The following is a 113,933-nucleotide window of genomic DNA, read 5'->3' as shown; positions in this document are numbered from 1 at the left end:
CGGGAAAGGTCGAATCCTGAGTAGTCAGTCGGGCAATCTTGCCGGGAGGCCGGCGCGGGCCGCAAACTTTTACGTATAAAAGAGGAGTCTATGACTATCAGAATAACGCACCAGCCTGGGGCGGACGAACTGGCGGAAATTGAAGCCGGCCTGCTGGCTTATAACTCGCAGTTTATGGCTATCGGCGAGTTAAAAAGTATCGGGGCATTTATTGAAGACGCCAGCGGCAAAAAACTTGCTGGCCTGACGGGTTCAACGGTGGGCAACTGGTTGCGCATTAATATGCTTTGGGTAAGCGAAGCATTGCGTGGGCAGGGGACGGGCACGGCGCTGATGCAGGCGGTGGAAGAAGAGGCCCGTCGACGCGGCTGCCTCTACGCTCAGGTCGATACCGCCAGCTTCCAGGCCCGGCCCTTCTATGAAAAACAGGGCTACGTCGTCCGGCTGGTGCTGGATAACTATCCGCGCGTGCACCAGCGGTTTTACCTGACGAAAACGCTGTAGCAGGAAGACGACGATTATTCTCCTGGCCGCTGACGCAGATCCAGCGGCGAGTTCTCCGCCTCGTCCAGCAGCGCCAGCCACTCCCGCATCGTCACTTCCTGCCAGGACAGATGGCCTTTTGTGGTTCCCATCAGCACCACGTCCGGGCGCAGCGCCCGATAAAACTCCAGCGTTTTTTTCAGATCGGCCTCGTTGCTTTCCGGCACCAGCACGGTTACCCAGCGCTGGTGGCTGAGGCTGATAGTATCGCCGACAAACAGATAGGTTTTGCCATAGGGCGAAGCATAAAGGTAGGTGGTGCTGCCCGGCGTATGGCCCGGCGTGGGCACCACGTGCAGGCTGCCGCAGTGCACTTCCGCCTGATTAAAGGTGTCGTCCGCTTCGGCGAACGAGCTGACGGGGCCGAGCGCGCGGTTGTGGCAATAGAGCGCCGAATTAAAGCGCTGCTGCAGCAGTCGCGCGCCCGGGCCAGCCTCGTGCCAGTGGGTCAGATAGTGGCGAAAAATCCCGCCGAGATCGCTGATAATATTATGGTCTTCATGATCCTCAACGCGTGAAATCAGCACGTTGCCGCGTGAAAGCTTCAGCAGAAAACCGTGCATCATCACTTCCGGATCGCGTTCGCCCGGCGGAAACTCCGGCGTTGAGATCCACAGATCTTCATACAGCTGCTTCATGAATGCTCCCGCAGTACCGCATGCCCTGACAGAGTCAGCCTGGCGACATCGCCTGCGACCCGCAGCTGGCCATGCGCACCAAGCGGCAGCGTGACGGTGTTCCAGTGATGGCCAAATTCCAGCCCGGTCACCACCGGCAGGCCGGTCAGCTCGCGTATTAGCGTCCACACGCTGTCAAAGTCATAGCCGTTGTCGTACTCGCTGAGTTTTACGCCGGTAAAACTGCCGGTGACAATGGCTTTCTGCCGTGCCAGCACGCCGTGCTGCGCCAGCTGCAGCAGCATTCTCTCCACGCGGAAAGGGTGCTCGTTAATATCCTCAATCACCAGGATGCCGCCGTCGATCTCCGGCAGCCAGGGCGTACCGATCAGCGAAGTCAGCATCGCCAGATTTCCGCCCCAAACCGTGCCCGAAACGTCTACATCCTGCGGCGCGGTGGGCCATTCCAGCGTGAATTCGGGCGAGGTCAGCGCCCGCCAGAAATGATCGAGGGTGAAATCAGAAACGACCTCCGCGCCAAAATTGCCTGCCAGCATCGGGCCGCTGAAGGTTTGTCCGCCCGCCTTCAGCAGCGCCATCTGGATCACGGTAAAGTCGCTGTGGCCGCAAATTGCCAGCGGGCGCTCGCGCAGACGCGCCGCCAGCGCGGCGGCATCGAAACCGGGAAGCAGCCTGGTGGCGCCGTAGCCGCCGCGAACCGTCAGCACAATATCCGCTTCGACCTGTCGTAAATCCAAATCCTGTAGCCGCTGCTCGTCGCTACCGGCAAAACGTTGGCTGCGACGGGCGATCGTTTGCAGGTTAGTCACCTGATGACCCTGCTCCTGCAAACGCCGCACGGCGAGCTGCGCGGCCGCCTGATTCTGGCAATAGCCGGAAGGCGCGATCAAATGAAAAGTGCGTGGAGTAACGGACATAATCTTCACTTTTATCCTTAATTGGCTAAATTTTGGCCCTTATTCAACGGTTTTTCGTCGCGGTAAAGCTGTTAGCCTTGTACTTTCAGGCGGGACATCTGTTTTCTGCGCAGGGTTAATGAATCATTTTACGCAATCCAGGGTCCAATACGGCTGATAATGACGAAAAGCGCAGCTGAAGTCATCCACCGCTGCGCTAAATTAAGAGTTTCGGTAATATTATCCCGGCAAATCGCCGCTATGATAAAACGCGAAGCTAAAGCTGAGAGGAATAAAATAGCGTGAAGAGCATAAAAACAGTGGCGATCGTGAGTATGCTCCTGCTGGCAGGGTGCGCCAGCCAGCCGCATAAACCGAATGAACATCAGCGGCAAACCCCGCTCACCAAGGCGCCGCCGGGGAAGGTTGCTCAGGCCTGGGCGCTGTTTACGGAAAACGCCGCGCATAACTACGGCGTCGATCAGAAGCTGGTTGAAGCGATCATTTCCGTGGAATCGGGCGGCAATCCAACGGTAGTCAGCAAGTCGAATGCCATTGGATTGATGCAGATAAAAGCCTCTACGGCGGGCCGGGAAGTCTATCGGGTACAGGGCCGTCGCGGGCAGCCAAGCACCTCGGAACTGCGCGATCCGGTGAAAAATATCGATATTGGTACGGCTTATCTGAAAATTTTGCAGGATAGTTCGCTGTCGGGGATCCGCGATCCGAAAACGCTGCGCTACGCCACTATTGTTTCCTACGCCAATGGCGCAGGCGCGCTGCTGAGAACGTTCTCACGCGACAGGGATCGGGCTATTGCCATGATCAACGCCATGACGCCGGAAGAGTTTTATCAGCATGTACAGAACAAGCATCCGGCAGCGCAGGCGCCGCGCTATTTGTGGAAAGTGACCACGGCCTACCGGACAATTTAGTGGACGCGCGACCTGATAAAGCTTGCTGCGTCAGCGGGATGGCTTACGGCTACTGAAAGCGGGTGGCTTTTTCACGCGCCAGACGTTCCAGCGAGAAAATCACGTTCTGTAACAGGCGCTCCTGGCTGAAATCCAGCGAGGCGAAGCGAAAGCTCAGGCGCGGCGTGACCACGGTTTCATTTTTATTGCCTACCACGCTGCGCTCGCCGACGTTAATCAGCGTGGCGTCCGCCTCAAGGCGACCATATTCGCCCAGTTCAACACACACTTTCTTAAAGATTTCGCCACCCTCCAGGCTTTCCGGAATGGGTGAATCGCTTAACACGCCGATACCGCCCAGCGAGAGATCCTGGACTCGCATCCGGCCCTGGCCGCTGCCGTCCGGCCATTTGACATAGCAGTAAAAAATGGGGTCAAGCGGGACGGCCACGCGAAAGAACTCACGTCGTTGGATCATCAACAGCTCGTCGGGCAGCCCGGCGCCAAAGGCAGGCAGGCCTTCATGACTGTCGTTTTCAAGGGCGTTAAGCGTAAACTCGACTTTTGCGCCGTAGGTTTCTGCGGCCAGATGCAGTTCATTCATTTCCAGCGCCAGCTGGTTTTCATACTCATTGCTGCCGTAGTCGACGATCAGACGCTCTTTATCCGCATACAGCAGCCGCGTAATAAACTGGCCCCTCGCATGGGAAACCAGAACAGGCGTCTGATTTTTCAGCAGATTTTTTAATACGGCAAGCACGGCGAGCGGGCCATGCTTGAGATATTGTTCTTTTTCTTCTTCTTTCACGTCCTACTCCGATTGGGTGTCAGCAAACCCGCACCTGGCGGTGTTACGTCAAATTATCGGCATCGGCGCGTGACGCTTTAGCCGGTCCGAAAAAAAAATTGCAAAAAGTTTGGCTTTAAATCACAGAGTTAGAAATCTTGCCTATACTTATGCCGTCTAATCAGTACAAGCAAAGGAGCAGTAAATGGGAATTTTGTCATGGATCATTTTCGGTCTGATTGCCGGTATCATCGCTAAGTGGGTTATGCCGGGTAAAGATGGCGGCGGTATTATTATCACCGTGATCCTGGGCGTAGTCGGCGCCGTGGTCGGCGGCTGGATCAGTACGCTGTTCGGTTTCGGCAAGGTAGACGGCTTCAACTTCGGCAGCTTTATCGTGGCGGTCATTGGCGCCATCGTTGTGCTGTGGATCTACCGTAAAGTCAGAAGCTAATCGCGCAGCGGTAAAGCTTACTGAGAAACCCCACGCTCCGGCGTGGGGTTTTTCTTATCTGCCTCAGAAATCGTAGCCGACGGTGGCCATCACCGAACGTTCCGCTCCCCAGTAGCAGTAGCCCGTGCCGTAGCAGGCCGCGACGTAGTGACGGTCGGTGAGGTTAGTCGCGTTAAGCTGCACAAACGCGCCTTTCAGGCTGGGGTTCCAGACGCCAAGATCGGCCCGTACCGAAGCGTCAAACAGCGTGACGGAGGGCAGGCGCGTGGTGTTTTCATTGTCTGCCCACTGCTTGCCGATATAGCGTACGCCCGCGCCCGCGCTGACGCCCCACGCAAACTGATATTTACCCCAGAAAGAAGCCATCGAATTTGGCGTCACATAAGGCGTGTGGCCGTCGTTGCCGTCCACGGCATCCTTATAACGGACGTGATTAAGCGTGTAGCTGGCCAGCGTGCTCAGGCGCGGCGTCCACTGGTGATGGGCTTCCAGCTCCAGCCCCTGCGAATGCACTTTGCCTGCCGGGTCGTAATAGGATTCCTTAACCACGCGGTTGCCCACATCTTTCTGCGTTAAATCGTACACTGCCGCGCTATAGAGATCCGAGGTGCCCGGCGGCTGATATTTCACGCCGGTTTCATACTGCTCCGAGGTCGTCGGCTGCAGCAGATTGCCGTTAATGTCGGAAAGGGACTGCGGCGTAATCGCCTGGCTGTAGCTGACGTAAGGCGAAACGCCGTTGGCAAAGGCGTAAAGCAGCGCGGCGCGCCCGCTGAGATGATCGTCCTGGCGGCGATGCTTGTCTGCCGTCGCATCGTTCTCCGTTTGCGATACGATACGGTCATAGCGCCCGGACAGATCCAGATGCCACTGCTGCCAGCTCATCTCGTCCTGCAAATAAACGCCGGTCTGATAGTAGCGGCGCTGCGAGCGGGAAAAATCGTAATCCGGCTGCGGCCCCAGCGCTTCACCCGTGCGCGCGTTCAGCTGGCTGGCGTTGCCGCTGGCTTCATAAAGATCGTTTTTATACTGATGGTACTCCGCGCCCAGCACGACTTTGTGTGCCAGCTCGCCCGTGGCGAAATCCGCCTCCAGCTGATTATCCAGCGCAAAGGCATCGAGTGACGAGCGGGAGCCGGAGTAATAGCGGTTCAGCCGATCCGCGTCAGCCGTATCCCAGCCAATTTGGTAAACCTGATCGAGATCGACATTGGAATGGGCGTAGCTGGCGTTGGAGCGGAAAGCCCAGGTATCGTTAAAGCGATGGGCAAATTCATAGCTGTAAATCTGCTCGCGCCGTTTAAATTGATCCAGAGAGCTGTCGCCATCGTAAAAGCCGGTACTCAGCTTGCGTCCGTTATGTTCAGTAATACTGCCGTCGCCGGGCACCGCGCCGTGATAGCCACCGGAAGGATCCTTCTGTAGATAAGCGCGCAGCAGCAGAGAAGTATCTTCATCCGGCTGCCAGAGCAGGGAAGGGGAAAGGGCGTATTTCTCTTCGCGCGTATGATCGTATTGCGTATCGCTGTGGCGGCTAAGGCCGGTCAGCCGGAATGCCCACTGTTCGTTAATGGCGTCGGTATAATCAAAGGCGGTGCTGGTGCTGTTATGGTTGCCCGCCGAGGCGCGGAAATGGCCCTGCTGGCTGAACTGCGGACGCTTCGAACTTTCCATCACCAGCCCGCCGGGTACCGTTTGACCATAAAGCGCCGATGAGGGGCCTTTAATTACGTCGATACGTTCCAGAAACCAGGGATCGACCTGCAGTATATTGTAGCTGCCGGGATCGCTCATCAGCCGCAAGCCGTCCAGGAAGATATTATCCACGTCGCCGCCGTGGAAGCCGCGCAGCGAAACGGTATCGTAGCGGCTGGCTGCGCCGGCAAAATTCGTAAAAGCACCGGCGGTATAGCTCAGCGCCTGGTTGACGTCGGTTGCGCCCTGATCCTCCATCTGCTGTCGGGTGACAACGGAAACGGCCTGCGCGGTAAGCGCCAGCGGCCGGTCGGTCTTCATTGCGCCCTGGCTGGTGGTGGCGTTATAGCCGGAGGTCGGCGTAGTGGCCGTTTCGGCAGGAGCGGCGGTAACGACCAGCGTATCGGCGGCGCAAAGGGCAACGGGCGAGACAAACAGCGTAGTACAGAACAGCAGGCGTTTTTGAGCGAAAACCATGCTTCTTCCCTTTCAGAGTTCAAACAGAAAGCGCTGCCGGACTTGTTAACGGCTGGCAGCAAAAGTGTAAAGAGTATGACAATCTTAATGATAATTATTATCTTTACAACTACGGCGTACAATCCGTGATTTTTCTGATAAACGGCGTGAAGGGGAAAAATAAGCAGGAGGAATCAGGCAAGCGTGCGTGATTTTCTGGTAAGCAACGAAGGGAGAGAAACAAGCAGGGGGAAATCAGGCGATCCTGGACCGCCTGAAGAAAGGCTTACTGGCCTTTAGTGATATCGCCGACGTTATTACATACCACCCCTTTCGGGCAGTAGAGATCCATTAACTTCAGCGTGACGCCGTTGGTCCAGCCGAAGCCGTCCTGTAGCGGGTATTCACCGCCGCCGCCGCCGCCCAGGTTATTGCCTTCCACCACATATTTTTCGACCAGCTTGTGCTCTTTGTCATAGGTGGTCTGCACGTTTTTCAAAAAGCGCATGCCGATATCTTTCGCCAGCGTCTGCTTGCCGTAGTTGTTCAGCCCTTCCACGGCTGCCCACTGCAACGGCGCCCAGCCGTTTGGCGCATCCCACTGCTGGCCGTTGTTGACGTTGGTTGTTACCAGGCCGCCTTCCTTCACCAGCTGCGCCTGGACCGCCGTCGCCGTGCGGTTGGCCTGATCCGCCGTTGCCGCCTTGAGATAAAGCGGGAACAGCGTCGCGGCCGTCAGCTGCGGACGGACTTGCGCCATCTTCCAGTCATAGTCGGCGTACCAGCCCTGTTTTTCATCCCAGAAATAGCGGTTAATCGCCTGCTGGCGCTGTTCGGCCCGCTGCGCAAAGCGCTCGCTGGCGTCCGCCTGACCGGCCTCTTTATTGGCGCGCGCCAGCGTTTTTTCCAGATGAAACATCAGCGAGTTCAGATCGACCGGCAAAATAGCGGTGGTTTGAATCGAGGAGATATCGTCCGGCTTAGCGAACCAGCGTGAGCTGAAATCCCAGCCGGAGGCCGCGCCCGAGCGAAGATCGCGATAAAGCTCGCCCTTATCGCGTCCTTTAGCTTTTTCCACCGTCGCGATGTCGTCCATATAAGATTCGGTACGCGGCACGTCACGGGCGTCCCAATAGCGGTTCAGCAGCGCGCCGTCTTTCAGCTTCACCAGCCGCTTGCTGGCTTCGCCCGCTTTGAGGTGGTCAGCGCCGTTCATCCAGTAGTCATACTCTTTCTGCAGCTCCGGCAGGTACTGACGATAGACGCTGTCGCCTTTATGCGTCGCCAGCAGGTCGACCATCAGGCTGAAGAAAGGCGGCTGCGAGCGGCTGAGATAATAGCTGCGGTTGCCGTTAGGGATATGGCCATATTTATCCAGCAGCGAGGCGAAGTTATCCACCATATCCTGCACGCGATCCCAGTGGCCGCTTTCCGCCAGGCCAAGCATCGTGAAATAGCTGTCCCAATAGTAAATCTCCCGGAAGCGGCCGCCCGGCACGACGTAAGGCTTGGGCAACGCCAGCAGAGAATCCCACTGGTTAACCGGCGTGGCGTTACGGGTCAGTACCGGCCACAGCCCGTCGATATGTTCACGCAGGCTCTGTCCGGCAGGCGGCACGTAGGCCGGGCCGTTGGTGGGCAGCGTGAAGTTAGTATTCACAAATCGGCGCAGGTCGAAATTGCGCTGTTTTCTCTGCATCTGCCAGTCTGCCAGGATCAGGCTGGGACTGGTTTTCGGCAGGGCGTCGGCGAAGGTCTTTTGATCGGGAAACAGTTTAGCGGCCTGCACCGCCTTAAACAGCGGCCCCAGCGTCATATCAGGCGGCTGCGGCTGCCCATCGGCGGCAGCGGCGAAGCCGGCCTGCGTCAGCGCGGCAATCAGCAACGGCAGCGACAGCACGGTTTTCCATTGACGTTTTTCAACTTTCTGCATTAGTCGTTCTCCCTATCCCAATCGAATAGCTGTAAGTTATTGACCCTGAAACAAACTTTAGACGAAATTCCGGAGTTCGCCCGGACCGGTGCCGCGAAATGTGATGCGCCAGGCTTTTTATCAACGGCGCATGAAAGAAAAGGGGTACAAACTGGAAATATTTAATCAAATCTATTAAGCAAATAAAGTAAAAATGGCTTATTCAGGATGCGGCGGCTAATAGCTTCCTGAAAGCCATCTGATATCAGCGGCCGTCCGTAAAAAACAACCCGCTAACTGGAACGGTGGTTTTATGAAGGATCTTTTTTCGATAATTGTTTAGCGGGCTGTTTGCTACGCTTGCCAACAAGCCGCCGCTTTATGTTACTGAAAAAGATCGGATGGTGAAATAATGAAAATAAAAGCCGCCTGTTTTGTGAAGAAGCATCCTCATTGCAACGAGGAACGATAAATTACTTTTGCAAATCACTATTATGGTTAATATATTACAGGTGACTTTAGGGTGACATCACGGTTTTATCCTCTGTCCTGAGGAAAATTTTTTATCGTGACGTGGGAAAGTATATTGACGCAAACGCTTGAGGTCCATTCAGGGATTGACAGAATTATTGGAAAAAAGGAACAACCGGCATGACAACACACGGCGACAATATTTTGCAGACAGGCGGCGATCCTCGCGCGCTGGCGGAATTTTCCGCCCTGCGGCAGGAAATCGCCTTGCTCAATCAGCCTGGCGAGTCAGGCCCGGACTGGCAGCGCGTGGAGGCGCTCGCGATCGCGCTTTTTCGGGCGAACGGCATGGATTTGCAAAGCGTGGCCTGGTATACGCTGGCCAGGGCGCACAGCGCCGGGCTGCCGGGATTGTGCGAAGGGTTTGAAATCATTACGGCAATGATGAAACATCAGTGGCCGACGCTCTGGCCGCAGCCGCTTTCCGCCCGGCTGGCGATTGTGACCTGGCTGAGCGCCGGGATGCAACAACGGCTTAAGGAGCTTCAGCCGGAAGCGAGCGATCTCGATCTGCTTTACCGACTGCAGGCGCAGCTGGAACAAAATGTCAACACGCTTGAGGTGCTGGCCTACAAGCATCTGAGCCAGCTTGATCGCCTGAATATCCAAATCAGCGAGCTTATAGCGCAGCTTACCGTGCCGGAACGCCAGCTCAAAACTGACCGGACCATGCTGACGAGGGCGACCCTGGCGCGGGCCGGCCGTAGCGATGAGTTCACGCCGCTGGTTTACGTGCCGGGTGATATGACCAGCTCTGGCGCGCTCACGGTCAGTTTTAGTTTTTGGGAGCGTAGCCGGGGCTTTTTTGCCGGCATGGTTGTCGCCTGCCTGCTGTGCGCTTTAGGCTCGTGGGCTTTGCAACTGATGCAGCCCGAGCCGGATAAAGCGCAGCGGATTGCTCTGCTGGCCCGCCAGGTTACGCCAGAGCTGGGCGGCCAGGATAAAAACTGGCAGGAGGCCGTTATGCTGGCCGCGCTGCCCAGGGAGCAGCTGGTGCTGTGGCATACGGCGCGGTTGAGATTAAAAAAAATGCTGGCGCTGGTGAAGGTGCCGGAGGAGCAGCGCGCTGGCTGTCTTACCTATACGGAATTCGAGGCTCAGCTGGTCACTCTTCGGCAGCCTCTGGAAGCGATGCAGCCCGCAGAGGAGCTGTTGCGTCAGCTTGAGTCGAATCCGCTATCGCCGGTATTAAGAGGGAAAATAGAGAATCGCTTAAAACAGCTGCTGGCGCGCTACGCGCTTATTCTTCAGTCTGCCAGTAAAGACGCTTCGGAGAATAATAAATAATAGTCTGCGCGCTTCTTTTTAAACGAATGACGTTTTCCTGAAATAGTATAAAGAAGATGGGCGGAATATGTGTTCTGTTTCTTAACGGAGCTTTTCATCGTTATAGCCAGGCTCGTAACAAGACCCGCTTGTTTTACCAGTCGTTTTTCAAAAATAACCCTGTGGTATTTTATCAGGTTCATTTTTACTGCGCGCTTCTGTTTCCCCCAGAGATGGGGTGTAGGTTATTTTTTACAGGGGATAAGTAGCGCCAGCAAATAAACAGGGTGGATAAGAAGCGAATTTACAGGGCATGTAACGGGCAGGGCACTGTCGTTGTATTAGCGCGCCAGCAGCCTTTATCTGGCGCGCTCATGGCTGGCTCCTTTATTCGATAAAGGGGCCGCTGATTATTTAGCGCATTTACCGCACTGATTTTGCGCAATCAGCGTGAAAAAGTCGTTGCCTTTATCATCGACCAGGATAAACGCCGGGAAGTTTTCCACCTCAATCTTCCATACCGCTTCCATACCCAGCTCCGGGTATTCCACGCACTCCAGGCTCTTGATACTCTGCTGCGCCAGCACCGCCGCCGGGCCGCCGATACTGCCCAGGTAAAAGCCACCGTGTTCGCGACAGGCGTCGGTCACCTGCTGGCTGCGGTTGCCTTTCGCCAGCATAATCAGGCTGCCGCCGTTGGCCTGTAAACGATCGACATAAGAATCCATTCGTCCGGCGGTCGTCGGGCCAAGCGAGCCGGAAGCATAGCCTTCGGGGGTTTTGGCCGGGCCGGCGTAGTAAACGGGGTGATCTTTCAGGTACTGCGGTAAACCTTCGCCTCTTTCCAGCCGTTCGGCGAACTTCGCATGGGCAATATCGCGCGCCACGATAATGGTACCGCTTAGCGAAAGCCGGGTAGAAACCGGGAAGCGCGACAGCTGCGCCAGAACCTCTTCTATCGGCCGGTTGAGGTTAATCTGATGCACCTCGCCTTCACCCTGCTGGCGCAGTTCGGCCGGAATATAGCGTCCCGGATTATCCTCCAGCTTTTCAATCCAGATGCCATCGCGGTTGATTTTCGCTTTGATATTGCGGTCGGCGGAGCAGGAAACGCCCATGCCGACCGGGCAGGAAGCGCCGTGGCGCGGCAGGCGGATCACCCGAATATCGTGGGCGAAGTATTTGCCGCCGAACTGGGCGCCCAGCCCCAGCTTCTGCGCGGCCGCCAGCAGCGCCTGCTCCAGCTCGCGATCGCGGAACGCCTGGCCATGCTCATTGCCTTCAAACGGCAGGCCGTCATAGTAGTGCGTTGAGGCCAGCTTGACCGTTTTCAGGGTGCTTTCGGCCGAGGTGCCGCCGATCACAAAGGCGATATGGTAAGGCGGGCAGGCCGCCGTGCCCAGCGTGCGCATTTTCTCGGTCAGCCAGGCCTCCAGCCTGCCGGGGTTGAGCAGAGCGCGCGTCTCCTGCCACAGGTAGGTTTTGTTGGCGGAGCCGCCGCCTTTAGCCATGCAGAGAAATTTATACTCATCGCCGTCCACGCTGTAGAGATCGATCTGCGCAGGCAGGTTAGTACCGGTATTGATCTCGCGATACATATCCAGCGCGACGTTCTGCGAGTAGCGCAGATTATCCTGGCTGTAGGTGTTGTAAACCCCCTGCGACAGCGCCGCTTCATCGCCGCCGCCGGTCCAGACGCGCTGGCCTTTTTTGCCCATAATAATGGCCGTGCCGGTATCCTGGCAGGTTGGCAGCACGCCTTTCGCCGCGATCTCGGAGTTTCTTAAAAATTGCAGCGCCACATACTTGTCGTTCTCGCTGGCCTCCGGATCGCTCAGAATGGCGGCGACCTGGCGCTGGTGTGCGGGACGCAGCATAAAAGCGGCATCGTGAAACGCCTGCTGCGCCAGCAAAGTCAGCGCTTCCGGCTCGACTTTCAGCACTTCCTGACCGGCGAATTCGCTGACGGAAACGTGATCGCTGCTCAGCAGATAGTATTCGGTTTCGTCAGGGGCGAGAGGAAAAGGGTTCTGATAGACGAAAGGTTTGTTTGACATTTTGCTCACCTGGTAAGCCGTAGCGTGCGCCACGGCAAGGAAAGAGGCCGGGGCCGGAAAAGGCCCGTCAGCCTGGGTTTTTTACGGTCAGAACATCATGACCATCCACGGATAGGCAATCAGCATCATGCCGCCGAGGAAAATCGCGCCGAAAATAGTGCCAAGCCGCCAGTAGTCTTTGGTCGGCAGATAGCCGCTGCCGTAGTAGATTGGGCTGGGGCCGGTGCCGTATGGGGTGATAATCCCCATCACGCCGAGCGAGGTCACCATCATCAGGCAGTAGACCGGCATATTGATGCCCGGAATGGCGGCAGCGATGGTCAGCATGGCCGGCAGCAGCGCGGTGGTATGAGCGGTGGTGCTGGCAAAAAGGTAGTGCAGCAGGAAGAAGGCCACCAGCAGCATCACGGCCGCCACTTGCGGATCGATGCCGGTCAGCAGCTGGCCGCCTTCTTTGCCCAGCCAGGCGATAAAGCCGACGCGCGCCAGGCCATCCGCCAGCGCCACCAGCGTGGCGAACCAGGCGAAGGTGTTCCAGGCCGGTTTATTGCTGGTGATATCGTTCCAGTTCAGTACGCCCGTCCACAGCATCAGCACCACGACCAGCAGCGCCGCCATGGCCGGTTCAATCCAGCTGGTGGCGAAAATCCACATCAGCAGCGCGCAGCAGACAAACAGCAGCAGCAGCATTTCGTTGCGCGACAGCTTGCCCAGTTTTTCCAGCTCGCTTTTTGCCCAGCGCGGCACCTCGTCGTTGATCTTCACTTCCGGCGGATAGAACCAGTAGGCCAGTAAAGGCATGGTTAAGATCAGCAGCAGGCCCAGTGGCAGGAAGGCGAGGAACCAGTTCCCCCAGGAGATATCGAAGCCCACGATGCTTTTCACCAGCGCCAGCGCCAGCAGGTTAGGCGCGAGCGCCGACAGGAACATTGAGCTGGTAATACAGGCTGCGGTGATCGCCACCCACATTAAATAAGAACCAATTTTACGCGCGCTGGGATCGTTGGGTTTGGAACCGTACAGCGGCGGCAGGTTAGCGATAATCGGGTAGATAGTCCCGCCGCTGCGCGCCGTGTTGGACGGGGTGAAAGGCGCCAGCAGCAGATCGGCGAAGGTAATGGCGTAGCCCAGCGTCAGGCTGCGTCGCCCCAGATACTTCACCAGGATCAGCGCCAGACGGCGGCCAAACTGCGTCTTGTCATAACCCGCGGCGAACATAAACGCGCCGAAAATCAGCCAGACTGTAGAGTTGCCGAACCCGCTGACCGCCCATTTAAAGGACTGCGTGGCGGCCTGGAATTTGGGGTCGGCCAGCTCGGCCGGACTGAACAGCAGCCAGTGGCTGAACAGGGCAATGACCACCACCCCGGTCAGGCCGATCACCGCACCGGGCAACGGTTCGAAGATCAGGCCAACGATGACGCCGACGAACACCGCGAAGAAGCGCCAGGCGTAAGGCTCCAGCCCGCCGGGGACCGGCGTCAGCAGCAGCAGCACCGTGACCAGCACGGGCAGAAAAAGCATAACAAGACGTTTTTTGGTTCCCGGTGAGGCGGGCGATCCACTCGACGTTGATTTTGTTTTCATAGTGTTGATCTGCAAGTTAACAGTAATAAAAGAGATATGTCCCGGTTAATGGCTACGCCCTTTTTAAACGGGCTTATTTACCGCGACCCTGGTGACAGGATGACCTTTTTAAACATGTTTTTAACATACTATTAAGGAACTGTGAAGATAATGCAGGTCGCCCTGAATAATAATATTGATCTGGATCAATAAATATTTCCAGCCATTTTGTTCTTTTTTTTGGAAAATGCATTTTCCCTGGTTGCCTTCCCAAAATTGTTACGTGTAGAGCAGTTTACTGTTACGTTTTTATTTCCTGAAATAGCTGGTAATATTTTTAGTGTATTGATTTTATTGGTTTTATTTTTAGGTGGCAATTGGAGTTTGCTTTTAGTTAACTAATGAGTAACAATCAGAGCGGTGACGGCGTGACATAATGCGGTAATTGTTTCTGGTAATTTAAAAAGTTTAATAACTAAATTAACCGATTTAATAAATCCAGAATTGATATATTTATTGCATAAAGCAGAACCCGTTAATTAAGCGAAAACGTTTCTTATGTAACACGGTTCAAAAATTTAAATTTTGGAGTCGATAATAATGAACACGCTCACCCCGATCCTTAATCCGCTGACGCTGCCGAATGGCGCCGTATTAAAAAACCGTCTGGTAATGGCGCCAATGACCACCTGTACGGGATTCTACGACGGCACCGTCACCAGTGAACTGGTAGAGTATTATCGCGAACGTGCCGGCAGCCTGGGCGCGGTGATCGTGGAGTGCTGTTTTATTGATCCCAAAGGGCCGGCATTTCCCGGCGCGATAGGCATTGACAGCGATAACAAAATCGCGGGCCTGGCGCGGATAGCAAGCGCGATCAAATCCAAAGGCTCGCAGGCTATTCTGCAAATTTATCACGGCGGCAGGATGGTGGAGCCGGAGCTGATCGGCGGCAGAACGCCGGTTGCACCCAGCGCCATCGCCGCGCCGCGTGAAGGCGCCACCACGCCGCAGGCGCTGACCGGCGAAGAAGTTGAGGTGATGATCACCAAATTCGGTGACGCGGTGAACCGCGCCATCAAGGCCGGCTTCGACGGCGTGGAGCTGCACGGCGCGAACACCTACCTGATCCAGCAGTTCTATTCGCCCAATTCCAACCAGCGCGACGACCAGTGGGGCGGCAGCCGCGATAACCGCACGCGCTTCCCGCTGGCGGTGCTGGATATCACGCATAAAATGGCCGAACGCTTCGCGGACGATACCTTTATCATCGGCTATCGTTTCTCGCCGGAAGAGCTGGAAGTCCCCGGTATTCGCTTTGACGACACGATGTATCTGCTGGAAAAACTCGCCGAGCGCGGGCTGGACTACGTGCATTTTTCCGTAGGGCAGCTGCTGCGGCCTTCTATCGTCGACACCCAGGATCCCACGCCGCTGATTACCAAATTCCGCGCTATGCGCTCCGAAACGCTGGCAAAAATTCCGGTGATCGGCGTCGGCGGCGTGGTGAATAAAGCCGATGCCGAAAGCGGGCTGGAGCACGGTTTCGATCTGGTGGCAATCGGCAAAGCCTGCATCGCCTATCCTGACTGGGCCGATCGCATTATTCACAACGACCATCTGGAACTCTATATCGACAGCAACCGGCGCGAGGCGCTGAAAATCCCCGAGCCGCTGTGGCGCTTCTCGCTGGTGGATGCGATGATCCGCGATATGAGCGCGACCGGCCGCAAATATAAAGCGGGCGTTTATCAGGAAAAAGTCGAGGCGGAGGCGCTGAAGCTAAAAATCAACGTCGCGCTGGATACCGATCGCATTACCGATATCACGCTGGTGCCGGACGATACGCTCGACGTCGATTTCACCACCACTTTCGAAAGCCTGCGCAACCGCATTCTGGTTGCTAACAGCCCGCATGTGGATGCGATTACCGGCGCCACCACCCAAAGTGAAGCCCTGAAAAAAGCGGTTTCGCGGGCGCTCGCTACCTCCAGCAAAGAGCATGTAATAGAAGAGGGCGGCAATCCGCAGGCGCCGCAAAACTACGACGTGGTGGTTATCGGCAGCGGCGGCGCGGGCCTGGCGGCGGCTATCCAGGCGCATGACGAAGGCGCGCGCGTGGCCATTATCGAAAAAATGCCGACCATCGGCGGCAATACCATCAAGGCCTCGGTAGGCATGAACGCGGCGGAAACGCGCTTCCAGAAGCTGAAAGGCATCAAGGACAGCAAAACGCTGTTTTATGAAGAAACCCTGAAAGGCGGCCATTTCAAAAACAATCCCGTGCTGTTGAAAGAGTTTGTGGAGCTGGCGCCTGAGGCTATCGAATGGCTGGCGGCGAAAGGCATTGAGCTGAACGATATCACCATCACCGGCGGCATGAGCATCGACCGCACCCATCGTCCGGCAGACCGCTCGGCGGTAGGGGGCTTTCTGATCAGCGGCCTGGTGAAAAATATTAACCAGCGCAATATCGAGGTGCTGCTGGAAACCTCGGTGGAAGAGATCATTTATACCGACGGCAGGGTCAGCGGCGTGAAGGTGGTCGATGAATATTACGACAGCCGCATTCTTAACGCCCGCAGCGTAATCGTTGCCACCGGCGGCTTCAGCGCCAACCGCGAGATGGTCACCCATTACCGGCCGGAGCTGGACGGCTTTGTCACCACTAACCACAAGGGCGCGACCGGCAGCGGTATCGCGCTGCTGCAAAAACTTGGCGCGGGCACGGTGGATATGGGCGAAATCCAAATCCATCCAACGGTAGAGCAAACCACCTCCTATCTGATCTCCGAATCGATTCGCGGCGGCGGCGCCATTCTGGTCAGCCAGGCCGGACACCGTTTCTGCAACGAGATGGCGACCCGCGATAAAGTGTCGGCGGATATTATCGCGCTGCCGGAGAAAAGCGCCTGGGTGATTTTTGACGAACAGGTCAGGCTGAACAACAAGGCGGCCGACGAATACCTTGCCAAAGGCTTTGTGGTCAGCGCGTCTTCGCCGCAGGAGCTGGCGATCAAGCTCAATATGGATCTGCACGCGCTGCTGGCGACGCTGGAGCGCTACAACCTGTTTGTCGAGCGCCAGCAGGATGAGGATTTCGGTCGTCAGACCGCGATGCGCCATCCGCTGAACCAGGGGCCGTTTTACGCCATCCGCATCGCGCCCGGCGTGCACCATACGATGGGCGGCGTCACCATCAACAGCGATACCGCCGTGCTGGATGAGCAGCAGCAGGTTATTGCCGGGGCATGGGCGGCGGGTGAAGTCGTCGGCGGCATTCACGGCGGTAACCGTATCGGCGGCAACGCTATTGCCGATATCATTATCTTCGGCACGCTGGCCGGACGTCACGCGGCTGATTTCGCCCTGCATCATTAACACACCGGAGAGCCACGATGCCAGCTGACGCGCGACTTTACGCTTACTCTGCGGTGCTGATGGGCTCGCCCATCCTGCTGAAGCTGGCGGAGCACGACGAAAAGCTGGCGGGCGACGTGTTCCGCCTGATCCGCCAGCAGGAAAATCTGTTTACCGTGAATCGTGCCGGTTCGCAGCTGATGGCGGTGAACGCGGCGGCGGGCAGCCATCCCGTTGCGGTCAGCGCGCCGGTGTTTGCGCTGATCAAACGCGCCAGGGAAGTGAGCCTGCTGGCCGGAAGCTGTTTCAACTTCGCTATCGGGCCGCTGGTCAAGCGCTGGAAAATCGGTTTTCAGGGCGACAGCGTGCCGCCCGCGCACGAGCTACAGGCGCTGCTGGCATTAACCGATCCCGCCCGCGTGCAGCTGGACGAGCAGCAGCAGACGGTGTTTCTGCCGCAGCCCGGCATGGAGATCGATCTGGGCGCGATAGCCAAAGGCTATATCGCCGACGTGGTCAGGGATTTTCTGCATCAGCGCGGCTGCTTCTGCGGGCTGATCAACCTTGGCGGCAACCTGCAAACGCTTGATGCACCCGCAGGCGAAACGGCATGGGCGATAGGCGTGCAGCTGCCTTTTGGCGAGCCGGGCGCGCTGATCGGCAGCGTCGCCGTCAGCAATAAATCGGTGGTGACATCGGGCGTGTATGAGCGCTACTTCGAGCTGAACGGCCGCCGCTATCACCATATCCTCAATCCGCAAACCGGTTATCCGCTGGACAACGAGCTGCTCGGCGTAACGGTCATTTCTGACCGTTCGCTCGACGGCGATATTTTTACCACGCTGCTGTATGGCCTGGGCGTAGAACAGAGCCTTGTTTTCCTGAAGGATTATCCGCAGATCGAGGCCATTTTCGTAACGCGAGAGCAGCAGGTGGTGCTGGCAACCCAACAGCCTTTCCGGCTGCTGGACGAGCGCTGGCGGGTTATTGACAGTACTGTTTAAGCAGCTCGCTGTATTCGGCCTGTAGCCGATAGCGGTAGACCGGCCTGCCGGTTGCGCCATAGTGGATGCTGGTAAAGAGTATATGGCACTGCGCCAGCCAGATCAGGTATTTGCGGCAGGAGACGCGGGAGATGTTGACCGCTGCGGCCAGCTCGTCGGTAGAGAACTCTTCCGCCGGATGCGCGTCAATCCACTGGCAGAGCGTGCGCAGCGTCTGCGGCGTCAGGCCTTTCGGCAGGCGTTTGCCTTCGGCTGGCCCATCCCTGTCGCCGTGGAGCAGCCGATCCACATCGGCCTGCTGATACCAGGGCTGGCTGTCCATCAGCGTCTTGCGGCGACGCCAGCCGGTCAGCGCCTCTTCAAAACGCGAGAACTGGAAAGGCTTGATCAGATAGTCCACCACGCCGTAGTGCAGCGATTGCCTGACGGTATCGGCATCGGCGGCGGAAGAGATCACAATTACATCCACCGCCTGCTTCGCCTGGCGCAGCGCGGGCAGCAGATCCAGCCCGCTCTCCTGCTGCAAATAGATATCCAGCAGGATCAAATCAATGCCGCCATGCAGCGCCATCTCCTTTGCCTGTTGCAGGGTCGAGGCTATGCCCACGCAGTGAAATCCTTCCAGCTGGCCGATATAGCAGCGGTTCAACTCGGCGACCATGGCGTCATCATCGACGACTAACACGTTAATCATGCGCTTTTGTTTCCTCTATCCCAGGGCAGTTGGACTAAAAATTGCGTATAAACGCCGGGTTCGGACTCTACAATAATTTTTCCGCCAAGGCTTTCGGTTTGTTGTTTGACGAGGAACAAGCCCATGCCCCGATCGTCTCCTTTGCTGGAAACGCCTTTCTCAAAGATAGCATCTGGTTCCGGGATGCCCGGCCCGTCATCGCTGACCTCGCAGGCCAGCCAGCCGTTCTGATAGTGCAGCAGCACGCTGATTTCGCCGCCGGGCTGGCCGTCTGCGGCCTCCAGCGCGTTCTCAATCAGGTTGCCCAGAATGGTGATCAGCGCGGCGGACTGCGTTTCGCTGCCGCAGTCCGGCAGCAGGCTGTCCTCGCTGACGATCAGCCGGTGGCCGCAATCGGTCGCGCGTTCGATCTTGCTTAACAGAAAGCCCGCAATCACCGGCGATTTAATTTTCATCAGCAGCGAGCCAATCTCTGTCTGATAGCCGTTGGCGGTTTTCAGGATATAGCTTTCCAGCTGCTGGTAGTTTTTCATATGCAGCAGGCCGAGGATCACATGCAGCTTGTTCATAAATTCATGCGAGCGCTCGCGCAGCGCGTCAACATAGTTGACCAGGCCGTCCAGCCGCTGCACCAGCTGGCTGACCTCGGTTTTATCCCTGAAGGTACAGACCGCGCCGATAATCACGCCCTTGCTGCGTACCGGCATGGTATTGCTGAGCAGCACGCGCCCCTTGAAATGCAGCTCTCTGTCGCGCTGCGGCACGCCGCTTTGCACCACTTCGCGCAGGTTGGCGATGAGCGGGCCGGGCGCTTCGTCCTGCGGATGGCGCGCTTCGGTAAAAAGCTGCTGCGCGGCGCGGTTGATCAGCGTGACCTGTACACGATCGTCCACCGCAATAACGCCTTCCTTAATCGATTGCAGCATCGCCTGGCGCTGCTCATACAGCATCGAAATCTCGTAAGGCTCCAGACCGGAGAGCACGCGGCGGGAGGCCCGCACCAGGCACCAGGTGCCGATAGCGCCCGCCAGCACGCCGAACAGTGCCGTCCACAGTACCGACCAGCGGGTACGCGCGATCTGCTGCGCGACCTCGCTCAACGAGATACCTACCGCCACCACGCCAATCTGCCGCTGCCGGGCGTCGTAAATCGGCGTAAATACGCGTAGCGCCTGCGCCAGCTGGCCGCGATTGATCGACACGTTTTCCTTACCCGCCAGCGCCGGCTGCAAATCCTCGCCGATGAAAGGGCGGTTGATGGCGTTTTTATCAGGGTGAGAATAGCGGATACCGCGCATATCGGTGACCACGACAAACAGCAAATGGTTGCTTTCCTGTACCGCCTGAGTAAGCGGCTGAATAATGTTGCGATCGGCGGGCAGCAGCAGGCCGCGCTGTACTTCGGCAGAATCGGCCAGGGTACGCGCCACCGCCAGCGCTTTATCCTTAACGCCGGCGCGGGTGATATGGCTTATCTGGAAAAAATAGAACAGATGAACGATCAGCAAAACCACGGCGAGCACCGCGCCGACCATCAGGCTGACGGAGGTGCTGAGCTTCAGTGGACGTTTACGGGACGGGTTACTCATGATCGCTCCATGACTGGCGGGACGAAACGGGCTGGCGAAGGATTACTATAGCGGACGACGCCGACAGGAAAAAGCGGACGGCCCGTCGCCGGAGCGCCATCAGGCGACAGCGCCTGAGGTCATCTGGCGCGGCGCCCGCCGTGCTTCTGCCGCTATCTCTTCGCGCAGCAGGGCAATCAGTTCGCGCAGGCCCTGCGGCACGCGCCGATGGCCCGGATAGTAGAGGCATAGCGCAGGTTCGACGGGCGACCAGTCGGGCAATACCACGTGCAGAGCGCCGTTCAGCAACGGCTCTTTTACGCGGTCTTCCAGACAGTAAGCGATACCCGTTCCGGCAAGCGCCAGCTCCAGCGCCAGCGTGGTTTCGCTGACGCAAATTTGTCCCGGCACGTCGATCACGCGGTAGTCGTTGCCCTGACGAAATTCCCACTTATAGATCACGCCCTGGCCGGTGCGCATACGGATACAGGAATGCGCGCGAAGATCTTCAGGCTCCAGCAGCGGCGGGCGGTGATAAAGATAGCGCGGCGCAGCGACGGCAACCCATTTCAGATCCGCGCCCAGCTTTACGGCGACTAAGTCTTCCGGCACGGTGCCGCCAAAACGGATACCGGCGTCGAAGCCTTCCGCCACGATATCCACCATGCGATCGTCCACGCAGACTTCCACCTCAACCTCCGGATACTTGCTGAGGAACTTTGGCAGATAGCGGCCCACAATCAGTCGCGCGCCGTCGCTCAGCACATTCAGGCGCAGACGGCCTGCCGGACGATCGCGCAGGCGATTTACCTCATCCAGCGCGTCGCCGATCTCCTGAAACCCGACGTTCAGCCGCCGCGCCAGGCTGGCGCCCGCTTCGGTAGGGGCAACGGTGCGGCTGGTGCGGTTCAGCAGCCGCACGCCCAGCCGCGTTTCCAGATTGCGAATAGCGTGGCTGAGCGCGGAGGTAGTAATGCCCAGCTCCACGGCGGCTTTGGTAAAGCTGCGCAGGCGTTCTACCATGCGAAAAGCGTTCAGGTCGGCGAGATCGCTGCGTGACAGCGCGGCTGTGGGTTTAACGGGCATGGGATCGTCCAGGGGATGAGCCAGATTCAATGCTGCAACGCTGGCGGTGCTAAAGGAAACCAAGTTTAATGATATTCGCTAATCAGACGCAACCGGCAACGCCGCTTCTTTAACTGAAAGCGGCGTTACCCATCGCCAGGCTGGTGTCAGGATGCCGCGCGGCCAGCGAGCACGGTTTTTGCCGCGCCTGCTGGCAAAAATAGCCGGCAGTACTGGCTATTTCCTCAGGCAGGCTGTTCCTCCTGCGGCAGCGAATTTTCAAAGGTCACAAAACGGTGCGGCCCGGCCAGGCCAATACCTGTCTCTTCCAGATATTCTTTGATCCGCAGGTTAATCTCCTGCTGAATATCCATGTACTGGTTATAGTCGGAAAACTTCAGGATATGTACCACCTCAAACATAATGCGATCGGACTCGAAAGAGGCCAGGTGCGCGCGGTCAAAGCGGGTTTTATCAATGCGGCCGATCACCTCTTCAATCATGGGGCCAATCTTGCGCAGCTGCTCGGCCGATGTCGCCAGCGGCACGCCAAAGCTGAAGACGATACGGCGCGTCTGCATCCTTTTATAGTTGTGGATGGTTTGCTGCAACAGGATGGCGTTGGCGCAGACAATCTGCTCGCCGCTCAGGCTGCGGATGCGCGTGGTTTTCAGCCCGATATGTTCGATAGTGCCCGCCACGTCGTTAAAAACCACAAAGTCGCCGATCTCAAAAGGCTTATCAATACCGATTGAAAGAGAGGCGAAAAGGTCGCTCAGCACCGTCTGTACCGCGAGCGCGATGGCGATACCGCCGACGCCCAGGCTTGCCACCAGCGCGGTAATATTGACGCCCGCATTGGCGAGTATCGACAGGATCATCACCGACCAGACCAGCGCCCGGAACAGCAGCCCAAGAATGATGGTAGTGACAGGATTGCGGTGCGAGTCCGGGCCGAAGTTCGTCAGCGAATAGCGCAGCCAGGACTGCACGGCCTGATCCAGCCACAGCGCGATTTGCAGCGCCAGCACCAGGAACCAGGCGTGCGGGATGGTGCCGCTGACCTGGCCGGGCAACACGATAAACTGCAGGCTGAACAGAAAAGAAGCGATAAAGATCAGCGTGACCCGGGTTCTTTTCAGCACGTCCAGAAAGACGCGGTGCGCCACGCGATTTTCATGATCTTCCGCCCACGAGCCTATCCGTTTTTCCAGCAGCGAGATAACTTTGCGGATCAGGAAGAAAGTCACAGCGGTGATCACCACTACCAGCAGAATGTTACCCCAGAAGGTCACTGACGTAATCAACTTCAAATAGTTTGTATGAAAGATTTCTTTCACACGGCCTCCTTTATTCTGAATGGGTAAGAGAGTAAGTGTAGTAGAAAATTCAAAGGGATAGCTGTTTTTTGATTTCTAATTTAGATTTACAGTTAAAATGAAGCTGTACTTAAATATTTGTGGGGATTTTTTAATCTAACTTGCTGTTATAAAAGGCTGTATCATGTTTTTGTGGTTATTATTTCAGCTTCAGGTGGCTGGGTAATAATAAGCTTTTCCATTGAGTTGCTATAAAAATTAATAATTAATCTGGTGGGCCAGGCTGAGTATTTATTTTCTGGCTGATAGTTATATTCTTATCAGGAAGTTTTAGCCGTTTCTGCTGATGGAGTTGGTCGGGTTTTAACGCAAAGAGCAGGTAATAAACGAGGCAAAATGACTTCTGACATTTGCATATAGATAGCAGGAATAGTTCGTAGAGATAGTACAGGCGGAGTGGCAATGTGGAACTAAGCCTCTTTCAGCCAGGATAAAAGTCATGAGCCAACAAAGTCCGTTAACGCTTCCGGTTATCGATTTCGCTCAATTAACCGCATCGGCGCAGCAGCGTTCAGCCTTGCTCGACTCGCTTGCCCGGGCGGCACGTGAAGTCGGGTTTTTCTATCTGATCAATCATGGGATCAACCAGCCATTGATCGACAGAGTGCAGCAGGTTGCTCGCGCGTTCTTTGCTTTACCGTCGGAAGAAAAGCTCAGGGTCAAAATGGCGAATTCGCCGCATTTTCGCGGCTATAACCTTGCTGGCGTAGAGATAACCCGTAATCAGCCTGATTATCGCGAACAGTTCGATATCGGCGCGGAACGAGAGGCGCTACCCGTCTCGCCAAATATTCCGGCATGGCAAAGAATGCAGGGGCCTAACCAGTGGCCGCAGGCGCTGCCGGAACTGCAACTTGTGCTAACGCGCTGGCAGCAGGAAATGACTGAGGTTGCATTGAAACTGCTGCGCGCTTTCGCCGAGGCGCTGCAACTGCCGCAGGACGCTTTCGACGGCCTTTACGGCGCTTTCCCCAATGAACATATCAAACTGATCCGTTATCCGGGGCGCACCGACAGCGAATCGCGTCAGGGCGTGGGCGCGCATAAGGATTCCGGTTTTTTGACGCTGCTGCTGCAGGATGATAAGCCAGGTCTGGAGGTTGAGATTCGTCCTGGCGAATGGACAGCGGCGACGCCTTTACCCGGTTCGTTTGTAGTCAATATTGGGGAGCTGCTTGAGCTGGCGACCAACGGCTATCTGCGTGCCACCGTGCACCGAGTAGTATCGCCGCAGACGGAACAGGAGCGTTTATCTGTCGCCTTTTTTCTTGGCGCCCAGCTTGACGCCGTGGTGCCGGTATATCAGCTGCCGGAAGCGCTGGCGAACCTGGCGCAGGGGCCGGACAGCGATCCGCAAAATCCGCTGCTGCGGGAGGTCGGCTGGAACTATTTAAAAGGGCGGCTGCGCTCGCATCCCGACGTGGCGCAGCGCTTCTATGCAGACTTCACTGAGCACTGTTGAGAAAGATGCGCTCCACAGGCGCATTGGCCAGTTGCCTTTGATAAGCGCTGCTGCTGCGGTTCGGCATGATGGAACAACATAACAGGGGGTAAGAAAGCTATAGGGAACCTCAGCGGAAGATGTCCGCATGCCGGAAACGGCATGCGTAAAGACGGCCGCCTGTTAATAGCCTGATGATGCAGCAGTATGAAAGGCCACGAGAAATCGGCTGCCGGATTCAGGCCCGGCAGCCGCGTTTTTATAGCTTTTCCCACGCTGGCAGATGATTAGCTCGTTTTCGCCATTCCTGGAACGCCGCCATAATCACCCCGAAAACCAGACCGGCTATCAGCGTCGAGGTAGCGGCATAAAGCAGCGTGGCTCCCTGAGATTTCCAGAAAATAAACCACATTACTATCCCCCAGAACGGCGTATAGACGACGGCAAAGCTGAAAAAGTTCGTCCAGAATGTTGAGAAGGGCGGTGGAGGCACATGGATCCCCAACCGCCACAGAAATATATGGCACGGAGGGGCGTAGATGCTGGGCCACATCCCCCTGCCTTCCATAATCGCCATGGCACGATTTTTTCTTTTTTCGAAAACTGAGTCCCCGGTCATTTGCATACCCCCCTCTTGTTTTTCTTTTGTCTAATTATAACGGAAGGGTCAAAAAATATACTTTTTTTAAGATTTTTTAGAAAATTCTGGAAACATCATCGGAACGGGAAAAAAGTAGTTATAATCCAGCAGGTTAATTTATCTCCCCAAAGAGGGTGTCTGCGCTTTATGCGTCGGTAAAAATAAATTATTAGCCACTAAGTTGACCTGGAAGTTGTTATTAATTAATTGGATGATCTTTATTAGGGCACTAAGTATTTGCATGGCGCTCACCTCCAGCCAGCTTTGTCGATGCATGATCCCGGCGCAGATGACAGCGGGAAGGCAAGGCGCAAACTGTTGCCGATTCGCTTCAAAAGGGTAGAGCACGGTGTCCAGAGTGAAATCGGAAACGCCAGTGCCGATAATCTCGCCATCTGCCCGCGCGTTAAGTTCCGTCAGCCGTGCGTTCTGCACAATTTGCAACTGAAGCCATTCTTTAGTGCGCACGTCGCAAAGCATCCTTTGGTTCTCAGGTTCCTTAAGCTGGTCGACATTTTCCTCATTCATTCCGGCCTGACTGCTTATCAACTGTGAGTATGCTTGTTGCTCGTCAGTGCTGATAAACAGGTTAAGTAACCTCCGCCACAGGCTGCTGGGTAGCCGCTGCTCCGCTATTTGCGCTTTCAGCGTAGCAGTTAGCTGATACCGCTTGTCTTCCCGGCAAACGTTCTGAGGCTGCATTTTCCGAAACCTCCTTTAAAAGGTTGAAATTGTTAATATAGTTACCAGAGGTTATGCGACAGGACTGCTCAGTGAAATAATGGTCTGGCGGAGAATCTGTCGTACAGGCGATTCAGCTATCTTTTTACAGTTATTTTATAAATTTCCAATATGGTTTTTAGACAGGTGGCTAATAACCACCTTGCTGCTGGTAGCATAAAACATATCAACTGTCTTTGATATTACCGGTAGGGATTTTTATACTACCAGACCCGATTTTGGTTTTTTAAAAAGGTAACGATATTCGGGACGCCGGAAATTACTTCCACAATCAGTATAAATCAGGCAAGTAGTTTTGAAAGTGAATACATTTTTCGGATAAATGTCGATTCCGGCAGGATCCATAAGTTATATCCTTTTTTCAGGACATTAATTGCATATAATTCCCGCAGACTCGTCTGATTATCGCCCATCAACTTAAATCACAACGCAATAAATGGTACCCTTGCCGCTGACGGCGAACGATCGCCGTTTTATTAATCAGTAGATTTAAGGAAATGATGTATGAGTTTTACCCTGAGCAGCCTGAAAAATATCCGTTCGCTACGTGCACAGGCGCGCAATATGGCTACAGAGGATCTTGAAGAGATACTATCAAAGCTGAAAATTATCGTGAATGAACGTCGTGAAGCCGCCAGCGCGCAGGCAGCCGAAGCCCGCGAAAAAGCGGAAAAGCTGGCAATGTACCGTGAACTGATGCTTGAAGACGGCATTTTACCGACAGAACTGGTCAATAATTTGCCGCCCGTCGCCCGTGCAAAAAAGAAGCGCGCGCCTCGTCCCGCAAAATATAAGTACCTCGACGGCAATAATGAAGTCAGATACTGGACCGGGCAGGGCCGCACGCCGACACCTGTTAAGAATGCCATTGCAAACGGTCAGTCGCTGCACGATTTCCTGATCTAATCGATCGGATATCAGGCCAATAAGGCAGAACGTCAAGGCTGCCTTATTTTGCCTTACGGCTCTTTAAGAGCAATATATCAATTACGCCGTGCAGAGTGGTCTTCTGGCGCTGAAGCGTATCTTCCTTTGATTATAAATCCCGGCCCCGCAAACCGATCGCTGCGCTAAACCACTCAGGCCCGACAGCCCCGGTTGCAGGCTGCGGTCAGCTTTTCAGGTAGAGAGCAGCGCGCGTCTAAAAGAGTCAATATGCGCGCGGGTTGCTGCCGTCACGCGCTGAATATCCCCGGAGGCCAGCGCCGCAATAATTTCATTATGCTCAGCGATAACCTCATCCATATGGCTGACGCTCGACAGCGTTGTCGCCCAGAAGCGCTGCGCCTGCGCGTGAATAACGCTCAGGATATCCGCAAGCCGTCGGTTGCCCGCAATATCCGCCAGCACCTGGTGAAACTCGCGATCCAGCAACATCATTTTCTCTCTGTTGCGCGAGCCGCCGGCAAGCCCGATCTGCTGATTCAGCTCGCGCAGCTGGTTAAGGTGCGCCTTATTTACTTTCTGGCTGGCAAGCTGCGCGCACAGCGTTTCGTTAACCAGCCGCACCTCAATCAATTCCAGCGCATCATCGATCGACAACGGGGCGACCATAACGCCCTTGCGGGGAATGATTTGTAGCAGCCCTTCGGTAGCCAGGCGGTGGATCGCCTGATTGATCGGCGTGCGCCCCATTTCCAGATCGTCCATTACCTGGGCGGTATTAAGATAATCGCCGGGCTTGTAACGCAGCGTGATCAGCCTGTGCCTGAACGCCAGGTAGGCCTGTTCGTTCAGCGACAGATATTTTTTCCGCTCGATCGGGTTCACATTTTCACCAGCTGACTCATTCATGATGCCGTTCCTGTTTAAGCCTTTGCGACATATTACACAAAAAGCTGGCATGAAAATCGCTAGTTTGAAATGCGAGTGAAATTTCACTCTAATTTCAAATGAGGGTTTTGCCATGCACCTACAGTTCATTACCGGCGACGAAGCCGCTGCCAGACTCGATGTCGACGTAACCCGCTTTGTTATTGCGGGCTGGGCAGGGCGCGATCGGGATGCCGTCCTGCACCATATTCGGGAGCTTGAAGCGTTAGGCGTGCCTGCTCCTGGTGCAGTGCCGCTTTTTTACCGCGTCGCCACTAATCAGCTCAGCCAGAACGCCTTGCTGGAAGTCGTGGGCAACGAAACATCCGGTGAAGCCGAACCTTTTGTCTTTTTTCATCGCGGAGAGTGCTGGGTTTCTCTTACCTCCGATCACACCGATCGCTATCTGGAAACCTTCAGCGTGGCGCTTTCCAAGCAGGCCTGCATCAAACCGGTGGCAAGCGGCGCGTGGCGTATGCGCGAAGTGGCGGAGCACTGGGATGCGCTGGAGCTGACTTCCTGGATAAAAGAGCAGGGCGAATGGGTGGTTTATCAACAAGGTTCGCTGTCGTCGCTGCTGACTCCACAGGCGCTGCTTACGCGCTATCTGGAGGGCGAAACGGCCGCTGACGGCCTGGCCATGTCCTGCGGCACGCTGAGCACTATCGGCGGCATCCGTCCGGCCAGCGAGTTTCGGATGGCGCTGCACGATCCGGTGCTGGGCCGCACGCTGGAGCACACTTACCGCACCGGCGCACTGCCGGTCGTTGCATAAGGAGCGCGGCTATGACGACACTCTGGCAGGCAAGTCAGCAGCTACAGGCGGGGAACGTTCAGCCTGAAACTTTCACGCAGGCGGCATTGGCTGCCGCACGCGATCCTGAAAAAGAAGGCTCGCGCGTTTTCATCACTCGTTATGAGGCGCAGGCCACGCAGCAGGCTATTGAGGCGGGAGAACGCTGGCAAGCCCGGCAATCACGTAGCCCGATCGATGGGCTTCCCATCAGCATTAAGGATCTGTTCGATGTAAAAGGCGAGGCGACGACGGCGGGTTCACGCCTGTTAAGCGATGCGCCGGTCGCCACGGCGAACGCGAGCGTGGTAGAGAAGCTCAATCGGGCTGGCGCCGCGATAGTCGGTAAGACCAATATGACCGAGTTCGCCTTCTCCGGGCTGGGCATCAATCCGCACTACGGCACGCCTGCCAACCCGTGGCGGCGCGAGGAGAAACGTATTCCCGGCGGCTCCTCTTCCGGCGCGGCGGTGGCCGTAGCGGATGGGCTGTGTCTGGGCGCTATTGGTACCGATACCGGCGGTTCCGTACGTATTCCCGCCGCGCTCTGCGGCCTGACCGGCTTTAAACCTGGCGCCAGCCGAATCGATCAGGCGGGCACGTTGCCGCTTGCGCCTTCGCTGGACAGCATTGGCGTTATTGCGCATGACGTTCGCAGCTGCTGGCTGCTTGACAGCATCATTGCCGAAAGGCCTCTTGAGATGCGGGAGTCGGATCTGCGCCACGCCCGCTTTGCCGTACCGCAAACTCGCGTTCTGGACGATCTGGATCGGGATGTAGCGCAGGCGTGGCAGTACGCGCTTGATCTTCTCCGGGAAGCCGGGGCCACGCTGGTGGCCTTGCCGCTTACCGAGCTGGATGAGCTGAATACCCTGAACGCGCGCGGCGGTATTACGGCTTATGAAGCCTGGCAGTGGCATCAGCGTACGGCTTTGGCCCGGCCCGAAGCTTACGATCCGCAGGTGCTGATGCGCCTGCAGCGCGGCAGCCAGCTGACTGAACAGGATGCCGCTGAACTTTATCAGCAGCGCGCAGCCTGGCAGCGGCGTATCAACACGGCGCTGGAAGGCTTCGACGCGCTGCTGATGCCCACCGTGCCGCAGATCGCGCCGACTATCGCTTCGCTGGACGAGCCGCAGCGTTATATGGAGATCAATGCCCTGATGCTGCGTAACACCAGCGTTATCAACATGCTGGATGGCTGCGCCATTTCCTTACCCTGTCACCCGGCCGGTCATGCGCCGGTTGGCCTCAGTCTTGCTGCCGTTCATGGCGACGATGCCCGCTTAATCAGCTGGGCTGTTGCCGTGGAAACTGCCCTTACCCGGAGATCCTGAAGATGAAGCAACCTCACGGCATGCTGTTTGTCGCCACCAATATTGGCGCGGATGACGAAGCGGATTTTAATCAGTGGTATGACCATGAACACGTTGAGGAGCGCGTGGCCATCAGCGGCTTTTTAAGCGGCACGCGCTACCAGGCGATTAACGCCGAACGTAAATATCTGGGCCTGTATGAAACCGAATCGCTGGAGGCTTTTACCAGCGTGGACTATCACGCGGCGTTCACGCGCCAGACCGAGTGGTCGGTGAAAAATCTGCAAAAGATGGTCAACCCGATGCGCCGGGTCAGCGCGGTTACCCATACCCACGGCAAAGGCACCGGCAGCCAGCTGGCGGTGGTCACGCTTGCACAAGCGGCCGACAGCGCGGCGCTGAGCGCCTGGCAGCAGCAAATCGGCCAGACGCCGGGCTATATCTCTTCCAGCCTGCTGACGCCCGATGCGGATCTGAGCACGCCGCTGCCGATGGAAGGGAAAGAGAACCGCCAGATGCTGCCGATGCTACTTATCAGCTGTAGCGATGCGCCATGCTGCGATCGGCTGTCTTCCGTCGCGGCAGAGCTGCTGACGGGCGAGGTGCAGCGCTATGCCCTTAGCTGGACATTAACCCGACAGGAGGTGACTCATGGCTGATACGCACTCCACGCTGCATCAGGCGGTACGCCCGAAGCGAAGCAAATCAAAAACGGGGCGCCTGGCGGCGGCCAGCTCGATTGGCACCGCTCTGGAATGGTATGACTTTACCGTTTACAACATCATGGCCGCGCTGGTGTTTAACCACGTGTTCTTCCCCAGCTTCGATCCGCTGGTCGGAACGATCCTGGCGTTCTCTACCTATGCGGTCGGCTATATTTCCCGGCCGCTGGGCGGCTTTGTCTTCGGCCATCTTGGCGACGTCGCCGGTCGTAAGGCGGTGCTGATTATTACGCTGGTGATTATGGGCGTCACGACCGCCCTGATGGGCCTGCTGCCGGGCTATGCCGTTTGGGGGATCTGGAGCCCCATCCTGCTGGTGGCGCTGCGCTTTGTGCAGGGCATCGCACTGGGCGGCGAATGGGCCGGCGCGGTACTGCTGTCGATGGAACATGGCGATGCCGACAAGCGCGGCCGCAATGCTTCTTTCGCGCAGGTGGGGCCTTCCTGCGGAACGCTGATCGGCACCGGCTTTATCACTCTGGTGACGGTAGCCATGAGCGCCGGACAGTTTCAGGCGTGGGGCTGGCGCATTCCTTTCCTGCTGAGCCTGCTGCTGGTGATGTTTGGCCTGTGGCTGCGCCGTGGCGTGGAGGAGACGCCAACCTTTGTGGCGATGCAGGCGGCGGAGAAAACCACGCATACGCCGCTAAAAGAGGTTTTTCTTAACTACCCTAAACAGCTGCTGATTGCCGGTGGCGCACGTATCGGGTCGGATGTGCTGTACGCGCTGGTGGTGGTGTTCACGCTGACCTATGTGACTACCGTCCTGCATATGCCGCGCCCGCTGGCGCTGCTGGCGACGATGCTGGGCGCCATTGGCAATGCCGTTACCGTGCCGATGTTTGGCGCCTTGTCGGATAAGTGGGGAAGGCGCCCTGTTTACATTACCGGCGCGCTGCTGGCCGTTGTCTGGTCGTTCGTGTTTTTTGTACTGCTCGACAGCACCCAGCCGGTATTGATCGTGCTGGCGGTGATTGGCGGCTTGCTGATCCATGCCATGATGTACGGCCCGCAGGCGGCGTTTGTCACCGAGCAGTTTCCCGGTCATGTACGTTACGCTGGCTCTTCGCTCGCCTATACGCTTGCCGGAATTGTTGGCGGCGGTTTCGCACCTTTAATTATCACTACGCTGTATAAAGAGATGGGCAGCACGCTGTGGGTGTCGCTATATGTTTGTCTGGCGCTGGCGATAACGCTGTTTGCCGTGTGGAAAGCGAAAGAGACGGCGCACCATCGCTAACAACAGGTGGCGAAGGAATGCCACAACATATTATTTTCCCCGTTAGGGTTGCGTCCTGCCTCTACTGCACCCGATATCTCTTCGACCGACGAACCGCGCTGGAAAAAAATCAGCCGGGCGGCGGCTTCTTTACTCCTGGCAGGCAGTTATAGCTTATACCGGCTGTTAAACCTGAACGGACGTAATTTATCGGTAGTGATTGTAAGAGCGAGGACCAGGGATACATCTATCTGCAATATATTATTAAAAATAATAATGCCTGTCAGGAAGCGATAAAAACAATGAAGAAAAGCTCACTGTTATCCTCAGTTGAGGCCTGTGGGAGAAAACCACTGCTTCATAAATAAAAAGCCATCTGCTATACAGATGGCTTTTTTATAAAATTTACTTTTCTCTGCGGCTGACAGGTATCAGCGGTAGGTTAGACGTTAAACAAGAAGTTCATCACATCGCCATCTTTCACGATGTACTCTTTGCCTTCTGAACGCATTTTACCGGCTTCTTTCGCGCCCTGTTCACCTTTATAGGTAATGAAATCTTCATAGGCGATGGTCTGGGCACGGATAAAGCCTTTCTCAAAGTCGGTATGAATTTTACCGGCGGCCTGCGGAGCGGTGGCGCCAACCGGAATAGTCCAGGCGCGCACTTCTTTCACGCCAGCGGTGAAGTAAGTTTGCAGGTTCAGCAGAGAATAACCGGCGCGAATGACGCGGTTCAGGCCCGGCTCTTCGATACCCAGCTCGGCCATAAACTCTTCGCGATCGGCATCTTCCAGCTCGGCGATGTCGGATTCAACGGCAGCACAAACCGGCACTACGATGGAACCTTCTTTAGCCGCGATTTCACGCACCTGATCCAGGTACGGGTTGTTTTCAAAACCGTCTTCGTTAACGTTGGCGATATACATCGTTGGCTTCAGCGTCAGGAAGCTCAGATAGCGGATGGCCGCTTTGTCTTCTTCGCTCAGATCCAGCGAGCGCAGCATGCCGGCGTTAGACAGGTGCGGCAGGCATTTCTCCAGCGCGGCCTGTTCAGCTTTAGCGTCTTTATCGCCGCCTTTTGCACGCTTCTGTACGCGTTGCAGCGCGCGTTCGCAGGTATCCAGGTCAGAAAGCGCCAGCTCGGTGTTGATCACTTCAATATCGTCAGCCGGGTCAACTTTATTGTTAACGTGGATGATGTTGTCGTTTTCAAAGCAGCGGACAACGTGGCCGATAGCTTCGGTTTCGCGAATGTTGGTCAGGAACTGGTTGCCCAGGCCTTCGCCTTTCGACGCGCCTTTTACCAGGCCCGCGATATCCACAAATTCCATGGTGGTTGGCAAAATGCGCTGTGGCTTGACGATCTCCGCCAGTTTGTCGAGACGGGAATCGGGCATTGGCACCACGCCGGTATTCGGCTCAATGGTACAGAACGGGAAGTTTGCCGCTTCGATACCCGCTTTGGTTAACGCATTGAACAGTGTGGATTTCCCGACGTTAGGCAGGCCCACAATACCGCATTTGAATCCCATGTTTGAATCACCTTAATTAATTGCAGGAGAAGAAATCTTCCCCGGTAAGCTGGTTAGCACAAGTTTTTGCGCATTATACACGTAATTATCGCCTGGATGGCGGGGATTTCTACCCGCGCGTGGGAGAAGGGGGTTGAGATCTTGCTCACGTTTTCACATACTGACAATCTTTGACAACAGACGGAGAACGCCGCGGATGCACTGCTCCCTGCTTACGCCACCCTGAAATCTCCCTTCCACGCCTGTTGCGCTTCTCGTCTTTCTGGCGAGTTCAAACTGTGTCCCAAACTGGCGGCGCGGTAATTACCTGCATTTGATAAAAAACGGAAATCAGCATGTTCAAACTGAGCAACCTCAGGGCTGCCGACGTCAAAAATGACGTTCTGGCCGGCGCTGTCGTCTCTGTGGCCCTTATTCCGGAAGCCACGGCCTTTTCTCTGCTAGCCGGCCTGTCGCCGACTATCGGTCTGCACACCGCCTTTATCCTGGGCCTGATCACCGCGCTGTTCGGCGGCAAACCGGGGATGATCTCCGGCGCGGCCGGCTCGATTGTGGTGGTGCTGGTCAGTCTTATTCAGACTCACGGCTATGAATACGTGCTGCTGGCGACGATTTTCGCCGGGCTGATCCAGCTGGCTATTGGCCTGTTCCGCCTGGGGAAATTTATCCGCCTTGTGCCGCAGCCGGCTATCTACGGTTTTGTAAACGGACTGGCTATCGTTATCGCGCTGGCGCAGATCCCGATGATTAAAAACCAGGGGCCGGTCATGTATGGCCTGGTGGCGCTGGCGATGCTGATCGTCTGGCTGTTTCCTAAATTTACCAAAGTCATTCCCGGCTCGCTGGCGGCACTCATTGCTATCAGCGCCATTGCCATCGGCTTTGGACTGGATACCAAACGGGTAGGGGATTTGGCCGATATCTCCGGCACGCTGCCGTTCTTCCATCTGCCGGAAGCGCCGTTAAGCTGGGCCACAATGAAAATTGTGCTGCCTTATTCGGTGATTATCGCGCTGGTTGGGCTGATAGAATCGCTGTTAACGCTGGCAGTACTGGATGAAATGGGCAGTAAAAAAGGCAACGGCAACAAAGAGTGCGTGGCGCAGGGCATCGGCAACACGCTGTGCGGCTTCTTTGGCAGCTTTGCGGGCTGCGCGATGATTGGCCAGTCGATCATCAACTTTACCTCCGGCGGGCGTGGACGCATCTCTAACCTGGTCGGCGCAGTATTGCTGATCCTGTTTGTGGTCAGCCTGTCTAAATATATTGCCCTGCTGCCGGTGGCGGCGCTGGCCGGTATTATGTTTGTGGTCTGTATTAATACCTTTGAGTGGAGCTCGCTGCGCCGTCTGAAACGTATGCCAAAGCCCGATGCGGTTATCATGATTGCGGTCACGGTGGTCACCATCTATACCGATCTGGCCATGGCGGTGATTTTTGGCGTGATCATCTCCGCGCTGGTTTTTGCCTGGCAACATGCCCGCATCAGCATCGTGGCACAGGAAGAGCGCGACGAGCAAAAGACCTATCGGCTGGAAGGGCCGCTGTTTTTCGCCTCTGCCGCCAGCTTCCAGGAACTGTTTACGCCAGCCAGGGATCCGCAGGAAGTGGTGATCGACTTCGCCCGTACGCGGGTAATGGATTCCAGCGGCGTCGAGGCCATCGATAAATTGACCGCCCGCTATATAGCGGAAGGAAAAAGCGTCAGGCTGCGGCATCTTAGTGAAGATTGCATCAGTCTGTTAAAACAGGCAGGGCCTTTCTGTAGCCACGAGCTGGATGCGCCTGATTATAAAGTTGCGGCCGATAGCGACTAAAAGCGTAAAGCTAAGGCTGGCCCTGCCGATATATATAAAAATCGTTATATTGCCCAGTGGTTTAGATTAAATCACTGGTTTTTGACGATATGACGAATATAATCACTGGCAGGGCGTCCTGAGCTGGCTATAAAGCATGACTAATAATTACTGTTACGTTCCGATTCACTCTCTTAGCGGCGAGCTGATTGCGCTTGAGCTCACCGTTTTACCACACCAGACCGCGCCGCAAACCGGGGACGCCGAGAGCCGATTGTTGGATCAGCTGTTGACGGTAGAACGCTACGCGGACTATTTTCAGCTGCACGGGCTGCTGTGCTGCCTGACCATCGATTTTCCGCTGGCTTGCGCGGTAACCGAATCGCCTTTTATCCAGCAAATCCTCAGCCAGCTGCCTTTTTTGCGGCTGAAGCTTTCTGAAAATTTCCCCAACCTGCACGACGGGCCAAACAATCCTCTGCTGCGGGCGCTGACCGATCGGCTGAACATCTTATGGCTGGATGATTTAGGGGCAGGCGATGCCAATCTGAACGCGTTACAGTCGAAGATGTTTGAAGTGGTTAAGCTGGATCGGCAGTTTTATCTCGATAATATCAGCAAGCCGTTCTTTAACGTGCTGATCGCCCATATTCGCCGCTACACCAACCGCGTGCTGGTGGAGGGCGTAGAGAACGAGGGGCAGCTGGAGAAGCTGGCCGCCAACAAAGTCTGGGGCGTGCAGGGCTACTATGCGCAGACGATGGCGCTGGACGCACTTGATGGCACGGATGGGGGTTAACGGTTAGCCAGAACCGGAAGCCAATAGCTGTCTGACGTAGGGTTCAATCTATTTTGGGGAAGAATATTCCGATCCCCTTCAGGCCTGGCTGAGAGTTTGAAACAATGGATAGCAGCTCTTTACCTGAACAGAAAAAGTTATTTATAAGCATCGAATAACGTTTCCTTATCTGAAATTAAATGGCTTCCACAGGGAAGTAAGGACAACTCATGGCAATTGAGCAGGTTATAGGAATTGACCTTGGAACCACTAATAGCGCGGTTTGCGTCTGGCAAAAGGGTCAAGCCGTTTTAGTCCCGAATAAATGGGGCGAGGTATTAACGCCCTCGGTTGTAGGCCTTGATGAGCAAGCTAATCTGATTATTGGACGTCCGGCGCGCGAACGGTTGCAAAGCCATCATGCGCTGACCCAGGCGAGTTTTAAGCGTTATATGGGCACGGAGGTTTCGCTGGCACTTGGTTCCAGGCAATTTCGTGCCGAAGAGTTGTCGGCATTATTACTGCGCCAGCTCAAAGAGGATGCGGAAAGCTGGCTTGGGCAAAAATTAACACAGGCCGTTATTACCGTACCCGCTTATTTTAATGACGTTCAGCGTCGGGCGGTGAAAAATGCTGCCCGGCTGGCTGGGCTGGACGCAATACGCTTGCTTAATGAGCCAACCGCCGCGTCACTTGCTTTTGGCCTGCTGGAAAATCGTGAGCAAAAATACCTCACTTTCGATCTTGGCGGCGGGACATTTGACGTATCCGTCATTGATATGTTCGAGGGCGTGGTGGAAGTTCGTGCCAGCAGCGGCGATATCCGGCTTGGCGGCGATGATTTCTCACAGGCGATTGTACAGTGGATGCTGAGCCAGCATCCCGAGCTGAAATCTGCGCAGGCCGGGCTGGCAGCGGCGCTGCTGGCAAAAGCGGAAAGCATGAAGCAAATGCTGAGCCACGCTACCGAGGCTAAGGCTTCGCTGGAATGGGCCGGTCGGCAGTGGAGCTGGACTTTTACGGAGGCTCAGCTGGCCGAGTGCAGCCAGCCGCTGTTGATGCGTTTACAGCGTCCGGTACAGCAGGCGCTGCACGATGCGCGTTTTTCTCTTCAGGATCTCGACCACATATTGCTGGTGGGCGGCGCAACCCGTATGCCGCTGGTTCGACAAACCGTTGCGCGGCTTTTTGGGCGTTTCCCTCGCCACGATCTCAATCCAGACGAAGCTGTTGCGCTTGGCGCAGGTATACAGGCCGGAATGGTGATGGCCGATGCTGCGGTCGAAGACATTATTCTTACCGACGTGATGCCGTTTTCCCTCGGCATTGAGGTGGTTAAGCGCCATGGTAATCAGATTGAACCCGGCTTTTTCCTGCCGCTTATTGAGCGCAATACCTTTTTGCCGGTAAGCAAAACCGAGACGCTGAATACAGTTAGCGACAATCAGACCTGCGTCCTGCTGAAAATATATCAGGGAGAAGGGCGCAGGGTTCAGGATAACGTTTTTCTCGGCGAAATGAGTATTGATGTTCCTCCTCGACCGGCAGGTGAACTGACCGTTGACGTGCGGTTCACCTACACGCTGGACGGCCTGCTGGAAGTGGAGTGTCGCTATGACGGCAGTCCGGTAATAGCACGGCTGGTGATAGAAAAGGTGCCGGGGCAGATGAGCGAAGAGCAAATTGCCGCCAGCCTGCAAAAGCTGGCCGATATTAAACAGCATCCTCGCGATCGCCAGGAAAATCGTGAGCTGCTCGCTCGCTGTTCGCGCCTTTATGAACGCTTACTTGGCGATGAGCGAGCATGGATGGATCGGCTGACTACCGCGTTTGAACAGGCGCTGGAGGGTCAGGATCTTCGCCGTATTGCCTCATCAAGAGAAGATGCCGAACACTTTTTACAGCAGTACAAAGAGGGCCTCCTGCCATGAGCATCTGGCAGACGCTTGAACTGTCACCCACGCGTGATGAAGGGGAAATCCGCCGTGCGTATGCCCGCCAGTTAAAAAAACATCGACCGGATAGCGATCCGGCAGGCTATCAGCAGCTGCGTGAAGCATTCGATGAGGCAAAGCGACGGGCGCAGGCTGACATTATCGTTGATCACGAGGACAGCACTGCCGATATTTTACCGCCGATACAGGAGAAGCACGAACCTGAACCTCTGATCCAACAGGGTGAAGTCGCCAACGGCTTTACCGTTGGAGAAACAGCCGTCCCTCCTGAAGCAGATTTGCTGTACAGCGAAAAGGAGCTGCATAAACTGGCGTATCAGCTGGTAAACACAGAAATGACAGGCATTATTATGATGAATCGCCTGTCAGAGAGCGTGTTCAAAGCGGGGAGCCTGCAGCAGCAACAGCTTTTCCATCGACAGCTTGCGGCTGCGCTGGCAGAGAGTCCCGGTTTGACCGAAGGCCTGCTTGAACGCGTCAGCGGCCTGTTGGGATGGGGAATGGACGAGTACGACTACAGCCATATTATTCCGTATCACATTCAGGAGGCGCTGCATGAACAACTACGCGAAACTGAAGTGAACCGGGCATGGAAAGAGATGGAGGCAGAAGAGAAGCACGGCACGATGCTCAACAGGGCAGCGATTCGCCTGCTAAAGAGCGATAGCGAAAAGGTGCCTTTCTGGATACGCCTGATACCGGGTCTGCTCACGCTCCTTGCACAACAGGCAAACAGGTTGGGGTATTATTTTCCTGAAATTGTTCCACGGCTAAATCAGCCTGTGCTGCGGTTCCTGAGTCAACCTCGCGCGGCGCTCAGCTGGCAGGGGATTTTTTTGCTGGTGTTCTGGGCGTTGGTCTTTAATGCGGTTATCCCTCTGTCGGGCATCAATACGACCGTTAGCGCTATCGCTGTTCTGACAGTGATGTTTTACCTGTATATCAATGACGCCGTCATGCTGGGCCTTCAAAGCAGGCCGCAATGGGTGAAGTGGTTTCTCTTTACCGAATTTATTTTCTCGCTGATGGCGATCCAGCTATTTTTTGGCGGACTGTTTTTTGCCGCCATCGTTACTATGCCGCCTTCCGGTCATGGCGGCATTGCGCTGGTTATGCTGCTTGCGATACTGGTGTTGTCGATGGTGTTTTGGGCGGCATGGCCACAAGGCATCCCTTTTATACGCCGCCCCGGCAGAGTAATGAGCCGAATCTTTGCCAGCCCCTGGAAGTTAATGGAATGGATGGATTTCTCATGGTTTTCGGTTATTTGGGCGCTACTCTGCCTGGCCGTATTTGTTCTGACTGGCGTAGCGCTGCTTAAGCTCTTTGCTTAATCCAGACGGCTGGTTGAGCGCTTTTATCAGCAATCAGCCAGCCTTCATTAGCTTAACCTTTAAAACTGTGCAGCCGGTTCATCGCCTTTAGCCTGTCTTCCTTCAGCCACACCTCGGTGCAGCGCGCCGCTTCGTCAATGGCGTTGTCGATCAGCGTCTGTTCCGCCGCCTGCGGCTTGCCCAAGACAAAACCCACGACCTTGTTGCGATCGCCCGGATGGCCGATACCGATGCGCAGACGGTGGAAGTTCAGGTTATTGCCCAGCCTGCTGATAATATCTTTCAGGCCGTTATGGCCGCCGTGGCCGCCGCCCTGTTTGAATTTTGCCACGCCCGGTGGCAGATCCAGCTCGTCATGCGCTACCAGGATCTCTTCCGGCGCGATACGGTAGAAGGTGGCCATTGCCGCAACGGCCTTGCCGCTCAGGTTCATAAAGGTCGTCGGCACCAGCAGCCTGACGTCTTCGCCACCGATATTGAGCCGGGCCGTGTAGCCGTAAAACTTACTCTCTTCTTTTAACGACTGATTGTGTCGTTGAGCCAGTAAATCCACATACCAGGCGCCCGCGTTATGGCGCGTGGCGGCATATTCCGCACCGGGATTGGCAAGGCCGACAATCAGTTTAATGCTGCTCACTTGTCTGTTTTCCTAAAAGGCTGCATCAGGGAAGGGCGCTAGTGTACTAAGAGCGGCGACAGAACTCAAAAGTGCGCGCTATATCACAATAGTTGATCAGGGTGATAATGCGTTTTCTATAGAAAAATCAGCGAAGTGCGCGTAAAGTTTTGTCAAACTTTTAGCAACAAATGTGATCTGGCCCGCAACGCATCCGCCAGCCATTGCATAAACTTATGGCACTAACCGCACAGGAATGCACTGGCATCTGGAGGTGACAAATGAAACGCAGACACGCTAATTTAACCGGCAACGCCCTGATGGTGATCGGCCTGGCCGTCATGGTAACCGGCATAGGCTATGCCGTACTGAATCAACTGCCGCAGCTACAGCTGCCGCAAATGCTGGTTAACGGCTCTATTTTCGCCATCTTTATCGGCGCGCTGATGTGGTTGGTCGGCGCCCGCCTTAGCGGCCGCGAAAAAATCACCGATCATTACTACTGGGTGCGCCACTATGGCGACAAGCGCTGCCGTCGCGCTTCGGGACACGGCCATCACTGATAGCCGGCTACGCCATAAAAAAAGCGGGACAGATAATCTGTCCCGCTTTTCGTTTAGCCGCAGCTATCCGATTAGTGCTCAAACATCGCAGAGATAGACTCTTCGTTGCTGATACGGCGAATAGCCTCCGCCAGCATGCCGGAGAGCGTTAGCGTACGCACGTTCGGCAGGGCTTTGATCTCTTCCGGCAGCGGAATGGTGTCGCAAACCACCACTTCGTCAATCACAGAATGACGCAGGTTTTCTACGGCATTGCCGGAGAAAATAGGGTGAGTGGCGTAAGCGAAGACACGCTTCGCGCCACGCTCCTTCAGCGCCTCGGCGGCTTTACACAGCGTGCCGCCGGTATCAATCATGTCATCAACCAGCACGCAGTCGCGGCCCGCCACGTCACCGATGATGTGCATCACCTGCGAAACGTTGGCGCGCGGACGACGCTTATCGATGATAGCCATATCGGTATCGTTCAGCAGCTTGGCGATTGCGCGGGCGCGCACCACGCCGCCGATGTCCGGCGAAACCACAATAGGGTTTTCCAGACCGATTTGCAGCATGTCTTCCAGCAGGATTGGGCTGCCGAAAACGTTATCAACCGGGACGTCAAAGAAGCCCTGAATCTGTTCAGCATGCAGATCCACAGTCAGAACGCGGTCAACGCCGACGCTGGAAAGGAAATCCGCGACTACTTTAGCCGTGATAGGCACACGAGCAGAACGCACGCGACGGTCCTGACGGGCATAGCCAAAGTAGGGGATAACAGCGGTAATACGACCAGCGGAAGCGCGGCGCAGGGCATCCACCATAACAACCAGTTCCATCAGGTTATCGTTGGTAGGTGCACAGGTGGACTGGATGATGAAAATATCACCACCGCGTACATTTTCATTGATTTGTACGCTCACTTCACCATCACTGAAACGACCGACGGCGGCGTCGCCCAGGCTAGTGTAAAGGCGGTTGGCAATACGTTGTGCTAGTTCCGGGGTGGCGTTACCAGCAAAAAGCTTCATATCAGGCACGAGAAGAACCTCAGGCTTTGCGTCCAGAGAATGAACATCTGCGTCAGCGGCACTGGGCGGTATACCGCTGACGGGTCCATACGGGTGTAATCGAGCGCCGCGCCGCTTCAGGAACAGGGTGAAGCGGTCGCCGCGGCTCTTATTGCTCGGAAAGGTAGCGGTGCAGCGGCGAGACGTTAACGCCTCGCGCAACAAAGCCCTGCCACTTTTTCAAAGCAAGCTCAGCCACCTGACGGGCAGCGGGCTCGGTGTCAAATTCAGCGAACACGCAAGCGCCGGTTCCGGTCAGGCGCGACGGCGCGTATTCTAGCAGCCAGGAAACAAGCTGTTCAACCTCGCGAAAACGTTTTCTTACTACTGGCTCACAATCATTGCGGTAATTATCCGCTAATAACTGGCTGATTTCCCTTACCGGCGTGTTGCGGATCAGTTCAGGATCGTTAAACACCACCGGCGTCGAGATGTGAACGCCAGGGTGGATCACCAGATACCATTTTTCTGCCGGGTTAACCGGCGTCAGCGTTTCGCCAACGCCTTCAGCAAAGGCGGCAAAGCCATGCACAAAGACCGGCACGTCCGCGCCCAGCCGCAGGCCCAGCGCCGCCAGCTCGGCAAAACTGAAGCCGGTTCGCCAGTAGTGATTCAGCGCCACCAGCACGGTAGCGGCGTCCGAAGAGCCGCCGCCCAGTCCGCCGCCCATCGGCAGCCGTTTTTCTATAGCGATCGAAGCGCCTGCGTTTTCCGGCAGGACGCCCTGCTGCCTGGCGCGCGTCTGCAACAGCCTGGCCGCGCGAACGATCAGGTTCTCTTCGTCCGGCACGCCGTCGACCGGCGTCAGCAGCGTAATCTGGCCGCTGCTGTCCGGCTGGATGCTTAACGTATCGCCATAATCCAGAAACTGGAACAGCGTTTGCAGCTCGTGGTAGCCGTCAGGACGACGGCCAGTAATGTAGAGGAATAAATTAAGTTTAGCGGGCGCGGGCCACTTAGCGACCACCGACTTAGCGACTGCCGTCATTTTACCGTCCAGCCATCCATTTTCAGCTTGATGCGCTGATCGCCTTCGCGCAGCTCCATATTGGCCGGCAGGGCAGGCTGCTGCTTGTTGTCATAGGCCTGATAGGTCACCGTCCACTGCTGGCCGTTACGGCTGTAGTTGACTTTACGCAGGCGATATTTATCGTCCAGCGTATAGTCGGTTGAGTCGCCCGGCAGGCCCATCATCCACTGACGCAGGCTGTTGAGCGGAATATCCATACCGGTCAGCTGCGAAATCATCTTCTCGGCGTCGTTGCTGGTATAGCGCTTGCCTTTATTGTCGACCAGCTGTACCACGCTGCCCTGTGCGTCCAGCTGGAGTTCGGTGCTGCCCAGCGGGTTGGTCAGCAGCAGACGATAGCGATCCGGCGCGGTTTGCTGCCAGTTGAAACGGGCGTAGACCTTTTGCTTGTCGGACAGATAGGCAAAAGCGCCGCGCGTCTGGTACTGGGTGATTTTTTCGACAGCCTGCTGATGCTGCTGCCACTGTGGCGAGGTGACGCTTTGTCCTGGCCCCTGGGGTTTATTAACGCTACAGGCAGCCAGCAGCACGCTGGCAAGCGGAAGAAGCCGCAGCAGGCGGCGATTCGACATAAACATGGGGACTCCTCAGACTCCGTTCAGGCGCTGACGCGCAAAGTAACCGTTCAAACTATCGACCGCCAGGGGCCGCGTCAATACTCAATTTGTCCTGTTTCGTGCTGAATAGCTATATCAATCGCAGCGAACGGCGAATGTGGCTTTTCTTGATCTCGCGCATCTTGTAGAATGCGCCTCACAAAACCCTATCAACAGTGGGATCTCCCAGACCTGACTCATGACGTTGCTGGCACTCGGAATAAATCATAAAACGGCTCCTGTGGCTCTGCGCGAACGCGTGACGTTCTCGCCGGATACGCTGGATCAGGCTCTCGACAGCCTGCTTGCTCAGCCGCTGGTACAGGGCGGCGTCGTGCTGTCTACCTGTAACAGGACCGAGTTATACCTTAGCGTTGAACAACAGGAAAACCTGCAGGAACAGCTGGTGAAATGGCTGTGCGACTATCATCAGCTCAGCGCCGATGAAGTGCGTAAAAGCCTGTACTGGCACCACGATAACGAAGCCGTCAGCCACCTGATGCGCGTCGCCAGCGGGCTGGATTCGCTGGTGCTCGGCGAGCCACAGATCCTGGGCCAGGTGAAAAAAGCCTACGCCGATTCGCATCGCGGCCACACTATCTCCAGCGAGCTGGAGAGAATGTTCCAGAAATCCTTCTCTGTCGCCAAGCGCGTGCGCACGGAAACCGATATCGGCGCCAGCGCCGTTTCCGTGGCCTTTGCCGCCTGTACGCTGGCGCGGCAGATCTTTGAGTCGTTGTCCACCGTCAACGTGCTGCTGGTCGGCGCGGGCGAAACCATCGAGCTGGCCGCGCGCCATCTGCGCGAGCATAAAGTGCAGAAGCTGATTATCGCTAACCGCACCCGTGAACGCGCCCAGAAGCTGGCCGACGAGGTTGATGCCGAAGTCATCAGCCTGGCGGAGATCGACTCGCGTCTGGCAGAAGCCGACATTATCATCAGTTCTACCGCCAGCCCGCTGCCGATTATCGGTAAAGGAATGGTGGAGCGCGCGCTGAAACAGCGCCGCAATCAGCCGATGCTGCTGGTGGATATCGCCGTGCCGCGCGACGTCGAGCCGGAAGTGGGCAAGCTGCCTAACGCCTATCTCTACAGCGTGGACGATCTCCAGGCGATTATCGAAAGCAACATGGCGCAGCGTAAAGCGGCCGCCGTGCAGGCGGAAACTATCGTTGTGCAGGAAAGCGACGAGTTTATGTCGTGGCTGCGCGCGCAGAGCGCCAGCCAGACCATCCGCGAGTATCGCTCGCAGGCCGAGCAGGTGCGCGCCGAGCTGGAAGAGCGCGCCCTGGCGGCGCTGGCTCAGGGCGCAGATGCGCAGGCCGTGCTGCGTGAGCTGGCCCATAAGCTCACCAACAAATTGATCCACGCCCCAACCAAATCCCTTCAGCAGGCCGCCCGCGACGGCGATGACGAACGCCTGCAGATTTTACGCGACGGCCTGGGGCTGTAGCGTTTTTACCTCTTTATATACAGGGAATATTCATGAAGCCTTCTATTGTTGCCAAACTGGAAGCCTTGCAGGAACGCCACGAGGAAGTCGAGGCGATGCTGGGCGATGCTGGCGTGATTGCCGATCAGGAGCGATTTCGCGCGCTGTCGCGCGAGTATGCGCAGTTGACCGATGTCAGCCAGTGTTTCCGTCGTTGGCAGCAGAATCAGGAAGATATCGCCGCCGCCGAAGAGATGCTTAACGATGCGGAAATGCGCGATATGGCGCAGGAAGAGCTGAAAGAGGCGCGTGAGGCCAGCGAGCAGCTGGAGCAGGAGCTACAGGTGCTGCTGCTGCCGAAAGATCCGGACGACGAGCGCAACTGCTATCTGGAAGTGCGTGCCGGCACCGGCGGCGACGAAGCGGCCATTTTCGCTGGCGATCTCTTCCGCATGTACAGCCGCTATGCGGAATCGCGCCGCTGGAAAGTGGAAGTGATGAGCGCCAACGAGGGCGAGCACGGCGGTTATAAAGAAGTGATCGCCAAAATCGTCGGCGAAGGCGCCTACGGCCGCCTGAAGTTCGAGTCCGGCGGCCATCGCGTGCAGCGCGTGCCGGAAACGGAATCGCAGGGCCGTATCCACACTTCCGCCTGTACCGTTGCGGTGCTGCCGGAAGTGCCGGAAGCCGAGCTGCCGGATATCAACCCGAGCGATCTGAAAATCGATACCTTCCGCTCATCGGGCGCGGGTGGCCAGCACGTTAACACCACCGACTCCGCTATCCGTATTACCCACTTGCCGACCGGCATCGTAGTGGAGTGTCAGGACGAGCGTTCGCAGCACAAAAACAAAGCCAAGGCGCTGGCGGTGCTGGGTTCCCGCATTCGCGCGGCCGAAAGCGCCCGTCGTCAGCAGGAAGAAGCCTCAACGCGCCGCAACCTGCTGGGCAGCGGCGATCGCTCCGACCGCAACCGCACCTATAACTATCCGCAGGGTCGTATTACCGATCACCGCATTAACCTGACCATCTACCGTCTGGACGAAGCGATGCAGGGCAAGCTGGATATGCTGATTGAGCCTGTGGTGCAGGAGTATCAGGCAGACCAGCTGGCCGCCCTGTCCGAGCAGGAGTAATGGAGATTCGCCAGTGGCTGAAAGGAGCCATTACCGAACTGGCGGGCAGTGAAAGCCCGAAAAGAGATGCGGAGATCCTGCTGGGCTTTGTCACCGGCCGCTCCCGCAGCTGGCTAATCGCCTTTGACGAGACGGCGCTGACCCAAAGCGAGCAGGATCGTCTGGCTGCGCTGCTGGCTCGCCGCGTCAATGGCGAGCCAATTGCTTACCTGATCGGCGAGCGTGAATTCTGGTCGCTGCCGCTCAGCGTTTCCCCCGATACGCTTATTCCCCGGCCGGACACCGAGCTGCTGGTGGAGCAGGCGCTGGCACATCTTCCTGCCGAACCGGCGGCGGTACTGGATCTGGGCACCGGCACCGGCGCGGTTGCGCTGGCTATCGCCAGTGAACGGCCCGACTGTCGCGTCACCGGCGTCGATCGCATCCAGGGCGCCGTTGAGCTGGCGCAGCGCAACGCGCAACGTCTTGGCATCCATAACGCCGCTTTTCGCCTCAGCAACTGGTTCAGCGCGCTGGCGGGCGAACGCTTTGCCGTTATCGTCAGCAATCCTCCCTATATTGATGAAGCCGACGAACATCTGCGGCAGGGCGACGTGCGTTTTGAGCCGCAAAGCGCGCTGGTGGCGGCGGATGGCGGCCTGGCTGATATCCGGATTATCGCCGCTCAGGCGGGAGAGGCGCTGCTGCCCGGCGGCTGGCTGCTGTTAGAGCATGGCTGGCAACAGGCGCAGGCCGTGCAGGCGATCCTGCGGGCGGCCGGTTTTGTTAACGTCGCCACCACCCGGGATTATGGCTGCAATGACCGCGTGACTTATGCGCAAAAACCCTGAACGAGGGAAAATAAATGGCTGACTGGTACAGTGCTGTAAAAAATTTGCATCTGCTGACGGTAATCCTTACCGCCACGCTGTTTCTGCTGCGTTTCTTTTGGCTTCAGACCGGCTCAGGGATGCTGCAAAAGCGCTGGGTACGCATCGTGCCCCATCTTAACGACACGCTGCTGCTGCTTTCGGGCGCGATGCTGGTGGCGATAACGCACTTTTATCCCTTTACGCCTCAGGGCGCATGGCTGACTGAAAAGCTGTTTGGCGTTATTATCTATATCGCGCTTGGCTTTATTGCCCTTGGGCGCAAACCACGCGCGCAAAAAACGCGCTGGATAGCTTTTATCGTGGCGGCCGCGATGCTGGTAATGATTTACCATCTGGCCACCACAAAAATGCCATTGTTGGGGAATGTATGACGTCGATAGCAACTGAAGAAGACACAGCGACCCCGCTGTGCGAGGCGGTAATTGCGGCCACGCTGGCCATCCGTCCTGAGTTTCCTGCTGAAGACGTGAAGAAGCAGCTGGCGGAGCTGGTTAAAGAGGCGCGCGCCACCATTCCATTACAGCTGGAGCAGGATTTGCAGCTGGAGAAACTGATTGAGCTGTTCTGGCAGCGTTGGGGCTTCGGCGGCGCGAGCGGCGTTTACCGCCTGTCCGACACGCTGTGGCTGGATAACGTGCTGAAAACCCGTCAGGGCACCGCCGTCTCGCTGGGCGTGATCTTTCTGCATATCGCTCACGAACTCTCGCTGCCGCTGATGCCGGTGATTTTTCCCACGCAGCTGATTCTGCGGGCCGACTGGATTGACGAAGAGATGTGGCTGATCAATCCCTTTAACGGCGAAACGCTGGATGAGCACACGCTGGAAGTGTGGTTGAAGGGCAATATCGGCCCGGTTGCTGAACTGTACGACGACGATCTCCAGGAAGCGGAGCCGCAGCTGGTGCTGAACAAGATGCTGGATACGCTGAAAGCCGCGCTGATGGAAGAAAAGCAGATGGAGCTGGCGCTGCAGGTCAGCCAGGTGCTGGTCAATATGGACCCGGACGATCCTTATGAAATCCGCGATCGCGGGCTGATTTTCGCGCAGCTGGACTGCGAGCATGTGGCGGTAAGCGATCTGACCTATTTTGTTGAACAGTGCCCGGAAGATCCGGTCAGCGAAATGATTAAATTACAGATCCATTCGATTGAACAGAAACAGATCACGCTGCACTAATCTGTTAAACAAAGAATAAGGCGAAGAGATGAAACAAAAAGTCGTTAGCATTGGTGATGTTAAGGTTGCAAACGATCTGCCGTTCGTGCTGTTTGGCGGTATGAACGTACTGGAATCGCGCGATCTCGCTATGCGTATCTGTGAGCACTACGTCACCGTGACCCAGAAGCTGGGCATCCCTTACGTGTTTAAGGCCTCGTTCGACAAGGCTAACCGTTCTTCGATTCGCTCCTATCGTGGGCCGGGTCTGGAAGAGGGCATGAAGATTTTTCAGGAGCTGAAGCAGACCTTCGGCGTGAAAATTATCACCGACGTGCACGAAGCCAGCCAGGCGCAGCCGGTGGCCGACGTGGTTGACGTGATCCAGCTGCCTGCTTTCCTGGCGCGTCAGACCGATCTGGTGGAAGCGATGGCGAAAACCGGCGCGGTCATCAACGTCAAGAAGCCGCAGTTCGTCAGCCCTGGTCAGATGGGCAACATCGTTGAGAAGTTCGCGGAAGGCGGCAACGAGAAGGTTATCCTGTGCGATCGCGGCGCGAACTTCGGCTACGATAACCTGGTGGTGGACATGCTGGGCTTTAACGTTATGAAGCAGGTTTCCAACGGTAGCCCGGTCATTTTCGACGTGACGCACGCGCTGCAGTGCCGCGACCCGTTTGGTGCCGCTTCCAGCGGTCGCCGTGGTCAGGTTACCGAGCTGGCGCGTGCCGGTATGGCTGTCGGCCTGGCGGGGCTGTTTATCGAAGCGCATCCGGATCCGGCCAATGCGAAATGCGACGGCCCGTCCGCGCTGCCGCTGGACAAGCTGGAGCCTTTCCTGATGCAGATTAAAGCGATTGACGATCTGGTGAAAAACTTCCCGGCGCTGGATACCAGCAGCTGATAAAAATCAGGCCGGCTGCCCCGAGGGCGCCGGCCTGAACAGCTAACCTGTTAATCAATTCGCCTCACATCCTGTCACCGCCGACCTTCAGTCTGTCTGCCTCACATCCTGTCACCGCAGATCTGCGAGTCACGCCGTATCTCATACCTTAACCGCAGAGTCGTTATCCGCCTTTCCCTCAGGCCGCGATATCTTGCGCCGTAACGCCTACAGCATCACCGTCATCAGATAGCCGATAAACAGCGCCAGATGCGCCGCGCCGTTCAGCACGTTGGTTCTGCCGGTCGAAAAAGAGATCTGACACAGCAGCAGCGAGGCCAGCATAATCACCATGTGCGGCGGCTCCAGGCCGAAAATCAGTTCCTGGCCGGTGAGCGTGGCGATAATGGTTACCGTAGGCACGGTCAGCGAGATGGTAGCCAGCACCGAGCCGAAAAAGAGGTTCATCGCACGCTGCACCTGATTCGCCAGCACGGCTTTAATAGCGCCCAGGCCTTCCGGCGAGAGGATCAGCAGCGCCACCAGGAAACCGGTGAACTGCTCAGGCGCGTTCAGTTCGGTCAGCAGAGCGCCCAGCGTATTGGAATCCATTTTGGTGACGGCAATCACGGCTACCAGGTGCACCAGCAGCCAGCAGGTATGCCAGACGCTGGAGTGGGCGGACGGCTTGCCGTGATGCGGGTCGTCGCCCTCGTCCTCATGCTCATAAACGAACAGGCTTTGGTGCGTTTTGGTCTGGATCAGCAGAAACACGCCGTACATCGCGGCAGAAATGGCGGAAATCAGCAGCGCCTGGCCAGCGTTGAAATTGCCTTCCGGCAGCGCGTTGGGGAAAACCAGCACCAGCACGGCCAGCGGGAAAATAGCGATCAGATACTGCTTTACGCCCGCCAGATTAACGTACTGGGTGGCAAACTTGCGCCCGCCCAGCAGCAGCGCGAAGCCCACCAGCCCGCCGGTTACGATCATCACGATAGAGTAAAGCGTATCGCGCATCAGCATCGGCGCCGCATCGCCCGTCGCCATCAGCGCGGAAATCAGACTGACTTCCAGGATCACTACGGAGAGGCTGAGGATCAGCGAACCGTAAGGCTCGCCGAGGCGGTGCGCAAGCACGTCCGCGTGTCGCACCACGCTGAACGCGCTGCTAAGGATAGCCACCAGCGCCAGCAAATTAATGCCGATGATGGCCGGTAAAGATTCTGAGGCGCCCCAAAACCACAGGATAACCAGGGCCGCGAGCGGCAGGACCAGGGATGATTCTTTATGACGTGTTCTGACGCTTTCTTGCGCGCTCATAGGCAATATTTCCTTTTCTGACCGTCCAACTGCGAAACAGACGCAACCATTGCTGTGTGCATTGATTATATAACAACCGCCCGCAGTGTAACGGCAGTAAGGTTAACTGACGGTAAACTTTACATGATTTTACCTGAATAACCTGATAATTATCCGGGCTGGGCCTAAATGTGCATCTCCCTGTAATTATCTTGATTCACAAAGTGTTTTTTATCACTCTCTGCTTTTTATCATGACGATTAAAGCGGAGATTCATCAATTTTACCGAGATAAACGACTGTTACGTAATAGTTATTATATGACCTCACTGAAAAGAGATAAGTGGCATCCGCGGCGATTTTGTTCCAGGCTTAAAACGTCTGATAACAAGGAGATCGATAATGCCATACCGTTCAAGAGAATCCCTGCCTGACAGTGTCAAAAACGTGCTGCCCGCTCACGCGCAGGACATTTATCAGGAGGCGTTTAACAGCGCCTGGGATGAATACAAAGAGAAGAAAGATCGTCGGGGCGATGAGTCGCGCGAAGAAGTGGCGCACAAGGTGGCGTGGGCAGCCGTTAAAAACCAGTATGAAAAGGGCGACGATGATAAGTGGCATAAGAAGCATTGAATGCCGTGGGGCTGCTCGTCGCGGGCAGCCTCGTCTGTCCTCGCCGTCACCCCTGATTTTTCTCCGCCGTCACCCTGAAGTTCCCCGTTATGCCGCCGATGATAAACCTAAGGTAAATTTATTCTTTTGTGACGCGCTTCAAACTTGATCGGCACGCCTGAAATGACTTAAGGTCAGGTAAGCGTAACGACACATTTATGTCACAACAAATGCAGCAGGGAACGGGCAGTAGCGGAGAGGGCGAATGTTAACAAGAGACTTCCTGGCCAAAGCAGATTGTAAAACGGCCTTTGGCGCCATTGAGGAATCGCTGCTGTGGAGCTGCGAGCAGCGAGCGGCCTCGCTGGCGGCTACCCTGGCCTGCCGTCCCGATCACAGTCCGGTGTGGATTTTTGGCTACGGTTCGTTGATGTGGAACCCGGTATTCGAGTCCGATGAGGTAGCGGAAGGCACGCTAAACGGCTGGCATCGCGCGTTTTGCCTGCGGCTTACCGCCGGACGCGGCACCGCCCAGCAGCCGGGGCGGATGCTGGCATTGAAAGAGGGCGGCAGCACCACCGGGCTGGCCTTCCGCCTGCCGGAAGCGAAGCTGGCCGAGGAGCTGGAGCTGCTGTGGAAACGCGAGATGGTTACCGGCTGCTACCTGCCGACCTGGTGCGAGCTGAAGCTGGCCGACGGTCGCAGCGTGACGGCACTGGCCTTTGTTATGGATCCGCGTCACGCGTTGTATGAGGCCGACTCCTGCCCGCAGACTATCGCGCCGCTGATTGCTCAGGCCAGCGGGCCGCTGGGCACCAACGCGCAATATCTTTTCTCGCTGGAGCAGGAGCTGAAAAGGCGCGGGCTTTATGATGACTGCCTGACCGATCTGGTTCAGCGCGTCCGCGATCTTCAGGTCTACCACAACGACCTGGCCGGCTGAGCCGCGTCCTCAGGAGCCGGGATTGATCAGCCAGGTGCCCGGTTTATCAATATCCAGCTGCTGAGTATGCACGGCAGAATCGGCAGCGTGGACCTCAATAGTATAATGTCCCGCAGACAGATTAAGCGCGGCGTAACCGCTGGTATTCGGCTTCGCCTCGACAGATTTGCCATTCAGCATTACCGTTTCGCCGCTGGTCAGCTTGAGATAGACCGTGGCGATGGTCGGCTTGTCCGCAGGCGTGACGGCGGTCGATGGCGTCGCGCCTCCGGCATTATCGGCCGCAGCAGACTGTTCCGGCGCGGAAGCGTCATCGCCATGGTTAAGCGCGACTACCAGCCCGATCAGCGCCAGTAGCGCGACGCCAGCGGCAATCATCAGCGGTTTCGCCAGTTTGTGGTGGCGTAGCGAGGCATACTCCGCACTGGCCGAGGCGGGCGCCACGGTAATAGCTGGCGGTTCCGGCTGCACTTCCGGCGTCACGATTGGCGTCACGATCTCTTCAGGCACCCTGGTCACGCTGGTCACCAGCTCTTCTACCGTACTTACCGGCAGCGCAATCAGCGCGGCAAACTCATCGACAGTCTGCGGACGATCCTGCGGTTTCATCGCCAGCGCGCGGTCAATCGCATTCAGCAAAGGCAGCGAAAATCCTTCAGGGCGCAGCTGGGTCAGCGGCTGGTAGCGATCCTCGATACAGCGAACCACGCTGACCGGCGGCGGACTGCCGGTCACCAGCGTATGCAGCACCGCGCCCAGCGCATAAATATCCGTCCACGGCCCCTGATCGCTGTCGCTCTCTTCGCTGTACTGCTCGATAGGCGCATAGCCTGGCTTAAGCATGATTTCCGTCTGGTCGGAAAGGTTGCCGATGGTCTTGCGGGCGGAGCCGAAGTCCAGCAGCACAGGCAGCTGGTTATCCTGGATCTGAATATTGTCCAGCGAGATATCGCGATGCAGATAGCCCGCCTGATGGATGGTGTCGATAGCGCCGAACAGCGGCGGCAGCAGCTGGCGGATCCAGGCATCGGTCAGCGTTTCAGGGCTGCCCAGCTGCCACTCCTTTAGCGTCATGCCGCTGTAGTACAGCGTGCCCATATAGGCGGTGCCGTTTTCTTCCCAGAAGCGCAGCACGTGCAGCAGGCCGGGATGGTTAAACCGGGCCAGCAGGCGGGCTTCCTGGATAAAGCTGTTCAGCCCGGCGGTAAACAGTTTCTGATAGCGTTCGCCGCGCAGCGCGATAGTCAGGTTCTCATCGCGCGAAACCAGCGATACCGGCAGATACTCTTTAATAGCGATGGTGCGTTCCAGCAGATGATCCCAGGCGCGATAAACAATGCCGAAGCCGCCGCCGCCGATAACCTCTTTGATTTCAAATTCGTTAAAACGGTGCCCGGCCGGAAGGGCATTGGGCACGTTTTTCTTATCGTTTGCCGACATAGTAAACACTCTCTAAGCGTTAGCGACTTTTCACCCTACGGGAAAATGCAGTCAGTTAACGGTGCGCCAGGCGCCAATAGCCGGATCGGCCAGATCTGCATGCAGGTCGTTCACCAGCAGCACATTTATTTTCACTTGCGGATTGGTCAACGCGCCCCACGTTTTGCGCAGCGCCTCAACGCGATTTTTCAGCAGCGCGGCATCGTTCGCCTGGCTTTTGCTCATTTTCACCAGCAGCGCGCCTTCAAAAGACCAGACGTGCAGCTGCGGATTAAACGTCAGCAGCAGCCAGCTGTCCGGCGCGCTCTTTTTGGCCACGACCAGGCGCTGGTTATTCGCGGCGACGATAGTCAGCTCGCCCGGCGACGGGTGCAGGTTACGTAAAGGGAAGCCCTGATAAAACTGTACGGGGATCGCCTGGGTCTTGCCGTTGCTGGCCAGCGTCAGTTCGCTTTTGCCTTCCAGCCAGCCTTCCGTGGAGCAGCTAAGATGGCGGGCATCCGGAATAAACAGCGACTGGCCTCGTTCGTCCCACCAGGTGCGGAAGTGGCAGCCGCCCGGCAGATCGAAATGCTGCAGCGGCGCGCTGTTGGCAGGCTGCGACAAATCCAGCGGTTCCGCGTTGCTGGCGGTGGCCGCAGCGGTGCCGTCGGCAATAACGATCGGCCGCCAGTTTTGCACTTTTGCGGCGGTGCCGGAAGCGAGCACCGAGCCCGCCTCGTTGGTCATCTGCCACGGCAGCTCGCTCAGCTTGCCGCATTGGTTATTCAGCAGCTTGCCTACGCGCGGCAAAAAAGTGTTGAGCACGTTCGACTCTTTGCTTTTGCCCGAGACGATGCGCAGAGGGATATTCTCCTGACACCAGTCCTTCGGCGCATTACTTTCCACGTTATCGATAAAGACTTCCAGCGCCAGGCTGGGAGAATAGACCACGCGGTAGTCTTCCGCCTGAGCGGTAGTTGCAAACAACAGTGTGACAGCCGGCAACCAGAATTTCATAGCGTTCCTTGGTTAATCACGCGACGGAAGAAAGCGAGCGGAATCCGCCATCGATTGTAACAGGGTGGTATCCTGCGGCGAGCCAACCCAGACAGCTACCGCGCTTAAATTATCTTTTTTCTCGCTGCGATTGATCGCTTTATGCATCAGCGCCAGCCATTCATGGGGCGAGCTGACCATGCGCAAAGCCTGCTCCATCTCGCCGGGCTGCAAATTGCACCAGAAGCCGTCGGTGCAGACCAGAAAGACGTCGCCATCCTCCAGCGGCATCACTTCACTGTAGCTGACGGGCTGTGTCCCTTCTGCGCCAAGAGCATTATAAAGTAAGTTACTGTTAATGCCGGTATTATCTACACCAGCATCCTTTAGCTGCTGGGCCAGGCTATGGTCGCGCGTCACAGAATGGATAAACCCGCGGCGAAAGTGGTAAACCCGGCTGTCGCCCGCGTGCGCCCACCAGGCCAGCTGCCGATCGCGGTCGATAAACAGGGCCGCCAGCGTGGTGCTCATCCGCTCAAAATTCAGATTTTTCCTCTGCGCCAGGCGGATCGCTTCTTCCGCATCCTCCACCCATGCTTTGCTGTCGCAGGCGGTAAAAGGACGATCGTCAGCGTGCGTCAGCAATACGTCGCGGGCGATGCGGGCAGCCTGTTCGCCGCCAGCCGTGCCGGCAACGCCGTCGCAGACCAGAAAACACGCTGAGTGCTCGCCTACGCGCGCGCCGGTTTCATCCTGATTACTCTCACGCGCGCCCGTTTGCGACGTGGAGGCATGATTTATTTTCATTCTTGTTCCGGTCTGATTTGCGAATCTTTGTACTGATTCACTTCCATATCATAGGCCTGTAGGAAAGCGTCGCCAAAAAGGGTATGAAAATCATCCTCAATTTCGCCAGAGGTATTTTGATAGTGACGCAAAAAATAGTCCCACAGGGCGGCTTTTTTTATGGCGCTGAGGCCAATGCGCGGCAGATTGCCGTCGCGGCGGGCATGATCCTCCAGCCGCTGCGGATTAAACGATTGCAGCATGGCGGCGATAATCGCCCGGATCCCGGCAATCATGCCCAGCTGGTGCGCCTGCAAATCGACCAGCGCATCGCGTACCGCCTGCTCAGGTGGCATAAAACCCGGCATCTGGCTCTGATAGATCTGCATCAGCACCGTTTTGCCCGACGGCAGGATCTTGAACGGGTTATTGGCCTCGTTCAGGATCATGGTCATTTCCGCCTTCACGCCGCGCTTAAGGATCGAGCGGGAAGAGAGCAGGGCGACGGTGCCTTGCGAAAACAGGCTCAGCATTCTGCCCGTAGTACGCATCTGTTCTTCGGTAAAAGGCGGTTTTCCCGGCCCGCTTTCCAGCCCCATCCCTTCCATCAGCGCGGCCAGCAGACGCTGCTCGTTGCTTGCGCCGGCGGCGCGTTCGGCCTGGGCAGGCTCGTGAGCGACAGGATCGATACCCAAACGGGCATCGCCGGGACGGTGCTGCTGCCGCACGGGCGAAGGCTCGCGCTCCACCGGGACGACAATCGGCACCTGTTCGTTCAGGATCCCCAGGGGATCTTCCGGCAGCGCCCGATCCTCGGTAAACAGCGTCAGCGGGTCAACGTCGCTGAAGGGCTTTTCTTCAATGCGGGTAGGATCGCTCACCGCAATCTGATAGCCACCGATCCCCAGCAGATCGCCGTGCTGCAGCAGGATCTGCTTACCGCGCGCCAGCGGGACATGGTTATGTAAAATCGCAATCACGCTGCCATGATTGGTCAGCCTGCACTCGCCGTTCCCGGCAACGTGCACCACGGCCTGAAGACGTGAAATCGCGCGTTCGCTGTCTGGCAAAACCAAATCGTTATCTACGCTTCGGCCTATTGTGCCGCCGGGCGGAGCAAAATCACAAACGTTAACGGGCGCCTCGGTTTTGCTCTCAACAAGGGTAAATCGCATGCGCTTTTCCTGAAACCTGGGTCATTCGGTCACCCTATTCAAACATCGGTGGATAGAGTCCATGACGACCCGGCTGCGCTACGGCGGCCGGGTCAAAAAGTTGTGTAAAGAGCCGGGCGGTAAGATTACCGCTGTGTTTATGGCTGGCTAACGGATAGCCGTCGCTTTGGTTAGTCCACCAGTAACTGGTATAGCGCATAGGGTCAAAACGGTTGGCTACCTCATGCCAGGCCAGCGTGCAGGGCAGATCCTGATAGCCGATCACGTCCATAATATCGGAGCGGCTGGTATCGGGCAGCGACAGCGGCGGCAGGCTCAACAGCGCCTGCTCAAGCTGGGCCGGCGTACAGGTTTGCGAAACCGCGTGATGAAGCGCTTCGCCCAGCGCCCGAAACCAGTCGCCGGAAACGGCAAGCTGCGCCGGATGCCAGTGGCTGACCGGCACGCTCTGTAGCGCCAGCAGGGGCCAGCTGCGGCCAACGCGATCGCGCGAAGGTAACAGGCAGCCAATCTGTACCCGTTGTACGCCAAGCGTGGCGGGCAGGGCGAAATTCCAGACGGGCGCGCGGCTAAAGAGTTCGCCTACGGCTTCGCCATGCTGATACCAGTGCGATAAGCCGAGCTGGAACCAGTTTGACCAGCTGGCCACGATGGGTTCAGGCAGACGACGCTGTAAAAAATCGCCGGTGCCCGGCAGCTTGCCGTACCAACCCAGCTCGCTTTTTTCCGTCATGGTTATCCCCTTTCCCGCTAAGGGTTCGTGGCCTGAACCGACGAACCAGAGGTTGCCGCGGTGCCGGCGTCCTGCTTGCCCGCGCTGTCAATACTCACGGCCAGCTTGCGCATAATCAGCGCGTTGTCTCTGACAAACGGCGAGGTCTGGATCTGGCGATCCAACAGCTGGCTTAAATGCCAGTCCAGCTGCTGAAGCTGCCGGGTCGTTACGCTGGCGGGTAGCGTTCGCTGCAAATTCTGCATCACCCAGCCGCGTAAGAACTCGCCATCGTAGCTGCGCGGCTGATAAAGCATCTGGTAAGCGCGCAGGGCGTTGCGGCTGAAATCGCTGTCGTCGCCCTTATCATTACGCAGCGCCTCGGTAATATTCTGCGCCACTCGCGGCAGCAACAGCGTCTTTAGCGCATTTTGATAAAAGCCCAGCGCGGCCGTGCCGATCTGGTCACCACGGTAAAGCCCCGCCCGCATACTCAACGGCGGATCGTCCAGCGAGAAGCTGTCGCTTTGCGGCAGGGCAACCAGGCTATTTAAGAAGGGTAGCAGATCCAGGATATCGCCGGTGTTATTGTTCACCAGCCGCTGCGCCTGCTTATCAACCGGCTCAAGGCGGGCCTCCACCTGCTGCAGATAGCGCTGATTTTTATAATAACTGGTGGTCCAGAACAGCGTAGCGATCAGCAGCGCCAGCGCCAGCGAGGCGTAGCTGGCCCAGTGCAGCAGCCGATTACGGTGTTCCCAGGTGCGATCGCTGCCGGCAAGGCCGCTCTCCTGGAAAATCAGATCCCTGAGCAGGGAATGGATAAAATAGCTTTGCCCTTTATTAGCCGGGATCGGCGCGTTGCGGTGCACCGTATCCCAACTGGCGATAGAGTGGCTGGTGGCCTGCGGCAGCTGTAGCTTGCGCGTCAGCTCGCCCATAATGCGGTCGAAAGGCAGACCCTCCTGCGTGCCGCTGGTGAAAAACAGGCCGCGCGGCGCCCAGGGCAGGCCGTCTTTTTCCGGCGCAAAGACGATCTCCAGATACTCCGCCAGCAGGGGCCGCAGCGAGGCAAACTCCTGCGGAAACAAAAAGCAGTCCGCGCGCTGGGTCAAATCGCTCTCTTTTGCCATCTTTCCGGCCAAATCGGCCTGAAGGCGTGCCGTCAGCTCGCGGAACTGCCGGTCAAACTGGGCGCCAATGGTCGGTTCGCTGAGGCGATCGGGCTCCCATGGGAAGGTAAAGCCCCAGATCCCGTCGCGCTGGCTTTTATCCAGAGAGCCGTTGTAGCTCATAAATCCTTTCAGCAGATCGGTTTTGGTCACCATGACATACACCGGAAAGTGAATGCCGGTCTGCTGGTGTAGCTCTTTCATGCGGCTGCGCAGCGCGGTTGCCTGCACGTAGCGCGCGTCGGCCGAATCGCTAAGCAGATCGGCCACGCTGATGGTCATGATCACGCCGTTAATAGGCTGGCGGGCGCGGTAGCGCTTCAGCAGCGAGATAAAGGTTTGCCATTCGCTGGCGTCTCTGGCGCGCTGACTCTCCTGTAGCGTATAGCGTCCGGCGGTATCCAGCAGCACGGCTTCTTCGGTAAACCACCAGTCGCAGTGGCGGGTGCCGCCTACGCCGCGCAGCGCGCTTCTGCCCAGCGTGTCGCCCAGCGGGAACTCCAGTCCGGAATTCAGCAGCGCCGTGGTCTTACCCGCGCCCGGCGCGCCGACGATGATGTACCAGGGCAGCTGATAGAGATACTGCGCGCTAAACCGTTGCAGCCAGCCGCGATGACGATTGCGGCCGGGAAAATGCTTTTTCTTCAGCAGAGTCGCCGCCTCGCTGAACAGCGCGCTGAGCAGCTCTTCCGCCGCCGCCTGCTCGGCGTGGTCAAGGTTATATTTTTGCAGATTGTTCAGCAGCTTGCTGTTAAACCAGGCGCGATAAAGCTGGGGGATCAGCTGGAAAAGGATCCACAAAAAATAGCACAGGCCAATGGCTATCTGGCGGTTAATGCTGCTTTCCAGCCAGTGAATATCGTTCAGCGACAGCAGCGGCCCGGTCATCCAGATCAGCGCGCAAAGCGCCGTAATGCCGAAAAAGCCCCACAGCAAGCGGCTGGAAAAAAGAGAAAAGAGAAGGGAAGGCATCAGTATTTCTCCGCCTGACTGGATTGGACTTCAGGTGCCGGTAACAGCACGATTTCTACCCGACGATTGCGCGCCCGGTTTTCGCTGCTGTCGTTGGGCAGCAGCGGATTGCTGTCGCCACGGCCTTCGCTGCGGATAAGATGATTCGGCTCCAGCATCTGCTGACGCATCAGCGCGCTGACGGTATGGGCCTGCGCAAGCGAATATTCATAGTTAGAGGCGAAATGGGCAGAGCGCACGGGCTGATTATCGGTATAGACGCTGACCAGCACGGTGCCTTTGATATTGTCCATGGCGGCCGAAACGCGAGTGATCAGCGCGCGGCCTTCAGGCAGCAGATCGCTGCCCGCTGGGCGGAAAAGCTTATCAGAGGCGATAATGACCTTGCTGCCGTTAGTGCCGTCGGCCACGTCGAGCTGCCGTGCCGCAATCAGGTCGTCCAGCCGTTGCCGCAGATCCAGCAGCGCCTGAGCCGAACTGCTACGGGCAATTTCGTTACTGGGCAGCGGCGTTTCCCAAATGGCACGCAGCAGCGGTTCAGCGGCATTGCCCAGCCGCCAGTTAAGCCCCGAGTAGATCAGACCGGCGAGAAAAGCGGCCAGCGCCACGCTGGCCCAAAGCGGAACCGGCGGACGCCACAGCGTATTTTGCCCGACGGGTTGCTGCGGCTGCGGCTGCATCGGCGGCGGCAGCGCGCCGCGCGTGTCGGTAATCAGCTGGGCCAGACGGGTGCGGATAGCGTCGCGCTGCAACCGGCCTTGCTCTACCGCGCGGTAGCGGCCTTCATAGCCCAGCAGCAGGCAATAGTGGATGGTTTCAAGCAGCCACAGGTGCTGCGCCGGCGTCTGCGAGATGCGGGACAGCAGCTGAAACACTTTTTCGCCGCCCCAGCTTTCATTATGAAACGTCACCAGCAGGCCGTTGCCCGACCAGACGCCGCGCGTGCCCCAGGGCGTCTGGGCCGCGGCCTCGTCCAGCGCGCTGCACAGGCAGTAACGGGCGCCGATAATCATATCGAACGGCAGGCCAGCCTGTTTACAGCGCGTCTCAAACTGGCGGATCTCATCCACCAGCTGTTGGCGCAGGCCAGCGGGATCGTCATGAGTTGCCGCCAGGCGGATCTGCACAATTGCGTTCAGCAAAGGCGCGGCGGCGGCGAGTAGCGGGTTTTCCTGGCTGACGGTGGCAGGCGCGTCAGCATGGTGTTCCGGGGTCATCAGGCTTTACTTTCTCATCCAGGTGGCGGGCAAGGCGCCTTTTGCTTTCTCTGAGTGGGCGATCCCTGCGGACCGCGCCTATTCCAGGATCCAGGTGGCCGTGTCGTTATTGCGACAGGCTTTGCTTTGTCCGCCGACGTCAACGCACACCTTTTTGGTTTTGCGCGGGCGTGGCCGATCGCTACGCAGCGTGGCGTCATAAAGTTCGCTTTTCACGCCGGCTTTGAAAGGCACGTAGCCGATCAGCTCCTGCTGATCCGGTTCGGCGATAGCCAGCCAGTGGTTTTCCACCTCGCCCAGCACGGTAAAAGGCTTGCCGTTTTCCAGGTAGCGAACCAGGCTGCCGCCGAAATCAGGACGGTTCATAACGGAAGCGTTGTACAGCGCCCGATAGGTTTCATTGACTGGCGTAAAGGATTGAGGAGCCTGGATCGCATGACGATGCGTCAGGGTCACGCCGTCGACGCTGGAAGTGACCAGCGTATCGTCCGTGACGGCAGGAGCAGGAGCCTTACAGGCCGACAGGGCGAGCGCTGCCAGCAGAGTTAACGCGATGCTTATTTTCACATTGATCCTCGTGAATATCGTCAGTGGTTACGGCTACAATCCACTCTTCACGGACGGCAGGGCCGCCACGTGAAAATCATTCTGTTTTACAGAAAGATAAATTTGTATTTAGTCTACATGACGCTTTTGAGAATGGGAACAATTGCGAACGGGGGCGTAACATGTTATTGACAGCCGCCCGGCGATATTGGCCCGTTTAGCGGAATAAAGTGCCCGGATATTGCCTGTTCCTCTTTTTCAAACAGGTGAATCGAATGCGCGTTAGCGGCGCCTTTATTCCTCTCTCATCAGGCTAAATCCTTCCTGCCTGGTTACTGCATTAAAGGCTGCCGATCCGCAGGCTATAAGTGACGCTGTCACTTTGGGTCGCCATGGCACAACGGTGGCTGACCATGCCGGCACGCCTGGCGCATCATACTAACCGCGCCGGGGTGCCTGGCTCGTAATGGCAATCCTTACGGGATAAAGCATACCGGAGCGTATGCGCTCAACGCTCCCGGTTAACCGTTGCCGAAACGTCCAATCAGGCCAGCGGCGCCCAGCGTATGGCCCTTCAGTCGGCCAAACAGCGCCTCGCGCGTTAAGCCCTGCTCCAGTCCATTTGCCGGTAAATCGGTGGCGATCAGCGTGAAGTTATAATGATGCTCGCCGCTGCCGACCGGCGGGCACGGGCCGTGATAGCGCAGAGTGCCCGGCGAATTTTTCCCGCCCGTATAGCCTTTGCCGCTGGTCAGCTCGCCCTGGGCAAAGCTGGTGCGCTGAAAAGGAATGTTGTAGGCCACCAGATGATCGACGCCCAGCCCCTTAGCGCCTACAGGATCGGTCACCACCAGCGCAAAGCTTTTGGTGCCTTCAGGCGGGTTATTCCAGCTCAGCGCCGGCGAAATGTTTTCTCCCGTACAGCTGGCGTTGCCTTTGGCGGCGCCGGCGAATTTTTTCGCCATCAGCGCGTTATCGTTAAAGTCGGGGGAGCTGAGCGTAAAAACCGGGGCGGCAGACGCGGACGCGGCCGTCAGCAGCAGCGCTGCGAGCAGACTTTTTTTCATCAGAGGTTTCCGGGTTAAGAGGTTAGCGCAAAGTCTGGTTGATAATTCGCCGCTCTGCCAGCAGGCACGGCGGGTGCCGCTGACAAAATAAAAGTGTTAAGCTAGTTTTTTGTGATCTACATCCAGGTTTCTTATTCAGAAAAAGGCTTAACGACCGCTGATAACGTGATGAAAAAAATAACTGCCTTTCCCATTCCCGCCAGAGCGCTGGTTTCAGCCGGGCTGCTGGCCCTGTCGCCGCTTGCTCAGGCGCTGATGACGGAGACCCGCGTCGCCGACGCGCCTTTTGCCGATCCTGCCCGCTTCGCCCGTGAGCTGCCCGATCTCGGTAGCAGCAGCAGCGGTTCGGATCAGGCGCTGGAAAAGCGTATCGCGCAGGCGATGAAAAGCATCGGCGAAGCCAGTATGAACAGCGATGAAGATAAATCGCTGAGCAGCGAGGCGGGCGCCTGGGCCTTTAATCATTTCCGCGACGAGGCGGCAAAGCGCGTTGAAAACGAAGGGCAACAGCTTCTTTCTCCCTACGGTCAGGCCAACTTATCGCTGCTGGTGGACAGCAACGGCAATTTCGACGGCTCGTCCGCGCAGCTGCTTACGCCGTGGCAGGATAACTATCAGTATCTGACGTTCAGCCAGCTGGGCGTTGAGCAGACGGATGACGGGCTGGTCGGCAACGCGGGGCTTGGCCAGCGCTGGCTGACCGGTAGCTGGCGGCTGGGCTATAACGCCTTTGTCGACGAGCTGTTTACCGAAAACCAGCGGCGCGGATCGCTGGGCGCAGAGGCCTGGAGCCACTATCTGCGCTTTTCCGCCAACTACTATCAGCCGCTTTCCGGCTGGCGGCAGCGTTCGACAACGCAGGAGATGCGGATGGCGCGCGGCTACGACATCACCACGCAGGGCTATTTGCCTTTCTATCAGCAGCTCGGCGTCTCGCTCAGCTACGAACGCTATCTGGGCGACAATGTCGATCTGTTCAACAGCGGCACGCAGAGCAGCAACCCTGCCGCAATTAAAGTGGGCGTTAGCTATACGCCGGTGCCGCTGTTTACGCTGACCGCCTCGCATAAGACGGCGGACAGCGGCGAAACGCAGGATCAGCTCGGGCTAAAAATGAACTATCAGATCGGTGTGGCGCTGAGCAAGCAGCTGTCGGCGGATAACGTGGCCGCCGCGCGTTCGCTCAGCGGCAGCCGCTACGACGCGGTAACGCGCAGTAATCTGCCGGTGATGGAGTTCCGCCAGCGGAAAACGCTGTCGGTGTTTCTGGCAACGCCGCCGTGGCAGGTGCAGCCGGGCGAAACGCTGCCCCTGAAGCTACAGATTCGCCAGGCGAATCCGCTGAAGGCGATTAGCTGGCAGGGCGACACCCAGGCGCTGAGCCTGACGCCGCCTGCCAACAACGTCAGCCCGGACGGCTGGAGCATCATTGTTCCGGCCTGGGACAGCTCGCCGGAAGCGACCAACGAATACCATCTGTCGGTGACCGTCGAGGACAGCAGGCAGCAGCGGGTGACCTCGAACTGGATCACCCTGAAGCTGACGCCGCCGGTAACCTTACAGTCTTCCGGCGCGGACTCGTTCAATTTGATGGCGCCCTGACCAGCACCTGATGTGACAGTTATCACAGAAATAGCTGGGCAGAGCGGCCGGAATTTGCCACTCTTTCTAAAAAAATTACGGCTGCTTATTATGATCGTCCGTCCTCATCGCCACTGGTTTGTTCGCCTTTTTTCCTGGCACGGCTCCGTGCTGCCCGGCATCCTGTTCCGGCTTGGCCTGAATCTGCTGATGTCGATTATCGCCATTTTCTGCCTGGACTGGTACGAAACCCTGGGCGTAAAGCTGACGCTGGCGCCTTTCAGCCTGCTCGGCGTCTCCATCGCTATCTTTCTGGGTTTTCGCAACAGCGTCTGCTATGCGCGCTTTTCCGAGGCGCGGCAGCTCTGGGGCAGCCTGCTGATTACCTGCCGCGATATTCAGCGCCAGGTGCTGGCGATCTCGCCGGCCGATGCGCCGCGTATCGCCGCTTTGCTGATGGCCTTTTGCTATAGCCTCAAGCACCAGCTCAGGCGCACCGATGCGCGGGAGGATCTCAACCGTTTTCTGGGCGACGAAGCCGAAGACATCCTGCGGCGGCGCGCGCGTACCAATGCGATTGAACTGAAAATATCCCAGTGGCTGGCCGACCAGCGCCGCAGCGGAGCGATCTCGGATATCGTTTACGCGCAGCTGGATAACAGCATCCATCAGCTTTCGCTGGTGCTGGGCGGCTGCGAGCGGCTGGCCAGCGTGCCGGTGCCGTTCGCCTATGGCCTGCTGCTGCACCGCACCGTTTACCTGTTCTGTACGCTGCTGCCTTTCGCGCTGGTGCCGGATCTGCACTATATGACGCCGCTGGTGTCGGTTTTTATCGCCTATAGCTTTCTTTCGCTGGATACGCTGGCGGAGGAGCTGGAAATGCCTTTCGGCTACGCCAACAACCATCTGCCGATGGATGCGATGTGCACCAATATAGAAATCAATCTGCTGGAGATGAACAACCAGCGCGAACTCCCCGAAGCGCCGGTTCCCGATCGGTACTATCGCCTGACATAGGCACCTGACCCACGCTGTTTTCTGATGCGTGCTGCATGTTTGCTACAGGCACCAGGCCCACGCTATTTTCTGTTACCTGACGCAGGCGTCCAGCCGCGCTATTTTCTGTTACCTGACGCAGGCATTCAGCCGCGCTGTTTTCTGGTGCGTACTGCACGCCCAAGGTGCGCGCTTTGTGCCGGGCGATTGATAATTGACGTTCGCGATCACAAAAACATTATTTACTGGTTCAGTTGCATAACCGTGCTGTTTTACCGTCTCGCCAGCCCGCACCGTCTGAGCATTATTCACTTTATATGCAATTAAAGTGAATAGCGGCATATCCTATCTCTTTGATTTTTCTTTTTATCACTTTTTTTATTCATTTTTGTACTGGCTGGCATAAAGTCTGCAACATACAGTGTGGTACACCAAATTAACATTATTGAAACCTTTAATTTACCTGCCGCGCGCGAGGAGCGTTATTATGATGGTCATCCGTCCCGTAGAGCACGACGACCTGGCGCAGTTAATGACGCTGGCCGGTAAAACCGGCGGCGGGCTGACGTCGCTGCCTGCCGACAGCGCCACGCTGAGCGCAAGGATTGAGCGCTCAATACAAACCTGGCGCGGCCAGCTGCCGCAGGCCGATCAGGGCTATGTCTTTGTGCTGGAAGAGCTGGCGACGCGCCGCGTAATCGGGATTTGCGCCATCGAGGTGGCGGTTGGTATGCAGGATCCCTGGTATAACTTTCGCGTCGGCACGCAGGTGCACGCCTCGCGCGAGCTGAACGTCTACAAAGTGCTGCCGACGCTGTCGCTCAGTAACGATCACACCGGCAGCAGCGAACTCTGCACGCTGTTTCTCGATCCCGATTACCGCAGCGGTAAAAACGGCTATCTGCTCTCGAAATCCCGCTTTCTGTTTATGGCCGCCTTCCGCCACCGCTTTATGCAAAAAGTTGTGGCGGAGATGCGCGGCGTCAGCGATGAAAACGGGCATTCGCCTTTCTGGGAGAGCGTAGGCAGCCGCTTTTTTTCCATCTCTTTTACCACCGCCGACTACCTGAGCGGCACCGGCAAAAAAACCTTTATTGCCGAGCTGATGCCCAAGCATCCGCTTTATATCGACTATCTCTCTGCCGAAGCGCAGGCCACCATCGGGCAGACCCATCCGCAAACCGCACCGGCTCGCGCGGTGCTGGAGGCGGAAGGGTTTCGCTATCAAAACTATGTGGATATTTTTGACGGCGGCCCAACGCTGGAATGCGATATCGATCGCGTGCGGGCGATCCGCAAAAGTCGGCAGCTGCGCGCGGCGATCGGGCCGGCAGGGAGCGACAGGCTGCCGCTTTGCCTGGTGGGCAACGAGCGCTACGAAGATTTTCGCGTCGTGTTGCTCAACGCCGACCCGCATGCGGACACGCTGGCGCTGACGCCGGAACAGGCGGCTGTTTTACGTTGCGGGCAGGGCGACAGCCTGCGCGTGGTCACTCTGGGCTGCGAGGAGAAAAAAGCATGACCCATTTTATTAACGGAGCGTGGTTGACCGGCGACGGCGAAGCGCTCAGCAAGCAGGATCCGATCGACGCGCGGCCGCTGTGGCAGGGCCGGGCCGCCAGTCAGGCACAAATAACGACGGCGGTCGAGGCGGCCCGCGCCGCCTTTCCCGGCTGGGCGAAACGTCCCTTTGCGGAACGCGTCGCGCTGGCGGAACGCTTTGCCACGCTGCTTTTGCAACATCAGGCAGAGCTGGCCGCCACTATCGCCCGGGAAACCGGCAAGCCGCGCTGGGAAGCCGCCACAGAAGTGCAGGCGATGATCAATAAAATCGCCATCTCCGTCAGCGCTTATCACGCCCGCACCGGAGAAGCGCAGCAGGGCGACAGCGAGCTGCGGCACCGGCCGCACGGCGTGCTGGCGGTTTTAGGCCCGTATAACTTCCCCGGCCATCTGCCGAACGGGCATATCGTGCCCGCGCTGCTGGCCGGAAATACGCTGGTGTTTAAACCCAGCGAGCTGACGCCGATGACCGCCGAGCAGACGGTCAGGCTTTGGCAGCAGGCGGGGCTGCCGGACGGCGTGCTGAATCTGCTGCAGGGCGGCGGCGACTGTGGCAGGACGCTGACGCAGTCCTCGCTGGACGGCGTGCTTTTTACCGGCAGCGCGGCGACCGGCTATCAGCTGCACAGGCAGTTCGCCGGCCAGCCGGAAAAAATGCTGGCGCTGGAGATGGGCGGCAACAACGCGCTGATCGTCGAGGATCCGCAGTCGATCGACGCCGCTGTTCATCTTACTATTCAGTCGGCCTTTATCACGGCGGGACAGCGCTGCACCTGCGCGCGTCGGCTGCTGGTCAAGCGTGGCGCGCAGGGCGATGCGTTTCTTGCCCGCCTGGCGGCGGTGGCGGCAAAAATCGAGCCGGGACGCTGGGACGCCGATCCGCAGCCTTTTATGGGCAGCGTGATTTCGCCGCAGGCGGCGGAGCATATTTACGGGGAATGGCAATCGCGCGTGGCGGCGGGCGGCGAAGTGCTGCTGCCGATGCGCTGGCCGTCGAAAACGAGCGCTATCCTGACGCCGGGCATCATCGACGTGACGACGCTGACGCTGCCGGACGAAGAAGTGTTCGGGCCGCTGCTGGCGGTGATCCGCTATGACGACTTCAGCCAGGCGATCCGCATTGCCAACGCCACCCGCTACGGTCTTTCCTGCGGGTTGATTTCGCCGCATCGCGAGCTGTTTGATCGGCTGCTGATCGAGGCGCGAGCCGGGATCGTCAACTGGAACAAACCGCTGACCGGCGCGGCCAGCACCGCACCTTTCGGCGGCATCGGCGCGTCCGGCAACCATCGTCCCGGTGCGTTTTACGCGGCGGACTACTGTGCGTGGCCGCTGGCTTCGCTGGCCTCGGCCGATCTTTCGCTGCCCGCCGCGCTGTCGCCCGGCCTGGATTTCAGCCCCACAGGAGAAGCATCATGAACGCCCGCGAAGTCAATTTTGACGGCCTGCCCGGTTTAACCCATCACTATGCCGGGCTGTCGTTTGGCAACGAGGCCTCCTCCCGGCATCAGCATCAGCTCTCTGACCCCAAACTGGCGGCAAAGCAGGGCCTGTTGAAAATGAAGGCGCTGGCCGACAGGGGCTTTGCGCAGGGCGTGATCCCACCGCACGAAAGGCCGAACATCGCGGCACTGCGCCAGCTGGGCTTCAGCGGCACCGAGCCGCAGGTGCTGGCGAAAGCGGCCGCGCAGGCCCCGATGCTGCTGTCGGCGGTCAGTTCCGCTTCGGCAATGTGGGTCGCTAACGCCGCTACCGTCTCGCCTTCCGCCGACAGCGCCGACAGCCGCGTGCATTTGACCGTGGCGAACCTGAACAACAAATTTCACCGCTCGCTGGAAGCGCCCACCACGGGCGCGATACTGCGCGCGATGTTCCGCGACGTGCGCCACTTCTGCGTCCATGACGCCTTGCCGCAGGTTGCGATGTTTGGCGATGAAGGCGCGGCCAACCATAATCGTTTCAGCGCGGGCTACGGCGAGCCGGGCGTACAGCTGTTCGTTTATGGACGCGAAGAGGGCGGCGGCGGCCTAATCCCGGCACGCTATCCGGCGCGGCAAACGCTGGAGGCAAGCCAGGCGGTGGCGCGGCTGCATCAGCTTGATCCGAACCGGACGCTGTTTGCGCAGCAGAATCCGGCGGTGATTGACCAGGGCGTATTCCACAACGATGTGATCGCCGTCAGCAATCAGCAGGTGCTGTTCTGTCACGAGCTGGCTTTTCTGGAGCAGCAGGCGCTGTTCGATCGGCTGCGTGAAAGGCTGCCGGGCTTTACGCCGGTGGTGGTGCCGGATGCGCGGGTCAGCGTCAGCGACGCCGTCGCCACCTATCTGTTTAACAGCCAGCTGTTAAGCAAGCCGGACGGCAAAATGCTGCTGGCGCTGCCGGAAGAGGCGCGTCGGCACGACGGCGTATGGCGCTGGCTGAACGAACTCACGGAAGGCGGCGCGATCGACGAGCTGCACGTCTTCGACCTGCGGGAAAGCATGGGCAACGGCGGTGGGCCAGCCTGCCTGCGGCTGCGCGTGGTGATGAACGAGGCGGAGCTGGCGGCGGTCAATCCGGCGGTGATGCTGACCGATACGCTGTTTACCTTGCTCAATGCGTGGGTGGATCGCCACTACCGCGACAGGCTTTGCCAGGCGGATCTGGCTGACCCGCAGCTGCTCACGGAAAACCGCGAAGCGCTGGATGAGCTGACTAAGATGCTAGACTTAGGAAGTATCTACTCTTTCCAACGCTAATCAGGGAGGAACAGGGCGCGTCGGGCTGACCCCGGGCGCGCGCTGGCAGTCGCAGGGAGAACTATAATAAGGAGAACCTATGCAGGACTTTCTTCAGCAGACGTTAAGCACAGAGCCGCCTGCACAAGTTTCCGGCCGCAACGACCAGCTAAGCTGGCAGTGGCTGGACCATGGCATTCTTGAACTTAATCCGCATCAGCCCTGTACGCAGGCGCTGGTGATCTCCGCCGGGATCCACGGCAATGAAACCGCGCCCATTGAAATCCTGAACCAGCTGGTCGGCGAGCTGCTGGCGGGCAAGCGGCCGCTCAAGGCGCGCGTGCTGGTTATTCTGGGCAACCCGGAAGCGATCGCCAGCGGCAAACGCTATCGCCATTGCGATCTCAACCGGCTGTTCGGTGGCCGCTGGCAGCAGTACGATGACCATCCCGAAGCGCGGCGCGCCTGGCGTCTGGAGCAGGCGCTGGAGACGTTCTGGCAGGTGAGCTGCACCGAGGAGAGCCGCTGGCATCTGGATTTGCATACCGCCATTCGCGGCTCCTGGCACAGCCGCTTCGGCGTCATGCCGCTGCGTGAAACGCCCTGGCCGGACGCCTTCCTGCACTGGCTGAGCGCGGCCGGACTTGAGGCGCTGGTGTTCCATCGCTCGCCGGGCGGCACCTTTACGCACTACAGTTCGCAGCACTTTAACGCGGCCAGCTGCACGCTGGAGTTAGGTAAAGCGCTGCCTTTTGGCCGCAACGATTTAACGCTTTTTAGCGCCGCGCGCGACGCGCTGGCCGCTTTGCTCTCCGGTGAACCTTTACCGCCCGTGGGCGAGCCGCCGCAGCGCTATCGGGTTTCGCAGCAGATCACCCGTTTTACCGAGGCTTTCGTGCTGCATATGGGCGCGGAAACGCTGAACTTTACCGCTTTCCCGCAGGGCACGCTGCTGGCGGAGGATGGTGACAAACGCTGCTACGTGCAGCAGGCGCGGGAATATGTTCTTTTCCCCAATCCCGACGTGGCGAAAGGGCAGCGCGCCGGATTGATGCTGGTGGAAGATAACGCCCATAATGAAACCAGCGGCAGCAGCTGATAACGCAACGACGCCGACCGGGACGCTTCATGCCAGCCCGTCGGCGGTCGTCCCGCCTTACTTTTTCCTTTCTCGTTCCTGTCGGCTGTATTACACTCCTCCACAATTTCTGCATTAAACGCGCTAAATACATATCCTTTTGCAATTTCTCACCATAATCTTCGCATTCTCTCCATGATTGCCGCTTTTTTATCTTTTATGCTTTCAAGGCTTTACCCACGTTCTGACTACTTGACGTTCAGCGCAATAAACTGAATCCCGACATTACGACAACGCTGTCGTCACAGAAATGCAAAAGGAAAATAGTATGCGTAAATTAACTTCTCTGGTTGTAGCTATGACACTGGCAATGGGCGCGGCGAATATTGTTCATGCCGCAGCAGATAACATCACGCCGGCACCGGCTGGCGCAGATAAACCAATGATGCACAAGCCGCCTCGCCACGGTGGGCCGCACGAGATGTTCAAAGGCCTGAATCTGACGGACGCGCAGAAAGAGCAGATGCGCAGCATCATGAAAGAGGCGCATAAAGAGATGCCGCGTCCTTCCCTGGAAGAGCGCCGCACGCTGCACAGCATCATCGCGGCTGACAGCTTCGACAAGGCCAAAGCGGAAGCGCAGGCGGAGAAAATGTCGGCTAACGGCAAAGCCCGTGCGCTTTCCATGCTGGAAACGCAGAACAAAATGTATAACGTGCTGACGCCGGAGCAGAAAAAACAGTTCAATGCGAACTTTGAAAAACGTCTGACCGAGAAGCCGCACCACGGCGAGCCTGCGCCAGCCGCACCGGCCGCTGAATAAGCCTTAGCCGCCGGGTGCGATCGCCCGGCAGGCCACGCCTGAGACCGCCGACGTTGTTTCCTGAACCAGGGAGCAGCGTCGGCGGTTTCGTTTATCTGGCTGTCGGCGCTGACGTGGCGTCAGCCAAGCGGAACGATCGGGAACTTGCCGCTGACGATGGGCTTGCAGAGGATTTTATAGCCGTCGCTGTCGAAACCCTGTGGCGTGGAGGTCAGCTTGCCCGCCTCGCTGATATCATCCACCGAGCCAAGGTAAAACCAGTTATTGATCACGTGGATCTGCGTTTTCAGCGGGCCTTCCTCCACCACGCCGACAGCGCCCTCCCAGGGCCAGCACTGCACGCGCACGCGTTCCAGCGCGGCCAGCAGCCTCTCGTGATGGGCTTCCGGCGTCTCTTTACCGCAGCAGGCGCCCGCACAGCGGCCCAGGCTGGCGCGAAAACAGGCGCGGCCTTTGCTGACGTTCTCCAGCCCCAGCAGGCCCAGGCAAAGCCGCTGTTCGTCGGCGATTTTCTGTAGCGTTTCCAGCGCCGATCGGCGGCTGGAGTAAAGGCCAAACAGATCGGAAGTATGGGAAAAATCGACTTCTTTGGCGTAAACCACGCTGGGCTTCAGATCGCTTATCAGCAGCGAGCAAAGCTGGCGGTTTTTGCGCAGGCGCTTATTGAACAAAGGCTGCTGCACCTTGATCATCTGCGCTTCCAGTAACAGCGCGCCCAGTTCGCCCGCCGTGGTGATATAGCTGACGTAACGCGCCTGGCGCAGCATTTTCGCCTCGTCCGGCGTACGAAAATGGGACATTACCCGGCTGCGCAAATTGACGCTTTTACCGATATAGAGCGGCAGGGATTCGCTGTCGCCATGAAAGGTATACACGCCGGGCAGGGAAGGCAGACCTTCCAGCGAAGGCCGCAGGTGTTCGGGATACTGATAAATTGCCGCCGGTTCAAAAGACAGGCGATGGCTGGCTTGACGTCTGACCACATTGCACTCCGCTTACTGTTTGCTTATACAGTGTATCAGGCGTTTGCTGGATAAAAAAGAGTCGGATCGCGCTGGTAATCAACATGCCGCTGACGGCAAGCGACGAAAAGAGGGAAAATAACGTAAAAAAGCGGGCGACCGGAAAGCCGCCCGGCGGGTTTATTTTTTCCAGAAGTCATCAAATACGGTAATCGGCGGACGGCGTTTGTGCTCGGTTTTCAGATACCAGCCCTCAATAATTTTCGCCGCGTCGTCGGCAATCTTCTTGCCTTCCAGATACTGGTCGATCATCTCATAGGTCACGCCCAGCGCCACTTCATCCTGCAAACCGGGACGATCGTCCTCCAGATCGGCGGTCGGCTGTTTAAGGTAGAGGTGCTCCGGGCAGCCCAGCGCTTTCAGCAGCTGTTTGCCCTGGCCTTTGTTCAGGCGGAACAGCGGGTTGATATCCGTGCCGCCGTCGCCGTATTTGGTAAAGAAGCCCGTCACCGCTTCCGCGGCGTGATCCGTTCCCACTACCACGCCGGAAGTCATACCGGCAATGCTGTACTGCGCCTTCATCCTTTCACGCGCTTTTTCATTGCCGCGCACGAAATCAGAGAGGTTGATACCCGTATCGCGCAGCGCTTTTTCGCTGGCCAGCACCGCTTCTTTGATGTTAACCGTCAACACGCGATCGGCCTGAATAAACTGCAGCGCGTCCTGGCAGTCCTGTTCATCTGTCTGATTGCCATAGGGCAGACGCACGGCGATAAACTGATAGTCCTGATTGCCGGTCTCTTCACGCAGCTCGCTGATGGCGAGCTGACTGAGCTTGCCGGCCAGCGTGGAGTCCTGACCGCCGCTGATACCCAGTACCAGCGACTTAATAAACGGGTAAGCCTTCAGGTACGCTTTCAGAAAGTCGACGCTGGTGCGAATTTCCTGCTGTGCATCAATAGTGGGTTTAACCCCCAGCGCTTCGATAATTTCCTGTTGCAGAGCCATTTACCTCTCCTCAGATTTAGTGTCAGGGCAGTTGCCGAAAACCTCTGTCTTAAAATTAACGTGCCAGGCGCGAAACAACAAGGTTGAACCCGCTATTTACGCGCCTTTTATTGATTAATCAGGCTTTTTCGGTTTTTGCGCCACCAAAACGAACATGGCGATGGCCAGCATATAGCAGCCGAAGATGGTGGCGGTCATGGTCAACACCGAGGTGCCGCCGATACCCGTCACCGGCACGGCGATGCCGCCCAGGGTAAACATCACCACGCCCAGCACGGCGGAAGCGCTGCCGGCGCGATGGCCCTGACTCTGCATCGCCAGCGAGGCGGCAGCCACGCCGACCGCGCCGTTGCTCGCCACGCTGAAGAACAGGGCGACCAGCACGAAAGGCAGCGCCGCGCCGCTCAGACCGGCGAGCAGCAGGCTGGCGGAGGAGACGAAGGCCAGCACCAGCGCGCCTTTCACCACGCGATATTCACCCCACAGCGGGCTGAGGCGCGCGCTGGTTTGCGAAGCGATAATCAGGCCGATACCGTTGGCGGCGAAGCAGAAGCTGAACGCCTGCGGCGAGAGGCCATAAATCTGCTGTAAAACAAAAGGCGAAGCGCCGATATAGGCAAACATCCCGGCCATCATAAAGCCCTGGGTCAGGCAAAAACCCATAAAGGGACGGTGGATAACCACCTGACCCAGCGCGGCCCACGCGGAAAACAGGCTGCCCTGGCTACGGCGTTCCGGCGTTAAGGTTTCGCGCAGTTTTACGCGTGCCAGGATAAACAGCAGCAGCGCGATAACGGCAATCACCATAAACAGGCCGCGCCAGCTCAGCAGCGTCATCAGCGCGCCGCCCAGCACTGGCGCGGCGACGGGCGCCAGGCCGTTGACCAGCATCAGCAAAGCAAAGAAACGCGTCAGGTCGTGGCCGCTGTACATATCTCTGGCGATAGCGCGGGAAAGCACCGCGCCGCCTGCGCCGGAAAGCCCTTCAAACAGGCGCGCCAGCAGCAGCTGGTGGATAGTCTGTGCCATCGCGCAGCCGACGGAGGCGATCAGCAGCAGCGCCAGCGACAGCAGCAGCGGCTTGATGCGGCCATATTTATCGCTCATCGGGCCGAATATCAGCTGGCCGGCGCCGAGGCCAATCAGGCCGGCGGTCAGACTAAGCTGGGCGGTGGCGGTAGGCGCGGCCAGGTCGCGGGCAAGCGCGGGCAGGGCAGGTAAATACAGGTCGATACAAAGCGGCCCGAGCGCTGCCAGCAGGCCGAGCGTAATGGCATAGCCAAACCGGTTGGGGTGTGCAGATATCATGGATCCTCTGTGGTGAAAAGTAGTGCGTTGATGTGTTGGTAAAGCTGGTAAAGGCGCTCCGCCGACGCTTTCTGCGGCGTCAGGCGTCGCCAGGCCGTGCCTTCCGTCAGGACGGCCATGACCTCTACGCAGGCGCGCACCTGTTCATCGCTCATAGCGGGATGGTCGCGCTTTACGTTAAGGCAGGCCTGGGTAAACATGCGGTGGTCGGCCTCCGCCATCATGCGGGCCACGACCGGATTGCGGGTCGCTTCCGCTGCAACTTCCTTCATCAGCGCCTCGTCGTCTTCGTTAAGCGCGTGACGCCAGGCAAGCAGGCGAGGCAGATCGGCGGTAGCGGTCTCTTTGATATGTTGCAGGCGGGCATCGATAATGCGCCTGACCATCTCCTCGATAATCGCGTCTTTGCTGGCAAAATAGCGATAGATCTGACCTACGCTAAGCCGCGCCTCGGCGGCCAGCTGCGCCATGCTGGCCCCGTGAAAGCCGGACTGGCGGAAGCAGCGACGACCGGCAGCGATAATTTCGTCCTGACGCTGCCGATGGCGGGCGTCGCGGGTTGGATTGGGTTGGCTCATACTCCCTCGCGCTGGGCAATGACAAAAGGCGCAGGCGCCGTTTGAGAATGAACGTTCATTCTCGGGGGCGGCATTATAAGCGTCTTTATCTGGCCGGGGTAAGCGTTTTTTTCTGCCATAAAGTTGATAACTCTGCATTTATGTTCCAGGCTTAAAGCGACATGGACAATAAATGAGGAATAAAAAACATGAACAAGGTAACAGGACTTATCGGTGCGGCAGTGGCGCTTGCTGTATTATCCGGCTGTTCAGCTTATGACCGCGCGGAAAGCTATGTCACTAAGCCTGTGGTACAGGACGTGAAAAAAGGCATGACCCGCCAGCAGGTTCGCGATATCGCCGGTCCGCCTTCAACTGAAATCACCATGGTTCACGCTCGCGGCACCTGCCAGACCTATGTGCTGGGCCAGCGTGACGGCAAGCAGCAGACCTACTTTGTCAGCTACAGCGACACAGGCCGCGTAATGAACTACGGCTTCCAGAGCTGCAAAGAGTACGATACCGATCCGCAGGTTAATCAGTAATCGCCTGACGGAGTAAAGAAAAAACCGGCCTTAGCCGGTTTTTTTATGCCTGTTGCCTACAGGCCTGGCGGTCGCGGCACTTCCAGATAGCGTCCGTCGATATCGCGGCGATAGTAGTGGCCTTCCTGCACGTAGAAGCGTTCGCCGTTGTAATCAAGCGCGCGCATATCGCTGCTGAAGCGCTCTACCGGCGGCTGCACCACTACATAGGTGTTATCGTGCTGGCGCTGGTAGTAGTTGCCGTTGAGCGCGTAATAGGTCAGACCGCCGATAATCACCGCCGCTGCCGCTCCCGGTAAAAAAGAGAGCCTGCCCGGCCCACGGCCGCGATCCCAACCGTGGCCGCGATCCCAGCCGTGACCGCGATCCCAACCCGGACCGCGATCCCAGCCTGGCCCCGGTCCCCAGCCGCCAGGATGCGCTGCCACCAGCGTTGGCGACAACAGCGTTAAGGCGAACAGAGCGCTTATCACCTTTTTCATACAGTTTCTCCTGGTCCTCACTGCCGCTAACATTACTCCGGGCCAGTGAAAACGCAAGCGGCGGCTGCGGCTATTGCGGGTTGCTTACACTGCTTAACGTATTCTTAACTCCGCCTCCATGTTGGCTGCCAGATCGGGACTGACAGGGGGCGTTGCCGTCAGCTTTTTCTCCGGTTGCAGCAGCGTCATCGCCAGCATGCTGCCGAAGGCAATGGCCGCCGTCGCGCTGAACATGGCGTTGTAGCCGAAATGCTCAGCCAGCCAGCCGCTCAGCATTGGCGACAGGATCGATGCCAGGTTGGCGATGGCCAGCGTCATCCCGCTATAGGTGCCGACCGTGGATTTCGGCGTGACGTCAATCACCACCGACCAGTAAACGTTATTTACCAGCGCGTTCAGGGCGTTGCCCAGCGTCATCAGCAGGATAATCCCGGCGGCGGAAGCCATCCACGGGATCGCCATAAAGCAGAGTCCGGTGCAAAGCAGCCCGACGGCAGCAAAGAGATTGCGCGCCAGCCGCAGATTACCGGAGCGCTTCAGCAGCGTGTCGGCAATCTTGCCGCCGAGTAGCACGGTAATACAGGCGCCGCTCCACGGGATCATCGCCACATACCAGAGCGAGTGCAGATCGTAGTGAAAGCTGTCCTGCAAATATTTCGGCCCCCAGGTGACCAGGGTAAAGGTGACATACAGGAAAGAAAAATAGCCCAGCGCGTTGCAGACCAGCGTGCGGCTGGTGAAAAAGCGCCACCACGGCAGGCGCGGCCCGGCGGTGCTTTGCTGCTGGCCCTGCATAATCAACTCGCGCTCCGCCTGGCTGGCGCGCGGCTGCTGCATCGGGCTGTCGGTGAAAATTCGCGCGAAAATCACCATAGCGATCAGCGAGAAAACGCCGAGCAGGATAAACATCAGCCGCCAGTCGTTGGTCAACAGCAGCAGGCCCACGGCGATCGGTGCCGTCAGCAGCGCGCCTACCTGGGTGCTGAGTAAGCCGATGCCCAGCGCCATGCCGCGCTCGTTATCGGGCGCCCAGTGCGCGATAGCTTTGTTCATCAGCGCATAGGCCGGGCCTTCGGCAAAGCCGAACAGGATGCGCATTACGGCAAAGCCCATAATGGCCGAGCCGCCAAACAGCGCCACGCCCAGCTCTCCCGCCCAGGCGGTAGCGATCTCCAACAGCGACCAGAGCACGCCCGCCAGCAGCCAGACTTTTTTTGTGCCCAGCCGATCGGCCAGAAACCCGCCGCAGAGCGAGCCGAACAGATAGCCAAAGCCGAAATAGCTCAGCACCACGCCCAGCTCCGTTTTGCTGAAATGAAATTCCGCAGAAATGGCGTTTGCCGCGAAGGAGAGGGCGCCGCGATCGATATAGTTGATCAGCGCGATAAAAAACAGCATGGCGAAAATGCGGTAGCGATAGCGGGTGTCGACTCTCATGGATCTTCTCCTGAACAACGAGTGGTATCAGGAAGAAGCAAGTTCAGTGCCACAGTGTAGAGATCGGATAAGGCGCGGGCGAAAGGCGCTTTATGCGCGCTAATCGGCAGGAGATGCCAAATAAAAAGGCGCAGCCGCTACCGGCTGCACCTTCAGTGAACAAACGAACGGCGGATTAAGCCGGAACGCTTAGCGCCTTCTGGCTGCGCGACCAGACGCGGTGCGCGGCCATCGCGGCCAGGAACTCGCTCATCAGCACGCCTTCGGCTTTATCATCTTCGATGACGCCTTCCTCACGCTCGCTGTCGCCCAGACCGAACTGCGATTTGAAGCGGCGGGCGTCGCCGCTCAGGCCAATCACCTTCAGATGCTTGTAGGCTTCCAGCAGGAAGTAACGGGCGTCGCCGCTGAGCAGCAGCGCGTCGATGTTGCCGTCCGGCACGATCACCGCATCAAAGGTCAGCGACGGCAGGCCGCTAAAGGTAGCGTCAATCGGCAGATTAGAACCGTCGTCGGCACGAACCTGGCCCATATGGCGCGCCAGCAGCTTGGCGTGCACGCCCTGCGCCTTCAGCTCCTGCAAAATTGCCAGCACGTCTGCCGCTACCACGCCGTCGCTGATCAGCAGCGCCACCTGGCGGCCTTTGATCGAGCCACTTGGCACGGCATAAAGGCTCAGGCTGGCATCTTTTTTCAGGCCGTTAACGTCTTTCGGCGGCGCGGTGTGCATCTTCTCATCGGACAGCGCGATGCCCAGGTTCTCCGCCACGCCGTTCGCCAGCGACACGTCGATACGTACCAGATGATCCACGACGCGCTCGCGGATATAGGCACGAGCCACCTTGCTCAGCTCAAAAGAGAAGGCGTCAATAATGTGCTGCTGCTCAACAGGCGTCTGGCTGTTCCAGAACAGGCGCGGCTGCGAGTAGTATTCGCCGAAGGAAGGGCTGCGCTCGCGCACCTTGTGGCCTTCAATACGCTCCTGATAGCTTTCAAATCCACCGCGATGCGGAGCCGGCGGCGTTTCGCGCGGCCAGTTATCGTTGATGGAATTCGGCTCGTAGTTGGCCGGGTTGGTATCGATATCCGTACGGTGCATCCCCTGACGCTGGAAATTATGGTAAGGGCAGGTCGGACGGTTAATCGGAATTTCATGGAAGTTAGGCCCGCCAAGACGGCTGATCTGCGTATCGGTATAGGAGAACAGACGGCCCTGTAACAGCGGATCGTTGGTGAAATCCAGGCCGGGAACGATGTGGCCGGGATGGAAAGCAACCTGCTCGGTTTCGGCAAAGAAGTTGTCCGGATTGCGGTTCAGCACCATCTTACCGACCAGCTGCACCGGCACCAGCTCTTCCGGGATCAGCTTGGTGGCATCCAGCAGGTCAAAATCGAATTTGAATTCATCTTCTTCCGGGATCAGCTGTACGCCCAGCTCATATTCCGGATAGTCGCCCGCCTCAATGGCTTCCCACAGATCGCGGCGATGGAAATCGGGATCGCGGCCGGTGAGTTTTTGTGATTCGTCCCACAGCAGCGAAGCTTTGCCCGCGACCGGTTTCCAGTGGAAGCGCACAAAGGTCGCTTTGCCCTCGGCGTTAATAAAGCGGAAGGTGTGAATGCCGAAGCCTTCCATCGTGCGGTAGCTGCGCGGAATGCCGCGATCGGACATTGCCCAAATCACGTTATGCAGCGTTTCCGGCTGTAGCGAGACGTAATCCCAGAAAGTATCGTGCGCGCTCTGGCCCTGTGGAATTTCATTGTGCGGCTCAGGTTTTACCGCATGCACGAAGTCCGGGAATTTATGCGCGTCCTGAATAAAGAACACCGGCGTATTGTTGCCGACTAAATCGAAAACGCCTTCATCGGTATAGAACTTGGTGGCCCAGCCGCGAATATCGCGTACGGTATCCGCCGAGCCTGCGCCGCCCTGAACGGTAGAGAAACGCACGAAAACCGGCGTCTGCTTTTCAGGATCGCGCAGGAAATCCGCCTTGGTGATATCGCTCATATCGCGATAGGGCTGGAAATAGCCGTGCGCCGCTGAACCACGGGCATGGACGATGCGTTCAGGAATACGCTCGTGGTCAAAATGGGTAATCTTTTCGCGCAGGATAAAATCTTCCAGCAGCGTTGGGCCACGAGTACCGGCGCGCAGCGAGTTCTGGTCGTCAGCGATGCGCGTACCCTGATTGGTCGTCAGCGGGAAGTTCTCGCCGCCTTTACGGAAGGTTTCCAGCGCGTCCAGCTTGGCGTTACTGGTCTCGGGCGCTTTCAGGCTGCCGGGCGCAGTAGGCTGCTTGCCGGGCGGCGTTGGCTCAGAAAGCGGCTTATGCGAGCCATCGGCGGGTGCCAGCGAATCCATTCCCGGCTTTGCGGAATCAGGCCCGGTTAACGGGGCATTATGGGTGATTTCCTTGTTATCGGTTTCTTTCGACATGCTCACTTGCTCCTGTGATGTGTGTTTCTAACCATTAACTATAGAACAGTGCGCGAGGTACGCCCGGAAACCGAAGGGTTATGTTTAGCAGACAATAAAAAGGGCCGCTGAGCGGCCCCTGAACAGGTTGCATAAACAACGTTTTGCTTAACGATGCGCCAGTTCGGCTTCGTTGTCCGCTTCCGCGTCCAGCAGAGATTTATCGGTTTGCTTCAGCCACTGGCTGGTCAGCATTCCTGCCGTCATCGAACCGTTAACGTTAAGCGCGGTGCGGCCCATATCGATCAGCGGTTCGATCGAAATCAGCAGCGCCACCAGCGTGACCGGCAGGCCCAGCGTTGGCAGAACGATCAGCGCGGCAAAGGTTGCGCCGCCGCCCACGCCCGCTACGCCGGCAGAGCTTAGCGTAACGATGCCAACCAGCGTGGCGATCCACACCGGATCGAACGGGTTAATGCCTACCGTTGGCGCAACCATCACCGCCAGCATGGTGGGGTACAGCCCGGCACAGCCGTTCTGGCCGATAGTGGCGCCGAAAGAGGCTGAGAAGCTGGCGATCGATTCCGGAATGCCAAGGCGGCGGGTTTGCGCTTCCACGCTCAGCGGAATGGTCGCCGCGCTGGAGCGGCTGGTAAAAGCAAAAGTGATAACCGGCCAGACCTTGCGGAAGAAACGCCTGGGATTGACGCCGTTAACGGAAAGCAGCAGCGCGTGCACCGCAAACATAATCGCCAGGCCCAGATAAGATGCAATGACAAAACTGCCCAGCTTGACGATATCCGCCAGGTTAGAGCTGGCGACCACTTTGGTCATCAGCGCCATTACGCCGTAAGGCGTCAGCTTCATAATCAGACGCACCAGCTTCATCACCCATGCCTGAAGCACGTCGATGGCGGCCAGCACACGCTCGCCTTTCGGTTTGTCGTCACGCAGTAAATGCAGGGCGGCAACGCCCAGGAAAGCGGCAAAAATCACCACGCTGATAATAGAGGTCGGATTGGCCCCGGTCAGATCGGCGAAAGGATTTTTCGGCACGAAAGAGAGCAGCAGCTGCGGCGCGGAAAGGTCGGCCACTTTACCGATATAGTTAGACTGTAGCGCAGACAGGCGCGCGGTTTCCTGCACGCCCTGCACCAGACCGCTGGCGTTGAGCCCAAACAGCCAGGTAACAAAAACGCCCACCAGCGCGGAAATCGCCGTAGTGAACAGCAGCACGCCGATAGTCAGCACGCTGATTTTGCCCAGCGACGACGCGTTATGCAGACGGGCCACGGCGCTGAGAATCGAAGCGAACACCAGCGGCATGACGATCATCTGCAACAGCTGTACGTAGCCGTTGCCGACAACGTTGAACCAGCTAATGGATTCTTTCAACACCGGGTTATCGGCACCGTAAATAGTGTGCAGGATCAGCCCAAACAGCACGCCTACAACCAGGCCCAGCAGCACTTTTTTCGCCAGGCTCCAGCTGGCGTTGCCGCTTTTAGCCAGTAGCCCCAGCAGCAGAATAAACGCCGCCAGGTTTGCAATTAATGGAAAATTCATCCCCAGATCTCCTTTTTTGACGAGGCATCAGCGGCCTCGTCAGTGAGCTATTTTTATTGCGCATCGGATACGCGTTGGGGGCGATGGTAGCAGCTCGCGGAGAGACGCCCATATAATCAAAAGGAATATTTTATAATTTATTGAACGAAATCGGTGACTTATTGCGCTACCTGGTGATTTATAAAACGCGTAACGCTGTTTTGCACCTGATCGATCATTTGCAGGGGCCAGCTTGCCGCACCAAAAGAGGGCGACCCGGCCGGGAACCATAGCGCCAGCGCAACCAGCGTCAGGCAGAGCATTCGCTCCATCTGGTTGCCGTTGCGGCTGTGCAGCAGCGGCAGGCGAAAACGCCAGCGGCAGGGCCACAGCAGCGGCACGCCGGCAGGCGTAAGCATATCGGCGACAATATGGCTGAGGTAGCCCAGCACCATGCCCTGAAAGACATCGGCAGGCAGCACCCATTCCTGCGGCAGTTTTAGCTGAAGCAGCGCCACGCCACCGATTACGGCCAGCAGGCTGTGAGTAAAGCCCCGATGCCCAAAGGCGCGCGCAATGGGCTGCGACAGCCAGCGAAAACGCTGACCAAGGGTAGAGCGCGGGTGATCGATATCCGGCAGCAGGCAGGTAAGCAGCGTGGCGGGAATAACGTGCCACCAGTCGCCATCACCAAGAACGGGCGTCAGGTCGGCGCGCTTGGCAAAAATCGCGCTGGCGATAGCAAAAATAACGTGGCCTTCGGCCGTCATGGAAAACGCTCGGTAACTGAACTGTCAATGCATCCAGTATAGGGGATATATACAGTAGAATAAATATGTGACGCTGTAACGAAAGGTTAATATTTCCTTTACGTCTGTGCGTTGAGCATGGGTAAAAAAACGTAGCGGTTCCAGTTAGTATAAGCGGTTAAGCGCCGTAATGGCATCAATACTCTTGATTAAGGGGCTGGACGCGCAAAGGTCTTTCACCGGATTTCATTGCCGGGTAGAAAATAGCGAAAGGCTGTATCTGCCTGTTAACATTCAGCTGACGGGAAGCAGCAGGGTCAGCATTTCATTCTGCGTAAAGAAGCCGTACCGCCCGGCCAGTTTACGGCAGGGCGGAAAGCGGGCACTGATGTTACTTGCCAAGCAGATGCCTGCTGCCCAGCTCGGTGAGCGAGGCCATTTTGACGTCGGCCAGCGCCCAGCGCGCATCGTCGGCATAAACGGCCGCAGGCACCACGATTGAGCGCATCCTTGCGGCTTTGGCCGCAATCATACCGTTAACGGAGTCTTCCAGCGTAACGCAGTTAAGCGGATCGATGCCGAGACGGGCGGCCGCGTCCAGATAGACCTGCGGATGCGGTTTGCTGTACGGCAGAGATTCTGCCGAGGCCAGCACTTCGAAATAGTGACGCAGGCCGAACATCGCCAGCACCTTTTCCTGCATAAAAAGCGGCGAGGCGGAAGCCAGCCCAATTTTCAGCCCTTCCGCCTGGCACAGTTTCAGCGCCAGCTCCACGCCGGGCAGCAGCGGCCGCGTCTCCTCGATTAACGTCAGCGCGCGGGTAAGAATACGCTGCGTTACTTCCTCCTGCGATGGCCCGATCCAGGGCAGCGTTTCATACCACATGCGCACAACCTGATCGATGCGCAGGCCTACCGTATCCGGCATCTCGCTTCTGCGGGAAAGATCGACATCCAGCGTAGCGAAAACGTCCAGCTCCGCGCGTTCCCATAGCGGCTCGGAATCAATTAGTAATCCATCCATATCAAAAATTGCGGCTAGCACTGGACGTGAATAAGACATAATGCGGCTCCGTTAGCAGTTTTCTGACACCTTAACATGAAGTTAACAGCCAGAGCATTGCGCGCGTTAATTTGCCTTTCCGCTTACGGGCACACTTTTTTCAGGCACATTTTGCCGGGCGAGGGTAAACTTACAGCCCTCACAGCATAAGGACAGGAGAAAGCATGACTTATCAACAGGCTGGAAGAGTCGCGATACTAAAGCGGATCGCCGGCTGGATTATCTTTATTCCGGCGCTGATTTCCACGCTGGTTTCACTGATGCGTTTTTTGGAAGTGAGTCGTGAAAAGCGCGAAGGGATCAATGCGGTAATGCAGGATTTTTCTCACGTGATGATCGATATGATCCGCTTCAATACCGGCTTTTTAAACGCCTTTTGGCATAATTCACCGGTGCCGGATTTTAACCAGGGCGGCAACTGGCTGTTCTGGCTAATCTATATACTGATTTTCGTCGGGCTGGCGCTACAGGCCTCCGGCGCCAGAATGTGGCGACAGTCCCGGCATCTGCGTGAAGGCATTGAGGATCAGATGATCCTGGAAAAAGCGAAAGGTGAAGAAGGGCGCAGCCGCCAGCAGCTGGAAGAAAAAATCGTGGTGCCGCGCCACACCATTTTTCTGCAGTTTTTTCCGCTGTACGTGTTGCCCATCCTGATAGCCGTTGCGGGCTATTTTGTGCTTAAGCTGGCAGGCTTTATCAGCTGACGGCCCTACGCCGGACGGGCAAATTGTTTGCCCGCCTCCGCCTGGTCCAGCAGGGCGCCGACCGCCCGCTGGGCTTCCTTCAGCCATTCGCCGCCAAAGACGTTTGCCCGATTAAGCAGATAGTAGAGCTGATAAACCGGCTGGCGCTGCTGGTAATCGCGAGGCAGCGGCCATACCGACTCATAGCCTTCCATAATCTCCTGCGGCAGCGCCGGAAACCAGGGAAGCATCGCCAGATCGCACTCTCTGTCCCCCCAGTAACAGGCCGGATCGAACACGCAGGGCCCTTCAGCCGCCGTCGCGCAGTTTGCCGGCCAGAGATCGCCGTGCAGCAGCGAAGGCTGAGGGTGATGCGAGTCGAGCAGCTCCCTGGCGCAGCGCACAATCAGATCGATATCGCCATACTGCACGCCTTTTTCCGCCGCGAGCTGAAGCTGCCAGCCGATACGCTGCTCGGCAAAAAAGACCGACCAGCGCTTGAGCCAGCTGTTAGGCTGCGGCGACGTTTTGATATTGTTATCGAAATCCAGGCCGAACTGCGGCTGATCGCTCCACTGGTGAAGGCGCGCCAGCTGTTGGCCAAGCTGATGGGCGCTTTGCGCATGGAGCGGCGAAAGGGGAAGATACTCCAGCAGTAAAAAGCTGACGTCCCGATCGTAACCTACGCCGTAGACATCCGGCACGCGGATGGTGCCGGTGCGCTTCAAAAGCTGCAGCTGATCGGCTTCCCAGGTAAAAAGATCGAGCATTTCACGGCCGTTACATTTAACAAAAACGTCGCGATCGCCGTAGCGGAGGCGCCACGCCGGATGCACATCGCCTCCTGGCAACGCTGTACGCTGGCTGATTTCAGCATCACCTGACTGCTCACTCAACAGACGACCAATGGCTGACCACATAGCGGTTTCCTCTTTTTCGCTGTGACTTGCTGCGGGACATGCTGATACTAACGCTTAAATAATAGACAAAACCAGTGTTTACGTAATGAACAACACATTTTTACAAAACGTCAGTTTTCGCTTTTCTGCTGAAATGCTTGCCAGCGCTCCACCTCCACCTCCGGCTTTTCGCCCAGCACGATTTCACCCAGGTTGATTGCCTGTTCGCGTATCTGCTCTGCGCTCAGCGCGCTGACGATACCGAAACTGTTTGTGCCCAGCTCGTGCGGGTGGCCTTCCTTGTCGTGCAGCGAGGTGGTAAATCCGCCGTTGGTCAGGGCACTGTTCAGCTCAAGGACATCGCTAAGCCCTTCATCTTTAAAACGGAAAGTGACGACATATTGCTCAATATCAGACGAAACCATGATGAACTCCTTTGTTTACCTTCTTCTTTTTTTAGCATAGTTCATCATCGCCTTTTATCAGCCAGCTATCGGGCTTAATGCCTGTGGAAGCCGTTATAGCAAGGGGGCAAAGCTTCAGGCGGTCGAAAAATCCCGACAGAATTTTATATTCAGAAGTAAATCAGTGAAGTTACATTATTACGTAACAGGCAATGCTTTGACATATTTATGTCTGCCGAAAGCCAGATTGCCGAAGAACATACGAGGAAAAGCAGGCTGCGCCGGGTCGCGCTGATAAGAATAGTCCCATTTAGAGTAGGGTGAGTCTGATTCATAAGCATCCGGAAGCATTTAACAAAATGTTACTATTCTTTCAATAAAAGAGATTGAACGCCCGGTAAAACTCTTCAGACTCACCTCTTTTCAATTCTCAGTGGTATGGATCTTATTTAATGAAAGCGCTTAACAAGTTGTCGGCAGTTCTTTTACTTTCCGGCGGAGTTTTTTGTCACCAGGCACTGGCGGACAATAATGTCTTTACCGTCATGGACGATCCCTCTACGGCCAAAAAGAACTTTGAAGGCAATGCGGCGGCGGGTTACCTGGCTCAGACCGGCAACACCACCAGCTCCTCGCTGACGGCCAGCACCAACATGACCTGGTATCAGAACCAGATGGCCTACAGCCTGTGGGGCAACGCCAGCAACACTTCTTCCAACGATGAGCGTTCTTCTGAAACCTATCAGGTTGGCGGCCGTTCACGTTATAACCTGAACCCTTCCGATTACCTGTTTGGTCAGGCCAGCTGGTTAAGCGATCGTTTCAACGGCTACGACGGCCGCTCTATTCTGGCTGCCGGTTACGGTCGCCAGATCCTGAACGGTCCGGTGCACTCGCTGCGTCTGGAAGCCGGTCCTGGCGTACGCTATGACGATTACCACGATGGCGGTCATGAGACGCAGGCGCTGGCTTACGGCGCGGCCAGCTATCAGTGGCAGCTGACCGACACCACTAAATTTGTCCAGGGCGTTTCCGTGCTGGGTAGCGATGACACCACGGTGAACTCCGAAACCGGTTTACAGGTGGCGATTAACGCCCACTTCTCGCTGAAGATGGCCTATAACGTGACCTGGAACCAGAATCCACCGTCATCCGCACCGGATAAAACCGATACCAAAACCACTATTCAGCTTTCTTACGCCATGTAAAAAGCCTGCCGGGCCACGTTTCTGTGGCCCGCCTGGTTGTTCCGTCCAGCGCTTCATGCTTGCTTTTCACCATTTTTAAAGCCGCCCCGGCACGATACTCTCGCCACAAGCTTATGGCGCTCCTCAGCGGCGCTGTAGCTATAGGGGAAAACCACCTTACAGCTTGCGGTCAGATATCCCGTTTAACGTAAAGCCATCGGCAGCGGATTTTGCGGCGCGGATTCCTGATTCTGCATCCCGCCGTGCATTTCGGCGCTATGACGTGTAAGATATTACTCCTTCAAAGGTTTTTGCCGACGGCAGGCTTTTGACTCTGTGTATCAGGCGCTGTTCCAAATTGACAACTGTGAGTTGATTTTAAGAGACACCAGCCTGATATATATACTAAACCTGAATTTTGTATGTAGCCTTGCGTATGGGTTACCACTGCAGCTAAGGATGTATCATGCCCGTAATTACACTTCCTGATGGAAGTCAGCGTACCTTCGATCACGCCGTTAGCGTGATCGAGATTGCCCAGGACATTGGTCCGGGTCTGGCGAAAGCCTGTATCGCAGGCCGCGTAAACGGCGAGCTGGTGGATGCGGTCGATCCGATCGCGGAAGACGCGAACGTCGCCATCATTACCGCTAAAGATGAAGCCGGACTGGAAATTATTCGCCACTCCTGCGCGCACCTGTTGGGACACGCGATCAAGCAGCTGTGGCCAGATACCAAAATGGCAATCGGTCCGGTTATCGACAACGGTTTTTACTACGATGTCGATATGGATCATACCCTGACCCAGGAAGATATCGAGCTGCTGGAAAAGCGTATGCACCAGCTGGCCGAAACGAATTATGACGTCGTCAAGAAAAAGGTAAGCTGGCAGGAGGCGCGTGACGCTTTTGCTGCCCGTGGCGAAACCTATAAAATGACTATTCTTGACGAAAATATCAGTCACGACGACCGTCCGGGCCTCTATCATCACGAAGAGTACGTGGATATGTGCCGTGGCCCGCACGTGCCTAACATGCGCTTCTGCCATCACTTTAAGCTGCAGAAAATTTCCGGCGCTTACTGGCGCGGCGACAGCAACAACAAAATGCTGCAGCGTATCTACGGTACCGCCTGGGCGGATAAAAAGCAGCTGTCTGCCTATCTGCAACGCCTGGAAGAAGCGGCCAAGCGTGACCACCGTAAAATCGGTAAACAGCTTGACCTGTATCATATGCAGGAAGAAGCGCCGGGCATGGTGTTCTGGCACAATGACGGCTGGACAATTTTCCGCGAGCTGGAAGTTTTTGTCCGCAGCAAACTAACTGAGTATGACTATCAGGAAGTGAAAGGTCCGCTGATGATGGACCGCGTGCTGTGGGAGAAAACCGGCCACTGGGAAAACTATAAAGAAGCGATGTTCACGACCTCTTCGGAGAACCGTGAATACTGCATCAAGCCAATGAATTGCCCTGGTCACGTGCAAATTTTCAATCAGGGTCTAAAATCTTACCGCGACCTGCCGCTACGTATGGCGGAATTTGGTAGCTGCCATCGCAACGAGCCGTCTGGCGCGCTGCATGGCCTGATGCGCGTACGCGGCTTCACTCAGGACGACGCCCATATCTTCTGTACGGAAGAGCAGGTGCGCGCTGAAGTGAATAGCTGCATCCGTATGGTGTACGACATGTACAGCACCTTCGGTTTTGAAAAAATCGTGGTGAAACTGTCAACCCGTCCGGTTAAGCGCATCGGTAGTGACGAACAGTGGGATCGTGCAGAGGCCGATCTGGCTGCCGCGCTGAAAGAGAACGCTATTCCGTTCGAGTATCAGCCGGGCGAGGGCGCATTTTACGGCCCTAAAATTGAGTTCACCCTGCATGACTGTCTGGATCGCGCATGGCAGTGTGGCACCGTTCAGCTGGACTTCTCGCTGCCGGGCCGCCTGAGCGCCTCCTACGTGGGTGAAAATAATGAACGTCAGGTGCCGGTGATGATCCACCGCGCTATCCTGGGTTCTGTGGAGCGCTTTATCGGTATTTTGACCGAAGAGTACGCCGGTTTCTTCCCGACCTGGCTGGCTCCTGTACAAGTAGTGGTGATGAATATCACCGATGGCCAGTCCGAATATGTTGCAGAATTGACCCAAAAACTTCAGAATGCGGGCATTCGTGTAAAAGCGGACTTGAGAAACGAGAAGATTGGCTTTAAAATCCGCGAGCACACGTTACGTCGTGTCCCCTATATGTTGGTCTGTGGTGATAAAGAGGTGGAAGCAGGCAAGGTTGCCGTTCGCACCCGCCGTGGTAAAGACCTGGGCAGCATGGACGTAAACGAAGCGATCGCGAAGCTGCAGGATGAAATCCGCAGTCGCAATCTTCATCAACTGGAGGAATAAGGTATTAAAGGCGGAAAACGAGTTCAACCGGCGCGTCCTAATCGCATTAACAAAGAAATCCGCGCCACCGAGGTTCGTCTGACTGGCGTCGATGGCGAGCAGATTGGTATTGTCAGTCTGAATGAGGCTTTAGAAAAAGCAGAGGAAGCAGGCGTTGATTTAGTAGAAATCAGCCCTAACGCCGAGCCGCCCGTTTGCCGTATCATGGATTACGGCAAATTCCTTTACGAGAAAAGCAAATCTTCTAAAGAACAGAAGAAAAAGCAAAAGATTATCCAGGTTAAGGAAATTAAATTCCGTCCTGGCACCGATGATGGCGACTATCAGGTAAAACTACGCAACCTGATTCGCTTTCTGGAAGAGGGTGATAAAGCTAAAATCACGCTGCGTTTCCGCGGTCGTGAGATGGCGCACCAGCAGATCGGTATGGAAATGCTTAACCGCGTCCGTAAAGATCTGTGTGAAGACATGGATCTGGCGATTGTCGAATCCTTCCCTTCGAAGATCGAAGGTCGTCAGATGATCATGGTGCTCGCTCCTAAGAAGAAACAGTAGGCCATAAAGTAGCAGCGGTTCGGCGGTTCGCCGCCGATCGCTGTTCGCCTGCCTGTTTTATTTTATTAACAATGCGAAGTGGATGTTTTTAAATGCCAAAGATTAAAACTGTACGTGGCGCGGCTAAGCGCTTCAAGAAGACCGCCTCTGGCGGCTTCAAGCGTAAGCACGCAAACCTGCGTCATATTCTGACCAAAAAATCTACTAAGCGTAAGCGTCACCTGCGTCCGAAAGGCCTGGTGTCTAAAGGCGATCTGGGTCTGGTTATTGCCTGCCTGCCGTACGCATAAGTCTATTTTTTTTAATTCAGAATATTAAACAGGAGAGCTAAATGGCTCGTGTAAAACGTGGTGTAGTTGCTCGCGCACGTCACAAAAAAATCTTAAAACAAGCTAAAGGCTACTACGGTGCACGTTCACGTGTTTACCGCGTTGCTTTCCAGGCTGTTATCAAAGCTGGTCAGTATGCTTACCGTGACCGTCGTCAGCGTAAGCGTCAGTTCCGTCAGCTGTGGATCGCGCGTATCAACGCAGCGGCACGCACTAACGGTATTTCTTACAGCCGTTTCATCAATGGCCTGAAAAAGGCTTCGATTGAAATCGACCGTAAGATCCTGGCTGACATCGCCGTATTCGACAAAGTGGCATTTACTGCCCTGGTCGAAAAAGCGAAATCAGCTCTGGCGTAAGTCAGGTGAAAGAGGGAGCTTGCTCCCTCTTTTATTTTGTAACCGCAGCAAAAGATTGACATTTTTGTCCATGCGTTTTTCAATAGAGCCTCTTTTGACGACCAGGCAACGCATTATGACCGCGAATTTCCGTTTCTTTTTTTACTTTAGCACCTGAACATCGGGGGCTTGTGCGCAAAGAAAAGAAACGAAAAATCGCGCTGAAAGCCTCCCTCGTGGAGGCTTTTTTGTTTCTGGCGCGGCAGATCCAGGGCGCCTTGTCGTCCCCATAAAAAAACAGACCGGCCACGGCGGCTGGAAGAAGAGGAAAGCATGTCACATCTCGCAGAACTGGTGGCGAACGCGCAAGCGGCCATTAAGAATGCACACGATGTTGCCGCGTTAGATACGGTACGCGTTGAATATCTGGGCAAAAAAGGGCAGCTGACGCTGCAGATGACCACGCTGCGCGACCTGCCTGCCGAAGATCGTCCGGCAGCGGGCGCGGTGATCAACGAGGCCAAACAGCAGGTGCAGGAAGCGCTGACCGCGCGTAAAAACGAGCTGGAGTCGGCAGAGCTGAACGCTCGCCTGGCGCAGGAGACCATTGATGTTTCGCTGCCGGGACGCCGCATCGAAAACGGCGGTCTGCATCCTGTGACCCGCACGATCGATCGTATCGAGACATTCTTTGGCGAGCTGGGTTTTGCCGTGGAAACCGGCCCGGAGATCGAAGATGATTACCATAACTTTGACGCGCTGAATATTCCGGGACACCACCCGGCGCGCGCCGATCACGATACCTTCTGGTTCGACGCCACGCGCCTGCTGCGTACCCAGACTTCCGGCGTGCAGATCCGCACCATGAAAAACCAGCAGCCGCCGATCCGCGTTATCGCGCCGGGTCGCGTCTACCGTAACGATTACGATCAGACCCATACGCCGATGTTCCACCAGATGGAAGGCCTGATCGTGGATAAAAACATCAGCTTTACCAACCTGAAAGGCACGCTGCACGATTTCCTGCGCAACTTCTTTGAAGAAGATCTCCAGATCCGCTTCCGTCCTTCCTACTTCCCGTTTACCGAGCCTTCTGCGGAAGTGGACGTAATGGGCAAAAACGGCAAGTGGCTGGAAGTGCTGGGCTGCGGCATGGTGCATCCGAACGTATTGCGCAACGTTGGCATCGATCCGGAAGTCTATTCCGGCTTCGCCTTCGGGATGGGTATGGAGCGTCTGACCATGTTGCGCTATGGCGTGACCGATCTGCGTGCCTTCTTCGAAAATGATTTACGTTTCCTCAAACAGTTTAAATAAGAGCGGGTAAAACCTATGAAATTCAGCGAACTCTGGTTACGTGAGTGGGTTAACCCAGCCATCGACAGCGCAGCGCTCAGCGAACAGATCACCATGGCCGGTCTGGAAGTGGACGGCGTGGAAGCGGTAGCCGGTGCTTTTCACGGCGTGGTGGTGGGCGAAGTAGTAGAGTGCGGACAGCACCCGAACGCCGATAAACTGCGCGTCACCAAAATTAACGTGGGCGGCGACCGCCTGCTGGATATCGTCTGCGGCGCGCCAAACTGCCGTCAGGGCCTGAAGGTGGCTGTGGCAACGGTGGGCGCGGTGCTGCCGGGCGATTTTAAAATCAAAGCGGCCAAACTGCGCGGCGAGCCGTCGGAAGGGATGCTTTGCTCTTATTCCGAACTGGGAATTTCCGACGATCACAACGGCATTATCGAACTGCCGCTGGACGCGACCGTCGGCACCGATATTCGTGACTACCTCAAGCTTGACGACAACACCATTGAAATCAGCGTGACGCCAAACCGTGCGGACTGCCTGGGCATTATCGGCATTGCGCGCGACGTTGCCGTGCTGAACAAGCTGCCGTTAAACGAGCCAGCTATTGAGCCGGTTGCCGCTACGATTGCAGAAACCTTCCCGATCCGCGTGGATGCGGTTGACGCCTGTCCGCGCTATCTGGGACGCGTGATCAAGGGCATCAACGTCAAGGCCGCCACGCCGCTATGGATGAAAGAAAAGCTGCGTCGCTGCGGCATTCGCTCTATCGATCCGGTGGTGGATATCACCAACTATGTGCTGCTTGAGCTGGGCCAGCCGATGCACGCTTTCGATCTTGACCGCGTAGACGGCGGGATTGTGGTGCGCATGGCGGAAGAGGGCGAAGCGCTGACGCTGCTGGACGGCGCGGAAGTGAAGCTAAGCGCGGATACGTTAGTTATTGCCGATCACCACAAAGCGCTGGCGATGGGCGGTATCTTTGGCGGCGAACACTCCGGCGTGAACGAAGAAACCACTAACGTTCTGTTCGAGTGCGCCTTCTTCAGCCCGCTTTCTGTCACCGGCCGTGCGCGTCGTCATGGACTGCACACCGATGCTTCCCATCGCTACGAGCGCGGCGTCGATCCGCAGCTGCAATATAAAGCGCTGGAGCGCGCAACGCGTCTGCTGCTCGATATTTGCGGCGGCGAGGCCGGGCCGGTTATCGATCAAACCAACGAGGCGACGCTGCCTGCGCGCGCGACTATCACGCTGCGCCGTGAAAAGCTGGATCGCCTGATTGGTCACGTGATTGCCGACAACGAGGTCAGCGATATTCTGCGTCGTTTAGGCTGTGACGTCACGGAAGGCGAAGGCGTCTGGCAGGCCGTGGCGCCGGGCTGGCGTTTCGATATGCAGATTGAGGAAGATCTGGTCGAAGAAGTGGCGCGCGTTTACGGCTACAACAATATTCCTGACGTGCCGGTGCAGGCGGGTCTGGTAATGACCTCGCACCGTGAAGCGAACCTGTCGCTGAAGCGGGTAAAAGCGATGCTGGTGGATAAAGGCTATCAGGAAGCGATTACCTACAGCTTTGTCGATCCTAAATTGCAGGCGTTGCTGCATCCGGGCGAGGAAAACCTGGTACTGCCAAGCCCGATTTCAGTTGAGATGTCGGCAATGCGGCTCTCGCTGTGGACGGGCCTGCTCTCTGCCGTGGTCTACAACCAGAATCGCCAGCAGAGCCGCGTACGCCTGTTTGAAAGCGGCCTGCGCTTTGTGCCTGATACACAGGCAAACCTGGGGATCCGGCAGGACGTTATGCTGGCGGGCGTTATCAGCGGCGCGCGTTATGAAGAACACTGGGATCTGGCGCGTCAGGCAGTTGACTTCTATGATTTAAAAGGTGATTTGGAGTCCGTCCTCGATTTGACCGGTAAACTGGCCGACATCCAGTTCCGGGCCGAAGCGCATCCGGCCCTGCACCCGGGACAGAGCGCCGGCATTTATTTGCAGGAACAGCGCATCGGTTATCTGGGCGTGGTTCATCCGGAACTTGAGCGGAAACTGGATCTTAACGGCCGTACCGTGGTCTTCGAACTGGAGTGGGATAAGGTGTCAGACCGCGTCCTGCCTGAGGCGAGCGAGATTTCACGTTTCCCGGCAAACCGTCGTGATATCGCCGTTCTGGTGGCGGAAAACGTGCCCGCAGCAGATATTATCGCCGAATGTAAGAAAGTTGGCGTAAATCAGGTAGTTGGCGTAAACTTGTTTGATGTGTACCGCGGTAAGGGTGTTAATGAAGGTTTTAAGAGCCTTGCTATCAGCCTGATTTTGCAAGATACCGGCCGGACACTCGAAGAAGAGGAGATCGCTGCAACCGTCGCCAAATGTGTTGCGGCGTTAAAAGAGCGATTCCAGGCAACCTTGAGGGATTGAACCTATGGCGCTTACAAAAGCTGAGATGTCTGAATACCTGTTTGAAAAGCTGGGGCTTAGCAAACGGGATGCCAAAGAGCTGGTAGAGCTGTTTTTTGAAGAGGTACGTCGCGCTTTAGAAAACGGCGAGCAGGTAAAACTGTCAGGATTTGGTAACTTCGACCTTCGCGACAAAAATCAACGTCCGGGACGTAATCCTAAAACGGGCGAGGATATTCCGATTACGGCGCGTCGCGTGGTGACTTTCCGGCCGGGGCAGAAGCTCAAAAGCCGGGTTGAGAACGCTACGCCGAAAGAAGACTGACCAGTGCTCTGCAAAAGGCCGCTTACGCGGCCTTTTTTATCGCTGAATTTCCGCTAACCCTGCCCGTTTTCATTAGCCAGGCCTGGATTTATGACTCTGCTTTCTCAACGGATCGCGCTGGCCCGTCGGCATCAGCGACGCTGGCTCTGCATCCTGAGCATTTTCTGCGTGTTGGTTTTTCTGCTTAGCCTCTGCGCCGGCGACCGCTGGCTTTTTCCGCAAAGCTGGTTCAGCGGTGAAAACCGACTGTTTGTCTGGCAGCTGCGGCTGCCGCGTTCGCTGGCAGTGCTGCTGGTCGGCGCGGCGCTGGCCGTGACCGGCGCGGTGATGCAGGCGCTGTTTGAAAATCCGCTGGCGGAGCCGGGCCTGCTTGGCGTCGCCAACGGCTCAGGCCTTGGGCTGGTGCTGGGGATTTTTAGCGGCGTAACCGGGCTGTGGCCGCTAAGCTTTTTCGCCATTGCAGGCGCGCTGTTGATTACCTTTATCCTGCTGCGTTTTTCCCGCCGCTCGCTTTCCACCAGCCGCCTGTTGCTGGCGGGCGTAGCCTTAGGCATTATCTGTAGCGCGGGCATGACGTGGCTGGTCTATTTCAGCGCCAGCCTGGATCTGCGCCAGCTAATGTACTGGATGATGGGCGGCTTTAGCGGCGTGGACTGGCGCTACGGCAGGCTGATGCTGGCGCTGCTGCCGGTGCTGCTGTGGCTATGCCGCCAGTGGCGCGTGCTGAATTTGCTGGCGCTGGGCGAGGTTTCCGCCCGCCAGCTCGGCCTGCCGCTGCTGCTGTGGCGCAATTTGCTGGTGCTGGCGACAGGCTGGCTGATTGGCGTCAGCGTGGCGCTGGCCGGGGCGATCGGCTTTGTCGGCCTGGTCATTCCGCATATTTTGCGGCTGAACAACCTGAGCGATCATCGTATGCTGTTGCCGGCCTGCGCGCTGGCGGGCGGCGGCATACTGCTGGCGGCCGATATCCTGGCCCGTATCGCCATCGCTTCGGCGGAGCTGCCGATTGGCGTGGTGACGGCCACGCTGGGCGCGCCGGTTTTTATCTGGCTGTTGTTACGTAACCGGGCCTGACCTGCGGCCCGCTTTTTTCTCTACTGAAACAGGAAAAACCAATGAGTATTTACGATACAGAACTGGTGACGCTGGATGGCGAACCGACGACGCTGGCGCAGTGGCAGGGCAACGTACTGCTGATCGTTAATGTCGCCTCTAAGTGCGGCCTGACGCCGCAGTATGAGCAGTTGGAAAATATTCACAAAGCCTGGCAGGATCGGGGTTTTGCCGTGCTTGGCTTCCCCTGCAACGCGTTTCTGGAGCAGGAGCCGGGCAGCAACGAAGAGATTAAAACGTTTTGCAGCACCACCTATGGCGTAACCTTCCCGATGTTCAGTAAAATCGAGGTCAACGGCCCGCATCGGCATCCGCTCTATCGCCAGCTGATTGCGGCAAGACCGGAAGCGGTAGCGCCGGAAAATAGCGGTTTCCTGGCGCGTATGAGCAGTAAAGGACGCGCGCCAAAAGAGCCGGGCGACATTTTATGGAACTTCGAAAAGTTCCTGGTTGGTCGCGACGGCACGGTGGTACAGCGCTTCTCGCCGGATATGACGCCGGAAGATCCTATTGTGATGGAAAGTATCAAAGCGGCGCTGGCAAAATAGATGCTGTTGCAGTGTGAGGACGTTGCGGTCGCGCAGCGCCTCGCGCCCTTTACCGCCAGCGTTGATAAGGGCGAGCTGATCCATCTGCTTGGCCCTAACGGGGCAGGTAAAAGCGCCTTACTGGCGGCGCTGGCGGGATTGTTGCCGGCGGAAGGGCGTATCGTTTTCAACGGCACGCCGCTGTCGGCCTGGAACGGCTATGCGCTGGCCCGCCATCGCGCTTATCTGGCCCAGCAGCAGCGACCACCCGGCAGTATGCCGGTCTGGCATTACCTTAAGCAGCATCAGCTGGTGGACGAGGGCGATCGGATACTGATAACCCTTTGCGAAACTTTTCAGTTGGCGGATAAACTGGCTCGCTCGCTTAACCGCCTCTCCGGCGGGGAATGGCAGCGGGTGCGTCTGGTGGCGGTGCTCTGTCAGACCGCGCAGCCGGAAGGGCAGCTGCTGCTGCTGGATGAGCCGTTAACCGGTTTGGATCTGGCACAGCAGGCCGCGTTCGATCGCTGTGTGGCCGCCAGGGTCGCAGAAGGCCTGACGATTATCATGAGCGGACACGACATCAATCATTCATTGCATCACGCCCGGCGCATCTGGCTGCTGCAAGAGGGGGTTTTAGTGAGGCAGGGCGCTACGGAAGAGGTGTTACGGCCGGAAACGCTGTCGGCGGTGTATCACGTGCCTTTCAGAAAAATAGATGTAGAAGGACAATCGCTGTTGACCACGCTGTTTTAAACCAGCGGCAAAGAATAAAGGGAATCTGTTATGCGCTACCTGGTCTTATTACTGGCTATCCTGCTGGCGGGCTGTAGCAGCCATGCGCCGCCGCCGAACGGCCATCTTTCCGATTCCATTATGGTTATCGCCCGGCTGAACGAACAGCTCAGCGAGTGGCGCGGCACGCCCTATCGCTACGGCGGCATGGGACGCAGAGGCGTTGACTGCTCCGGGTTCGTTTATCTGACCTTTCGCGATCGCTTTGATTTGCAGCTGCCGCGTACGACGCTTGCGCAAACGAAAACGGGAACGCGCATCGGTAAAAAGGATCTGTTGCCTGGCGATTTACTGTTTTTTAAAACCGGCGCGGGAGAAAACGGTTTGCACGTCGGCATTTATGATACTGACGACCAGTTTATCCATGCTTCTACCAGCCAGGGCGTAATCCGATCGTCGCTGAATAACGTGTACTGGAAAAAAGTTTTCTGGCAGGCGAGGCGTATTTAATTAATATAGCCTGCTAACGAATTTCAGAAAAGGCTTATCTATCCGCCGGTTAACTTTTGTGGCTATAATAAACCCGGCGGGTCGGTTTAGCAGCTTATTGCATCAGGCTTTAACCAGCCCGTTAAAAGTGATTTCCCGTGTCGGATTTTGTAAAGATAGTTTAAAGAAATGCGCCACGGGGATATCTCAGCACGAAACTATGCTTTAATAGTAAAGCATTTTTTCTTGCTGAATATGTGATAGCTTAACCCGCTATGGGTTTTTATCCTGGTCGGTGTACAACAGGCGTATTAATGCGCCGTACGGCGGCTGCATCATGGCTGAATAAAAATGAATATCCATCTGGAAGCGGATTATAAAAGTCACACAGCTTTTAACCCGATCTACCGTTTCGGCGGGCAGCTTATCGCCGTCGAATTGCTCACGCATTTTTCCCACAGTACCGCTAACGTCGCCATCCCTCAGGAACTTTTACTACCACAGCTCAATACAGATCAGCGTATTCTTTTATTACAGAATCAGATCAACTGCATTGAACGACACGCCGATTTTTTTAGTCAGGAAAGAGTGAAGGTCACGCTGAAAATAGACGAACTGCTGGCACAAACCATCCTTGATAGCGAGTTTCTGAGCCGCAAGCTGGACGCGCTGGCGTGGCTGGAGCTGGAAATTAGCGAAAGTTTCACCGACTTAAAGTTGGGGAAAGATCACCCCGGCCTGATGGCGCTCAGTGAAAGGTTTGATTTAAGCCTGGCGAATTACGGCGCAGGAAAAGCGCCGTCAAAAGCAGTATACGACAATCTCTTTTCCCGTATTAAGCTCGATAAAGGCTTTATTCAGCATAATATTAACCGGATCTCTTTTCAGCCGTTTATCAGTACGCTGCTGGAGCATATTAAGCCCCATTGCCAGCAGGTTATTGTCCAGGGCGTGGACGATATTACCGGCCTGGAAAAAGTCAGCCGCTATCAGTTCGACGGTATTCAAAGCGCGCTGTTTTCTCCGGTAACGGGAGAGTCGCTTTCCTCGCTGATTGTGCCGCCGAAAGAGCTGACAGGCGAAGCGATGTAATATCCCTTTACTCTCTCTGTGTTTACCGCAGCGTATGAGGTTTACACTTAAAGCCGGTACCGAAAGCGCATCAGGGCGTCGGTAAACAGTAAGGGGAGCGTATGCATTTTAACAATAGCTGGCATGACGAGCTGGCGGGATTTTATACCGCCCTCAATCCTACGCCGCTGAAAAACCCACGTCTGCTTTATCATAGCGCGCCGCTTGCGCGGGAGCTGGGGCTGGACGAAAGCTGGTTCACCGCCGATAAAACCGCTATCTGGAGCGGCGCGCAGCAGCTACCGGGCATGCAGCCGCTGGCGCAGGTGTACAGCGGACATCAGTTTGGCGTCTGGGCGGGACAGCTGGGCGACGGGCGCGGCATCCTGCTGGGCGAACAGCAGCTGGACGACGGCCGTAAAATGGACTGGCACCTGAAAGGCGCGGGCCTGACGCCCTATTCACGTATGGGCGACGGACGCGCCGTGCTGCGCTCTTCACTGCGCGAATTTCTTGCCTCGGAAGCGATGCATCACCTTGGTATCCCCACATCCCGCGCGCTGACGGTCGTTACCAGCGACGAGCCTGTGCAGCGGGAAACCACCGAGCGCGGCGCCATGCTGTTGCGCGTTGCGGAAAGCCACGCCCGTTTCGGCCACTTCGAGCATTTCTTTTACGCGCAGCAGCCGGAAAAAGTCCGCCAGCTGGCTGACTATTTAATCCGTCATCACTGGCCGCATTTGCAGGAGGAGCAGGATCGCTATCTGCTCTGGTTCCGTGATGTGGTCAGGCGCACGGCCAGGCTAATCGCCCAGTGGCAGAGCGTCGGTTTTGCGCATGGCGTAATGAATACCGATAACATGTCGGTATTAGGGATAACGCTGGATTACGGCCCGTACGGTTTCCTGGACGACTACAAACCGGATTTTATCTGCAATCATTCTGACTATCAGGGGCGCTACAGCTTCGATAATCAACCGGTGGTGGGGCTGTGGAACCTGAACAGGCTGGCGCACGCGCTTTCCGGGCTGCTGGATACCGCCCAGCTGAAGCAGGCGCTGGCGGAATACGAGCCGGAGCTGATGCAGTGTTGGGGCGACAGGATGCGCGCGAAGCTGGGGCTGCTGACGCAGGATAAAGACGATAACAACATTCTGACCGGGCTGTTGTCGCTGATGACTAAAGAGGGCAGCGACTATACGCTGACTTTCCGCATGCTGTGCGATACCGAGCAGCAGCAGTCGCGTTCGCCGCTGCGGGATGAGTTTATCGATCGTGAAGCCTTTGACAGCTGGTACAACATTTACCGTCAGCGGTTACTGCAGGAAGAGAGCGACGACGCTACGCGTCAGCAAAAGATGAAGCAGGTCAATCCGGCCGTGGTGTTAAGGAACTATCTGGCACAGCAGGCGATTGAACAGGCCGAGCAGGATGACGTCAGCGTGCTGGCCAGGCTACACCAGGCGCTGATCAGGCCTTTTGATGACGCGCCGGAGTTTGCCGATTTGATGCGGCGTCCGCCAGACTGGGGTAAAAAGCTGGAGGTCAGCTGTTCGAGCTAAAGCGGGCGCGATGCAGGCTTGAACGAGGGTGATTAAACGGACGTGATGCAGGCTTGAACGAGGGTGATTAAACGGACGTGATGCAGGCTTGAACAAGGGTGATTAAACGGACGTGATGCAGGCTTGAACGAGGGTGATTAAACGGGCGTGATGCAGGCTTTAACGAGGGTAATTAAACGGACGTGATGCAGGCTTCAACAAAGATGATAAAGCGGCAGGCAGGGTACGCCAGCGCGTCCATGCGCACGGTGTCCTGCCTGCTTTCAGGCCTGTCTTAGCGCCTCGCTTTAATCGCCTCGGCCAGCTGCGCTAACACCTCTTCGCTGTCACCCCAGCCCAGGCAGGGGTCGGTAATCGACTGGCCGTATACCAGCGGCGTACCGGCCTGCACTTTCTGGGTGCCTTCCTTCAGGAAACTTTCAATCATTACGCCGGCAATCGACGACGAACCGTCACGGATCTGCTGCGCTACGGACGCGGCGACCTCTTTTTGCAGGCGGTGCTGTTTCAGACAGTTGCCGTGGCTGAAATCAATAACCAGCCGTTCCGGCAGCCTGTGTTCGCGCAGGCTGGCGGCAGCGGCGGCGACGTCTTCCGCATGATAGTTTGGCCGCTTGCCGCCGCGCATAATGATGTGGCCGGACGGGTTGCCGCTGGTCTGATAAATGGTCATCTGTCCATGCTTGTCCGGCGACAGGAACATGTGGCTGGCGCGGGCAGCGCGTATCGCATCGACCGCAATCTGAATATTACCGTCCGTGCCGTTTTTAAAGCCAACGGGACAGGAAAGCGCGGAAGCCATTTCGCGGTGGATTTGGCTTTCTGTGGTACGGGCGCCGATGGCTCCCCAGCTGATGAGATCTGCCAGGAACTGACCTACCACCATATCCAGGAATTCGGTGGCCGTAGGCATGCCCAACCGGTTGATCTCCAGCAACAGCTCGCGCGCTACGGCCAGGCCGTGATTCACCCGGAAACTGCCGTCAAGATCGGGATCGGAAATCAGGCCTTTCCAGCCCACCACGGTGCGCGGTTTCTCAAAATAGGCGCGCATCACGATTTCCAGCTCGGCGGCATGGTGCTGGCGCAGCGCGTTAAGCTTCGCCGCATAGGCCAGCGCGGCATCGGGATCGTGGAGCGAGCAGGGGCCTATCACCACCAGCAGGCGGCGATCTTCGCCGGACAAAATCCGGGCAATACGCTGGCGGGAAGCGGTCACGTTCGCGGCGATATCAGGCGTGATCGGGAAACGCTGCGCCAGTTCGTCAGGCGTAATCAGGCTCTCGATGCGCGCGGTCCGCAGTTCATCTGTCTTGTTCATAGTTGTCCAAAAATTTTTTTCTTCGCAGCGGCGGAAATACCGGGAAGTGATGGCGATCACAATAAACCCGACACGGCGTGGATTTCAACCCGAAACGCCGGACAGAACGGCGCAACGGGATAAATATCACTTTTTCTGGCGCGGAATCAAAAAACGGCTGCGCCTCAGTACATTCGACGCGTCAGGCCCATGATATCTAAAATTTTCGTGGCGATTTCCTCAACGGAGTAATTGGTACTGTTGAGGTAACGGATCTGATGGGTACGAAACAGGGCTTCCACCTCGCCGACTTCCAGCCGACATTGCCGCATGGACGCGTAGCGGGTATTTTCCGCCCGCTCCTGGCGGATCGCGGCCAGCCGCTCGGGATCGATAGTTAAGCCAAACAGCTTGTTCTGGAAAGGCCGCAGCGCGGGCGGCAGCTTCAGGTTATCCATATCGTCGGCGATAAAAGGATAATTGGCGGCGCGAATGCCAAACTGCATGGCCAGATAGAGGCTGGTCGGCGTCTTGCCGCAGCGCGAAACGCCCAGCAGGATCACCTGCGCCTCCTCCAGCCCGCGCAGCGAGATACCGTCGTCATGTGCCAGGGTGTAGTCGATGGCGGCGATGCGCGCATCGTACTTGCCCAGGTTGTTGGCCGTCAGACCGTGCGTGCGGTTGGCGACCGGTGCGGGCGCTATGCCCAGCTCCTGCTGAAGCGGCGCCACCAGCGACTGGACGATGTCCTGACAAAAGCCTTCGCTTTGCAGAATAATTTCCCGGATTTCCGGCGTAACCACAGAAATAAACACCAGCGGGCGCAGGCCGCTTTTCTGCCAGATAGCGTTAATCTGCGCTTTGACCGCCTGCGCCCGCTGCACGTTTTCCACAAAGGGCAGCGTCACGCTGTTAATGTTGACAGGAAACTGCGAAAGCACCGCGTGGCCGAGCACTTCAGCGGTAATGGCCGTTCCGTCAGAAATATAAAATACGCTGCGTTCGTTGCTGTCCATTTTTCGATCCCTAAGAAACTGAGTGGCAGAGTAAATTAAACTACAGTCTTATAGCAATTAGCGCCAGCTGACGAAATTAAATTAAAATTTCACTTCTCATTGTAATGAACTTTTTGTTTTTATAAAAAGAAAGACGGGGCTGAAAAAGGGGATTAATGAAATAACGTTCCTGTTTGTCATGCGTAAAAAGCGCTATTTTCCGGAAAAGCATGCTAAAAGGGAATCAAAATAGCTCGCCACATCTCTTCCTTTTCTAAATAGCCATTTTAATTAAAATAATCTTATATATCATAAGCTTAAATATATTTTTATCGCCCGAAATAAGATTGCTGTTCGCGGAATAGTCTTAAAGTTTTCCTTTTAGTCAGCTTGAACGATTCAACAGTTTCTTTCCATACACGGAATGTGCCAGGCTCAAAAACGCACGATGCTATTTCCATTAATTCATTCATAAAAGGATTGCTTCAATGTCCAATCAAGGCGCACTGCCGTTTGTGCTCTGGTATAACCAGCTTGGCATGAACGATGTTGATCGGGTGGGCGGCAAAAATGCCTCTCTGGGTGAAATGATCACTAATTTGTCATCGCTTGGCGTTTCCGTTCCCAACGGTTTTGCCACTACGGCCGATGCATTCAATCAGTTCCTCGATCAGAGCGGCGTCAGTGAGCGCATCCATACGCTGTTGGACAAAACCGATATTGATGACGTGGACGAACTGGCAAAAGCGGGTAAACAGATCCGCGAGTGGATTGTAGAGACGCCTTTTCAGCCAGAGCTGGAGCAGGCTATCCGTGAAGCCTACCAGCAGCTTTCCGCTGACGACGCCGAGGCTTCGTTCGCCGTGCGCTCGTCCGCTACGGCCGAAGATATGCCGGATGCCTCTTTCGCCGGCCAGCAAGAAACTTTCCTGAACGTACAGGGCTTCGACGCCGTGCTGGTGGCGGTGAAGCATGTTTACGCCTCGCTGTTTAACGACAGGGCGATCTCTTATCGCGTGCATCAGGGCTACGATCATCGCGGCGTCGCCCTGTCGGCTGGCGTACAGCGGATGGTGCGCTCCGATGCCGGCGCCGCTGGCGTAATGTTTACCATTGATACCGAATCGGGCTTCGATCAGGTGGTGTTTATTACTTCCGCTTATGGTCTGGGCGAGATGGTGGTTCAGGGCGCGGTTAACCCGGACGAATTTTATGTGCATAAGCCGACGCTGGCGGCGGGTCGTCCCGCTATCGTGCGTCGCAACATGGGCTCGAAAAAAATCCGTATGGTCTACGCCGATTCGCAGGCGCACGGCGAGCAGGTCAAAATCGAAGACGTGCCGGAAGCGGAGCGTGACCGTTTCAGCCTCAGCAGCGAAGAAGTGGAAGCGCTGGCGGCACAGGCGGTGCAGATTGAAAAACATTATCAGCGGCCAATGGATATTGAATGGGCGAAGGATGGCCATACCGGCAAGCTGTTTATCGTGCAGGCGCGTCCGGAAACCGTGCGCTCCAACGGCCAGGTGATGGAGCGTTATACGCTACAGGGGAAAGGTGCCGTAGTGGTGGAGGGACGCGCTATCGGCCACCGTATCGGTGCGGGCGAGGTCAAAGTGATCCACGATATCAGCGAGATGAACCGCATCGAAAAAGGCGACGTGCTGGTCACTGATATGACCGATCCCGACTGGGAGCCGATTATGAAGAAGGCGTCGGCCATCGTCACCAACCGTGGCGGGCGTACCTGTCATGCCGCCATTATCGCCCGCGAGCTGGGTATTCCTGCCGTGGTCGGCTGCGGCAACGCTACCGAGCTTCTGAAGGATGGCCATAAGGTCACCGTCTCCTGCGCAGAAGGCGACACCGGCTATGTTTACGACGATCTGCTCGACTTTGAGGTAAAAAGCTCACAGGTTGATGAAATGCCCGCGCTGCCGCTGAAAATCATGATGAACGTGGGCAACCCCGATCGCGCCTTCGACTTCGCCTGTCTGCCTAATGAGGGCGTGGGGCTGGCGAGACTCGAATTTATTATTAACCGCATGATCGGCGTGCACCCTAAAGCGCTGCTTGAGTTCGACCGTCAGACGCCGGAATTGCAGCAGCAGATCCGCAGCATGATGAAAGGCTTTGACGATCCGGTAGAGTTCTATATTGCCCGCCTGACGGAAGGCATCGCCACGCTGGGCGCCGCTTTCTCGCCAAAAAGGGTGATTGTGCGCCTGTCGGATTTTAAAACCAATGAGTACGCTAACCTGGTCGGCGGCGAGCACTATGAGCCGGAAGAGGAAAACCCGATGCTGGGCTTCCGTGGCGCTGGCCGCTACGTGGCCGACAGCTTCCGCGACTGCTTTGCGCTTGAGTGCGAGGCCGTCAAGCGCGTGCGCAACGAAATGGGGCTGACCAACGTCGAAGTGATGGTGCCGTTCGTGCGTACCGTCGCGCAGGCGAAAGCGGTGGTGGAAGAGCTGGGGCGTCAGGGCCTGAAGCGTGGCGAGAACGGATTAAAAATCATTATGATGTGCGAAATCCCTTCTAACGCGCTGCTGGCGGACGAGTTCCTGCAATACTTCGACGGGTTTTCCATCGGCTCAAATGATATGACGCAGCTGACGCTGGGGCTGGACAGGGATTCCGGCGTGGTATCAGAACTGTTCGATGAGCGTAACGATGCGGTGAAGGCGCTGCTGTCGATGGCGATCCGTTCGGCGAAAAAAGCCGGAAAATACGTGGGCATTTGCGGCCAGGGGCCATCCGATCACGAAGATTTTGCCGCATGGCTGATGGCAGAGGGCATCGACAGCCTGTCGCTCAATCCGGACACGGTAGTTCAGACCTGGTTAAGCCTGGCAGAACTGCCTAAAGCGTAGCGATTCATTACCAGATGCAGTGAAAGGCCGACTTGTTCGGCCTTTTTGCTTTGCTATGGATAAAAAAAAGCCCATCACATGGGATGGGCAAAGACTACACACAGCAATTCTTTAGGGTGTTTGGGGAAAAAGGTTGTTTATAAATCAGCGCGTTGCTGCTAAACATAACCGATATACTATTCCCCCCGCTGAAGTGAGTCTTTAAGAATCCTCTTATTAGTTTAAAGACGATAATATTTAATCACTGAAATTGCAGGCGTAAGGGGCGATATGTGTACTTATATTAATCAATTGCCGGTAAGTGAGACGGGAAGGGCGAAAAACCGGCGGATAATGGTAAAAGTTGCTTAACAAATGCGCCTTTTAAAGTAATAGGTGGTTTTAAAGCATTAAGGCGGTCAGGCATGCTAACCGCCTTAAAGTTATTGCTTAACTGAATTTTCCTGTTCTATTTCAGCAAGTTCTTCAACGACCTCTTCAGGATCGTCTCTGGGCGCGGGTTCTTCATGCATCCAGACCGATACCAGTCGATAAGAGACTGCCAGCACTACCGGACCAATAAAGAGGCCGATCATGCCGAACGCCACCAGCCCGCCGATCACGCCGGAAAGGATCAAAATCATCGGCAAATCGGCACCCATTCTGATAAGCACTGGCCGCAGCACGTTATCCAGCGTGCCCACCACGCAGCTCCAGATCAGCAGGACGGTGCCCCAGGTGGTATCGCCGCTCCAGTAGAGCCAGATGATAGCGGGGATCAACACGACCAGCGGCCCCAGCTGCACCAGGCAGGAGAGGATCATCACTACCGTCAGTACCGTAGCGTAAGGAATGCCGGAAATGGCCAGGCCGATACCGCCTAATACGCCCTGCACCAGCGCGGTAACCACCACGCCAAGCGCCACGGCGCGGATGGCCTGACCGGCAAGCAGCACCGCCGCGTCGCCGCGACGATGGGCCAGCCGATAGGCAAAGTGGCGAATGCCGTTACCCACCTGCTCACCGCGCCAGTAAAGCAGCACGCTGAACAGCAGCATCAGTCCCAGATGCAGCATAAAGCGACCAAAGTGTCCGGCCTGCGCGAATAAAAAGATGCTGGTGCGCCCGATATAGGGCTGAACGCTGGCCACCATCGCCGTGCCGCCGCCCGCCACCAGATGACGCCAGGCGGAATAGAGCTTTTTGCCCACCAGCGGAATGTCGTGTAGCCACAGCATCTGCGGCAGCATCACATGCCCCGAGGTCGCCCAGGCGATTACCGGCCCGCTGTTCTCAATCAGGCTGTTAACCAGCAGCGCGACGGGGATAACAAACAGCAGCACCAGCAGCAGCGTCATGGCGATCACCGCCAGTGAACGGCGCCCCCACAGCCAGCCCTGGATTTTTAGCATCAAAGGCCAGGTGGCGATCACCACCATGCTCGCCCAGGCGAATCCCAGCACAAAGGGTTGAACCACCCACAGACAGGCGACGATCAGCAGCGTAATAAACAGGATGGAGAAGATGATTTGCAGCATATCCCATCCGTTTTGCGTGTTCTTCATGTATGACCATTAACCTCAAGTAATAAAGTCGTCAGAAAGGCCGGAAAGCAGGAGCGGACATTCCGCTCCTGATGTATTAAACGCATTTTCCACACAAACGGCACGTTATTCTTTTCGCTGGGGTTTTGAAAGGGCGACAGGTCATAAAAAAATGTGATAAAACCATAAGAAAGAGCAAACGTTACACCTCAAACACAACCTGGTCACACGATAATGATCCCACAGATTTCTCAGGCGCCGGGCCTCGTTCAACTGGTGCTGAATTTTTTGCAGGCGTTAGAGCAGCAGGGTTTTACCGGTGATACCGCTACCAGCTATGCCGACCGTCTTACCCTGTCCACCGATAACAGCATCTATCAGCTGTTGCCCGATGCGGCGCTGTTCCCCCGATCCACAGCTGATGTTGCGCTGATTGCTCGTCTGGCGGGCGAAGAGCGCTATCGAAGCCTGGTCTTTACGCCGCGCGGCGGCGGCACCGGCACCAACGGCCAGGCGCTGAATCAGGGCATCGTGGTCGATATGTCCCGCTATATGAACCGCATTCTGGACATTAATGTGGAGCAGGGATGGGTAAAAGTAGAGGCGGGGGTGATCAAAGACCAGCTCAACGCCGCCCTGAAACCGCTGGGCTACTTCTTCTCGCCGGAACTCTCCACCAGCAACCGCGCCACGCTCGGCGGCATGATTAATACCGATGCGTCAGGGCAAGGCTCGCTGGTTTATGGCAAAACCTCCGATCACGTTTTAGGGCTGCGCGCAGTGCTGCTGGGCGGCGACTTGCTGGATACGCGGGCGATCCCGACAGGCGTGGCGGAGCAGCTGGCGGCGGAGCAAACGCGCGAGGGCGAAATCTATCGCACGGTACTGGAATGCTGCCGCGATCGCCGTGACCTTATTGTTGAGAAGTTTCCAAAGCTCAACCGCTTTTTGACCGGCTACGATCTGCGCCACGCCATCAGCGACGATTTGCAGCAGGTGGATTTAACCCGTCTGCTATGCGGCGCAGAAGGCACGCTGGCTTTTATTACCGAAGCCCGCCTGAACATCATGCCGATCCCCAAAGTGCGACGGCTGGTCAATATCAAATATGATTCCTTCGACTCGGCGCTGCGCAGCGCACCTTTTATGGTGGAGGCGCAGGCGCTGTCGGTTGAAACGGTTGATTCAAAGGTGCTGAACCTGGCACGGGAAGATATCGTCTGGCATTCGGTCAGCGAGCTGATCGCCGACGTGCCGGACCAGGAAATGCTGGGGCTGAATATTGTTGAGTTCGCCGGAGACGATAAGGCGCTGATCGACGGTCAGGTCGCCTCACTTTGCCAGCGGCTGGAAAGCCTGATGGCGGCCGGCGAGGCGGGCATTATCGGCTATCAGCTGTGCAACGATATTGGCGGTATTGAGCGCATTTACGCCATGCGTAAAAAAGCGGTCGGGCTGCTCGGCAACGCCAAAGGCCGCGCCAAACCGATCCCTTTCGTCGAAGATACCTGTGTGCCGCCGCAGCATCTGGCGGACTATATCGTCGAGTTCCGCCAGCTGCTGGACAGCCACAACCTGAGCTACGGCATGTTTGGCCATGTCGATGCGGGCGTGCTGCACGTGCGCCCCGCGCTGGATATGTGCGATCCGCAGCAGGAAATGCTGATGAAGCAGATCTCTGACGAGGTGGTGGCGCTGACGGCACGCTACGGCGGCCTGCTGTGGGGTGAACACGGTAAAGGCTTTCGCGCCGAATACAGCCCGGCGTTTTTTGGCGAAGCGTTATATAACGATCTGCGCCGCATCAAGGCGGCCTTCGATGCCGATAACCGGCTTAATCCGGGGAAAATTTGTGCGCCCCTGGGCGTTGACGAGCCGATGATGAAAGTGGATGCGGTAAAGCGCGGCACCTTCGATCGTCAAATTCCGGTCAACGTGCGCAGCGACTGGCGCGGCGCGATGGAGTGCAACGGCAACGGTCTGTGTTTTAATTTTGACGTGCGCAGCCCGATGTGTCCGTCGATGAAAATCACCGGCAATCGTATTCACTCGCCGAAAGGCCGCGCCACGCTGACCCGCGAATGGCTGCGGCTGCTGGCGGAGCAGGGCGTCGATCCGCTGGCGCTGGAACGCTCGCTGCCCCAGGCGAAAGTCAGCCTGCGCGGCCTGATCGAGCGCACCCGTAACAGCTGGCACGCGAAGCGCGGCGAATATGATTTCTCGCACGAGGTGAAAGAGGCGATGTCGGGCTGTCTGGCCTGTAAAGCCTGTTCCACGCAGTGTCCGATAAAAATCGACGTGCCCGGCTTCCGTTCCCGTTTCCTGCAGCTTTACCACACCCGCTATCTGCGTCCGGTCAGCGATCACCTGGTCGCCGGCGTGGAAAGCTACGCGCCGCTGATGGCAAAAGCGCCCACGTTCTTTAACTTCTTTTTACGCCAGCCGCTGGTGCGCAGGCTGAGTAAGGATCATATCGGCATGGTCGATCTGCCGCTGCTTTCCTCGCCCAATCTGAAGCAGCAGCTGGCCGGGCAGCGGGCGGTGACCACCACCCTGGAGCAGCTTGAGGCAATGAGCGAAACGCAGCGCGCGCAGCATGTGCTGATCGTGCAGGATCCGTTTACCAGCTATTACGAAGCCAGGCTGGTCAGCGATTTTGTGACGCTGGTGGAGAAGCTTGGCTATCGGCCGGTGGTGCTGCCTTTCTCGCCCAACGGCAAGGCGCAGCATATCAAAGGCTTTTTACAGCGCTTCGCCAGAACCGCGCAGAAAACGGCGGATTTTCTTAATCGCGTGGCGAAACTCCAGCTGCCGATGGTCGGCGTCGATCCGGCGCTGGTGCTTTGCTACCGCGACGAATACAAAGAGATCCTTGGCGAAAAACGCGGCGACTTCCACGTGCAGCTGGTGCATGAATGGCTGCAAAATGCGCTGCCGGCGCGCCAGCCCGTCCCGCAAAGCGGCGAAGCCTGGTACTTGTTCGGCCACTGTACGGAAGTCACTGCGCTACCCGCATCCAGCCAGCAGTGGGCAGGGATATTCGCGCGCTTTGGCGCAAAACTGGAAAACGTCAGCGTAGGCTGCTGCGGTATGGCGGGCACGTACGGGCATGAAACAAAAAATCTGGCTAACTCGCTGGGTATTTATGAGCTGTCATGGCATCAGGCGCTGCAAAAACTGCCGCGCCAGCGCTGCCTGGCGACCGGCTATTCGTGCCGCAGCCAGGTGAAACGCCTCGAGGGTAACGGCATGCGGCATCCTTTACAGGCGCTGCTGGAGCTGCTTTAAGCAGCGTTCGGTAATGCCAGAGCAGATATCTTCACGCCGCCAGGGTATAATGGTCTGTTCTGGCGGCGAGCTACATAATTCGCGAGGCTTTGCGCACAAACTCATTTTGCAGCGCGGTCGCCTTATCCCATTCGCCGCTCAGCGCGAGCTGATGGCACAGACGGGTAAGCGAGTGGCGCGCCAGCTGCCAGGCTTGCATACGGAAGAGGCGTTCCCGCTCGGGATTGCCCAATTCCTGCAACAGACGTTGATGCAGCCTGCCGAGCGCGTGCAGATAGCTCTGGTCATCGCCGTTTAGCTGGCAGAGCTCGGCCATATCAAGACAGGTATCGTTAAACTTACGCAGCTGTTCCAGGGTGCATTCAGGCCGATTCACTTTGGCCTGCGCCATAGTGTAATCAACGGTGATATCCCGGATGGAAAACTTGTATTCATCAATTTTATGTTGCAGCCAGGCACTCATCGTCAGATTCATTCCGGGACCCATTCACGCTAATGATAATCATTATCATATTATAACTGGCGCATTATTCAACGCTGGCGCAAAAAATTTTTATCGATTTATGCTGCCTCTCAGATAAATTGGTAATAACAATACGCGTTAAGGATGAAAGGGGTAAAATAACTATTATTCCTGCTTAGCGCAGCGCGGCTGATATTTACTGGCTGCTTTTCAATGTGTTACCATTTCGTTAAATCACTGCGTGACACACATCGCAAACCTCTTCACAGGGTCTAAACTGAATAAAGAGGCCCAAAAAAGCCCGGTTGGCCTTAATCCCTGCAAAACAAGAGGTTGAAGAGACAATCATTATCACTAACATAGGGGTATCAGCCCGCAGGGCTACCGACTCGCGAGGTAATGTTATGCCATCAGCAACGACCGCTTCTTTTTCGCCGGACGATTTCGTCTGGAAAGGACTGACGCTTACCGACAGCGCCGCACAGCAAATCATCGCGCTGTCCGCCAGCGACCCGCACGTTAAGGGTTTAAAGCTGGGCGTTAAGACGTCCGGCTGCGCCGGATTCGGCTACACCATGGATTTGATTAAAGAGCCTGCGTCAGATGATTTAGTGTTTACCCATAACGGCGCGAATCTTTATGTGCCGCTGCAGGCTATGCCTTTTATCGACGGAACCGAAGTCGATTTCGTTCGTGAAGGCCTGAACCAGATTTTCAAATTTAATAATCCTAAAGCTCAACACGCCTGTGGCTGTGGTGAGAGCTTTGGCGTTGAGTAAATTTTATGTCCCGAAATACTGATACATCAGACGACGTGCAGGTCTGGGAAGGAAGCCGCCAGAAGTACAAGGAAGGATTCTTCACTCAGCTGCAAACCGAGGAGTTCGCCAACGGCATCAACGAGGATGTGGTACGTGCGATCTCTGCTAAACGCAATGAGCCGGAGTGGATGCTTGATTTCCGCCTGAAAGCCTACGCGGCCTGGCTGGAGATGGAAGAGCCACACTGGCTGAAAGCTAACTATAAGTCACTGAACTATCAGGATTACAGCTACTATTCCGCACCGTCCTGCGGCAGCTGCGATGACAGCTGCGCCTCAGAGCCTGGCGCACAGCAGACTTCCGGCGCCGCGGCGCCGAACTACCTGACGGAAGAAGTGGAAAACGCCTTTAAACAGCTGGGCGTGCCGGTACGCGAAGGGCAGGAAGTGGCCGTAGACGCCATTTTCGACTCCGTGTCGGTGTCAACCACTTATCGCGGCAAGCTGGCGGAGCAGGGCATTATTTTCTGTTCCTTTGGCGAAGCGATCCACGATCACCCTGAGCTGGTAAAACAGTATCTGGGCACCGTGGTGCCGGCCAACGATAACTTCTTCGCGGCGCTGAACTCGGCGGTAGCGTCAGACGGCACCTTCGTTTACATCCCGAAAGGGGTGCGCTGCCCAATGGAGCTGTCCACCTATTTCCGCATCAACGCGGCGAAAACCGGCCAGTTCGAGCGCACCATTCTGATTGCCGATGAAGGCAGCTACGTCAGCTATATCGAAGGCTGCTCCGCGCCGGTGCGCGACAGCTATCAGCTGCACGCGGCGGTGGTGGAAGTCATCATCCATAAAGATGCGGAAGTAAAATATTCTACCGTGCAGAACTGGTTCGCCGGCGGCGAAGCGGAAGGCGGCATCCTGAACTTCGTGACCAAGCGCGCGCTGTGCGAAGGCGAAAACAGCAAGATGTCCTGGACGCAGTCGGAAACCGGCTCGGCGATCACCTGGAAATATCCAAGCGTGATCCTGCGCGGCGATAACTCCGTGGGCGAGTTCTTCTCGGTGGCGCTGACCAGCGGACATCAGCAGGCCGATACCGGCACCAAGATGATCCATATCGGCAAAAACACCAAATCCACCATTATCTCCAAGGGGATTTCGGCGGGTAAAAGCCAGAACACCTATCGTGGCCTGGTAAAAATTATGCCGACGGCGACCAATGCCCGTAACTTTACGCAGTGCGACTCCATGCTGATTGGCGCCGAGTGTGGCGCGCACACCTTCCCATATGTGGAAGCGCGCAACAACACCGCGCAGCTGGAACACGAGGCGACGACCTCGCGCATTGGCGAAGATCAGCTGTTCTACTGCCTGCAGCGCGGCATCAGCGAAGACGATGCGATCTCCATGATCGTCAACGGCTTCTGCAAGGACGTTTTCTCCGAGCTGCCGCTGGAATTTGCGGTGGAAGCGCAAAAACTGCTGGCGATCAGCCTCGAACACAGCGTGGGCTGATCCCCGCTGCTTATTCATTTTGCGCAATGCCGAGAGGTATTGCCCAGGAAAGATTATGTTAAGCATTAAAGATTTACAGGTAAGTATCGAAGACAAAGAGATCCTGCGCGGCCTGAACCTTGAGGTGAAGCCGGGCGAAGTCCACGCGATTATGGGGCCGAACGGCTCAGGGAAAAGTACGCTTTCCGCGACGCTGGCGGGCCGCGAAGAGTATGAAATCACCGGCGGCTCTATTGAGTTCAAAGGCAAAGATCTGCTGGAGCTGTCGCCGGAAGATCGCGCGGGCGAAGGCATCTTTATGGCTTTCCAGTACCCTGTGGAAATCCCTGGCGTCAGCAACCAGTTTTTCCTGCAAACGGCAGTCAACGCCGTGCGTAAATATCGCGACCAGGAATCGCTGGATCGTTTCGACTTCCAGGACTTTATCGAAGACAAAATTCACCTGCTGAAAATGCCGGAAGATCTGCTGACCCGTTCAGTCAACGTCGGCTTCTCCGGCGGCGAGAAAAAACGCAACGACATTCTGCAAATGGCGGCGCTGGAGCCGGAGCTTTGCATCCTTGACGAAACCGACTCCGGTCTGGATATCGATGCGCTGAAAATCGTTTCAAACGGCGTGAACACGCTGCGTGACGGCAAGCGCGCTTTTATCATCGTCACGCACTACCAGCGTATCCTGGACTACATCAAGCCTGACTTTGTGCACGTGCTCTATCAGGGAAAAATCGTGAAATCAGGCGATTTCTCGCTGGTGAAACAACTGGAGGAGCAAGGCTATGGCTGGCTTACCGAACAGGAATAGTGAAAACGCCCTGCAGCAGTGGCATCACCTGTTCGAGACCCAGGGCGAGCAGCGTTCTTTGCAGGCTCAACAGCACTGGCAGCAGGTGCTGCGTTTAGGGCTGCCGACGCGCAAGCATGAGAACTGGAAATATACGCCGCTGGATGGCCTGCTGGCGCACAACTTCGTGCTGCCGACGGCCGCCGAGCTGAGCGCAGCGGACGTTGCCGCGCTGGCGCTGAATATTGACGCGATTAAACTGGTTTTCGTCGATGGCCGGTTCAACGCGCAGCTGAGCGACAGCAGCTGGGATCAGTTTGATATTCAGATTGCCGCAGGCCGCCGCGAGCTGAGCGCACCGATCCAGCCTGAAGTTTTCCTGCATCTGACGGAAAGCCTGGCGGAAGAGGTGACCACTATCCATCTGCCGCGCGGCAAATCGGCAGAACGTGCCGTTTACCTGCTGCATATCAGCAGCGGCAGCGCGCAGGACGAGATGAACACCTCGCACTATCGTCACCATCTGCAGCTGGACGACGGCGCAGAGGCGACGATTATCGAGCATTACGTCAGCCTGAATGAAAGCACGCACTTTACCGGCGCTCGCTTTACCGCGACCGTAGGCAATAATGCGCGACTGACGCACTACAAGCTGGCTTTCGAGCACGCAAGCAGCAACCATTTTGCGCATAACGATCTGCTGATCGAACGTGATGCGCGCGTGCAGAGCCACAGCTTCCTGCTGGGCAGCGGGCTGGCCCGTCACAATACCAGCACGCAGCTGAACGGCGAGGGCACCGAGCTGTCGATCAACAGTCTGATGCTGCCGGTAGAGAAAGAAGTGTGCGACAGCCGAACCTATCTGGAGCACAACAAAGGCTACTGCCAGAGCCGTCAGCTGCATAAAACCATCGTGCGTGACAAAGCCCGTGCGGTGTTCAACGGCAAGATCGAAGTGGCGAAGCACGCGCTGAAAACCGATGGCCAGATGACCAACAACAACCTGCTGTTGGGACGCCTGGCGGAAGTGGACACCAAGCCGCAGCTGGAAATCTATGCTGACGACGTGAAGTGCAGCCACGGCGCGACCATTGGCCGTATCGACGACGAACAGATGTTCTATCTGCGCGCTCGCGGCATCAGCGAAGAATCTGCTCAGCGCATGATTATCTACGCCTTTGCCGCCGAGCTTACCGAAGCCATCACGGACGAGGTACTCAAGGAGGCGGTGATGCAGCGTATCGCACAGCGCTTCCCCGGAGGCATCAAATGAGTTTTGACCTGACGCGCGTCAGGGCCGATTTTCCTGTTCTGGCGCGAGAAGTGAATGGCCAGCCGCTGGCCTACCTTGACAGCGCCGCCAGCGCGCAGAAACCGCAGGCGGTGATCGATGCGGAAAGCCATTTCTACGAGCACGGCTATGCGGCGGTGCATCGGGGTATTCATACCCTGAGCGCCGAAGCGACCACGGAGATGGAAGAGGTTCGCGCGCACGCCGCGCGTTTCCTTAACGCCGCTTCGCCAGAGGAAATCGTGTTTGTTAAGGGCACGACCGAGGGGATTAACCTCGTTGCCAGCAGCTGGGGCGGCAGCCAGCTGCAGCCCGGCGACAACATCATCATTACCGAGATGGAACACCACGCCAATATCGTGCCGTGGCAGATGGTGGCCGAGCGCACCGGCGCGGAAGTGCGCTTTATCCCTCTGACGGCCGACGGCGAGCTGGATCTGGCCGCGCTGCCAAAACTGATGGATAGCCGCACCCGTATGCTGGCCGTTACGCACGTTTCCAACGTGCTGGGCACCATCAATCCGGTCAAAGAACTGGTGGCGCAGGCGAAAGCCGCAGGCGTCGCTACGCTGATTGACGGCGCACAGGCCGTGATGCATGCAAAAGTCGACGTGCAGGATCTGGACTGCGACTTTTATCTGTTCTCCGGCCATAAAATATACGGGCCTTCCGGCATCGGCATCCTGTACGGGCGTAAAGCCATGCTGGATCAAATGCCGCCGTGGGAAGGAGGCGGATCGATGATCGCCACCGTCAGCCTGACTGCCGGCACCACCTACGCTGCCGCGCCGTGGCGCTTTGAGGCAGGCTCGCCGAATACCGGCGGCATCATGGGCCTTGGCGCGGCGCTGAAATGGGTGGAAGCGCTGGGGCTGGATAA

The 113,933-nt window shown here is 56.9% G+C and carries 103 protein-coding genes and 1 other annotated feature (2 of these 104 cut by a window edge); of the genes, 56 read left to right on the top strand and 47 right to left on the bottom strand.

Annotated elements, in window-relative coordinates; all coding sequences use genetic code 11:
* A protein-coding gene (locus AB6T85_RS15685; protein ID WP_369896073.1) for a hypothetical protein crosses the window boundary here: on the top strand, positions 1 to 20 show its 3' end. The gene continues 385 nt to the left of window position 1, outside the view; 20 of the gene's 405 nt are visible here — the last part of the coding sequence; its start codon lies off the left edge, out of view; the stop codon is at positions 18 to 20.
* A 70-nt stretch (positions 21 to 90) separates the two neighbouring features.
* Positions 91 to 504, top strand: coding sequence for a GNAT family N-acetyltransferase (locus AB6T85_RS15680; RefSeq protein WP_253454531.1), 414 nt, complete (start codon positions 91 to 93; stop codon positions 502 to 504).
* A 14-nt stretch (positions 505 to 518) separates the two neighbouring features.
* On the opposite strand, the gene AB6T85_RS15675 is transcribed toward AB6T85_RS15680, so the two are convergent.
* On the bottom strand, positions 519 to 1,181 hold the full coding sequence (locus tag AB6T85_RS15675) for an MBL fold metallo-hydrolase (protein ID WP_253454530.1): 663 nt from the start codon (positions 1,179 to 1,181) through the stop codon (positions 519 to 521).
* Positions 1,178 to 2,098 (bottom strand): muramoyltetrapeptide carboxypeptidase, encoded by a 921-nt coding sequence (ldcA, locus tag AB6T85_RS15670; protein WP_369896071.1) that lies wholly within the window; start codon positions 2,096 to 2,098, stop codon positions 1,178 to 1,180. The genes AB6T85_RS15675 and ldcA overlap by 4 nt, the downstream gene beginning before the upstream one ends.
* Before the next feature lie 314 nt (positions 2,099 to 2,412).
* Between ldcA and emtA the strand changes: the two genes are divergently transcribed.
* The gene (gene emtA / locus AB6T85_RS15665; RefSeq protein ID WP_369896107.1) at positions 2,413 to 3,012 is read left to right on the top strand and encodes a membrane-bound lytic murein transglycosylase EmtA; all 600 of its coding nucleotides are present in this window, start codon (positions 2,413 to 2,415) and stop codon (positions 3,010 to 3,012) included.
* A gap of 49 nt (positions 3,013 to 3,061) precedes the next feature.
* Here emtA and AB6T85_RS15660 read toward each other — a convergent pair whose 3' ends face one another.
* A complete protein-coding gene (locus AB6T85_RS15660; protein WP_369896069.1) occupies positions 3,062 to 3,799 on the bottom strand; it encodes a flagellar brake protein in 738 nt (245 codons plus the stop codon).
* A gap of 184 nt (positions 3,800 to 3,983) precedes the next feature.
* Between AB6T85_RS15660 and AB6T85_RS15655 the strand changes: the two genes are divergently transcribed.
* Positions 3,984 to 4,232 carry a GlsB/YeaQ/YmgE family stress response membrane protein gene (locus AB6T85_RS15655; protein ID WP_253454527.1) on the top strand — a complete coding sequence of 83 codons (249 nt, stop codon included), beginning with the start codon at positions 3,984 to 3,986 and terminating at the stop codon, positions 4,230 to 4,232.
* Positions 4,233 to 4,295: 63 nt separating this feature from the next.
* Here AB6T85_RS15655 and AB6T85_RS15650 read toward each other — a convergent pair whose 3' ends face one another.
* Both AB6T85_RS15650 and treA read right to left on the bottom strand, forming a co-directional pair.
* A complete protein-coding gene (locus tag AB6T85_RS15650) occupies positions 4,296 to 6,404 on the bottom strand; it encodes a TonB-dependent siderophore receptor (RefSeq protein ID WP_253454526.1) in 2,109 nt (702 codons plus the stop codon).
* 265 nt (positions 6,405 to 6,669) lie between these two features.
* Positions 6,670 to 8,316: an alpha,alpha-trehalase TreA gene (gene treA / locus AB6T85_RS15645; protein WP_301251747.1), complete on the bottom strand. Its 1,647-nt coding sequence runs from the start codon at positions 8,314 to 8,316 to the stop codon at positions 6,670 to 6,672.
* Between the two features lie 630 nt (positions 8,317 to 8,946).
* On the opposite strand from treA, the gene AB6T85_RS15640 reads away from it, so the two are divergent.
* Complete coding sequence (locus AB6T85_RS15640; protein ID WP_253454524.1) at positions 8,947 to 10,113, top strand: type VI secretion system ImpA family N-terminal domain-containing protein; 1,167 nt, start codon at positions 8,947 to 8,949, stop codon at positions 10,111 to 10,113.
* Between the two features lie 389 nt (positions 10,114 to 10,502).
* Here AB6T85_RS15640 and fumA read toward each other — a convergent pair whose 3' ends face one another.
* Both fumA and AB6T85_RS15630 read right to left on the bottom strand, forming a co-directional pair.
* Positions 10,503 to 12,149: a class I fumarate hydratase FumA gene (fumA, locus tag AB6T85_RS15635; protein ID WP_253454523.1), complete on the bottom strand. Its 1,647-nt coding sequence runs from the start codon at positions 12,147 to 12,149 to the stop codon at positions 10,503 to 10,505.
* 87 nt (positions 12,150 to 12,236) lie between these two features.
* Positions 12,237 to 13,736: a DASS family sodium-coupled anion symporter gene (locus AB6T85_RS15630; RefSeq protein ID WP_125289686.1), complete on the bottom strand. Its 1,500-nt coding sequence runs from the start codon at positions 13,734 to 13,736 to the stop codon at positions 12,237 to 12,239.
* A gap of 579 nt (positions 13,737 to 14,315) precedes the next feature.
* On the opposite strand from AB6T85_RS15630, the gene AB6T85_RS15625 reads away from it, so the two are divergent.
* Both AB6T85_RS15625 and AB6T85_RS15620 read left to right on the top strand, forming a co-directional pair.
* Positions 14,316 to 17,096, top strand: a complete 2,781-nt coding sequence (locus tag AB6T85_RS15625) for a flavocytochrome c (protein ID WP_253454522.1) — start codon at positions 14,316 to 14,318, stop codon at positions 17,094 to 17,096.
* A gap of 17 nt (positions 17,097 to 17,113) precedes the next feature.
* A complete protein-coding gene (locus AB6T85_RS15620) occupies positions 17,114 to 18,079 on the top strand; it encodes an FAD:protein FMN transferase (protein ID WP_369896067.1) in 966 nt (321 codons plus the stop codon).
* On the opposite strand, the gene dcuR is transcribed toward AB6T85_RS15620, so the two are convergent.
* The 4 genes from dcuR to AB6T85_RS15600 form a co-directional block, all read right to left on the bottom strand.
* A complete protein-coding gene (gene dcuR / locus AB6T85_RS15615; protein ID WP_369896066.1) occupies positions 18,060 to 18,773 on the bottom strand; it encodes a two-component system response regulator DcuR in 714 nt (237 codons plus the stop codon). The two genes, AB6T85_RS15620 and dcuR, sit on opposite strands and share 20 nt — an antisense overlap.
* Positions 18,770 to 20,362: a sensor histidine kinase gene (locus AB6T85_RS15610; protein WP_369896065.1), complete on the bottom strand. Its 1,593-nt coding sequence runs from the start codon at positions 20,360 to 20,362 to the stop codon at positions 18,770 to 18,772. Before AB6T85_RS15610 ends, dcuR begins: the two co-directional genes overlap by 4 nt.
* 99 nt (positions 20,363 to 20,461) lie before the next feature.
* Positions 20,462 to 21,427 (bottom strand): LysR family transcriptional regulator, encoded by a 966-nt coding sequence (locus AB6T85_RS15605; RefSeq protein ID WP_253454518.1) that lies wholly within the window; start codon positions 21,425 to 21,427, stop codon positions 20,462 to 20,464.
* A 224-nt stretch (positions 21,428 to 21,651) separates the two neighbouring features.
* The gene (locus AB6T85_RS15600; protein ID WP_253454516.1) at positions 21,652 to 22,746 is read right to left on the bottom strand and encodes a mechanosensitive ion channel family protein; all 1,095 of its coding nucleotides are present in this window, start codon (positions 22,744 to 22,746) and stop codon (positions 21,652 to 21,654) included.
* Positions 22,747 to 23,224: 478 nt separating this feature from the next.
* On the opposite strand from AB6T85_RS15600, the gene AB6T85_RS15595 reads away from it, so the two are divergent.
* Positions 23,225 to 24,247: an isopenicillin N synthase family dioxygenase gene (locus tag AB6T85_RS15595; RefSeq protein ID WP_369896062.1), complete on the top strand. Its 1,023-nt coding sequence runs from the start codon at positions 23,225 to 23,227 to the stop codon at positions 24,245 to 24,247.
* A gap of 238 nt (positions 24,248 to 24,485) precedes the next feature.
* On the opposite strand, the gene AB6T85_RS15590 is transcribed toward AB6T85_RS15595, so the two are convergent.
* On the bottom strand, positions 24,486 to 24,845 hold the full coding sequence (locus AB6T85_RS15590; protein WP_369896105.1) for a DUF6404 family protein: 360 nt from the start codon (positions 24,843 to 24,845) through the stop codon (positions 24,486 to 24,488).
* Between the two features lie 138 nt (positions 24,846 to 24,983).
* A complete protein-coding gene (locus tag AB6T85_RS15585; RefSeq protein ID WP_369896061.1) occupies positions 24,984 to 25,568 on the bottom strand; it encodes a hypothetical protein in 585 nt (194 codons plus the stop codon).
* A gap of 543 nt (positions 25,569 to 26,111) precedes the next feature.
* Here AB6T85_RS15585 and AB6T85_RS15580 point away from each other — a divergent pair.
* Positions 26,112 to 26,513, top strand: coding sequence for an H-NS family histone-like protein (locus tag AB6T85_RS15580; RefSeq protein WP_253454512.1), 402 nt, complete (start codon positions 26,112 to 26,114; stop codon positions 26,511 to 26,513).
* A gap of 213 nt (positions 26,514 to 26,726) precedes the next feature.
* On the opposite strand, the gene AB6T85_RS15575 is transcribed toward AB6T85_RS15580, so the two are convergent.
* Positions 26,727 to 27,401: a GntR family transcriptional regulator gene (locus AB6T85_RS15575; protein WP_253454511.1), complete on the bottom strand. Its 675-nt coding sequence runs from the start codon at positions 27,399 to 27,401 to the stop codon at positions 26,727 to 26,729.
* A 112-nt stretch (positions 27,402 to 27,513) separates the two neighbouring features.
* On the opposite strand from AB6T85_RS15575, the gene AB6T85_RS15570 reads away from it, so the two are divergent.
* From AB6T85_RS15570 to AB6T85_RS15555, 4 genes are read left to right on the top strand one after another with little or no spacing between them, the layout of a single operon-like run.
* Complete coding sequence (locus tag AB6T85_RS15570) at positions 27,514 to 28,194, top strand: DUF2848 domain-containing protein (RefSeq protein WP_253454510.1); 681 nt, start codon at positions 27,514 to 27,516, stop codon at positions 28,192 to 28,194.
* 11 nt (positions 28,195 to 28,205) lie between these two features.
* A complete protein-coding gene (locus tag AB6T85_RS15565) occupies positions 28,206 to 29,549 on the top strand; it encodes an amidase (RefSeq protein WP_369896058.1) in 1,344 nt (447 codons plus the stop codon).
* Between the two features lie 2 nt (positions 29,550 to 29,551).
* Entirely contained in the window at positions 29,552 to 30,187 is a 636-nt protein-coding gene (locus tag AB6T85_RS15560) for a hypothetical protein (protein WP_369896057.1), read from the top strand.
* Complete coding sequence (locus AB6T85_RS15555; protein WP_253454507.1) at positions 30,180 to 31,490, top strand: MFS transporter; 1,311 nt, start codon at positions 30,180 to 30,182, stop codon at positions 31,488 to 31,490. The genes AB6T85_RS15560 and AB6T85_RS15555 overlap by 8 nt, the downstream gene beginning before the upstream one ends.
* Before the next feature lie 421 nt (positions 31,491 to 31,911).
* Here AB6T85_RS15555 and ychF read toward each other — a convergent pair whose 3' ends face one another.
* Entirely contained in the window at positions 31,912 to 33,003 is a 1,092-nt protein-coding gene (gene ychF / locus AB6T85_RS15550; protein WP_253454506.1) for a redox-regulated ATPase YchF, read from the bottom strand.
* Between the two features lie 335 nt (positions 33,004 to 33,338).
* Here ychF and AB6T85_RS15545 point away from each other — a divergent pair, with 335 nt between their 5' ends.
* The 4 genes from AB6T85_RS15545 (at position 33,339) to AB6T85_RS15530 (ending at position 38,866) form a co-directional block, all read left to right on the top strand.
* Entirely contained in the window at positions 33,339 to 34,820 is a 1,482-nt protein-coding gene (locus AB6T85_RS15545) for a SulP family inorganic anion transporter (RefSeq protein ID WP_301729684.1), read from the top strand.
* Positions 34,821 to 34,956: 136 nt separating this feature from the next.
* Entirely contained in the window at positions 34,957 to 35,598 is a 642-nt protein-coding gene (locus tag AB6T85_RS15540; protein ID WP_253454504.1) for an EAL domain-containing protein, read from the top strand.
* A gap of 209 nt (positions 35,599 to 35,807) precedes the next feature.
* On the top strand, positions 35,808 to 37,508 hold the full coding sequence (locus tag AB6T85_RS15535) for an Hsp70 family protein (RefSeq protein WP_369896054.1): 1,701 nt from the start codon (positions 35,808 to 35,810) through the stop codon (positions 37,506 to 37,508).
* The gene (locus AB6T85_RS15530) at positions 37,505 to 38,866 is read left to right on the top strand and encodes a J domain-containing protein (protein ID WP_369896052.1); all 1,362 of its coding nucleotides are present in this window, start codon (positions 37,505 to 37,507) and stop codon (positions 38,864 to 38,866) included. The genes AB6T85_RS15535 and AB6T85_RS15530 overlap by 4 nt, the downstream gene beginning before the upstream one ends.
* A gap of 52 nt (positions 38,867 to 38,918) precedes the next feature.
* Here AB6T85_RS15530 and pth read toward each other — a convergent pair whose 3' ends face one another.
* Positions 38,919 to 39,503 (bottom strand): aminoacyl-tRNA hydrolase, encoded by a 585-nt coding sequence (gene pth / locus AB6T85_RS15525; RefSeq protein ID WP_125289707.1) that lies wholly within the window; start codon positions 39,501 to 39,503, stop codon positions 38,919 to 38,921.
* Positions 39,504 to 39,763: 260 nt separating this feature from the next.
* Between pth and ychH the strand changes: the two genes are divergently transcribed.
* The gene (gene ychH / locus AB6T85_RS15520; protein WP_125289708.1) at positions 39,764 to 40,045 is read left to right on the top strand and encodes a stress-induced protein YchH; all 282 of its coding nucleotides are present in this window, start codon (positions 39,764 to 39,766) and stop codon (positions 40,043 to 40,045) included.
* A 71-nt stretch (positions 40,046 to 40,116) separates the two neighbouring features.
* Here the strand turns inward: ychH and prs are convergent, their stop codons facing one another.
* From prs to lolB, 3 genes are all read right to left on the bottom strand, one after another.
* The gene (prs, locus tag AB6T85_RS15515; RefSeq protein ID WP_124232585.1) at positions 40,117 to 41,064 is read right to left on the bottom strand and encodes a ribose-phosphate diphosphokinase; all 948 of its coding nucleotides are present in this window, start codon (positions 41,062 to 41,064) and stop codon (positions 40,117 to 40,119) included.
* Between the two features lie 139 nt (positions 41,065 to 41,203).
* On the bottom strand, positions 41,204 to 42,061 hold the full coding sequence (gene ispE / locus AB6T85_RS15510; RefSeq protein ID WP_253461009.1) for a 4-(cytidine 5'-diphospho)-2-C-methyl-D-erythritol kinase: 858 nt from the start codon (positions 42,059 to 42,061) through the stop codon (positions 41,204 to 41,206).
* Between the two features lie 17 nt (positions 42,062 to 42,078).
* Positions 42,079 to 42,702 carry a lipoprotein insertase outer membrane protein LolB gene (gene lolB / locus AB6T85_RS15505; RefSeq protein WP_369896049.1) on the bottom strand — a complete coding sequence of 208 codons (624 nt, stop codon included), beginning with the start codon at positions 42,700 to 42,702 and terminating at the stop codon, positions 42,079 to 42,081.
* A gap of 217 nt (positions 42,703 to 42,919) precedes the next feature.
* On the opposite strand from lolB, the gene hemA reads away from it, so the two are divergent.
* From hemA to kdsA, 6 genes are read left to right on the top strand one after another with little or no spacing between them, the layout of a single operon-like run.
* Positions 42,920 to 44,173 (top strand): glutamyl-tRNA reductase, encoded by a 1,254-nt coding sequence (hemA, locus tag AB6T85_RS15500; RefSeq protein WP_253454500.1) that lies wholly within the window; start codon positions 42,920 to 42,922, stop codon positions 44,171 to 44,173.
* Between the two features lie 32 nt (positions 44,174 to 44,205).
* Positions 44,206 to 45,288 (top strand): peptide chain release factor 1, encoded by a 1,083-nt coding sequence (gene prfA / locus AB6T85_RS15495; RefSeq protein WP_253454499.1) that lies wholly within the window; start codon positions 44,206 to 44,208, stop codon positions 45,286 to 45,288.
* Positions 45,288 to 46,118, top strand: coding sequence for a peptide chain release factor N(5)-glutamine methyltransferase (gene prmC, locus AB6T85_RS15490; RefSeq protein ID WP_369896048.1), 831 nt, complete (start codon positions 45,288 to 45,290; stop codon positions 46,116 to 46,118). Before prfA ends, prmC begins: the two co-directional genes overlap by 1 nt.
* Positions 46,119 to 46,132: 14 nt before the next feature.
* Entirely contained in the window at positions 46,133 to 46,531 is a 399-nt protein-coding gene (locus AB6T85_RS15485) for a SirB2 family protein (protein ID WP_125289714.1), read from the top strand.
* On the top strand, positions 46,528 to 47,337 hold the full coding sequence (gene sirB1, locus AB6T85_RS15480; protein WP_253454497.1) for an invasion regulator SirB1: 810 nt from the start codon (positions 46,528 to 46,530) through the stop codon (positions 47,335 to 47,337). Before AB6T85_RS15485 ends, sirB1 begins: the two co-directional genes overlap by 4 nt.
* A gap of 28 nt (positions 47,338 to 47,365) precedes the next feature.
* Positions 47,366 to 48,220: a 3-deoxy-8-phosphooctulonate synthase gene (gene kdsA, locus AB6T85_RS15475; RefSeq protein ID WP_125289716.1), complete on the top strand. Its 855-nt coding sequence runs from the start codon at positions 47,366 to 47,368 to the stop codon at positions 48,218 to 48,220.
* Positions 48,221 to 48,427: 207 nt separating this feature from the next.
* Here the strand turns inward: kdsA and chaA are convergent, their stop codons facing one another.
* Positions 48,428 to 49,519, bottom strand: a complete 1,092-nt coding sequence (gene chaA, locus AB6T85_RS15470; RefSeq protein ID WP_369896047.1) for a sodium-potassium/proton antiporter ChaA — start codon at positions 49,517 to 49,519, stop codon at positions 48,428 to 48,430.
* A 380-nt stretch (positions 49,520 to 49,899) separates the two neighbouring features.
* Here chaA and chaB point away from each other — a divergent pair, with 380 nt between their 5' ends.
* The gene (gene chaB, locus AB6T85_RS15465) at positions 49,900 to 50,130 is read left to right on the top strand and encodes a putative cation transport regulator ChaB (RefSeq protein WP_253454495.1); all 231 of its coding nucleotides are present in this window, start codon (positions 49,900 to 49,902) and stop codon (positions 50,128 to 50,130) included.
* Between the two features lie 244 nt (positions 50,131 to 50,374).
* Positions 50,375 to 51,052 (top strand): gamma-glutamylcyclotransferase, encoded by a 678-nt coding sequence (locus AB6T85_RS15460; RefSeq protein ID WP_253454494.1) that lies wholly within the window; start codon positions 50,375 to 50,377, stop codon positions 51,050 to 51,052.
* Positions 51,053 to 51,061: 9 nt separating this feature from the next.
* Here AB6T85_RS15460 and AB6T85_RS15455 read toward each other — a convergent pair whose 3' ends face one another.
* The 9 genes from AB6T85_RS15455 to AB6T85_RS15415 form a co-directional block, all read right to left on the bottom strand.
* Complete coding sequence (locus tag AB6T85_RS15455) at positions 51,062 to 52,492, bottom strand: serine/threonine protein kinase (RefSeq protein WP_369896045.1); 1,431 nt, start codon at positions 52,490 to 52,492, stop codon at positions 51,062 to 51,064.
* Positions 52,493 to 52,543: 51 nt separating this feature from the next.
* The gene (locus tag AB6T85_RS15450; RefSeq protein ID WP_253454492.1) at positions 52,544 to 53,491 is read right to left on the bottom strand and encodes a hypothetical protein; all 948 of its coding nucleotides are present in this window, start codon (positions 53,489 to 53,491) and stop codon (positions 52,544 to 52,546) included.
* 12 nt (positions 53,492 to 53,503) lie between these two features.
* Positions 53,504 to 54,277 (bottom strand): PP2C family protein-serine/threonine phosphatase, encoded by a 774-nt coding sequence (locus AB6T85_RS15445; RefSeq protein ID WP_253454491.1) that lies wholly within the window; start codon positions 54,275 to 54,277, stop codon positions 53,504 to 53,506.
* Positions 54,274 to 55,431, bottom strand: coding sequence for a type VI secretion system-associated FHA domain protein TagH (gene tagH / locus AB6T85_RS15440; protein ID WP_369896043.1), 1,158 nt, complete (start codon positions 55,429 to 55,431; stop codon positions 54,274 to 54,276). Before tagH ends, AB6T85_RS15445 begins: the two co-directional genes overlap by 4 nt.
* 34 nt (positions 55,432 to 55,465) lie before the next feature.
* Complete coding sequence (gene tagF / locus AB6T85_RS15435; RefSeq protein WP_253454489.1) at positions 55,466 to 56,164, bottom strand: type VI secretion system-associated protein TagF; 699 nt, start codon at positions 56,162 to 56,164, stop codon at positions 55,466 to 55,468.
* A gap of 17 nt (positions 56,165 to 56,181) precedes the next feature.
* The gene (gene tssM, locus AB6T85_RS15430) at positions 56,182 to 58,287 is read right to left on the bottom strand and encodes a type VI secretion system membrane subunit TssM (protein WP_253454488.1); all 2,106 of its coding nucleotides are present in this window, start codon (positions 58,285 to 58,287) and stop codon (positions 56,182 to 56,184) included.
* A complete protein-coding gene (gene icmH / locus AB6T85_RS15425; protein ID WP_253454487.1) occupies positions 58,287 to 59,504 on the bottom strand; it encodes a type IVB secretion system protein IcmH/DotU in 1,218 nt (405 codons plus the stop codon). The genes tssM and icmH overlap by 1 nt, the downstream gene beginning before the upstream one ends.
* 78 nt (positions 59,505 to 59,582) lie before the next feature.
* Positions 59,583 to 60,071 carry an SH3 domain-containing protein gene (locus AB6T85_RS15420; protein WP_125289727.1) on the bottom strand — a complete coding sequence of 163 codons (489 nt, stop codon included), beginning with the start codon at positions 60,069 to 60,071 and terminating at the stop codon, positions 59,583 to 59,585.
* 500 nt (positions 60,072 to 60,571) lie between these two features.
* A complete protein-coding gene (locus AB6T85_RS15415; protein ID WP_301251773.1) occupies positions 60,572 to 61,117 on the bottom strand; it encodes a YbhB/YbcL family Raf kinase inhibitor-like protein in 546 nt (181 codons plus the stop codon).
* Positions 61,118 to 61,285: 168 nt separating this feature from the next.
* Here AB6T85_RS15415 and AB6T85_RS15410 point away from each other — a divergent pair, with 168 nt between their 5' ends.
* Together AB6T85_RS15410 and AB6T85_RS15405 are read left to right on the top strand one after the other, a co-directional pair.
* Complete coding sequence (locus tag AB6T85_RS15410) at positions 61,286 to 62,719, top strand: YchO/YchP family invasin (RefSeq protein ID WP_253454485.1); 1,434 nt, start codon at positions 61,286 to 61,288, stop codon at positions 62,717 to 62,719.
* Positions 62,720 to 62,809: 90 nt separating this feature from the next.
* Complete coding sequence (locus tag AB6T85_RS15405) at positions 62,810 to 63,715, top strand: bestrophin family protein (RefSeq protein WP_253454484.1); 906 nt, start codon at positions 62,810 to 62,812, stop codon at positions 63,713 to 63,715.
* Positions 63,716 to 63,823: 108 nt separating this feature from the next.
* Here the strand turns inward: AB6T85_RS15405 and AB6T85_RS15400 are convergent, their stop codons facing one another.
* Complete coding sequence (locus AB6T85_RS15400; protein WP_253454483.1) at positions 63,824 to 64,036, bottom strand: hypothetical protein; 213 nt, start codon at positions 64,034 to 64,036, stop codon at positions 63,824 to 63,826.
* 145 nt (positions 64,037 to 64,181) lie between these two features.
* Between AB6T85_RS15400 and astA the strand changes: the two genes are divergently transcribed.
* From astA to spy, 5 genes are all read left to right on the top strand, one after another.
* A complete protein-coding gene (astA, locus tag AB6T85_RS15395) occupies positions 64,182 to 65,216 on the top strand; it encodes an arginine N-succinyltransferase (RefSeq protein ID WP_253454482.1) in 1,035 nt (344 codons plus the stop codon).
* Positions 65,213 to 66,676 carry a succinylglutamate-semialdehyde dehydrogenase gene (astD, locus tag AB6T85_RS15390; protein ID WP_369896042.1) on the top strand — a complete coding sequence of 488 codons (1,464 nt, stop codon included), beginning with the start codon at positions 65,213 to 65,215 and terminating at the stop codon, positions 66,674 to 66,676. The genes astA and astD overlap by 4 nt, the downstream gene beginning before the upstream one ends.
* Positions 66,673 to 67,998: an N-succinylarginine dihydrolase gene (astB, locus tag AB6T85_RS15385; protein WP_369896041.1), complete on the top strand. Its 1,326-nt coding sequence runs from the start codon at positions 66,673 to 66,675 to the stop codon at positions 67,996 to 67,998. The genes astD and astB overlap by 4 nt, the downstream gene beginning before the upstream one ends.
* 79 nt (positions 67,999 to 68,077) lie before the next feature.
* A complete protein-coding gene (astE, locus tag AB6T85_RS15380) occupies positions 68,078 to 69,076 on the top strand; it encodes a succinylglutamate desuccinylase (RefSeq protein WP_301251779.1) in 999 nt (332 codons plus the stop codon).
* Between the two features lie 307 nt (positions 69,077 to 69,383).
* Positions 69,384 to 69,878, top strand: a complete 495-nt coding sequence (spy, locus tag AB6T85_RS15375) for an ATP-independent periplasmic protein-refolding chaperone Spy (RefSeq protein WP_253454478.1) — start codon at positions 69,384 to 69,386, stop codon at positions 69,876 to 69,878.
* Positions 69,879 to 69,997: 119 nt separating this feature from the next.
* On the opposite strand, the gene cho is transcribed toward spy, so the two are convergent.
* The 4 genes from cho to AB6T85_RS15355 form a co-directional block, all read right to left on the bottom strand.
* A complete protein-coding gene (gene cho, locus AB6T85_RS15370; protein WP_253454477.1) occupies positions 69,998 to 70,861 on the bottom strand; it encodes an excinuclease Cho in 864 nt (287 codons plus the stop codon).
* Positions 70,862 to 71,020: 159 nt separating this feature from the next.
* Positions 71,021 to 71,848, bottom strand: a complete 828-nt coding sequence (nadE, locus tag AB6T85_RS15365; protein WP_301251781.1) for an NAD(+) synthase — start codon at positions 71,846 to 71,848, stop codon at positions 71,021 to 71,023.
* A gap of 114 nt (positions 71,849 to 71,962) precedes the next feature.
* Positions 71,963 to 73,156: a multidrug effflux MFS transporter gene (locus AB6T85_RS15360; protein WP_301729677.1), complete on the bottom strand. Its 1,194-nt coding sequence runs from the start codon at positions 73,154 to 73,156 to the stop codon at positions 71,963 to 71,965.
* Entirely contained in the window at positions 73,153 to 73,734 is a 582-nt protein-coding gene (locus AB6T85_RS15355; protein ID WP_253454474.1) for a TetR/AcrR family transcriptional regulator, read from the bottom strand. The genes AB6T85_RS15360 and AB6T85_RS15355 overlap by 4 nt, the downstream gene beginning before the upstream one ends.
* Positions 73,735 to 73,922: 188 nt before the next feature.
* Here AB6T85_RS15355 and osmE point away from each other — a divergent pair, with 188 nt between their 5' ends.
* The gene (osmE, locus tag AB6T85_RS15350) at positions 73,923 to 74,258 is read left to right on the top strand and encodes an osmotically-inducible lipoprotein OsmE (protein WP_125289739.1); all 336 of its coding nucleotides are present in this window, start codon (positions 73,923 to 73,925) and stop codon (positions 74,256 to 74,258) included.
* A gap of 56 nt (positions 74,259 to 74,314) precedes the next feature.
* Here osmE and AB6T85_RS15345 read toward each other — a convergent pair whose 3' ends face one another.
* From AB6T85_RS15345 to hxpB, 6 genes are all read right to left on the bottom strand, one after another.
* A complete protein-coding gene (locus AB6T85_RS15345) occupies positions 74,315 to 74,740 on the bottom strand; it encodes a DUF6515 family protein (protein WP_253454473.1) in 426 nt (141 codons plus the stop codon).
* A 93-nt stretch (positions 74,741 to 74,833) separates the two neighbouring features.
* Entirely contained in the window at positions 74,834 to 76,177 is a 1,344-nt protein-coding gene (locus AB6T85_RS15340; RefSeq protein WP_253454472.1) for an MFS transporter, read from the bottom strand.
* Between the two features lie 175 nt (positions 76,178 to 76,352).
* On the bottom strand, positions 76,353 to 78,617 hold the full coding sequence (gene katE / locus AB6T85_RS15335) for a catalase HPII (RefSeq protein ID WP_253454471.1): 2,265 nt from the start codon (positions 78,615 to 78,617) through the stop codon (positions 76,353 to 76,355).
* A 147-nt stretch (positions 78,618 to 78,764) separates the two neighbouring features.
* Entirely contained in the window at positions 78,765 to 80,162 is a 1,398-nt protein-coding gene (locus AB6T85_RS15330) for an L-cystine transporter (RefSeq protein WP_301251787.1), read from the bottom strand.
* A 158-nt stretch (positions 80,163 to 80,320) separates the two neighbouring features.
* A complete protein-coding gene (locus AB6T85_RS15325; protein WP_369896040.1) occupies positions 80,321 to 80,911 on the bottom strand; it encodes a metal-dependent hydrolase in 591 nt (196 codons plus the stop codon).
* A gap of 370 nt (positions 80,912 to 81,281) precedes the next feature.
* Positions 81,282 to 81,953: a hexitol phosphatase HxpB gene (gene hxpB / locus AB6T85_RS15320; protein ID WP_369896039.1), complete on the bottom strand. Its 672-nt coding sequence runs from the start codon at positions 81,951 to 81,953 to the stop codon at positions 81,282 to 81,284.
* A 164-nt stretch (positions 81,954 to 82,117) separates the two neighbouring features.
* Between hxpB and AB6T85_RS15315 the strand changes: the two genes are divergently transcribed.
* Positions 82,118 to 82,657, top strand: coding sequence for a YniB family protein (locus AB6T85_RS15315; protein WP_253454467.1), 540 nt, complete (start codon positions 82,118 to 82,120; stop codon positions 82,655 to 82,657).
* A 5-nt stretch (positions 82,658 to 82,662) separates the two neighbouring features.
* Here AB6T85_RS15315 and AB6T85_RS15310 read toward each other — a convergent pair whose 3' ends face one another.
* Positions 82,663 to 83,556: a fructosamine kinase family protein gene (locus tag AB6T85_RS15310; RefSeq protein ID WP_253454466.1), complete on the bottom strand. Its 894-nt coding sequence runs from the start codon at positions 83,554 to 83,556 to the stop codon at positions 82,663 to 82,665.
* A 110-nt stretch (positions 83,557 to 83,666) separates the two neighbouring features.
* Positions 83,667 to 83,960, bottom strand: coding sequence for a type V toxin-antitoxin system endoribonuclease antitoxin GhoS (gene ghoS, locus AB6T85_RS15305; protein ID WP_301251789.1), 294 nt, complete (start codon positions 83,958 to 83,960; stop codon positions 83,667 to 83,669).
* A gap of 431 nt (positions 83,961 to 84,391) precedes the next feature.
* On the opposite strand from ghoS, the gene AB6T85_RS15300 reads away from it, so the two are divergent.
* From AB6T85_RS15300 to AB6T85_RS15235, 14 genes are all read left to right on the top strand, one after another.
* On the top strand, positions 84,392 to 85,147 hold the full coding sequence (locus AB6T85_RS15300) for a DUF481 domain-containing protein (protein WP_253454464.1): 756 nt from the start codon (positions 84,392 to 84,394) through the stop codon (positions 85,145 to 85,147).
* 445 nt (positions 85,148 to 85,592) lie between these two features.
* Positions 85,593 to 87,521 carry a threonine--tRNA ligase gene (gene thrS / locus AB6T85_RS15295; protein WP_369896038.1) on the top strand — a complete coding sequence of 643 codons (1,929 nt, stop codon included), beginning with the start codon at positions 85,593 to 85,595 and terminating at the stop codon, positions 87,519 to 87,521.
* 3 nt (positions 87,522 to 87,524) lie between these two features.
* Positions 87,525 to 88,076, top strand: coding sequence for a translation initiation factor IF-3 (gene infC, locus AB6T85_RS15290; protein ID WP_125289758.1), 552 nt, complete (start codon positions 87,525 to 87,527; stop codon positions 88,074 to 88,076).
* Between the two features lie 92 nt (positions 88,077 to 88,168).
* Positions 88,169 to 88,366 carry a 50S ribosomal protein L35 gene (gene rpmI, locus AB6T85_RS15285; RefSeq protein ID WP_010275699.1) on the top strand — a complete coding sequence of 66 codons (198 nt, stop codon included), beginning with the start codon at positions 88,169 to 88,171 and terminating at the stop codon, positions 88,364 to 88,366.
* A 41-nt stretch (positions 88,367 to 88,407) separates the two neighbouring features.
* Positions 88,408 to 88,764 (top strand): 50S ribosomal protein L20, encoded by a 357-nt coding sequence (rplT, locus tag AB6T85_RS15280; protein WP_016169860.1) that lies wholly within the window; start codon positions 88,408 to 88,410, stop codon positions 88,762 to 88,764.
* 106 nt (positions 88,765 to 88,870) lie between these two features.
* Positions 88,871 to 88,996, top strand: a sequence feature (Phe leader region).
* Between the two features lie 80 nt (positions 88,997 to 89,076).
* Positions 89,077 to 90,060, top strand: a complete 984-nt coding sequence (gene pheS, locus AB6T85_RS15275) for a phenylalanine--tRNA ligase subunit alpha (protein WP_125289759.1) — start codon at positions 89,077 to 89,079, stop codon at positions 90,058 to 90,060.
* 15 nt (positions 90,061 to 90,075) lie between these two features.
* Complete coding sequence (gene pheT, locus AB6T85_RS15270; RefSeq protein ID WP_369896036.1) at positions 90,076 to 92,463, top strand: phenylalanine--tRNA ligase subunit beta; 2,388 nt, start codon at positions 90,076 to 90,078, stop codon at positions 92,461 to 92,463.
* A gap of 4 nt (positions 92,464 to 92,467) precedes the next feature.
* Positions 92,468 to 92,767, top strand: a complete 300-nt coding sequence (ihfA, locus tag AB6T85_RS15265; RefSeq protein ID WP_004157378.1) for an integration host factor subunit alpha — start codon at positions 92,468 to 92,470, stop codon at positions 92,765 to 92,767.
* A gap of 90 nt (positions 92,768 to 92,857) precedes the next feature.
* Positions 92,858 to 93,841, top strand: a complete 984-nt coding sequence (gene btuC / locus AB6T85_RS15260; protein WP_369896034.1) for a vitamin B12 ABC transporter permease BtuC — start codon at positions 92,858 to 92,860, stop codon at positions 93,839 to 93,841.
* A gap of 41 nt (positions 93,842 to 93,882) precedes the next feature.
* Positions 93,883 to 94,428: a glutathione peroxidase gene (locus AB6T85_RS15255; protein WP_253454459.1), complete on the top strand. Its 546-nt coding sequence runs from the start codon at positions 93,883 to 93,885 to the stop codon at positions 94,426 to 94,428.
* The gene (btuD, locus tag AB6T85_RS15250; RefSeq protein WP_253454458.1) at positions 94,429 to 95,163 is read left to right on the top strand and encodes a vitamin B12 ABC transporter ATP-binding protein BtuD; all 735 of its coding nucleotides are present in this window, start codon (positions 94,429 to 94,431) and stop codon (positions 95,161 to 95,163) included.
* 30 nt (positions 95,164 to 95,193) lie between these two features.
* Positions 95,194 to 95,652: an NlpC/P60 family protein gene (locus tag AB6T85_RS15245; protein WP_301729668.1), complete on the top strand. Its 459-nt coding sequence runs from the start codon at positions 95,194 to 95,196 to the stop codon at positions 95,650 to 95,652.
* 330 nt (positions 95,653 to 95,982) lie between these two features.
* Positions 95,983 to 96,723 (top strand): EAL domain-containing protein, encoded by a 741-nt coding sequence (locus tag AB6T85_RS15240; RefSeq protein WP_253454456.1) that lies wholly within the window; start codon positions 95,983 to 95,985, stop codon positions 96,721 to 96,723.
* A gap of 101 nt (positions 96,724 to 96,824) precedes the next feature.
* Entirely contained in the window at positions 96,825 to 98,264 is a 1,440-nt protein-coding gene (locus AB6T85_RS15235; protein ID WP_369896031.1) for a protein adenylyltransferase SelO, read from the top strand.
* A 274-nt stretch (positions 98,265 to 98,538) separates the two neighbouring features.
* On the opposite strand, the gene AB6T85_RS15230 is transcribed toward AB6T85_RS15235, so the two are convergent.
* Together AB6T85_RS15230 and ppsR are read right to left on the bottom strand one after the other, a co-directional pair.
* Positions 98,539 to 99,585: a 3-deoxy-7-phosphoheptulonate synthase gene (locus AB6T85_RS15230; protein ID WP_301251800.1), complete on the bottom strand. Its 1,047-nt coding sequence runs from the start codon at positions 99,583 to 99,585 to the stop codon at positions 98,539 to 98,541.
* Positions 99,586 to 99,749: 164 nt separating this feature from the next.
* Complete coding sequence (gene ppsR, locus AB6T85_RS15225; RefSeq protein ID WP_125289768.1) at positions 99,750 to 100,580, bottom strand: posphoenolpyruvate synthetase regulatory kinase/phosphorylase PpsR; 831 nt, start codon at positions 100,578 to 100,580, stop codon at positions 99,750 to 99,752.
* A gap of 467 nt (positions 100,581 to 101,047) precedes the next feature.
* On the opposite strand from ppsR, the gene ppsA reads away from it, so the two are divergent.
* Positions 101,048 to 103,429 (top strand): phosphoenolpyruvate synthase, encoded by a 2,382-nt coding sequence (gene ppsA, locus AB6T85_RS15220; protein ID WP_301251801.1) that lies wholly within the window; start codon positions 101,048 to 101,050, stop codon positions 103,427 to 103,429.
* A gap of 283 nt (positions 103,430 to 103,712) precedes the next feature.
* Here ppsA and AB6T85_RS15215 read toward each other — a convergent pair whose 3' ends face one another.
* Together AB6T85_RS15215 and ydiK are read right to left on the bottom strand one after the other, a co-directional pair.
* Positions 103,713 to 103,835: a hypothetical protein gene (locus tag AB6T85_RS15215; RefSeq protein ID WP_369896030.1), complete on the bottom strand. Its 123-nt coding sequence runs from the start codon at positions 103,833 to 103,835 to the stop codon at positions 103,713 to 103,715.
* A 16-nt stretch (positions 103,836 to 103,851) separates the two neighbouring features.
* Positions 103,852 to 104,973 carry an AI-2E family transporter YdiK gene (gene ydiK / locus AB6T85_RS15210; protein WP_253454452.1) on the bottom strand — a complete coding sequence of 374 codons (1,122 nt, stop codon included), beginning with the start codon at positions 104,971 to 104,973 and terminating at the stop codon, positions 103,852 to 103,854.
* 213 nt (positions 104,974 to 105,186) lie between these two features.
* Here ydiK and ydiJ point away from each other — a divergent pair, with 213 nt between their 5' ends.
* Positions 105,187 to 108,240: a D-2-hydroxyglutarate dehydrogenase YdiJ gene (gene ydiJ / locus AB6T85_RS15205; protein WP_369896028.1), complete on the top strand. Its 3,054-nt coding sequence runs from the start codon at positions 105,187 to 105,189 to the stop codon at positions 108,238 to 108,240.
* Positions 108,241 to 108,310: 70 nt separating this feature from the next.
* Here the strand turns inward: ydiJ and AB6T85_RS15200 are convergent, their stop codons facing one another.
* A complete protein-coding gene (locus AB6T85_RS15200) occupies positions 108,311 to 108,715 on the bottom strand; it encodes a hypothetical protein (protein WP_253454450.1) in 405 nt (134 codons plus the stop codon).
* Positions 108,716 to 109,107: 392 nt separating this feature from the next.
* Here AB6T85_RS15200 and sufA point away from each other — a divergent pair, with 392 nt between their 5' ends.
* The 5 genes in view from sufA to sufS are tightly spaced (at most 55 nt apart) and all read left to right on the top strand, a layout consistent with a single transcriptional unit that may run on beyond the window.
* Positions 109,108 to 109,482, top strand: a complete 375-nt coding sequence (gene sufA / locus AB6T85_RS15195; protein WP_125289773.1) for a Fe-S cluster assembly scaffold SufA — start codon at positions 109,108 to 109,110, stop codon at positions 109,480 to 109,482.
* Between the two features lie 5 nt (positions 109,483 to 109,487).
* Positions 109,488 to 110,981, top strand: coding sequence for a Fe-S cluster assembly protein SufB (sufB, locus tag AB6T85_RS15190; protein ID WP_125289774.1), 1,494 nt, complete (start codon positions 109,488 to 109,490; stop codon positions 110,979 to 110,981).
* A gap of 55 nt (positions 110,982 to 111,036) precedes the next feature.
* Entirely contained in the window at positions 111,037 to 111,783 is a 747-nt protein-coding gene (gene sufC / locus AB6T85_RS15185) for a Fe-S cluster assembly ATPase SufC (protein ID WP_125289775.1), read from the top strand.
* Positions 111,758 to 113,035 (top strand): Fe-S cluster assembly protein SufD, encoded by a 1,278-nt coding sequence (gene sufD / locus AB6T85_RS15180; RefSeq protein WP_253454449.1) that lies wholly within the window; start codon positions 111,758 to 111,760, stop codon positions 113,033 to 113,035. Before sufC ends, sufD begins: the two co-directional genes overlap by 26 nt.
* Positions 113,032 to 113,933: the 5' portion of a cysteine desulfurase SufS gene (sufS, locus tag AB6T85_RS15175; RefSeq protein WP_369896026.1), read on the top strand. 322 nt of this gene lie beyond the right edge of the window; 902 of the gene's 1,224 nt are visible here — the first part of the coding sequence; the start codon lies at positions 113,032 to 113,034; the stop codon falls past the right edge of the window. The genes sufD and sufS overlap by 4 nt, the downstream gene beginning before the upstream one ends.

This window comes from Erwinia aeris (assembly GCF_041224955.1).
In the GTDB taxonomy this organism is placed as follows: domain Bacteria; phylum Pseudomonadota; class Gammaproteobacteria; order Enterobacterales; family Enterobacteriaceae; genus Erwinia; species Erwinia aeris.
This window is presented reverse-complemented; position numbering and strand designations above follow the sequence as displayed.

Excerpts from the sequence above, each read along its gene's own strand:
- AB6T85_RS15680 (WP_253454531.1), top strand. The coding sequence starts at position 91 with ATGACTATCAGAATAACGCACCAGCCTGGGGCGGACGAACTGGCGGAA.
- AB6T85_RS15445 (WP_253454491.1), bottom strand. The coding sequence starts at position 54,277 with ATGAAAATAAATCATGCCTCCACGTCGCAAACGGGCGCGCGTGAGAGT.
- AB6T85_RS15330 (WP_301251787.1), bottom strand. The coding sequence starts at position 80,162 with ATGAATTTTCCATTAATTGCAAACCTGGCGGCGTTTATTCTGCTGCTG.
- AB6T85_RS15655 (WP_253454527.1), top strand. The coding sequence starts at position 3,984 with ATGGGAATTTTGTCATGGATCATTTTCGGTCTGATTGCCGGTATCATC.
- AB6T85_RS15340 (WP_253454472.1), bottom strand. The coding sequence starts at position 76,177 with ATGAGAGTCGACACCCGCTATCGCTACCGCATTTTCGCCATGCTGTTT.
- AB6T85_RS15450 (WP_253454492.1), bottom strand. The coding sequence starts at position 53,491 with ATGAAATTCTGGTTGCCGGCTGTCACACTGTTGTTTGCAACTACCGCT.
- AB6T85_RS15535 (WP_369896054.1), top strand. The coding sequence starts at position 35,808 with ATGGCAATTGAGCAGGTTATAGGAATTGACCTTGGAACCACTAATAGC.
- btuD (WP_253454458.1), top strand. The coding sequence starts at position 94,429 with ATGCTGTTGCAGTGTGAGGACGTTGCGGTCGCGCAGCGCCTCGCGCCC.
- astA (WP_253454482.1), top strand. The coding sequence starts at position 64,182 with ATGATGGTCATCCGTCCCGTAGAGCACGACGACCTGGCGCAGTTAATG.
- AB6T85_RS15360 (WP_301729677.1), bottom strand. The coding sequence starts at position 73,156 with ATGATATCTGCACACCCCAACCGGTTTGGCTATGCCATTACGCTCGGC.
- AB6T85_RS15245 (WP_301729668.1), top strand. The coding sequence starts at position 95,194 with ATGCGCTACCTGGTCTTATTACTGGCTATCCTGCTGGCGGGCTGTAGC.
- katE (WP_253454471.1), bottom strand. The coding sequence starts at position 78,617 with ATGTCGAAAGAAACCGATAACAAGGAAATCACCCATAATGCCCCGTTA.
- ydiK (WP_253454452.1), bottom strand. The coding sequence starts at position 104,973 with ATGAAGAACACGCAAAACGGATGGGATATGCTGCAAATCATCTTCTCC.
- AB6T85_RS15325 (WP_369896040.1), bottom strand. The coding sequence starts at position 80,911 with ATGACGGCCGAAGGCCACGTTATTTTTGCTATCGCCAGCGCGATTTTT.
- sirB1 (WP_253454497.1), top strand. The coding sequence starts at position 46,528 with ATGACGTCGATAGCAACTGAAGAAGACACAGCGACCCCGCTGTGCGAG.
- hxpB (WP_369896039.1), bottom strand. The coding sequence starts at position 81,953 with ATGTCTTATTCACGTCCAGTGCTAGCCGCAATTTTTGATATGGATGGA.
- sufC (WP_125289775.1), top strand. The coding sequence starts at position 111,037 with ATGTTAAGCATTAAAGATTTACAGGTAAGTATCGAAGACAAAGAGATC.
- hemA (WP_253454500.1), top strand. The coding sequence starts at position 42,920 with ATGACGTTGCTGGCACTCGGAATAAATCATAAAACGGCTCCTGTGGCT.
- AB6T85_RS15215 (WP_369896030.1), bottom strand. The coding sequence starts at position 103,835 with ATGCCTGACCGCCTTAATGCTTTAAAACCACCTATTACTTTAAAAGGC.
- AB6T85_RS15675 (WP_253454530.1), bottom strand. The coding sequence starts at position 1,181 with ATGAAGCAGCTGTATGAAGATCTGTGGATCTCAACGCCGGAGTTTCCG.
- AB6T85_RS15580 (WP_253454512.1), top strand. The coding sequence starts at position 26,112 with ATGAGTTTTACCCTGAGCAGCCTGAAAAATATCCGTTCGCTACGTGCA.
- ychH (WP_125289708.1), top strand. The coding sequence starts at position 39,764 with ATGAAACGCAGACACGCTAATTTAACCGGCAACGCCCTGATGGTGATC.
- tagF (WP_253454489.1), bottom strand. The coding sequence starts at position 56,164 with ATGACGGAAAAAAGCGAGCTGGGTTGGTACGGCAAGCTGCCGGGCACC.
- sufB (WP_125289774.1), top strand. The coding sequence starts at position 109,488 with ATGTCCCGAAATACTGATACATCAGACGACGTGCAGGTCTGGGAAGGA.
- AB6T85_RS15575 (WP_253454511.1), bottom strand. The coding sequence starts at position 27,401 with ATGAATGAGTCAGCTGGTGAAAATGTGAACCCGATCGAGCGGAAAAAA.
- AB6T85_RS15410 (WP_253454485.1), top strand. The coding sequence starts at position 61,286 with ATGAAAAAAATAACTGCCTTTCCCATTCCCGCCAGAGCGCTGGTTTCA.
- pheT (WP_369896036.1), top strand. The coding sequence starts at position 90,076 with ATGAAATTCAGCGAACTCTGGTTACGTGAGTGGGTTAACCCAGCCATC.
- AB6T85_RS15640 (WP_253454524.1), top strand. The coding sequence starts at position 8,947 with ATGACAACACACGGCGACAATATTTTGCAGACAGGCGGCGATCCTCGC.
- rpmI (WP_010275699.1), top strand. The coding sequence starts at position 88,169 with ATGCCAAAGATTAAAACTGTACGTGGCGCGGCTAAGCGCTTCAAGAAG.
- dcuR (WP_369896066.1), bottom strand. The coding sequence starts at position 18,773 with ATGATTAACGTGTTAGTCGTCGATGATGACGCCATGGTCGCCGAGTTG.
- AB6T85_RS15235 (WP_369896031.1), top strand. The coding sequence starts at position 96,825 with ATGCATTTTAACAATAGCTGGCATGACGAGCTGGCGGGATTTTATACC.
- prmC (WP_369896048.1), top strand. The coding sequence starts at position 45,288 with ATGGAGATTCGCCAGTGGCTGAAAGGAGCCATTACCGAACTGGCGGGC.
- chaA (WP_369896047.1), bottom strand. The coding sequence starts at position 49,519 with ATGAGCGCGCAAGAAAGCGTCAGAACACGTCATAAAGAATCATCCCTG.
- AB6T85_RS15405 (WP_253454484.1), top strand. The coding sequence starts at position 62,810 with ATGATCGTCCGTCCTCATCGCCACTGGTTTGTTCGCCTTTTTTCCTGG.
- ychF (WP_253454506.1), bottom strand. The coding sequence starts at position 33,003 with ATGGGATTCAAATGCGGTATTGTGGGCCTGCCTAACGTCGGGAAATCC.
- AB6T85_RS15300 (WP_253454464.1), top strand. The coding sequence starts at position 84,392 with ATGAAAGCGCTTAACAAGTTGTCGGCAGTTCTTTTACTTTCCGGCGGA.
- ppsA (WP_301251801.1), top strand. The coding sequence starts at position 101,048 with ATGTCCAATCAAGGCGCACTGCCGTTTGTGCTCTGGTATAACCAGCTT.
- chaB (WP_253454495.1), top strand. The coding sequence starts at position 49,900 with ATGCCATACCGTTCAAGAGAATCCCTGCCTGACAGTGTCAAAAACGTG.
- AB6T85_RS15310 (WP_253454466.1), bottom strand. The coding sequence starts at position 83,556 with ATGTGGTCAGCCATTGGTCGTCTGTTGAGTGAGCAGTCAGGTGATGCT.
- AB6T85_RS15400 (WP_253454483.1), bottom strand. The coding sequence starts at position 64,036 with ATGCCGCTATTCACTTTAATTGCATATAAAGTGAATAATGCTCAGACG.
- ppsR (WP_125289768.1), bottom strand. The coding sequence starts at position 100,580 with ATGGACAGCAACGAACGCAGCGTATTTTATATTTCTGACGGAACGGCC.
- kdsA (WP_125289716.1), top strand. The coding sequence starts at position 47,366 with ATGAAACAAAAAGTCGTTAGCATTGGTGATGTTAAGGTTGCAAACGAT.
- AB6T85_RS15540 (WP_253454504.1), top strand. The coding sequence starts at position 34,957 with ATGACTAATAATTACTGTTACGTTCCGATTCACTCTCTTAGCGGCGAG.
- AB6T85_RS15650 (WP_253454526.1), bottom strand. The coding sequence starts at position 6,404 with ATGGTTTTCGCTCAAAAACGCCTGCTGTTCTGTACTACGCTGTTTGTC.
- tagH (WP_369896043.1), bottom strand. The coding sequence starts at position 55,431 with ATGCGATTTACCCTTGTTGAGAGCAAAACCGAGGCGCCCGTTAACGTT.
- AB6T85_RS15530 (WP_369896052.1), top strand. The coding sequence starts at position 37,505 with ATGAGCATCTGGCAGACGCTTGAACTGTCACCCACGCGTGATGAAGGG.
- AB6T85_RS15545 (WP_301729684.1), top strand. The coding sequence starts at position 33,339 with ATGTTCAAACTGAGCAACCTCAGGGCTGCCGACGTCAAAAATGACGTT.
- treA (WP_301251747.1), bottom strand. The coding sequence starts at position 8,316 with ATGCAGAAAGTTGAAAAACGTCAATGGAAAACCGTGCTGTCGCTGCCG.
- astE (WP_301251779.1), top strand. The coding sequence starts at position 68,078 with ATGCAGGACTTTCTTCAGCAGACGTTAAGCACAGAGCCGCCTGCACAA.
- ihfA (WP_004157378.1), top strand. The coding sequence starts at position 92,468 with ATGGCGCTTACAAAAGCTGAGATGTCTGAATACCTGTTTGAAAAGCTG.
- AB6T85_RS15555 (WP_253454507.1), top strand. The coding sequence starts at position 30,180 with ATGGCTGATACGCACTCCACGCTGCATCAGGCGGTACGCCCGAAGCGA.
- AB6T85_RS15585 (WP_369896061.1), bottom strand. The coding sequence starts at position 25,568 with ATGCAGCCTCAGAACGTTTGCCGGGAAGACAAGCGGTATCAGCTAACT.
- btuC (WP_369896034.1), top strand. The coding sequence starts at position 92,858 with ATGACTCTGCTTTCTCAACGGATCGCGCTGGCCCGTCGGCATCAGCGA.
- osmE (WP_125289739.1), top strand. The coding sequence starts at position 73,923 with ATGAACAAGGTAACAGGACTTATCGGTGCGGCAGTGGCGCTTGCTGTA.
- prfA (WP_253454499.1), top strand. The coding sequence starts at position 44,206 with ATGAAGCCTTCTATTGTTGCCAAACTGGAAGCCTTGCAGGAACGCCAC.
- AB6T85_RS15460 (WP_253454494.1), top strand. The coding sequence starts at position 50,375 with ATGTTAACAAGAGACTTCCTGGCCAAAGCAGATTGTAAAACGGCCTTT.
- icmH (WP_253454487.1), bottom strand. The coding sequence starts at position 59,504 with ATGACCCCGGAACACCATGCTGACGCGCCTGCCACCGTCAGCCAGGAA.
- AB6T85_RS15560 (WP_369896057.1), top strand. The coding sequence starts at position 29,552 with ATGAAGCAACCTCACGGCATGCTGTTTGTCGCCACCAATATTGGCGCG.
- AB6T85_RS15415 (WP_301251773.1), bottom strand. The coding sequence starts at position 61,117 with ATGAAAAAAAGTCTGCTCGCAGCGCTGCTGCTGACGGCCGCGTCCGCG.
- AB6T85_RS15345 (WP_253454473.1), bottom strand. The coding sequence starts at position 74,740 with ATGAAAAAGGTGATAAGCGCTCTGTTCGCCTTAACGCTGTTGTCGCCA.
- lolB (WP_369896049.1), bottom strand. The coding sequence starts at position 42,702 with ATGTTTATGTCGAATCGCCGCCTGCTGCGGCTTCTTCCGCTTGCCAGC.
- astD (WP_369896042.1), top strand. The coding sequence starts at position 65,213 with ATGACCCATTTTATTAACGGAGCGTGGTTGACCGGCGACGGCGAAGCG.
- AB6T85_RS15620 (WP_369896067.1), top strand. The coding sequence starts at position 17,114 with ATGCCAGCTGACGCGCGACTTTACGCTTACTCTGCGGTGCTGATGGGC.
- AB6T85_RS15455 (WP_369896045.1), bottom strand. The coding sequence starts at position 52,492 with ATGTCGGCAAACGATAAGAAAAACGTGCCCAATGCCCTTCCGGCCGGG.
- AB6T85_RS15315 (WP_253454467.1), top strand. The coding sequence starts at position 82,118 with ATGACTTATCAACAGGCTGGAAGAGTCGCGATACTAAAGCGGATCGCC.
- AB6T85_RS15630 (WP_125289686.1), bottom strand. The coding sequence starts at position 13,736 with ATGAAAACAAAATCAACGTCGAGTGGATCGCCCGCCTCACCGGGAACC.
- AB6T85_RS15595 (WP_369896062.1), top strand. The coding sequence starts at position 23,225 with ATGAGCCAACAAAGTCCGTTAACGCTTCCGGTTATCGATTTCGCTCAA.
- fumA (WP_253454523.1), bottom strand. The coding sequence starts at position 12,149 with ATGTCAAACAAACCTTTCGTCTATCAGAACCCTTTTCCTCTCGCCCCT.
- sufA (WP_125289773.1), top strand. The coding sequence starts at position 109,108 with ATGCCATCAGCAACGACCGCTTCTTTTTCGCCGGACGATTTCGTCTGG.
- AB6T85_RS15570 (WP_253454510.1), top strand. The coding sequence starts at position 27,514 with ATGCACCTACAGTTCATTACCGGCGACGAAGCCGCTGCCAGACTCGAT.
- spy (WP_253454478.1), top strand. The coding sequence starts at position 69,384 with ATGCGTAAATTAACTTCTCTGGTTGTAGCTATGACACTGGCAATGGGC.
- thrS (WP_369896038.1), top strand. The coding sequence starts at position 85,593 with ATGCCCGTAATTACACTTCCTGATGGAAGTCAGCGTACCTTCGATCAC.
- AB6T85_RS15625 (WP_253454522.1), top strand. The coding sequence starts at position 14,316 with ATGAACACGCTCACCCCGATCCTTAATCCGCTGACGCTGCCGAATGGC.
- AB6T85_RS15255 (WP_253454459.1), top strand. The coding sequence starts at position 93,883 with ATGAGTATTTACGATACAGAACTGGTGACGCTGGATGGCGAACCGACG.
- tssM (WP_253454488.1), bottom strand. The coding sequence starts at position 58,287 with ATGCCTTCCCTTCTCTTTTCTCTTTTTTCCAGCCGCTTGCTGTGGGGC.
- sufD (WP_253454449.1), top strand. The coding sequence starts at position 111,758 with ATGGCTGGCTTACCGAACAGGAATAGTGAAAACGCCCTGCAGCAGTGG.
- AB6T85_RS15590 (WP_369896105.1), bottom strand. The coding sequence starts at position 24,845 with ATGACCGGGGACTCAGTTTTCGAAAAAAGAAAAAATCGTGCCATGGCG.
- astB (WP_369896041.1), top strand. The coding sequence starts at position 66,673 with ATGAACGCCCGCGAAGTCAATTTTGACGGCCTGCCCGGTTTAACCCAT.
- AB6T85_RS15240 (WP_253454456.1), top strand. The coding sequence starts at position 95,983 with ATGAATATCCATCTGGAAGCGGATTATAAAAGTCACACAGCTTTTAAC.
- ldcA (WP_369896071.1), bottom strand. The coding sequence starts at position 2,098 with ATGTCCGTTACTCCACGCACTTTTCATTTGATCGCGCCTTCCGGCTAT.
- AB6T85_RS15610 (WP_369896065.1), bottom strand. The coding sequence starts at position 20,362 with ATGAGTAACCCGTCCCGTAAACGTCCACTGAAGCTCAGCACCTCCGTC.
- AB6T85_RS15565 (WP_369896058.1), top strand. The coding sequence starts at position 28,206 with ATGACGACACTCTGGCAGGCAAGTCAGCAGCTACAGGCGGGGAACGTT.
- ydiJ (WP_369896028.1), top strand. The coding sequence starts at position 105,187 with ATGATCCCACAGATTTCTCAGGCGCCGGGCCTCGTTCAACTGGTGCTG.
- rplT (WP_016169860.1), top strand. The coding sequence starts at position 88,408 with ATGGCTCGTGTAAAACGTGGTGTAGTTGCTCGCGCACGTCACAAAAAA.
- ghoS (WP_301251789.1), bottom strand. The coding sequence starts at position 83,960 with ATGGTTTCGTCTGATATTGAGCAATATGTCGTCACTTTCCGTTTTAAA.
- AB6T85_RS15200 (WP_253454450.1), bottom strand. The coding sequence starts at position 108,715 with ATGAATCTGACGATGAGTGCCTGGCTGCAACATAAAATTGATGAATAC.
- emtA (WP_369896107.1), top strand. The coding sequence starts at position 2,413 with ATGCTCCTGCTGGCAGGGTGCGCCAGCCAGCCGCATAAACCGAATGAA.
- AB6T85_RS15485 (WP_125289714.1), top strand. The coding sequence starts at position 46,133 with ATGGCTGACTGGTACAGTGCTGTAAAAAATTTGCATCTGCTGACGGTA.
- AB6T85_RS15605 (WP_253454518.1), bottom strand. The coding sequence starts at position 21,427 with ATGCCCGTTAAACCCACAGCCGCGCTGTCACGCAGCGATCTCGCCGAC.
- nadE (WP_301251781.1), bottom strand. The coding sequence starts at position 71,848 with ATGGCTCTGCAACAGGAAATTATCGAAGCGCTGGGGGTTAAACCCACT.
- pheS (WP_125289759.1), top strand. The coding sequence starts at position 89,077 with ATGTCACATCTCGCAGAACTGGTGGCGAACGCGCAAGCGGCCATTAAG.
- AB6T85_RS15230 (WP_301251800.1), bottom strand. The coding sequence starts at position 99,585 with ATGAACAAGACAGATGAACTGCGGACCGCGCGCATCGAGAGCCTGATT.
- AB6T85_RS15355 (WP_253454474.1), bottom strand. The coding sequence starts at position 73,734 with ATGAGCCAACCCAATCCAACCCGCGACGCCCGCCATCGGCAGCGTCAG.